The sequence below is a fragment of the Massilia sp. NP310 genome (assembly GCF_019443485.1).
Lineage (GTDB): Bacteria > Pseudomonadota > Gammaproteobacteria > Burkholderiales > Burkholderiaceae_D > Telluria > Telluria timonae.
Window position 1 is genome coordinate 3,151,660 of sequence record NZ_CP080379.1, and the last position, 115,343, is coordinate 3,267,002.

The window sequence follows — 115,343 nt, forward strand, 5'->3', positions numbered from 1 at the left end:
CTCGGTGATCGCCCCGAAGCAGGCCTGCATCGCCTCCAGCCCCGTCATCTGCGCCACGTGCAGGCCCATGTGCGCCACTTCGAGCATGTCGCCCGAGCCCATGCCATACCAGGGATCGAGCACGCAGTCGTGGCCGAAGGCGACGTCGACGCCGGCCGCCATCAGCTCGGGCACGCGGGTCATGCCGCGCCGCTTGGGATAGGTGTCGTGGCGGCCCTGCAGCGTGATGTTGATCAGCGGGTTCGCGATCGCCGCCACGCCGCTTTCCGCGATCAGTGGCAGCAGCTTGCTCACGTAATAATTGTCCATCGAGTGCATCGAGGTCAGGTGCGAGCCGGCCACCCTGCCCTGCAGGCCGAGGCGCTGGGTCTCGTATGCCAGCGTCTCGATATGGCGCGACAGCGGATCGTCGCTCTCGTCGCAGTGCATGTCCACGCGCAGCCCGCGCTCGGCCGCGAACTCGCACAGCAGGCGCACCGATTCGGCGCCTTGCGCCATGGTGCGCTCGAAATGGGGGATGCCGCCGACCACGTCCACGCCCATGGCGATCGCGCGCTTCAGGTTGTCGAAGGCGGTCGGGCTGCGCAGCAGGCCATCCTGCGGAAAAGCCACCAGCTGCAGGTCGAGGTAAGGCGCCACCCGGCGCTTGACTTCGAGCAGGGCTTCCACCGCCAGCAAGCGGTCGTCGCAGACGTCGACGTGGCTGCGGATCGCCAGCAGGCCGCGCGCCACCGCCCAGTCGCAATAGCGCAGCGCGCGCTCGACCAGGGCGTCCTGGGTCAGCGCCGGCTTGAGCTCGCCCCACAGGGCGATACCTTCGAGCAAGGTGCCGCTGCGATTCACGCGCGGCAAGCCATAGCTCAGCACGGCATCCATGTGGAAATGGGCGTCGATGAAGGGTGGACTGACCAGGTCGCCGGCGGCATCGATTTCGCGCGCGCCCCGGGCAGCGAGGCGTGGCGCGAGGACGGCGATGCGGCCGTCGGCGATGCCGATATCGATGTCTTGCCGGCCGTCGGGCAAGGTCGCGTTGCGAATCACGAGATCCATATCAACTCCCTTATTGATCGGTAAATTGTAGCAATTCGGGCACATGGTCCTTGAGAAAAATCAAACAATGCTGCGATGCAATATTACCCTTGGTAAATAAGCCATCTTTGTGCTTTGCAACCCCAGCAAATCGTGGGTACACTGGTCGATATTGCAGCGCGCCATACTGACCGATAGGAAATCCAATGACTTCACTTCCCGAGCAATTGTCCGCAGCATCTACCAGGCAACTGAGCGCCCAGCTGGATGCGCAGTTTCGCTTCTTCAATACCTTCGCCACACAGGCGCTGGACAACGCCAGCCGCCTCATGTCGCTCAACCTGTCGGCCTCGCGCGATTCGGTCGAGCGCTCCTCGCACACCCTGCGCCAGCTGATCGAAGCGACCCAGCCGCGCGACCTGCTGGTGCTGCGCACCCACGCCGAGGAACAGGTGCGCAGCCTGTTCAACTATGGCCGCGAACTGGCCAACATCACCGCCAACGCCCAGCCATACGGTTTGCGCACGATCGCGGCCGAGGCCGCGTCGCCAGCCGCGCCGCCGGCCGTGCTCGCGTCGGTCATGCGCGAAGCGCCGATCGCCGAGGTCGTGCAGGAAGCCCCGAAGGCCGCCGCCAAGGCCGCCGAAGAGGCCGCGGAGCAGATCGAGGGGGCTGTCGAGCAACTACCCGAAGCGGCAGCCGCGCCGCAGCCCTTCGTGGTCGAGCAGCCCGAGCCGATCGCGAGCGCGGCAGAGGTGCAGGGGACCGTCCTCGACGAGCCCGTTCCGGTGTCCGAGCAGAAGCCGATCGCCAAGGCCGTCGGCAAGGGCGCGCCGAAGGCGGCAGCGGCGCCGCAACCGCTCGCGGCTCCGGTCGAGGACAAGGATTCGACCACGGTCACCCGCATCGGCACGTCGTCGAAGCGCCGCAAATAGGATGCGCGACAGGATGCGCGAATAAGGCGGCGAAATGCGTCGCGAAATGCGCCGGATAGGCAAAACGACTACACTAGCGGGCTCTGGCCCGCTTTTTTTTCGGGCGCATTTCCAAGGATTTCGAATGAGTTTGTCCAGGCTGATCGGCGGCTTCGTACGCCGGCATTGGCAATCCTATGCCTCGTCGGCCGTCATGCTGGTCGGCGTCGCGATCTGCACCGTCCTCATCCCGCGCAAGGTCGGCGCCATGGTCGATGCCCTCGCCGCCAACCGCCTCGGCCAGCACGACCTGCTGCTCGGGATTGCCGAACTGGTCGCGCTGGGCGTGGCGATCTACGTGCTGCGCGTCTGCTGGCGCATCCGGCTGTACTCGGCCGCCTACAACCTGGGCGTCGAGCTGCGCACCCGCCTGTACGCGCGCCTGGCGGCGCAGGGCCCGGCCTTCTACCAGCGCCAGCGCACCGGCGACCTGATGGCGCTGGCCACCAACGACATCGACGCCATCGAGATGGCGGCCGGCGAAGCCTTGCTGGCCGCCTTCGACGGCACGCTGACCCTGGTGATGGTGCTGGGGATCATGATGCTGGGCGTCGACTGGCGCCTGGCCCTGGTCGCGCTGCTGCCGTTCCCGCTGATGGGCCTCGCGTTCTGGTATATCTCGACCCATATCCACACGGCCGAAGGCGATGCGCTCAAGCGCTTCTCGGCCCTCAACGATCACGTCCAGGAATCGCTGTCCGGCGTGCGCACCCTGCGCGCCCTGGGCCTCGAAGGGCGCAGCGCCAGCCAGTTCGGCGAACTTGCCGGCAACGCCGCGCAAGCCAGCCTGACGGCGCAGAAATGGGAAGCCGCCTACGAGCCGGCGGTCGGCCTCACGCTCACCGCCGCCACCGGCCTCACGCTCGGCCTGGGCGGCTACCTGGTGTGGCAGAACGAACTCACGGTGGGCGCCCTGACCAGCTTCACGATGTACCTGGGCCAGCTGATCTGGCCGATGTTCGCGGCCGGCTGGGTGCTGACCCTGATCGAACGCGGCCGCGCCGGCCTGGCGCGCCTGCAACCGCTGCTCGACGCCCCGCTCTCGGTCGAAGACACCGGCACGGTCGAGCAGGTCGGCCAGGGCGCGCTGGTGCTGGACAAGGTCACCTTCGCCTATGGCGGCGCGCAAGCGGATCTGCGCCAGCCGGCGCTCGACGCGGTGTCGCTGCGCCTCGAACCGGGCCAGACCCTGGGCCTGGTCGGCCCGACCGGTTCCGGCAAGTCGACCCTGCTGCGGGTGCTGCTGCGCCAGGCCACGCCGCAGGCCGGCCGCGCCGAATGGGCCGGCCAGCCGCTCGAGGCCTATCGCCTGTCGGCCTTGCGCAGCGCGACCAGCTGGGTGCCGCAAGAGTCCTTTTTGTTCTCGGCCTCGATCGCCGAGAACATCGCGCTGGCCCGTCCCGGCGCCTCGCGCGCCGAGGTGATCGCGGCGGCGCAGATGGCCGACATCCACGACGACATCCTGCGCTTCCCGCACGGCTACGACACCCCGGTCGGCGAAAAAGGCATCACCCTGTCGGGCGGCCAGCGCCAGCGGGTCGCGATCGCGCGCTCGCTGCTGGCCGCCAGTTCCCTGCTGCTGCTGGACGACGCCCTGTCGGCGGTCGACACCGGCACCGAGACCCGCATCCTCGAGCACCTGGCCGAGCTGCGCCAGGCGCAGCCGGGGCGCGCCGCCATCATCGCCAGCCACCGTCTGTCGGCGGTGGTCGCGGCCGACCACATCGTCGTGCTCAAGGCCGGCCGCGTCGTCGAAGCCGGCACCCACGATCAACTGCTCGCGCTGGATGGCTGGTATGCCAGCCAGTGGCGCTACCAACAACTGGAGGCCAGCCTCGATGCAATCTGACGCAACGTCCGTGGAGCGCGGCGAATTGCGCAACCAGGCGAAGCTGGCCACGCGCCTGCTGCGCCGCGCCGCCGCCCCCGAAAAACGCCACCTGGTCGTCGCCACGCTGTGGCTGATCCTGGCCGCGGCCTTCGAAGTCCTGGGGCCACTGCTGGGCAAGGCCCTGATCGACGACCACCTGCTGCCGCGCCACCTCGACTGGACGCAGATGACCCTGCTGCTGGGCGGCCTGGTGGTCACCGGCTGGATCTCGAGCTGGGTGCGCTACCTGCAGCTGATCCGCCTGTCGGGCCTGGCGATGCGCTCGGTGCAGCGCCTGCGCGAATGGGTCTATGGCCACGTGCTGCGCCTGCCGATGGCCTTCTTCGATCGCGCCATCACCGGCCAGCTGGTCAGCCGCGTGACCAACGACACCGAGGCGGTCAAGACCCTGTACATCCAGGTCCTGTACGTCATGCTCGACAACTCGATCGTCCTGGTCGGCACCATGATCGCGATGGCCTGGCTCGACTGGCGCCTGATGCTGATCGTGCTGACCCTGGTGCCGGCGGTGGTGGGCATCGTCTGGCTCTACCAGCGCCTGTCGGCGCCGGCGGTCACCCGCGCGCGCGCCCTGCGCAGCGACATCAATGCCCAGATGGCCGAGTCGATCGGCGGCATGAGCGTGCTGCAGGCCAGCAATGCCGAAGTGCGTTTCGGCGAGCGCTTCCTGGGCACCAACCGCAGCCACTACACGGCGCGCGTGGCCGAGCTGCGCGCCAACGCCTTCCTGCTGCGGCCCGCGCTCGACCTGCTCAACGTCGCCCTGCTGGCGCTGGTGATCTTCGCCTTCGGCCAGCGCGAGATCGGCGCGGTCGAGGTGGGCGTGCTGTACGCCTTCGTCAGCTATATCGCGCGCGTGGTGGAGCCCCTCATCCAGATCACGATGCAGTTCAGCGGCCTGCAACAGGCGGTGGTGGCGGCGGCGCGCGTGAACACGCTGCTCGATGAAGCGGGCGCGCCGGAACACGATCCGGCGCGCGCGCAGGACGAGGCGGCGTTCGTCGCCGGCGCGCCGGCGGTGCGGGTGCGCAACGTGGAATTCGCCTACGTGGCGGGCCAGCCGGTGCTGCACGACCTGTCGCTCGACGTGCCGCAGGGCGCCTTCTTCGGCATCGTCGGCCACACCGGCAGCGGCAAGTCGACCCTGCTGTCGCTGCTGCTGCGCTACTACGTGGCCGACAAGGGAAGCATCGAGATCGGCGGCCTGCCGCTGGCCGGCATCGGCAACGAGCGTTTCCGCAACGAGGTCGGCCTGGTGCCGCAAGACCCGTTCATCCTGGCCGCCACGGCGCGCGAGAACATCGACATGGGCCGCGGCCTGCCCCTCGAGCGCCTGCAGGCGGCGGCGCGCGCGGCCCACGCCCACGACTTCATCGCCGCGCTGGAAGACGGCTACGAGACCCAGCTGGGCGAAGGTGGCTCGCGTTTGTCGTCCGGCCAGAAGCAGCTGATCGCGATCGCGCGCGCGCTGGCGGGCGAGCCGCGCATCCTGCTGCTCGACGAGGCGACCTCGCGCATCGACAGCGCCACCGAGCAGATCGTGCAGGAAGCCCTGGAAGAATTGCGCGGCAAGGTGACCATCATCGCCATCGCGCACCGCCTGTCGACCATCCGCGAAGCCGACCGCATCATCGTGCTCAATCACGGCAAGATTACCGAGGCCGGACCGCACGAGGAACTGATGCGGATCGAGGGCGGCTTGTATCAGCGGCTGTATTTGTTGCAGCAGATCGCCGTCTAGATTCGACTCCAGTTGAAACAACCGGCCGGCGCGCCGCTGCCGCTCACCAGCAGCGCGCCGTGCCGGTACAGATCCCAGCGGCGCGCTTGCGGCACCGCCACCACCACCACGCCCATGGCGCGGTCGCTCCACACCAGCCGGCCGTCGACCGCGTCGAGCGCCGCGAACACCCCGCGCGGGCCGGCGCCGGGGTGGAACACGACGGTGGTCAGGTCTTGCCCCGGCGGCGGCATCAGCGCCCAGGCGCCGGCGCCGACCGTGCCGGCGGCCAGCAGGGCCATCGCCGCGGTGGCGTTGCGCATCCCTTTGCCGCTACCGCCCCCTCCCTGGCGGCGCAGCCAGCGCCAGCCCAGCACCAAGGGCACGATGCCGAACACGGCCAGCCAGAGCAGATCCCACAACAGCGGATTCGGGCTGTCGATGCGGATGCGGTGGATACCGAGCAGCCAGTGCGACAGCAGCGCGTCGACCGTGTGCCAGACACCGAAGCCCACCAGCAGCGCACCCGCCAGCGGCCGGCCCCAGTCCACGCCACCACGCCGCTGCGCGCGCCACAGACCGACCAGGCCGGCCAGCGCGACGACGTACATCAGCAGGTGGAAGTAGCCGTCCCACAACACCTGCAGGCGCAGGTCGTCGATGCCGGGAACCAGGCTGAGCAGATGGTGCCACTGCAGGATCTGGTGCAGCAGGATGCCGTCGAAAAAGCCGCCGAGCGCAAAGCCCAGCGTCGCGCCCCACCTGGCCCATGGCGATCTCAACATATCCATCTCCTCAACGCTGTCCCGCAGCCAGTATAGGAGGTGAAGCGGAACGGCATCGCACCATTCCCTCAACAAATAATGTGTGATTTACTGATCGACGGTATATGTCGAAATACAACACTTCGTTCCATGTCGCAAGCGTGGGCGGCGGACGGTTTGGCCTGGATTGGCGGGCTTTCTGGACAACTGGCAGGGGCTCGGCCATTGCTGCGCGAGCCTGTGTCATTTTTGTGACATTTAAAGAGAAAGTGAAATTTCTACTTTGCAACAGCCATATAATGGACCAAACAATTTCCGCCGGAACGACCGGCCCGACGAGAACCGGCATGTTGGCTGTCCTGCACCGCGCATTCGCGCGCTCCCGCTCCCACGCACTGGCGCTGGCCTTGTGCGCGGCATCGGCGTTGGCGTTCGCCGATGACGCCCTGTCGCTGGACCAGCGCATTGCCGAAATCCGCGAACTCAACCGCTTCGTGCCCGAGCGCGCCCTGCCGAAGCTGGAAGCGCTCGAGGCGCAAGCCCGCAAGGCGCCGCTGACGCAGCGCATCGAGTTTCTGAACCAGCTCGCCATGGCGCGCCACGGCCTCGGCCACCATGGACAGTCCTTCGCGCTGGCCAACGAGCTGATTGCGCTGGGCCGTGAATACGATCATGCCGGCGCGCTGGCCAAGGGCCTCCTGATGCAAGGGTATTCCGCCTTCGCCCAGCATCGCCCGGGCGAGGCGCACCGCCTGGTCTGGGAAGCGGAAAAACTGGCCAACACCACCGACGACATCGACCTGCGCGTGCGCGCGGCCATCTCGTCGGGCGAATCGCATGCCGAGGAAGGCAATCTGCCGCGCGCCCTCGAACGGCTGCAGGGCGCCGCCGCGCTGGCGCGCGCGCAGGGCGAGCCGGTGCACGTGGTCATGGCGCTCAACTCGCTGGTGCGCCTGTATGCCCAGATGCGCGAACCCGAGAAAGGCTTCGTCCTGCTCGACGAGGCGCTTGCCGCCGCCGAAAAAGCCCGGTCGCCCGGCCGCATGGCCACCATCCGGAACGCCGAGTACGGGCTGGCGATCGACACCGGCCAGCGCGAACGCGCGCTGCGCGCGCTGCAGGAAGGACTGGCGCTGGAACGCTCGATCGGCGCCAACAAGCGGGTCGTGGTGTCGCTGATCAACCTGTCGGATTTCTATCTCAAGACCGGGGACTTCAAGCACGCGGCAAGCTACGCCGAACAGGCGTTGGCGGCGGTGGGTCCGCTGAACGACCGCGCGCTGGACGCCACCGCACACCTGAACCTGGGCCAGGCCTATCTCGGCACCGGCCGCCTGGCCGAAGGCAAGCGCCAGATCGAGATGGGCATGGCCGGCTACGAGGAAATCGGCGACAAGCCGGAACTGCAGACCGCGCTGGTCGAATACGGCCTCGCGCTGGAACGCGCCGGCGACCTGGCCGGCGCGCTGCAGGCCTACCACCGCGAACGCAAGATCTCCAACGAGCTGTTCGAACGGCGCCGCCAGCAGGCCATGCTCGACCTGCAGGAAAAGTACGAGGGCGACAAGAAGCAGCGCCAGATCGAGCTGCTGCGCAGCGAGAACCTGATCAAGTCGACCGAGATCGACAACCGCCGCCTGCAACAGCGCGTGTGGTGGCTGCTGGTGGCGGTGTTCGCGCTGGCGGCGACCGTGGTGGGCCTGCTGTACCGCAAGGTGCGCCACGCCAACGCCCAGCTGCACGAAAAGAACCGCGAACTCAAGCAGCAGAGCGTGCGCGATCCGCTGACGGGGCTGTACAACCGCCGTCACTTCCTCGAGTACATGCGCATGCCGCCGGAGGCCCAGGCATCGGGCGGTGCGCCGGGTGGAGCCCCGGGTGGAGCCTTATTCCTGCTCGACGTCGACCACTTCAAGAACATCAACGACACCTATGGCCACGCGGCCGGCGACGCGGTGCTGACCACGATCGCGGCGCGCCTGTGCGAAATCCTGCGCGAGACCGACATGATCGTGCGCTGGGGCGGCGAGGAATTCCTGGCCTATTTGCCGACGGCGCCGGCCGGCAAGGCCGGCTTGGACGAGGTGGCCGAGCGTATCCTGGGCGGCATCGGCGCGACCGTCGTCGACCATGGCGGCACGGCCCTGAGCGTGAACGTCTCGATCGGCTATGCGCCCTTCCCGCTGTCGGTGGGCAAGCAGAGCCTGGCATGGGAACGGGTGGTGAACCTGGTGGACATGGCGCTGTACCTGGCCAAGTCGCACGGGCGCAACCGGGCCTATGGCGTACGCGGCTTCGCCGACGACAGGCTGGCCAGCATCGATGCGATCGAACAGAACCTGGAGCATGCCTGGCGCGCCGGCCAGGTCGACCTGTCGGTCGTGATGGGAGAGCGCGAGCTGCCGCGCGCCGCGAACGGCTGAACGTCCGCGGCGCAGGGCTGGCGCAGGTCTAATGCATCAGAAGCCGTACTGCAGGCCCACCGACACGACGTCGGCCTTGGCGCCCATTTCCTTCTTCTTGCCGTAGCGTTCGTATTCGCCGAACAGCGCCACGTTCGGCGCCAGCGCGTACTGCACGCCCAGCGCGGCATAGGCGCCGGTGTCGCGATCGGTATAGCTGTCACCCATGAACGAGGTCTTGGTCTCGTTATACGATGCGCCCAGCTTGCCGTAGGCCGAGAGTTCGGCGTTCACCGGCATCGTGTACTTCGCCGCGGCATAGGTGCGCGAACTCTTCACCCGGGCGTCCGCGAATCCCGGCGCCCACGCGACGTTGAAGTCCTCGTTGCCGAAGCGCGAGTGGCCGACTTCCACCGCCCAGTTCTGGTCGATGTTATATCCGCCGAAGATCTTGCCGCCGGCTTGCCAGTCATCCGTGGTCTGGTTCTTGGCGCCGGAAACGGCGGCGCCGATATAAGGGCGCGACGCGCCGCCGTCGGCGACGACGGTCTGGGCTTGTGCGGAACCGATGGCAGCGACGGTGGCTGCGAGCGTGATCAGGATTTTTTTCATGATGTCCTCTGTCTGGTCTGGTTCGCAATTCCTCATTGAATTGCGTATTAGAAAGGTAGCACCAATGGCAAGCCGAGTTGAACCGTTGATGCGTAAGCGGTTGTAACGAATACCGGCTCGAACATTCGTCGACCGGACAGGTGCCGCGACTTGTCGCGACATTGCGCGCCGTTCGCCGCACGTTCCGTGCCGATCGGGCATATGCATTGCGTTACCTCTGGATACAACTTGGCGATGATCCCTTGCCTGAGCGGCGCCAGAGCGCCCGGCGAAGATCGGATATGCACGACAACGTCGCGACATCGCCTCGCTACGATGCCGGCTCGTTCATCACCTGGAGTCCACCATGTTCCGCCTTCGTACCGTCCTTTCCAGCGCCAGCCTGGCGCTCGCCGCTGCTACTACGCCGGCGGCGCCGCCGGACGCCGCCGCCCCGACGCTGGCGCCCCTCGCGCAGGCCCATACCTTCGCCCAGGTGCGCCAGGGGGGGGCGGGTCCACACCCTGCTGGCATTGAAGCTCGGCGCCGGCAAGCTCACCGCCATCGACCTGAGCGCGGTCAGCGGCTCGTACAGCCCCGACGCCTTCGACGTCATCAACCGCTTCGATGCCGCCGCCCTCGACGGCCTGGCGCGGCAGGCACAGGGCCCCGTCAGCCATCCGCTCGAGCGCCTGCTCGGCGTGGGGCCGCGCGGCCTGGCCCACATCGCCGCCGGCACCAATTACCCGGCGCACGGCAAAGAGGTCGGCATGCACGAAGCCTTCCTGTTTCCCAAGCTGTCCGCGGCCGGCGCTCCCCGCGCGAGCGTCGCCGCCGTCCCCGGCGCCCTGCTGGACTACGAGGTGGAAGTGTGCGCGCGCTTCGACCGCGAACTGCGCTCGGGCGCCGATTTCGACGCCGCCCGCAAGGGCTTCTTCCTGTGCGGCGACTTCTCGGACCGCGCCACGCTGGTGCGCAACATCAACCTGGCCAATCCCGCCTCCGGCGACGGCTTCGCCGACGCCAAGAGCGGGCCTGACCGCTTCCCGGCCGGCGCCCTGCTGGTGGTGCCGCGCGACTGGAAGGCCTTTCTGCAGGGCGTCACCATCGCGACCCACGTCGACGGCCGCCAGCGCCAGCACGCCCGGGCCGGCGACATGATCAAGGACCTGCGCGCGATCGTGACCGAGACGCTAGGCGAGGCGACAAGCCGCACCTGGTCGTATGCGGGCGGCCGCATCCCGATGGTCGCACGAAAGGCGATCGGCACCGAGAGCGCGGTGCTGACCGGCACCGGCGATGGCGTGGTGTTCCAGGAGCCCGCGCCGGACGTGATCAAGGCGGTGATGGGCGCAAAGGACCGCGCAGCGCAACTGGCGCAGATCGAGCGCTACCTGGCCAGCGAGGCCGCCAAACGCATCTATCTGCAACCCGGCAACCGGGTGCGCCATTCGAGCAACTACCTCGGCTGGATCGACGCCGCCGTCGTCGCGGCCGGCGCGCCTTCAAAATAAGCCGCCGCGCCAACGACATTTCATCGACACGCCTGCCGCATAGTGCAGGCACGCATTCACGACCATCGACAGGACTATCCATGAAGCCTCTTTTCCTCTTCGCCACCCTTCTTGCCATTTCCAGCCTCGCCAGCGCGCAGCAACCGTCGCGCTGGGGCCTGGGCGTCGGCGCCGCCGTCTCGGACTCGGTGTATGCCGGCGAAGGCACGCGCGTCACGCCTTTCCCGCTCGTGTCCTACGAGGGCGAGCGCTTCTACTGGCGCGGCATTCAAGGAGGCGCCCACCTCGTCAAGCGCGGCGGCTTCGCCCTCGACGCGACCTTGTCGGCCCGCTTCGACGGCATCGACAGGGACGATTTCGGCGTGCTCGAGCTGGCCGAGCGCGGCATCGACCGCGCCTTGCTGGAAGACCGCGACGACGCCTTCGACCTGGGCCTGGCCGCCAGCTGGCGCGGCGCGCTGGGCCAGCTCGACCTGGGCGTCAAGGGCGATGTCACCAGCGCCAGCAAGGGGATTGAAGTCAACCTGAGCTATGGCTATCCGTTCCAGTGGGGCGCCATGCGGATCACGCCGAACGTCGGCGTGTCGCACCTGTCGAAGAAGCTGGCCAATTACTACTACGGCACGCTGCCCGGGGAAGTCGCGCGCGGCGTGGCCAGCTACCAGCCGGGCAGCGCGGCGGTGGCCCGCATCGGCGTCGACGTGGTGCGCCCGTTCGCCGGCAACTGGGTCTTCATCGGCAATGTCGGCTACCGCAAGCTGCCGACGAAGCTGTCGGACAGCCCGCTGGTGGAGAAGGACAAGGACGGCTCGGTGTCGGCCTTCATCGGCTTCAGCCGCGGCTTCTAAGGTTTGGTGCGATACTGCTCCGGCCATTTCAACCGACCTCGTTGCGCCCCATGATCAAGCAGCCCCTGAGCATACTCATCATCGAAGACAACGCCGGCCTGGCGGCGAACATCTACGACTACCTGGAAGCCTGCGGACACCATTCCGACGCCGCGCCGGACGGCGAATCGGGCCTGGGGCTGCTGGCCATCAACCGCTACGACGCCATCGTCCTCGACTGGATGATGCCGCGCATGGACGGCATGACCATGCTGGGGCGGCTGCGCCAGGAAATGAAGTCGCGGATACCGGTGATCGTCCTCACCGCGAAGGACCAGCTCGAGCACAAGCTGCACGGCTTCCTGACCGGGGCCGACGACTACGTGGTCAAGCCGGTGGCGCTGGCCGAGCTGGAAATCCGCCTGCGCGTGCTGGTGCAGCGCACGCGCGGCGCCGTGGCCGAATCGCAGGTGCTCGAAGTGGCCGACCTGCGCTTCGATCTCGGCACGCTCGAGGTGAGCCGCGCAGGCAAGGTGGTGGCGATGACGCCGGTGCGGCGCCAGCTGCTCGAACTGCTGATGCGCCGCTCGCCCGCGCTGGTGCGGCGCGAGGAACTCGAAACCCTGATCTGGAAGGACGACGTGCCCGACACCGACGTCCTGCGCTCGCACATGCACATGCTGCGCAAGGCGGTCGACGGCGAATCTCCGCGCAAGCTGCTCAAGACGATCGCGGGCAGCGGCTACCGGCTGGGGCTATCGGATGAATAGGCGCATCCGCGGCATGTCGAGCCTGCAGCGCAAGATCAGCGCCATCTTCGTCCTGTTCTTCCTGACCATGGCCCTGGGCCTGACCGTCCAGGGCAACCTGAGCCAGCACCTGATCGTGCATCCCTTGTGGGAGGAACTGCTGGAATCGAGCACCGCCCGGATGCGCGCGGGCGGCAAGCCGGCGCCCGGCGAGGAACAGCCGCCGACGGGCCTGGTCCGCGGCTGGCGCCTGGGCGCCGGGCCGATTCCGGCCGACATGCCGCCCTATTTCGCCGCGCTGCGGCCCGGCTACTACGACGAAGAGCGGATGGACAGCTACGAGTCGGATCTCAGCCATGCGGTGCTGGTGACGCCGGTCGGCGACGGCGAACGCATCGTGATGGCGGTCGACATCACCGACCTGGAAAACTACCAGAACAATATGGCCCTGGTCAGCGTGCTGATCGCGGTGCTGAGCGCCGCGATGATCGCCGGTTCGATCGCCTGGGTCTACCGCAGCCTGCGGCGGCCGATCGGCGTGCTGGCCCAGCGGATGGAAGAACTCGATCCCGAGCAGCCGTCGCAGCGCCTGGCGACCGACTTCGCCCTGAGCGAACTGCACGACATCGCCGTCATCGTGAACGGCCACCTGGAACGGGTCGAGCGCTTCATCGAGCGCGAACGCAGCCTGCTCGACCAGGCCAGCCACGAATTCCGCACGCCGATCGCCGTCATCGCCGGCGCCGTGGACGTGCTCAAGCTGCATGACCTGCCGCCGGCCGCCGGCGCCCCGCTGGCGCGCATCGAATCGACCGCCGAGAACCTCACCGAGATCATGGCGGCGCTGCTGTTCCTGTCGCGCGAGGACGGCAAGGCGCCGCTGGAGACCACGCGGCTCGATGCGCTGCTGCTGGCGCTGATCGACGACCACCGGCATCTACTGGACGGCAAGGACGCGCACTTCGTCGTCGAAGCCCTGGAACCCCTGACGGTGAACAGCCCGGAAGCGATCGCGCGCATCGTGGTGGGCAACCTGCTGCGCAACGCGGCCGAGAACAGCTACCAGGGCGCCATCCGCATCAACCTGGTCGAGGGGCGCCTGAGTATCCAGGACAGCGGCGCAGGTTTCGACACGGTGGCCGCCGCGCGGCGCTACACGCAAGCGCTGCGCACCTCGGCCAAGCAGGGTGGCGGCCAGGGCCTGGGGCTGTTCCTGACGCGCCGGGTGTGCGAGCGCTTCGGCTGGACCTTGGCGATCTCGTCCGACCCCGCGCACGGCACGCTGGCGGAGATGACGTTTATTTAATCGTCTTCCCTGATCTCGTCCGCCTGTTCCTGGATCTTCTCGCCGGCGCGTTCCACCGACTTGCCGACTTCCTCGGTCGCGCGGTCCAAGCCGCGGCTGGCTTCCTCGGTCGCGTCCCTGACCTTGTCGCGCGCCTCGTCGACCGCGTCGTCGACCCTGGCCAATTCGTCCTGCACCGAATCGGTGACCTTGGCGCTGGCATCGTCCAGCGCCTTGCCGATGCGTTCCGCCGGCCCGGCGCCGTCCTCGTCGCGGCTGCAGCCGGCCAGCGCCATGAGCATCACCGGCACCAGCAGCGCCCTTGTCATGCTTGCCTTCATTCCCTGCTCCTTGCGGTTTTCTCGACGCCTTGCATGATACACCGGGCCATCCGGCGTGGATGTGCTTACAGCTTCATCCGCCGCGCTTCGGATCGGCCAGCGGATGGCTGCGCCGGCGCCGCTCTTCGCGCGTGCAGGCGGCGGCTGCGGCATTGAGCGCATCCTGCACCTTGCGCAGCTGCGCTTGGCTCGCGCGCGTCTTGCGCAGCGCGATCAGTTCGTCCTGCGCCTCCTTCGGCTTGCATTCCTTCGCCAATGCGATCGCCGATGTCATGCGGCGCTCGATGCGCGCCGCCGTCGGCTTGGTCAGCATCCAGGCCAGCCATAGCAGGCCGAGCGCGATCAGCCACCAGCGCAGGCGGATCGGCTTGCGCGCTGGAGCGGCCGGACGGGGCGCCGCACTCGGGCGGATGGGCGGCGCTGCCGGTGGTGGGGGCGATCTGGGCGGTGCCGGCGGCACTGGCGGTGCTGGCGGTGCTGGCGGTGCTGGCGGCGCTGGCGGCGCTGGTCGCGGAGCCGCCGCAACCGGGGCTGGCGGGGGAGCGGCGGCCGGCTCCGGCCGTTTCGCCAGGCTGGGCGCCGGCGGCGCGATCGGCGCGGCGGCCGCCTGCTGCGCCGTGCCGCACCAGGGACAGAATGCGACCCGGCGCGGAAAGGCGCGTCCGCAGCCGACGTTCACGCAGCGAAAGGTGGACAGTGCTTGCTCCATGCCTGTTCCTAGTCCGGATCCGGCACGCCGTCGTCGGGATCGGGTATCCCGTCATCGGGCGTGCGGCCTAGCGCAGTTGCCAACTCGGGCAGCTCACCCACCGTGCTCCACTTGCCGATCTTCGGATGCCAGCGCATGTCCCAGGCGCGGGTGGCGTGGTCGATCTCGCCGCGCGCGGCCTGCTGCGCGACCTCGTCGACCGTGAACGGCCCGCGCTGGGCGCCGCCGATGAACAGCTTGAAGCGTGGCGTCGCGGTCGGCAGCGGTGGCGGCGCGACCGGACGCGGCGCCAGCGCCTGCGCCGCCGCTTCCTCGTCCGCCAGCAGCGCGGGCAGGATCACGCGCTTGTCGACCGCGCGCTCGACTTCCCAGCCGTAGGCGTCCTGGCTCGAGCCGGGAACGGCCTCGGTCCAGCGCTCGACCTGGCCCAGCAAGGCCTCGATGCGCGCCGGCCCCAGGGCCGGGTCCAGCGCCTGCGCGCGCCGGATCCAGCTGTCGTACAGGCGGCGCGCGGTGATGTTCGGCAGCGAGGGCGATGGCAGCTGGGCGCCAGTCTCGTCGACTTCGAGGCGCGGTTCGTATACGCGCAGCTGGTAATAGCGCATCAGCGCCGCCAGCAGCATCAGCCGCTGCGGGCCGAGATGCGCCAGGCGCGCCTGGACGGCCGCGATGATCCCCTCGCGATAATAAGGCGGCAGGCCGTTGGAGCGGATCGCGAACTCGTTGCCGACCTGGAGCCATTCGCCGGACCCCGCTTCGACCTCGAACAGGTACTGGCCACGCGGCTGGAAAGCGGCCTCGCGGTCGCCCAGCTCCGCTTTGCGCCGGATGACGCCGAGCGCGATCGCCTGCAAATACCACTCGTAATCGTCGGCCAGCCGTCCCAGCTCGTCCATCGACGGCGAGATCGGATGGCGAAAACGCGTGGCGTCGAAATGCAGGTGGGTCGGGATCTTCGGGTTCTCGATCTGGTACGAGGCGCGCCAGGTCGGCAGGCCGCGCAGCACCGTCATCGGATAGCCGGACAGCTCGATATAGCACACCGCCCTGCCGCTCACTCCGGTGTTGACGATCGACACCAGCTCGCCATGGAAGTAACCGGTCGGCACGGCGGCGCGGATCTCGGCCTCCATGCGCCGCCACGACACGGGATCGCCCACGCCGATGAAGCACTTGAACTGGTCGGCGTTCGGCGTGAACTCGGCCGAGAAGCGCGCATTCACCCACGGCATCGCGCTGCGGATCCACTCGGCGAAAATGCGCTGGCGCTCCTGCGGCGACAGGGTCGATAAACGTTCGAGCAGCGGATCGGCGCTCTCCTGCTGATCCAGCCCCTGGCTGGACAGCTGCAACTGCGCACGGCGGAACAGCTTGAGCAGCAGCTCGGCGCGCAGGCGTTCGTCGCCCAGCTGCGGAAACAGGCGCGCCGAACCGCCGAATTCGAGCAGCACTTCCTCGCTCCAGATGCTGGTGTCGCCGGTAAGTCTCACCGGCGCCGGCGTCGTCTCGACGCCGAGCTTGATCGTGGTCGCATGTTCCTGGCGCGCGTCGGCGCGCAGTTGCATGATGCGCTGGTCCACCGCCCCGAGCATCGCCTGCACGGCGCGCCGGCCTTCCTGGAATTCGCCGGCGATGCCGCTCCACTGCGCATGGCCGTGTTCATCGGTGGATTGCGGATCGCCCAGCCAGCCGGATAGCGAGCGCATCACTTCGATCGCCTGGCCGGCCGCCACCGCGAGCAGGTGGAAGCGCAGGTAATCGGCCAGGTCGCGCTTGAGGTGGCCCATCACTTCGCGCGCCTGCGGCTCCTTGCCGAACAGGCGAACGGCGGCCTGGCCCAGGTTGTTCAGCGATTCCTCGACCTGGCGCGTGCGCAGCGCGTCGCGGATGTCGCGGTAGCGGCGGCCATTGCGCTCGGCATGCGCCAGGTCGCGCTGCGCCAGGCGCGCCTTGACCTGCTCCAGCAACGACAGCACGAATTCCAGCCCGCCCTGGCGGCGGTCGTCGAGCAGGGCGTACAGGCGCTCGCGCACCCTGCCCTTCACGCGGTTCGTCAGTTCGCCGGTATGGCGCTTGATGCGGTCTTCGCTGGTCTCGGCGGTGGCGCCGGCCTCGCGGATCGCGTCGCGTTCGAGCTGCGGCAGCAGTTCTGACACTTTTTCGCGCCACAGCTTGACGTCGTAGGACGCCATGATGCGGTCCATCTCGAGCTGGACCCGGCTTTCCACGCGCTCGAGCAGCGAGCGGCCGTCGCGGTCCTGCAGCAGCGCGGTCGTCAGCGCGTACTCGGTGAACGGCGTGACGTCCACCGAACCCTTGCGCAGGTCGGGGAACTCGTCGAACGGCCGCTCGGCCATTTCCATCTGCTCGCGCATGAAGGCGTCGCGCTCGGCGTCGCCGGCGCGCCGCGCCGCATTGTTCCCCGCATTGTTCCCCGCATTGTTCCCACTTACGCCATCGCTGCCGGCCAGGCCGAAGAAGGCCTTCACCATCAGCGCCGCCAGTTCATAGGCGCGGATGTCTTCGTGCAGGCTTTGCTGGGTGTCGAGCACCGACTGGCCGAAGCTGGAATACGCCTTCGAGTACGACAGCCGCATGTCGCCGAAGCGCGCCTCGGGCACGCGCGGGTTGTACGGACCCAGCTTGTGCTGCTGCTGGTTGACCGCCACCGAGCGCTTGCGGTTGGCGAAGTCCGCCGAGGCGAAGTCTTCGAACAGCGTGTCGGCCACCATCTGGTAGACGTCCTTGACGTCGAGCGTGGCCTTATTGGCCAGGTTGGCGGTGTCGACGAAATACACGTCGTCGTAGGGCGCGCCGCGGCCGGCGATGCTATCCGGGTCCAGCCACGTGATATTGGCGTTCATGTCGCGCATCGCCGTCTCGAGTTCCATCAGGGTGGCGTAGGCATTCGCTTCGGTGCGCTCCTTGTTGGCCTTGGCGAAACCGGACGGCATCAGCAGCACCAGGTCGACCTGGCTGTCGGACACTTCCTGGCGCGCGATCGCCTTCGACAGCCAGCCCAGGTCGAGCACGCTGCCGGCGCCAGTGCCGCCGGCGGCGGAGGCGACGACCACGATCCTGAATTTCGAGGTGTCGACCTGCAGCCCGAGGCGCTGGTAATTCTCCTTGCGCTCGATGCCGGCATTGCTGCTCAGGTAGTTCAGCGCGCCCTTGATGCGGCCGCGCAGCTTCGGATACTTGTCGAACAGGTAGAGCCGCGCCAGCGCGCGGATCTGGCCCGCGCCCTTCGACGGATCGATGCCGAGCGAGCGCAGCTTCTTGGGCCGCAGCGGCATCCAGCTCTCGATCAGCGGAAAGCGCGCCAGGCTGTCGTCGGACTCGTGGTATTGCGGCAGGTCGAGCGGCTCGACCAGGCGTTCCTCGTCGGAGAGGCGCACCAGTTCGTACCAGGGATCGGTGCGCTGCGACTTGCCCTCGTCGATCACGGCATTGCTGTCCAGGTCGAAGTGCAGGAAGCGCGCCACCGGGAAGTCGGCGATCGATTCGACCCGGGTCGGATGGCGCCGGTTCCAGACCGCCGCCAGGATGCGGCGCCGGATACGCATCATGACTTCCATGCCGGTGCCGCCGGCGCCGATGAACAGGGTCGGCCGCAGGTCGACCTTCAGTTCGGCCGGGCGGCTGTTGATGCTCGACGGGTTCGGGAATTCTGCCATGGTGTGGAAACTCCCTTTGTTAACGACGGCCGATGAACAGTGACGCGACCAGCGCCACCAGGCCCACCGCCACCAGCGGGCCGGTGACGGCGAAGGTCAGGAAGCGGCTGGCGTTGATGATGGCCAGCACCGCCGCCGCCGACAGGAAGCCGAGGCCGACGAACAGCAGCCAGCCGGCGTTGCCGGCCGAGGAAGGCGCCACCCGTTTGCGCACCAGATGGTGGACATAGGCGCCGCGCACGAAGAAGTAGACGCTGAGCAGGATCAGGAACACGATGCCGCCGATCGCCAGGTCGCGGTCGGAAGTATCGGCGACCGGCAGAGTGTGCGGGTCGACCGGCATCACCTCGACCGGACGGGTGGCGGTATCTGGCAGGGTCTGAGGCATGGTCTGCTGAACTGCGTCCTGCGGCGAAGCCGATTCCTCCGGCAGCTTGAAGCCGGGATCGGCGGGCGATGGAGCATCTGTCGGTGGCTGGGCTGCCTGCATGGTCTTTTTCCTTCCTTGTTATGGGCGGCCGAGCCGCACGTGCGCGCCTTCGCGCACATCGAGCAGCCGATGGCCGAACAGCGTTGTCTTCAGTTGCGCGACCTGCTCGCCATGGCGGTCATGAACAGGCTGGGTGGTGCCGGGGCGGCCGCGCAAGGTGCGCGCTTCTTCATCCACCAGCACCTGGGCCGTGCGCGGCCTGGTCCAGGCCCAGGCGCCGGCGGCGAGCAGCGCCAGCAGCGCCAACAGGCCACCCACGAGCGCCAGCAGCGGTCCCATGCCATAGTGGACGCGCACCTCCACCGGCAGCACCGCCGTCGACGCCTGCACCCGCGCCGGCGGGATGAAGATATCCGGCAGCGGGTCGCCCGGGAACAGCGCCGCCATGCGCTGGCGGAAGGCCTGCGACAGCGCCAGCTTCTGGTCGGCCAGGTGCAATTCGATCCGGCCCGGCAGCACGTAGGCCGAGCCCGCGGACTTGAGCGCGGCCAGCGACCATTTGTCGGGCATCTGCGCCACCGGCAGCGGCATTCTCGAACCCAGCGGCGCCGGCTGTCCGGGCGCCAGCGCGCGCACGCGCTGGGTATCGAGCACGATCGGATGGCTCTCGCCGGCAAGCAGGGAGCGCGCGCTCAGGGTGGCGGATCCGATCGTGTACGGATACATCGTGTTTTCCAGGTTCCACTCGATGCGCGCCTGCGGCGTGCGCGCATCGGAAGCGACGTCGGCGCGCAGCACGCCGCCCGCATCCGCGGCGAACGTGACGCCGGGCGCATTGACCACGCGGCGCGGCGCGAGCCGCACCGTGTCGCGGTCGAGCGGCTTGAGGCGCGCCGGCGGCTCGGTGATCACCCGGGCGATGCGTCCGGAGGCCAGCAGCGCATCGAGCGCCGCCGCGCCTTGCGGCCCGACCGCGAAGGCGTACACCATCAGTCCGTTTGCGCTGTAGTGCTTGCCCTGGACCGGCATGCGCAGCGGGAAGGCCAATGCCTTCGTGATCGCGTCGCCGCCGTGGATCAGCGCATAGAATTCGCGGTTGCGCGCGGCCGTGGCCTGGTCGTTGTCGGGGCTGTTGCGGTTGTTCGTCACCAGCCAGACGATGCCGGGCCGGCCCTGGAGCACCTGCCCGGTCGCGGCGCGCACCGCTTCGCCCAGGTCGGTGTCGGCCAGCGCAGCGCCGCCGGGCTTGCGCGCCGTGTCCAGGCTGGCGATGGCCTGCGCCACGCGCGCGCGGACCGGTTCCTCGCCTGCCTTGAACGACAGCAGCGCGCGCGGCGACGGCGCCCCCTCGCGGGCCTGATTGAAGCTCGCCAGCACCAGCGCATCTCCCGGCTGGACCACGCTGCCCGCCAGCGCCGCCACCAGCGGCTTGAAGGGCGACCTGGGATCGCTGTAGAACGGCTCCATCCAGCCGGAGTTTTGCACCAGGAAGACGTGCGGCACGGAAGGCGACGCAGCTGCGGCGCACAGCGGCGCGCCGGCCAGCAGGGCCGCCGCCAGTGGACGTGCGATCATCTTCATCATCGTCGTGATCACAACGGCTCGTCCAGGCGCCAGCCGCGCATCTGGTTCCAGTCGGGATGGTGCAGCCACAGGCAGCCGCCCGCCACCACCGGCACGCACTCGAGCGGACGGGCCAGGCGCGCGATCTCGTCCAGGATCACGTTGCGGCGCCCGATCCACTCCACCGTGGTGCGTGGAATGACGCGCGCAGGCGTGCTCACGTCTGCTCCGGTCCCCAACGCTTCTTCGGCGCGGAAGTTCGCCTTGTGAAAGCGCAGCACCAGGCCGCTCGGCTGGCTGCGGTTGTTGTTGAAGCTGCGCAGCAGCGGCAGCACCAGCGTGTCGTCGTGGTGCGGGTCTTCGACGTGCTCGTTCGACCACGGCTCGTCCAGCACCGGATGCCCGCGCCGGAACAGGAAGTTGGCGAAGCCCAGGCGCGCGCCGTCGATCGCCATGCGCGCCGGCAGGTGATCGGGGCCGGCGCCGAGTTCGAGGTAGGAATAACCCTGCCCATCGTGCCCGATCTGCCACAGGCGGCCGTCGCGGCTCTGGGTCGGCCCGCCAAAGTCCAGGCGCGGTTGCCAGTGCAGCGGCCATGGAGAAAATTGCGGCGCCTCGCCCGGGCGCCAGGTGAGCTGGCCCTGGGCGTGGAGCCAGAACAGGCGGCCGTCGTAGCCGAGCGGACGGCTCCAGCCGCCCGCCGGCGCATCGGGACATGCATACTCCTGCGCTTCATCGATGTCGAGGCGCATACTCCACAGGCGCACGCCATCGATGCCGCCCGCGAGGCAGGCCAGGTGGCGTCGCATGAGGCCGGGCGCGGCCACGATGGGCGCGGCCAGCATGCTCTCGGTGCGGTAGGTTTCGCTGACCGGGTCGATCCAGAGCCGCTGCAGGCCGTCCAGGCCGGGGACCACGCCGGCCTCGCCGCGGCGCGGGTCCAGCGCCGGGATCCAGGCGTGGCTGGAGGCGGTGAACACCAGGCTGGCGGCGCCCGCTTCGGGCGTGAGCACATGCCAGCTTCCGCCCAGCGGATCCCAGTACTGCAGCACCCCACGGGTGTGGGCCAGCGCCAGCAGGCGCTCGCCGGGAAAGCCGAAGCCTGCGGCGGCGAACACCGAACAGGCGTTGGGCGGCGCCGGCATGGTCAGGTCAAAGCGACCGGGCGTCGGTGCGGCCGGCCGTTCTTCGAGGCTGTCGCCAAGCGGCAGTGACGTGACCGGCAAGCCGTGCGGCACGTGGCGCGGCAGCACGTCGTCGCCGCCCGGGCCCCACCATCCGCGCACACGCGCCGGCGCGCCACCCAGGCGCAACAGCGGACGCCCGCAGCGCGGACAATAGGCGAATCCTTCGGGATAGATCGGAGAACAGCGACAATCGAGGGGCAGCGAGGCGCCGAGCACGTGGGCGACGTCGGGCAGGCGCCGGCGCGCGCGGCCCTGCCAGTCGACCGGGCCCAGGCCCGCGCTGGCGAGCAGGGCGAACTCGCCGCTTGCCTCGTCTTCCTGCCAGATGCTGGCAGGCGTTTCCCATCTGTACGCCATTGCTACCTTTCGCTCTGCCAAATAATTTGTTGAAACGGATTGGGCTCTCAGTCTTTGCTATTGCTCAAATGATAGCTCCGCGAACTGTCGCGCGGCGCGCCGTTCACGAGGTAGCGTCGCGCGATCCCGGACGCATCAATAATCGAACTCATCGCGTGCCCAGGCGGGGAACTTTCGGCATACCTACGTATAATGGCCGCCTGCCATTCCACCTTTTGTTGCCCTCCCGATTCCGCCATGACCGCCGCAGATCCCCACGCCGACCTCCCTTCGCACGCCATCGATGCCGCCACTAAACATCTGCATGACGTGCTGACGATCGCGCTCGAACACGGTCCGGGGGAGCGCGCGCTGGTGGTGTACGACACCCGCACCGGACTTTCTCGCGCCCTGCTCGAAGGCTACCGGCGCAACCTGCCGCAGGCGACCTTCATCGACTTCGACGGCGTGACGCCGGAAGCGGTGCTGGCGGCGTTTCGCACGATGGCGACGGGTGAGCTGGTGGTGCTGCTGCAATCGTCGAACTTCCGTCTCGACGGCTTTCGCATGCGGGTCGAGCTGTTCAAGCTCGACCTGAAGGTGATCGAGCACGTGCACCTGTCGCGCATGCCGGGCATCCAGGGCGAGCACTACATCGACGCCCTGGCCTATGATCCGGCGTACTTCCGCGGCACCGGCCGCGCGCTCAAGGAACGCATCGACCGCGCGCCGCACGGCCGCGTGGTCGGCGGCGGCGAGACGCTCACCTTCGCCTCGCCGTTCGAGCCGGCCAAATTGAACATCGGCGACTACAGCGACATGAAGAACGTCGGCGGCCAGTTCCCGATCGGCGAGGTGTTCACCGAAGCGCTCGACCTGGAAGCGGTGCACGGCCGGGTGCAGATCCACGTGTTCGGCGACACCAGCTACCGCTCGAACCGCCCGGACGTGCCGGTGACCCTGGTGATCGAGGCCGGCCGCGTGGTCGCCACCGAGAACGCGACGCCGGAATTCCAGCAGGTGCTGGACAATATTCGCGCGGACGAAGGCGAAGTCTGGGTGCGCGAGCTGGGCTTCGGCCTGAACCGCGCCTTCACGCGCGAGCTGCGGGTGGACGACATCGGCACCTACGAGCGCATGTGCGGCATCCACCTGTCGCTCGGTGCCAAGCATGGCGTGTATCCGAAGCCCGGCTTCAAGCGCAAGGATGCGCGCTACCACATCGACGTGTTCGCGGTGACCGATGCGGTCTGGCTGGGCGAGGAAAGGGTGTACCAGGACGGGTGCTGGCTGGCCTGAAGCAACGCTTCCAGGCCGCGACCTGCATGCTATGATGGGATTTTCATTCCGTCTTTTGCACCATGCCGGATTCGCTTTCCAGCCATGTGAGGGAAATCCAGTCCATCGCTGCCGTGCCGCGCATGCTGGAAACCGTCGCTGCCCTCACCGGCCTGCGCTTTGTCTGCATCGCCCACGTCACCGCGACCAGCTGGACCACTTGCGCTGTGTACGACCAGCTGGGATTCGGCCTCGTCCCCGGCGCCCAGCTTGACGTCACCACCACGCTGTGCGAAGAAGTGCGCGAGACCAGGGCGACCATCGTCATCGACTGCGTCCGCGACAGCGACTGCTACCGTGACCACCGCACCCCGCGCATCTACGGCTTCCAGAGCTATTTTTCGATTCCGATCTTTCGTCCTGACGGGTTCTATTTCGGCACCTTGTGCGGCCTCGATCCAGAACCGAGGAAGCTGAGCGAAGGCGCCATCGTGCCGGCCCTGACGCTGTTTGCCGAACTCATTTCGCACCAGCTCGAGACCGAACGCTCATTGAACGCGACCCGCTCGGCCCTGCTGTCCGAGCGCGAAACGGCGGAGCTGCGCGAACAGTTCATCGCGGTGCTGGGCCACGACCTACGCACACCGCTGGGTGCGATTCTGGGCGGCGCCGAACTGTTGGCGCGCCGCCACGACGATCCGGTCACCAGGAAGGTGGTGGAACGGATGCGAAGCAGTGCACTGCGCATGACCGGGCTGGTCGACAACGTTGTCGATTTCACGCGCGGGCGCATGGGGTCCGGGCTGGCCCTCGATCTATCCCGGCACAACGACGTAGACCTGGTGCTCGATCAGGTGGTCGACGAACTGCGCGGCGTATATCCCGATCGCGCGATCACCAGCAGCATCGCGCGCGGCATCGACTTGCGCTGCGATCCGCAGCGGCTGGCGCAGCTGCTGTCCAATCTGCTCAAGAATGCGCTGGTGCATGGCGACCCAGCACATCCAATTGCGGTCGAAGCAGGCATTGACGACGCCGGCTTCATTCTCGTGGTAAATAACAGGGGGCCGCAACTCGGTCCGGACATCATCGCCCAGCTCTTCAAGCCTTACTGGCGCGCTATTTCGCGCCCCGGTGACGAAGGCCTGGGACTGGGCCTGTACATCGTCGACCAGATCGCCCGCGCCCACGGCGGCGCCATTGCGGTGCAGTCCGACCACGAATGCACCACCTTCACCTTCAGCATGCCGGCCGCATAAAATCCGTCCGTCGCTTGTTCGCCCCGTCCGGCATCTTCATACTGTTGACCATTTGTCCACATCATATGGAGAGCCCATGTTTGTCAAGCAGCCTGCCGCACCGCGTCTGCGTTCCCTCCTGATTGCCAGCCTGGCGACGTTCGCCACCCCCTTCGCCCATGCCGATGACGCCGCCATCGCCCGCATCGAAGCCGGCCTGCGTCCGGCCGTCGCACTGGCGAACGCAGCGGTCAAGACCGAAAGCCTGCAGGACGCGATGACGCGCCTGAAGGTGCCGGGCGTGAGCGTGGCCGTGATCAAGGACGCCAAGGTCGCCTGGGCCCGCGGCTATGGCGTGGCCTGGATCGGCGGGCCGGCGGTCACGCCGCAGACCCTGTTCCAGGCCGCCTCGGTGAGCAAGCCGGTGGCCGCCATGGCCGCCCTGCGCATGGTCGAACAGGGCAAGCTCGATCTCGACGCCGGCATCGACACCGCCCTCACCTCATGGCGCCTGCCGGAGGGCAAAGGCAAACCCAGTGTGCGCCAGCTGCTATCGCATACGGGCGGCATGAGCGTGTCGGGATTCCCCGGCTACGCCGCGGGCAAGCCGGCGCCGACGCTGGTGCAGGTGCTGGATGGCGCCTGGGCCGCCAATACCAAGGCGATCAGGGTGGATGCGGCGCCCGGATCGGCATTTCGTTATTCGGGTGGCGGTTATACGGTGCTTCAGCAGGCCATGATCGATCGCAGCGGCAAGCCCTTCGACGTGCTGCTGCGGGAATCGGTCCTGGCGCCGCTGGGCATGAGCGACAGCAGCTTCTCGCAGCCGCTGCCGGCGACCTTGCAGGCACAGGCCGCCCGCGCCCACGACAAAGACGGCAAACCCTACCAGGGCGGCGTCCACACCTACCCTGAGCTGGCGGCAGCGGGACTCTGGACCACGCCGCAAGACCTGGCCAGATTCGCGATCGCGATCCAGAACGGCGCGGCAGGCGGCGACAACGGCGTGATCTCCCCAAGCATGACGCGCACCATGCTCACCCCGGTCATGAACGACTACGCATTGGGCCTGCATATCCAGGACAAGGGCAAGGGCTTCGGCCATAACGGCAGCAATATGGGCTTCAAGGCCTTGATGGTCGCATCGACCGAAGGTGGCGATGGCGCGGTGATCCTGACCAACGGCGACAATGGCGGACCACTGGCGGACAGCCTGGTGCGCGCCATCGCCCACGAGTACAAGTGGTCCTTCAACCAGACCCGCCTGCGCCCGGCGGTCGAACTGGCGCCAGGGCAGAAGAAGGCCCTGGTCGGCAAATACCAGATCGAAGGGCTGGGCGGCTTCGAGATCGCCGAGCGCGAAGGCCGGCTGATGATCGCCAACCGCGACGCGCCATGGGAGCCGCTGTATGCCGAATCCGACAAGGTGCTGTTCATCCTGTCGCGTCCGATCGAGCTGCATCGCCTTGACGCCGACAGCGGCGTGTCGGTGCTGGGAGCCTCCTCCCGCCCGTACAAGCGCGTCGGCGGCCGGTAGGAATACTTATATTTCAGGATTTTTACAAATCCCTTGAGCAGTTGATTAATATCAGGATTAGAATTCTTTTCTAATATCAACTACAGATCCAGGGGAATCATGTTTCGTTTGCCTATCGGCGTGGCAGCGCTATGCCTTGCCACGTCGGCGTTCGCAGCCGCGCCCTTCGACGACAAGTTCCGCCAGCTCGACGAACTCCTGCCAACGCCTGGCGCGATCCGCACCGCTTCCGGCGCCCCGGGCCACGCCTACTGGCAGCAGCGCGCCGACTACACGATCCGCGCCACGCTCGACGAGAACAAGCGCGCGCTCACCGGCGCCGGCACGGTGACCTACCATAACAATTCCCCGGATACCCTCAAGTATCTGTGGCTGCAGCTGGACCAGAACATCTACAAGCCGGGTTCGGACGCGCGCCAGAGCGCCACCCTCCCCTCGCGCAACGCCTGGACCGGCGCCACGCCGCAGACGGGCCTGAAGTTCGACGGCCTGCGTTCGCTGCTCGAGCAGCAAACCTTCCCCGGCGGCTTCGACATCCTGGCGGTGAAGGACGCCAACGGCCGCGCGCTGCCGCACACCATCAACAAGACGATGATGCGGATCGACCTGCCGCAGCCGCTCAAGCCCGGCGCGCGCGTGACCTTCAGCGTCGACTGGCGCTACAACATCAACGAGCAGAAGGTGCTGGGCGGGCGTGCCGGCTACGAGAAGTTCGACGACAACAACGACCTGTTCGAGATCGCCCAGTGGTTCCCGCGCATGGCCGCCTACTACGACGTCTACGGCTGGCAGCACAAGCAGTTCCTGGGTTCGGGCGAGTTCACGCTCGAATTCGGCGACTACGACGTGCGCATCACCGTGCCGGCGGACCACGTGGTCGCGTCGACCGGCGAGCTGCAGAACCCGGGCGACGTGCTGACCGCCGCCCAGCGCGAGCGCCTCAAGCAGGCGCGCACGGCAAAAAAGCCGGTCATCATCGTGACCCAGGCCGAGGCCGAAGCGGCCGAGAAGGCGCGCAGCGCAGTGAGCAACGGCGCCACCAAGACCTGGCACTTCAAGGCGAAGAACGTGCGCGATTTCGCCTTCGCCTCGAGCCGCAAGTTCATCTGGGACGCGCAGGGCGTGAAGAGCGGCGACGTCGACGTGCTGGCGATGTCGTACTACCCGAAAGAGGGTAATCCGCTGTGGGAGAAATACTCGACCCAGGCGATCATCCACACCATCGAGCAGTACAACAAGTACTCCTTCGACTACCCGTATCCGACCGCGATCTCGGTTAACGGCCCGGTGGGTGGCATGGAATACCCGATGATCTCGTTCAACGGCCCGCGCCCGAGCAAGGACAAGAAGACCGGCGAGATTACGTACTCTCAGCGCACCAAGTACGGCCTGATCGGCGTGATCATCCACGAGGTGGGCCATAACTACTTCCCGATGATCGTCAACTCGGACGAGCGCCAGTGGACCTGGATGGACGAGGGCCTGAACACCTTCGTGCAATACCTGGCGCAGCAGGCCTGGGAAGAGAACTGGCCGGACAGCCGCGGCGAGCCGCGCCGCATCACCGACTACATGAAGAGCCGTAACCAGGTGCCGATCATGACCAACTCGGAGTCGCTGCTGCAGTTCGGGAACAACGCCTATGCCAAGCCCGCCGCCGCGCTGAACGTGCTGCGCGAGACGGTGCTCGGCCGCGAACTGTTCGACTTCGCCTTCAAGGAATACGCCCAGCGCTGGAAATTCAAGCGCCCCACCCCGGCCGACTTCTTCCGCACCATGGAAGACGCGTCCGGCACCGACCTCGACTGGTTCTGGCGCGGCTGGTTCTACACCACCGACGCGGTCGACGTGAGCGTGGACGGCATCACCGAATACACGGTCTCGAGCCAGGATCCGGAGGTCGAGAAGGCCCTGCAGCGTGCGCGCCGCGCGGAGGAACCGGTCTCGGTCACGAGGCAGCGCAACGAGGGGATGGCGCGCCGCGTCGATGCGCATCCGGAGCTGAAGGACTTCTACAACGAGAACGACGACTTCACCGTCACCAACAAGGACCGCAACCGCTACCAGGAAAAGATGGCCGGCCTGGAGGACTGGGAAAAGGCGCTGCTCAAGGAAGGCAAGCACCTGTACCTGGTGGACTTCACGAACGTGGGCGGACTGGTGACGCCGCTGGTGGTCGAGATCGAACTCAAGAGCGGCAAGAAGATCATCGAGCGCATTCCGGCCGAGGTGTGGCGTTATTCGCCGGCGAAGATCACCAAGCTGTTCGTGACGGACGAACCGATGGTGGGGCTGACCCAGGATCCGTACTGGGAGACGGCCGACGTCGATGTCAGCAACAACAGCTGGCCACGCAAGGCGACGCCGTCGCGGCTGGAGTTGTTCAAGACCGAGCGCGATCCGAACAATCTGATGCGCGACTTTAATACCAAGCTCAAGGAAAAGGACAAGGCGGAAGCGCCGTCGGCCGAGTGATCGGCGGCTCCCTCTCCTGTTGAACGCGTCGGCGGCGTAGCCGCCGACCCTACGCCGGCCCAGCTGCCGGTGTTTTACTTTCTGCTGTCACCCACATGAATCTCAAGCACCTGCACGCGGCGCTCGCCGCCCTCGTCCTTTCCACCTCCGCGACTGCCGCCGGCCCCGTCTTCGACGACAAGTTCCGCCAGCTGGATGAGTTGCTGCCGACGCCCGGCGAGACCCGCAACGCGTCGGGCGCGCCGGGTCACAAGTACTGGCAGCAGCGCGCCGACTACCGGCTGCGGGTGACGCTCGACGAGAACAAGCGTTCATTGAGCGGCTCGGGCACCGTCACTTACCATAACAATTCGCCGGATACCCTGTCCTACCTGTGGGTGCAGCTGGACCAGAACATGTTCCGCAACGATTCGGACAACCGCAATATTTCCACCTTGCCGTCGCGCGACGCCTGGCAGCCGCGCGGCAACGATGGCGTCAAGTTCGACGCCCTGCGCTTCACGCTCGAGGCGCGCAAGTTCGACGGCGGCATCCATATCGCCAGCGTGACCGGCAGCGACGGCAAACCGCTACGCCACACGATCAACAAGACCATGATGCGGATCGACCTGCCGCAGCCGCTCAAGCCCGGCGCGCGCACTTCGTTCGACGTGGCCTGGAGCTTCAACATCCCCGAGATGAACGTGCTGGGCCGCCGCATGGGCTTCGAGCGCTTTGACGACGGCAACGACATCTTTGAAATCGCCCAGTGGTTCCCGCGCATGGCCGCCTACTACGATGCGGCCGGCTGGCAGAACGCGCAATACCTGGGCGACGGCGAATTCACCCTCGAATTCGGCGACTACGACGTCCAGATCACGGCCCCCGCCGACCACGTGGTGGCGTCCACCGGGGAGCTGCAGAACCCCGGAGACGTATTGAGCGCCGCCCAGCGCGAACGCCTGAAGCAGGCGCGCACGGCGAACAAGCCGGTCATGATCATCACGCAGCTTGAAGCTCAAGCGAATGAAAAAGGCCGCGCCACCGGCACCCGGACCTGGCGCTTCAAGGCGCAGAACGTGCGCGACTTCGCCTTCGCCACCAGCCGCAAATTCATTTGGGACGCGCAGGGCATCAAGAGCGGCAAGCAGGACGTCATGGCGATGTCCTACTATCCGGCCGAGGCCAATCCGCTGTGGGAAAAATATTCCACCCCGGCCGTGATCCACACCATCGAGCAGTACAACAAGTATTCGTTCGACTACCCGTATCCGGTCGCGATCTCGGTCAACGGCCCGGTCGGCGGCATGGAATACCCGATGCTGTCGTTCAATGGGCGCCGCCCGGTGAAGGATGCGAAGACCGGCGAGATGACCTATTCGAAGGCTGCCAAGTATGGCCTGATCAGCGTGATCATCCACGAGGTGGGCCACAACTATTTCCCGATGATCGTCAACTCGGACGAGCGCCAGTGGACCTGGATGGACGAGGGCATGAACAGCTTCCTGCAGTTCCTGGCCGAGCAGGCCTGGGAAGAAAACTACCCGTCGCGCCGCGGCGAGGCGCGCGACATCGTCTCGTACATGCGCAGCACCAACCAGGCGCCGATCATGACCAATGCTGAATCGACGCTCCAGCGCGGCAACAACGCCTACGCCAAGCCGGCCACGGCGTTCAATATCCTGCGCGAGACCATCCTCGGCCGCGAACTGTTCGACTTCGCCTTCAGGGAATACGCCGAGCGCTGGAAGTTCAAGCGCCCCACGCCGGCCGACTTCTTCCGCACCATGGAAGACGCGTCCGGCACGGACCTCGACTGGTTCTGGCGCGGCTGGTTCTACACCACCGACGCGGTCGACATCAGCGTCGAAGGCATCACCGAGTACACCGTCAGCAGCCAGGATCCTGAGGTCGAGAAGGCATTGCGCCGCGAGCGCGCCAACGGCGAACCGGTGTCGGTCATGGACCAGCGCAACAAGGGGATGGCGCGCCGCATCGACGCCCATCCCGAGCTGAAGGACTTCTACAACGAGCACGACGAGTTCACGGTCACCAACAAGGACCGCAACAAATACCAGGAAACCATGGCCGGCCTGGAGGACTGGGAAAAGGCGCTCCTCAAGGAAGGCAAGCACCTGACCCTGGTCGACTTCGCCAACAAGGGCGGACTGGTGATGCCGCTGATCGTCGAGATCGAACTCAAGAGCGGCAAGAAGATCGTCGAGCGCATTCCGGCCGAAGTATGGCGCTATTCGCCGAAGCAAATCACCAAGCTGTTCGTCACCGACGAACCGATCGTGGGCCTGACCCAGGATCCGTTCTGGGAAACCGCCGACATCGACACCAGCAACAACAGCTGGCCGCGCAAGACCGCGCCGTCGCGCCTGGAGCTGTTCAAGACCGAGCGTGACCCGAACAACCTGATGCGCGACATGAAGACGCCATTGAAGGCCGCGCAATGAGGCTGCAGGGCTTCAAGGCGCTGTGCATCGCCCTGCTGCTGTGCGTCAGCACAGCGGCGAGCGCGCACCGCTTCCACTTCGGCATGACCGACATCTCGTACAACGAGCGCACCAGGAGCACCGAGATCGTTCACACCTATACGGCGCACGACATCGACGCCCTGCTGCTGAACCTGTACCAGCGCCAGTTCGACCTCTCCGACCCGGAAGACCAGGACGTGCTGCGCCAGTACGTCGAGCGCCAGTTCTGGCTCGCCGGCCCGGATGGCAAGCGCCTGCCGGCCAAATGGGTCGGCATGACGGTCGACGCCAACAGCGTCGTCATCTACCAGGAAATCGACGACACGCCGCTGACCCGTGCGGCCACGATCCGCCAGGGCGTGCTGATCGACTTCCTGCCCGAGCAGGTCAACACCGTCAACCTGGGCGCGGGCGGCGCAGTCCGTTCCCTCACCTTCACCCGCCAGGCGCTCGAGCAGCCGGCGCAGTAAAAAACACCTTCCCGAACGCCATGATTCTTCGTCCTATCGCCTGCGCGCTGGCCGCGCTGTCCGCCACGTCCGCCGTCCATGCCGACGACTTCCAGCTCCAGCGCGTGCTGGTCGAAGGCGCCCGCGCCTCCCAGCTCGGGATCGCCGATTCGGCCGGCGCCGGCAGTGCCGGCGCGAAGGACCTGGCCGGCCGCATCGCCTATCGCCCGGGCGAGCTGCTCGAGGTCACGCCCGGACTGATCGCCAGCCAGCACAGCGGCGAAGGCAAGGCCAACCAGTTCTACCTGCGCGGCTTCAACCTCGACCACGGCACCGATCTCGCCACCTGGGTCGACGGCATGCCGGTCAACCAGCGCAGCCACGCCCACGGCCAGGGCTGGACCGACCTGAACTTCCTGATCCCCGAGCTGGTCGGCCGCCTCGACTACCGCAAGGGTCCGTATTCGGCGCGCGAAGGAGACTTCTCGTCGGCCGGCGTGGCCTCGCTCACCTATGCCAACCGGCTGGCGAAGGACGTCGCCTCGGCCACCGTCGGCCAGGACGGCTACCGGCGCGCCATGATCGCCGGATCGCCCGAGGTGGCGGGCGGCAGCCTGCTGTACGCGCTGGAGGCGATGCACAATGACGGTCCGTGGACGCGGCCGGACGACTACCGCAAGTTCAATGCCGTACTGCGGTTCAGCCAGGGCTACGCCAACAATGGCTGGAGCGTGACGGCAATGGGCTATCGCGGCGACTGGGATTCCACCGACCAGATCCCACTGCGCGCGGTGCGGGATGGCCGCCTGGCGCGCTACGACCTGGTCGACGACAGCGATGGCGGCGAGGCGCGGCGCTTCAGCCTGTCCGGCGTCTGGCGCCGGACCGACGCCGATTCGGCGTCGAAAGTCAGCGCCTACGCAATCCGCAACCAGCTCACGCTGTTCTCGAACTTCACCTATTTCCTGAACGACCCGGTGAACGGCGACCAGTTCGCCCAGCCGGACCGCCGCGTCACCACCGGCATCGACGCCACCCACACCTGGCACATGCACCGGACCGAGGAACTGTCGTCCGACCTGACGGTGGGCGCGCAGCTCCAGAACGACAATATCTTCAACGGCCTGTACGACACGCGCCGGCGCCAGCGCATCGCGACCACGCGCGAAGACCACATCGTCGAGACCAGCGGCGCCATCTTCATCGAGAGCGCGACCCGCTGGAGCGATGCGCTGCGCACGGTGGCGGGTGTCCGGGCCAGCAACTACCGCTTCCGCGTGGACGGCGACCGGCTTGAAAATGCCGGCAAGGCGCACGACACACTGGTCACGCCGACCCTGAACATCGTCTATGGGCCATGGGCCGCGACCGAGCTGTATGCCAACTACGGCCATGGCTTCCACAGCAACGACGCGCGCGGCACGGTGGCGACCGTCGATCCGAAGACGCTCGATGCGGTGGACCCGACGCCCGGCCTGGTGCGTTCGCGCGGCATCGAATTCGGCGTGCGCACCGAGGCGATTCCGAAGATGCAGACGTCGCTGGCCGTGTACCGCCTCGACTTCGATTCCGAGCTGACCTATATCGGCGACGCCGGCAATACCGAAGCAGGCGATCCGAGCCGCCGCTACGGCATCGAGTTCTCGAACTATTACCGCCCGCTCAAGTGGCTGTCGATCGACCTCGACGCGGCCTGGGCGCGCGCCCGCTCGCGAGGCGAAAACCTCGAAGGAAATCGCATTCCCGGCGCCATCGAAGGCGTCGCCCAGCTGGGCGTGACGGTCGACCCGAGCGGCCCGTGGTCGGGTTCCCTGCGCCTGCGCTGGTTCGGCCCGCGTCCGCTGATCGAGGACGACAGCGTGCGCTCGCGTTCGAGCCTGACGCTCAATGGCCGCATCGGCTACCGGCTGGCGAACGACCTGCGCCTGGAGCTGGAAGGCTTCAATCTCACCAACCGGCGCGCCTCGGCCATCGACTACTTCTACGAGTCGCAGCTGCAGGGCGAGGCCGCGCCGGTGGCCGACGTGCACTTCCACCCGATCGAGCCGCGCTCGCTGCGCCTGACCCTGGTCAAACAGTGGTGACGACGCCTGCCGGCTGTCTGATCCAGCGCATCGATCGTTCGGCGGGGGCGGTCACCCGTAAAGACGAAAAGTGCTACGCTAGCGGGATGACTACATTGCAAACGCAACTCCCTTATCTCGCGCCGTCACAGCTGACGGACGCCCTGCGCAGCACCGGTTACGCCGTCCTGCGTCCTGCCGACGTCGCCGCGCTGGCCGGCTGCGGCATCGGCGAGCTGGACTCGCTCGTGCCGAGCTGGGACCGGCTCGAGCTGGATGAATACCTCAAGGACGGCGGCCGCTACCGGCGCCGGCGCCATTCCTGCTTCATCGACGACGCCGGCCAGTTGACGCAGACGCCGCACCGCGCGCACTGGCAACCGGTCGAGTACAACGCGCTGCACGGCGGCATGCACCGCCTGTTCGCGCCGATGGAAGCGGCCACCGTCGCCAATCCGGCCTGGGACAGGCTGCTGCGCGCGCTGGGCGCGGTCTGTTCAACGGTCGCGGGCCAGCAGCGCTGGTTCGTCGAAGCGCACCAGTTCCGGATCGACACCGCCGACGGCATCGGCCGCCCCACGCCCGAAGGCGCGCATCGCGACGGCGTCAACTTCGTGGCCGTAATCCTCATCAATCGCAAGGACATCAAGGGCGGCGAAACGCGCGTGTTCGACGCCCATGGCCCGGCCGGCCAGCGCTTCACGATGCTCGAGCCCTGGACCCTGCTGCTGCTCGACGACGCCGCCGTGATCCACGAATCGACGCCGATCCAGCCGCTGGGAGAACACGGCTACCGCGACACGCTGGTGCTGACCTGGCGCGCCAACGCCTTCCAAGGCGAAGACGCCTGAATCTCTTCCATAAGCAAAAAAAAACGCCCGCGAACCTGGTGGTTGGCGGGCGGGAATCCAATTTTCGGAGAAAACTGGAGGAGACGGTTCCAATATAGTCTTTTTTATTGTGCAGTGCAATACGGTAGAAGTACTGTAGTTGTTTCAATAGAGGAAGCCCTCTAAACGGGGCCGGCGGCCTGGGCGTTTGCGGCAGTGCGCCATTTCCTTTTCCCCGATACTCCCTCCTTTTCGGCCGCCTTTCGGGCCAACGAACCGCTCCGCCTACGCAGGCGCACCGGCCATGGCACGGCGCGTGCGCACCTGCCTGCCGTATCGCTTTTGCTACACTTCTTTGCTATAGCCAAAAGACATAGAGACCATGATAAACACTCGCGCTCCGCGTACGCTCGTCATTGCCCTGGGCGCCGCCGCCCTGTGCGCCACTATCGCATTCGCCACGGCCAACCGCGCCACAGCGGAGGATGCAAAAGCGCCGCCGCGCCCCGCCCTGAGCGTCACCACGGCCCGTCCCGCCACCACCAGCCTGCCGATCAACCTCACCGCCAACGGCAGCATCGCCGCCTGGCAGGAGGCGGTGATCGGCAGCGAATCGAACGGCCTGCGCCTGGCCGAGGTGCGGGTGAACGTCGGCGACGTGGTCAAGAAGGGGCAGGTGCTGGCGGTGTTCGCCGACGAGACGGTGCGCGCCGAGATCGAAGGCGCGCGCGCCGCGCTGCTCGAAGCCCAGGCCAACCAGAAGGAAGCGAAGGCGAACGCCGACCGCGCCCGCGCGCTGGAAAGCTCCGGCGCGCTGAGCGCACAGCAGGTCACCCAGTACGTCACCGGCGAAATGACCGCCGCGGCGCGCGTGAAATCGGCCCAGGCCACCCTCACCCAGCAGCAGTTGCGCCTGAAGTATACGCAGGTGGTCGCCCCCGACGGCGGCGTGATCTCGGCGCGCAGCGCCACCGTCGGCGCCGTGGTGGGCGTCGGCACCGAACTGTTCCGCATGATCCGCCAGGGCCGCCTCGAATGGCGCGCCGAAGTCGTGGCGCAAGACCTGGGCCGCATCAAGCCCGGCAGCCGCGCCGTCGTGCGCGCCGCCAGCGGGGCCGAGATCGCCGGCAAGGTGCGCACCGTGGCGCCGTCGGTCGATCCCCAGACCCGCATCGCCCTGGTCTACGTCGACCTGCCGCCGTCCCTGTCCAGCGACATGCCGCTCAAGGCCGGCATGTTCGCCAGCGGCCGCTTCGAGCTGGGCGCGTCGAACGCGCTGACGGTGCCGCAGCAGGCGGTCGCCGTGCGCGACGGCTTCAGCTACGTGTTCCGATTGAATGCCGACAGCCGCGTGAGCCAGGTGAAGGTGAACCTGGGACGCCGGCTGGGCGAGCGGGTCGAGGTGGTCAGCGGCTTGACCCCCGACATGGCGATCGTGGTCCAGGGCGCCGGCTTCCTCAACGACGGCGACCTGGTGCGCAATATCGCCGGTACGGCGCTCCGGGCGCCGCCGGCGCCGGGGGCCACCCGCGCCACGGCCGCGCGCTGAGGACGACGCGATGAATTTCTCCGCCCTCTCGATCCGCAATCCGATCCCGGCGATCATGCTGTTCGCCCTGCTCACCGTGGCGGGGCTGCTGGCCTTCAATGCCAGCAAGGTGCAGGACTTCCCGGACATCGAGCTGCCGATCGTGACCGTCACCGCGACCCTCGACGGCGCCGCCCCGGCCCAGCTCGAGACCGAAGTCGCGCGCAAGATGGAAGACTCGATCGCCACCCTGCAAGGCATCAAGAACATCTATACCCGCGTGCTGGACGGCGTGGCCACCATCACGGTCGAGTTCATCCTCGAACGCGATCCGGCCGATGCCGTCAACGACGTGCGCGACGCGGTCTCGCGCGTGCGCGCCGACATGCCGGCCGAGATGCGCGACCCGACGGTGACCAAGACCGCCACCGCCGGCCGCGTGGTCTCGACCTTCACCGTCGCAGCAAGCCAAGGCTCGGGCCTGGACGACCAGGACCTGAGCTGGTTCGTCGACAACGACGTCTCCAAGCGCCTGCTGAGCGTGCCCGGCCTGGGCGCGGTAAAACGCGTGGGCGGCGTGACGCGCGAAGTGCGGGTCGAACTCGACGATCAGCGCATGGCGGCGCTGCGCGTGTCGGCGCTGGATGTGTCGCGCCAGCTGCGCAATGTGCAGCGCGAGGCGCCGGGCGGGCGCGGCGACGTGGCCGGCGTCGAGCAGTCGGTGCGCACCCTGGCCACCGTGCAGACCGCGCAGCAGCTGGCGGCGATGGACATCCCGCTGCCGGACGGCCGCCACGTGCGCCTGGACCAGGTGGCGAACGTGACCGACACGGTCGAGGAGCAGCGCGCGCTGGCCGAACAGGACGGCCGCAAGGTGGTCGCCTTCGAGGTGTTCCGCACCCGCGGCGCCGGCGAGATCGACGTCGCCACCGGGGCGCGCGCCGCCATGGAACAGCTGGGCAAGGAAAATCCCAAGCTGGTCATCAAGGAAGTGATCGACAACTCCTACTCGGTCGAAGAAAACTTCGACGCCTCGATGCACATGCTGTACGAAGGCGCGCTGCTGGCGGTGCTGGTGGTGTGGTGGTTCCTGCGCGACTGGCGCGCGACCCTGATCGCCGCCGCCGCCCTGCCGCTGTCGGTGATCCCGGCCTTCCTGGGCCAGTACCTGTTCGGCTACACCCTGAACATGGTGACGCTGCTGTCGCTGGCGCTGGTGGTCGGCGTGCTGGTCGACGATGCGATCGTCGAGATCGAGAACATCTCGCGCCACCTCCACATGGGCAAGACGCCGATGCAGGCGGCGCTGGAAGCGGCCGACGAGATCGGAATGGCGGTGATCGCCACCACCTTCGCCCTGGTCGCCGTGTTCCTGCCGACCGCCTTCATGGGCGGCATCCCCGGCAAATTCTTCAAGCAGTTCGGCTGGACCGCGGTGCTGGCCATCCTGGCGTCGCTGCTGGTGGCGCGGCTGCTCACGCCGATGATGTGCGCCTACCTGCTCAAGGCGCCGAAGAACGCCGGCAAGCCGGGCCACGAGCCGCAGGACGGCCCGCTGATGCGCCGCTATCTCGCCGTCATGCGGTGGTGCCTGCGCCGGCGCGGCCTGACCATGCTCGGCGCGGCCCTGTTCTTCGTCGGCTCGCTGGCCCTGGTGCCGCTGCTGCCGACCGGCTTCATGCCGCCGGCCGACCGCTCGCAGAGCCAGGTCAACGTCGAGCTGCCGCCGGGCGCCACCCTGGCCCAGACCCATGCGGTGGCCGAGCAGGTGCGCCAGCAAGTCATGAAGGTGGCCGGTGTGCAGAGCGTGTTCAGCTCGATCGGCGGCGGCTCCAGCGGCGACGCCTTCTCGCCCGGCGCGGCGGCCGAGGCGCGGCGCGCGGTGCTGACCATCACCACCGTGCATCGCAGCGAGCGCGACGTGAAGCTGGGCGTGATCGAGAACCACATCCGGCAAACGCTGGTGGACATCCCCGGCGCCCGCTTCACGGTCGGCATACCGGACGCCGGCACCAAGATGCAGCTGGTGCTGCGCAGCGACGACGCGCAGGCGCTCACCGCCGCCGCACGCCAGGCCGAGCGCGAGCTGCGCACCCTGCGCGGCATCGGCAACGTCAGTTCCAGCGCCTCGCTGGTGCGCCCCGAGATCATCGTGCGGCCCGACTTCGCTCGCGCGGCCGACCTGGGCGTGACGGCGGCGTCGATCGGCGAGACGGTGCGCGTGGCCACCGCCGGCGACTACGAGCAGTCGCTGGCCAAGATGAACCTGGACGAGCGCCAGGTGCCGATCCGGGTCAAGCTGCCGGACGCGGTGCGCGCCGACCTCGACGCCATCGGTCGCCTGACGGTGCCCGGCGCGAACGGCCCGGTGCTGCTGTCCACCGTCGCCGACATCACCATGGAAAGCGGCCCGGCCCAGATCGACCGCCTGAACCGCAGCCGCAACGTGACGCTCGACGTCGAGCTGTCGGGCCGCGCGCTGGGCGAAGTCAATGCCGAGGCGCGCGCGCTGCCGGTGTTCCAGTCGCTGCCGTCGTCGGTGACGATCGCCGAGCTGGGCGACGCGCAAGAGATGCAGGCGCTGTTCAACAGCTTCGGGGTGGCGATGCTGATCGGCGTGCTGTGCATCTATGGCGTGCTGGTGCTGCTGTTCTCGGACTTCATGCAGCCGGTGACGATCCTGGCGGCGCTGCCGCTGTCGATCGGCGGCGCATTCGTCGCCCTGCTGTTGACCAGCAATGCGCTGTCGATGCCGACCATGATCGGCCTGATCATGCTGATGGGGATCGTGACCAAGAACTCGATCCTGCTGGTCGACTACGCGATCCTGGCGCGCGAAGCCGGCATGGAGCGCTTCGAGGCCCTGGTCGACGCCTGCCACAAGCGCAGCCGCCCGATCGTGATGACCACCATCGCCATGGGCGCCGGCATGCTGCCCCTGGCCCTGGGCTTCTCGGGCGACCCGAGCTTCCGCTCGCCGATGGCGGTGGCGGTGATCGGCGGCCTGATCACCTCGACCTTATTGAGCCTGCTGGTGGTGCCGGCCGTCTACACCTATATCGACGACCTGGAGCACTGGCTCAAGCGCCACGGGCGCAGGCTGCGGCGCCAGCCGGCGCCGCGGCCCGCGAAGGCCGAGGAGCACACGCCCGGCTAGCCGAACAGCAGCGGCAGCACGAGCACGCCCCAGGTCAGGGCAGCGAGCATGACGGCCAGCGCGACGGCCGCGCTGCCCAGGTCCTTGGCGCTCTTGGACAGAGGATGGCGCTCGAGTGAAATGCGGTCGACCACCGCTTCGATGGCGGAATTGAGCAGCTCGACGACCAGCACCATGACCAGCACCGCGACCAGCGCCAGCCGCTCGAGGGCCGGCAGCGGCAGCAACGCGGCCACCAGCATGGCCGGCAGGGCCACCATCAGTTCCTGGCGAAACGCATGTTCCGAGCGCCATGCGAACTTCAGGCCCTCGGCCGAATAGCGGGACGCGGACAGTATCCGTCCCAGGCCCTGCTTGCTCTTGAATTCACTGATCTGCTGTTGCGACATGGACGGCTTCCGATAAGGGGTTGGATGGCCGCGCCCGCAGGGCGACGGCCAGGAACAGGACGATGGCGCAGGCGATCCAGATCGACCACAGGGTGTGGGTCATGAAATGGGCCCCGCGCAGCTGCTGCAGATAGCCGACCACCGCGCCGAACGCGAGCGCGAGGACGGCCACCGCGCCCGCCATGCGCGGGCGCGCCGGCAGCCAGTACACCGCCAGCGACAGCAGCCACAAGGCGCTCGAGGCATGCCCGGCCGGCAGGCATTGTCCGGCGACGGCGCCGGCGGGCAAGGCCTCGAACAGGCGCACATAGGGCTGGTCGCCGCCATAGCGCAGCAAGTCCCATGGACAATGCGAGGTGCTGAACCGCTTCAGCATGCTGATCGCCAGCGGCACCAGCAGCGCCGACAGCGCGACGAAGCGCAGCCGCAGGCGCGCCTGCCCGCTCATGGCGGCGCGTGGCCAGGCCAGGTCGGCCAGGGCGCGCCCGATGAAGCCCAGCGCGAGCAGCATCAGCAGCCATTTGAGGATCACGTGGCCGAAGGTCTCGGCCAGCCAGGCATGGCGCCAGGGGAAGGCGCCGCTGCCGGCATCGAATACCGCGTCGGCCAGCGCCAGGTCGACGTCGGTGCAGCGGCCGATCCAGAAGATGAGCGGCGCGGCGATGACCAGCGCCGCCGCCATGCGCCGGATGGCCCGCGCCGGCAGCAGCGCGGCAGAAGTGGCGGCGCCCATCTCACGCGCCCCGCACGCAGGCATGGAAGATGTCGAGCCGCGGATTGAGCACCGCCGTGTTCACGTCGAGCATGCCCAGCACCGAGTGGAACACGTTGTCGTGCGACAGCCGCTGGTCGCGGCGCTGGCCCAGGCAGCGCCGGTCGATGCGGAAGCGCTCGCTGAAGCCGTCCGACATCCACAGCATCATCGGCACCTCGGTCTGCTCGCGCGGCGCGAACAGATAGGGCGTGCCGTGCAGGTAGACGTTGTTCTCGCCCAGCGATTCGCCATGGTCCGAGAAGTACAGCATCGCGGTGTCGACGTCCTCGTCCTGGGCCAGCGCGCGCAGGCGGTCGATGGTCGTGCTCAGGAAGTAGTCGGTGTACAGGATGGTGTTGTCGTAGGCGGCGCGGATCGATTCGCGCGAACAGGTCTCGAACTGGTTGCTGGTGCATACCGGACCGAAGCGGCCGAAGGCGCGCGGATAGCGGCTGGCATAGGCCGGACCATGACTGCCCTTTTGGTGCAGCACCACCACCATGTCCCTGCCGCCGCGGCGCAGCAGTTCGGGCCAGCCGTCGAGCAGGACTTCATCGTGGCATTCGCCGTCCGCGCAAGGGCTGCCCGGCTTCGGCCGCGACAGGTCCTCGTAGCGCACGCGGTCGCACACGCCCTTGCAGCCGGAGTTATTGTCGCGCCAGACGACGTCGAAGCCGGCATGCGCGAGCACGTCGAGCAAGCCTTCCTGGCGCTCGGCCTTCGACTGGCTGTAGTCCTCGCGGCCGAAGGCCGAGAACACGCAGGGCACCGAGACGGCGGTGGCGGTGCCGCAGGAACGCACGCGCGAGAAGTTGAGCAGGCCGCCCTGGCGCGCCAGCAGCGGATTGGTGTCGCGCGCATAGCCGTTGAGCGAGAAATTCGCCGCGCGCGCCGTTTCGCCGACCACGATCACGGTCAGCGTGCGGCGCTGCGCGCCTTTCCACGCGGCGCCCTTGACGGCGTCGCGTCCGAGCGGCGCGACCACGATGGGGGCCGCCCAGCGCGCGCGCAGGTAGCCGTGCGTCGCCTGGATGAAGTTGGTCGGCGTGAGCAGGAAGCGCAGTTCGCGATGTTCATGCAGCGCCGGCGCCAGGCTCTTGTACAGCAGCGCCAGCAGCACCAGCGCCAGCATCAGCGAGCCGCCGGCGATGCCGGCGCGTTCGAGCAACCCGCGCGCGCCGCGCGGGAACGCGATCCTGGCGCGCCAGATCGCCCACGCGGGCAGCCCGCCCAGGAGGCCGATCCTGGCCGCCATCTGCCAGCTGACCAGCTCCGTGGCCTCGCGCGTGTCGGTCTCGAACACGTTCTGGATCATGGCCTTGTCGATGACGATGCCGTAAGTCGCGATGAAATAGCTGGCGGCCGATGCGGCCAGCACCAGCGCGATCAGCAAGGGCTTGGCGACGGGGCGGAAGCTGGCCAGCGTCAGGCAGGCGTTGAAGAACAGCACCACGATCAGGAACGAGCCGGCCAGCAGCGGCAGGCTGTCCAGCGAGAAGCCGCCCGCGGCGCTGCTCAGGACCGCCCAGAACTTGATATTGCCGACGCTGGCCAGCAACAGCGCCACGGCCAGCACGAGCACCGGCGCATCGATTCTTCTTGCGAACAGCTTTTCCATCCTCTCCATCCTTCGGGGGCAAGGCAGCGCACGGGCTGCATTGCCTGAAGGATAGAAAAGCCGGGGTCAGGCGGCCGTCAAGCCGACGTCAGGATTGCGTGAACTCGGCCGCAAAGACGATGCTGAAGCGGCTGCCGCCACCCTGGCGATTCGCGTAGACGAGCGAGGCGCCCAGGTATTCGCAGATGCGCCGGACCAGCGACAGGCCGAGTCCGGTCCCGGCCGAACCGCTGGAGGGGATCGCCATCGCGCCTTCGCCCAGCGTCAGCCGCACCGCATCCGGCAGGCCGCGTCCGGTATCTTCCACCGTGACGCGTCCGGGCTCGATCACGACCGTCACCTCGCCCTGTTCGGTGTACTGGCAGGCATTGCGCACCAGGTTGGCGATCGCCGACGCGCACAGTTCGGCCGGCGCGCGCACGCTCACGTCGGCGCTGCCGACACAGCGCAAGGTCACCGGCTTGTCGGCCACCATGGACTGGTAGCGCTCGGTCTCGCGGCGCGCGATCTCGCTCACCGACACCGGCGCGAACGCGCCCAGCTCGGGCGCACGCGCCAGCAGCAGCAGGACCGTCACGCACTCGGTCGCTTCCTGGGCGGCGCGGTAGATGCGTTGGGCGGGCGCGCGCACCGCCGGGCCTTGCGCGCCTTCGATCAGGATCTCCGCCGCGCCCATGATGACCGTGAGCGGCGTGCGCAGTTCGTGGCTCACGTCGCCCGTGAAGAAGCGTTCGCGGTCGAGGAATTCGCGCAGCTCGGTGGTGTGCGCATCCAGCGCCCGCGCCAGCACGCCCAGCTCGTCGACACGCTCGGTATGCGGCGACGAGAAGTCGCCATGCCCGACGGCGTCCGCGAGTTCGCGGATGGGCGTGACGATGCGCCTGCCGACGAAGCGGCCCAGGAACAGCGCAAGGATGACGAAGCCGGCGAAGAAGGTGGCGAACATCGAATACACGAGCAGCTCGATCTGCTCGTAGTCGCTTTCGTGGTCGACCACGACGTAGGGACCGAGCTCGTCCGCGCCGGACAGCACGTGCAGGCCGATGCCGTCGATCTCGGCCTCGGACACGCCGGCCGGCAAGCCGCGCAGCGAGCCCGGTATGTCCTCGCCGCGATGAAAGCGCAGGCCGGCGGGAAGATCGGCCGGCAGTCCCGCCGCGGCGCGCGGACGGGCCCATTTCTCGACCTCGGCCAGGCGCTCGTCGACCAGGTGCACCTCGATGCCCTCGACCACCAGCGCCGCCAGCACGGCAAAGAATACCGACAGCACGACGCCGAACAGGATGAAGGCGCCGACGATGGGTCGGCTCAGCGAATCAACCTTGCGCATCGGGCAAGGCGAGCCGGTAGCCCACACCCGGCACGGTATGGATCAGGGAGACGTCGAACGGCTTGTCGATGGCCTGGCGCAAGGCGTGGATATGGGTGCGCAAGGCGTCGCTCTCGGGGCGGTCGTCCCCCCACACGGCCTGCTCGAGCGCTTCGCGCGGCACGATGCGCGGCGCCGCCGCCATCAGGCAGCGCAGCAGGATGTAGCCGGTCTTGGTGAGCACCACCCTGGTGCCATTGCGCGAGGCATCCTGCTGGTCGGGATCGAACACCAGGCCGCCGAAGCGCAAGGCGGGACTGAACGCATGCTGCCCGCCCGCGCGCCGGGTCAGCGCCTTCAGGCGAACGTCGAGTTCGACCAGCGAGAACGGCTTGACCAGGTAATCGTCGGCGCCGCTGTCGAAACCGGCCACCTTGTCGGGCAGGCTGTCGCGCGCGGTCAGCATCAGGACCGGCGTCTGCGTGCGCAACTCGGTGCGCAGTTTCTGGCACAGTTCGAGACCGTTCAGGCCAGGCAGCATGACGTCGAGGACGATGACGTCATAGCTGTTTTCGGATGCCAGCGCGAGCCCGCCATAGCCGTTGCGGGCGGAATCGACCGTGTAGCCCTTCGGCTCGAGGAAGCCGTACAGGTTGGCCAGGATGTCGGGATTGTCTTCGACGATGAGGATGCGCATGCGGATATTGTAAGTGGAAATGGCGGATGCGCCGGCGCTGCCGGCCACCCGCCTTGCGCGGGGCAGGAATTGCTAGCGCGTCCGGTAGCGCTGCTCGCGGTACAGCAGCGACGGCAGCATCACGTGCGCCATCGCGCGGTCGAGCTCCCCCGTGGAGGGCGTGCCGCTGCCGGGATCGAAGCCGCCGCTGGCCGCGTCGTAGCGCGCGGCCAGCGGCGCCTGGCCGGGCCGCAGCACGGTCGCGTGCGATCCTTCCAGGTAAGCGAAATAGTCGTTGAACTGGATCAGCGCGCGGCCCGGCGTCGTCGCGTCCTTCGCGAAATCGCGCCCGATCATCGGGTGCGTGCTCGATACGCCCAGCAAGGACAGCAAGGTGGGAGCAAGGTCGACCTGGCTCGCGATGGGGGCGATGCGCTTCGGTTCGACGTCGGCGCCCAGGATCAGGCCCGGGATGTGGAATTTCTTGATCGGCACCAGACTATCGCCATAGACGCGGTTGTCGTGGTCGGCCACGATCAGGAACACGGTGTCCTTCCAGTAGGCCTGCTGCTTCGCTTCGCGGATGAACTTGCCCAGCGCGTAATCGGCATACTTGACCGCGTTGTTCACGGTCTGCTTGTCCGGGTCGTGCAAGTCGATCTTCCCATCCGGGAATTCGAACGGCTCGTGGTTCGAGGACGTGAAGATCAGGCTGAAGAACGGTTTATCCTGCGCATGCAGTTTCTTCAAGCGCTCGAGCGACTTGTCGAACAGGTCTTCGTCCGAAGCGCCCCAGCTGGCGACGAATCGCGGCTGCATGTCGCCGATATCGACGATGTTCTGGAAGCCATTGCCGGTAAAGAAGCTGCGCATATTGTCGAAATGGGCTTCGCCGCCATACACGAACTCGGTGTGATAGCCCTGGCGGCCCAGCCCGTCGGCCAGCGTATAAAAATTGTTCTGCGACAGAGACAGTTTCACCGTGCTGCGCGCCGGCGTCGGCGCATAGCCGGCCACCACCGCCTCGATGCCGCGCACCGAGCGGGTGCCGGTGGCGTACAGGTGCTCGAACCACCAGCCCTCGTCCTTGAGCTTTTCCAGCTCCGGCGTCACCGGCAGGCCGCCCAGCGATTGCACGAAGGTGGCGCCCAGGCTTTCCTGCAACACGATGACCAGGTTGAGCGGTTTGGCGCGCTGGACCGCGGCCTGCTGGTAATGCAGGGTCGGCAGTTCCGGATTCGGGAAACGATAGTCGCGCAGCCAGGGCGCCGCCTTGACCTCGGCAAACACCTGTTCGCGCGGGAAGTCGCCATAGATCTCGGACGACTTGGCCTCGTTGCCCATCGAGCGGACCGCATCGAGCACCGACCAGGCCGAATTGATGACGAGCGAATTGACCATCGCATCGCCGGTCAGCGCGAACATGGCCGGATTGGCCGGACGATGGCCGGTGGTGGAGCGGATCTGCATGAAGACCAGCAGGCACAGGATGGGCCAGACCAGCAGCAGCTTGCGGCTCGGCCACAGCGTCATGCCGGCCGCAGTCCGCTTGAGCAGGCGCACCAGGGCAATGCCGAGCACGACGGTCAGCGCGCAACCCAGCAGCAGCGCGGTGCGAAAGCCATGCCACAAGGTCGAGAACACTTCTTGCGGATAACCCAGGTATTCGATGAACAGGCGGTTCGGCCGCGCATCGTATTGCATGATGAATTGGGGCGTGGCCACTTCCATGAACACGATGAAGATCAGCGCGAAGCCGGTCCAGGCCACGCTGGCGCGGCGCCACAGGCGGGCGCTGCGGGCGTGCGCCAGCAAGGGCGCCAGCAGCAAGGGGACGGCGAGGAAATAGCCAAGCAGGATCAAGTCGGCGCGCACGCCCTGCAGCAGGATCTCGGGCACGATGCCGGTCGCGGCCACACGCGGCCATTGCCATGCGAGTAATGCGATCCGAAAAGCCGACAGGACGAGCAGCCCGATGCACAACAACTGGACCAATGGCGCGAATGGACCGGCCCATTCGGTGAGGCGCGCCAGTCCGGCGGCGCGCTGGCGCGTAGTTGCCGGAGCGCCATTGATGCCCTTGGGCAGATGAAGTTTCTCGATGTTCATGATAGGCATGCTAGGTTGCATGCTGTCATCGAGATGTTAGTGAGGCGTTAAGGAAGCGTTAAATAATGCGACGAGGAAAAGCGAGAATGAAAAAAGCCCGGCCGGCAAAAGCCGGCCGGGTCATGCGAGAAGCGCGCCGACGGCCCGCTTCTTGTCATCACGATCAGTCGCGGTAATCGCGGTAGTTGCGATATTCGTGACGGTCGCTCGAGCCACCCAGCAGCTTGGCCAGGATGAAGCCCACGCCGACCGCGGCCAGCAGCGCGCTGCCCGGGTTGTTCTTGACGTATTCCTTGCCCTGGGCCGACAGGTCCGAGCACTTCTCGCTCAGCTGGGCCGAGCCGCCACCGAATTTCTCTTGAGCCGAGCTCAGCAGACCGGTGACCTTGTCGACGCCGGCGTGGGCGCGCGAAGCCAGGTTGTCGACGACAGGCTGGGCGGCTTGCGCTGCCTTGTCGATGCCTGCGTGCACCTTGTCTGGCGAGATCGACGAGATCGCTGCCTTGATGCCGCCCGACGATTTATCGCCGTTCGCATCCGACGACGAAGCCGACGACGAGGACGACGAGTCCGACGATGGGGTCGACGATTGGCTCGACGACGATGCGCCCAGGCCGCTGTTGCCCAGCGAACCGGTGCTGCCTGCCGCCGAGCTCATGTTCGACGACGACGACTGCGAGCCGATCGACGAGGACGACTGCGACGACGGCGAACCCGGCGCCGAGCCCGAGGTCGACGAGCCGGTGCTGCCCACGCTGCTGCCCATATTGCCGCTCGACGAAGCGCTTTGCTGGCTCGACGACGATGGCGACGAACCCGTGCTGCTCAGGTTCGACGACGCGCTCTGCTGGCTGCCCGACGAGGCGGTGGTGCCCTTGTTCAGGCTGGAATCCTGGCTTTTGCCAATGCTCGAACCGGCCTTGTTGGCGTCAATGCCTTTACCCTCGGTAGACTTTTGATTATCCATGATGTATCCCTCATAAAATGTGTGACCAACGCGGAGTAGACCGATATTCGACTATCACCACATTCTTCCTTGATTCAGTCCGATACATGACGCGGGAACGAAAGCTGCCTGCGGTACATCAATGGCTGCGCGGCTTCATGCCTAAGATCAGTTTATTGATTCACTGACCTCAAACCACCGCAAAGGTTCCATCAATGTCCCAGGCTCATCGTCCCTATCTCGGGGCGAGCGCCCTTCCAGGGCTTCGTCACGAGCGCAGTATCGAACCAACTGCGTCGCGATACAAAAAATACAATGGACCAGTACTAAGAGACCGTGCGCTGACTAACAGAGCCGTTCCATCCGCCTCAAAAGCTGCTTTTTATCAATGAGCAGCGGGATGAAACGCGTGTTGGCAGTACCATACGGGGTTTCGTCTTATCCGGGCGTCCAGTACGACATGACATGGCAGTAGAAAAAGTTACAGGCAGCCGCCTGCCGCCGCGCCAGGCCCTGCCGGCGGCGGCCGATGCGGCGGCGAAAAAGCAGGCCGAGGCCGAGAAAGCGGCGCAGGTGCGCGGCGTAGCCTCGATCGCTTCGATGCGCGACGCCATCCGCCAGGCCGCGCGCCAGCTTCCCCCGTTCACCGCCGTGCCGCGCCTGGCCCGGCTGGATGCGGCCGGCTTTCGTGCGCGGGCGGCGGCCGGCATGCCCTTCCTGGTCACCGGCATCGTCAAGCGCTGGCCGCTGGCCAGCCTGACACCGCAGGACTTGCGCGCGCAGTTCGGCCATCTGCCGGTGCGTGCGCGCGTCGGCGACTACGTCAATACGGCCTTCGCGCCGGATCGCGCGATGCGGGACATGTTGCTGCGCGACTACCTCGACCTGACGCCGCCCGACGCCACATCGGACCTGCCGCCCTATGTGGGCAACCTGTCGCTGCGCGAGCTGAACCGGCTGTGCCACTGGCCGACCTGGTTCGACAAGATGGGCCCTCCCCGCTTCTGGATCGGCCCGGCGCGCACGGTGACCCCGCTGCACTGCGACTACGACGACAATATCTTCGCCCAGCTGTGGGGGACCAAACGGATCTTCCTGGCGCCGCCGCACCATGACGCCTTTCTGTATACGCGCGAGGCCAATCCGCTGCTGTTCGGCTCTCCGTTCGACCCGGAAGCGCCCGACTTCGACGCCTTCCCGCTGGCGCGCCAGGCGGCGCTGGTCGAGATCATCGTGGAGCCCGGCGACATGCTGTACGTGCCGGCCGGCTGGTACCACCAGGTGCGGGCGCTGAGCTTTTCGCTGTCGTCGAACCGCTGGGCGCGCGGGCAGCCGCTCGCGCTGGGCTAGGCCACGCGGCCTACGCGGCCCGCTGCGATTCCTCGGCCGCCGGCGTGGCGGCGTCGGCGTCGTCCGGCACCAGGAACTCGGTCGACGGCCGGCCGTCGGCATTGTGCTGCACGATGCGGCGCGGGCGGCCATGGGCGTCGAGCCATACCTGGCCGATGCCGGCGCCGTTCCACAGGCGCTCGCCGCGCGTGCGCTGGTCGGGCAGACGCGGGCTGAGGGCCAGGTCGCGCCGCTTGGTGAACCAGTTGAGCGGAGAGCGCGGCGAATACAGCCAGCGGTTCAGGCGGTCGAGCCAGTCGAGCAGGCGGCGCGGGAATTCGTTCTTGATGCCGCTGCTGGTGATCTGCCACACGTGCTGCGGGCCGTCCGATTCGCGCACCTCGACGTCGTACACGAAGGAATAGTGCACGTCGCCCGACAGGATCACGTAGTTGCCCGGAGTGCGCGAGTGGCGGAAGATATTGAGCATGCTGCTGGCCGCGCCGCGGTGCGCCATCCAGTTTTCGGCGTCGACCGTGAGGGCCAGCCCGGCGAAGGTGGCGATGCGCTGCACCACCTCGATCAGCTTGACGCCGAACATCGGCGCCGCCGAGACGATCACGGCCGCGGTCTCGTCGAGCAGTTCGTGCTGCAGCTCGGTCAGCGATTCCCAGTCCATCAGGCCCGAGGGATGGCCGGGCGTGCGCCGGTTGCGCCAGCGCCGCGTGCGCGTGTCGAGCACGATGATGGCGGGCTGGGTGCGCAGCATGTAGTCCCACTGGCGAAACGCGAGCAGGTGCTGGATCAGTGCGTCCTGCGCGCCCGGGTCGAGCCGGCCGCGCGCATCGGGCGCGGCGGTCAACGCCGCCATGGCGTCGAGCGCCTCGCCGAACACGTCGGGCCGGTTGCCCCAGCCCTGGCACAGCATATAGGCCGCCAGCGCATTGCCGATGATGCGGCGCGAGAACGGGTGCCCGTAGGCGGTGGTCTCCCACTTCGCCGACAGGTTCCAGTCGTCGGTGATGTCGTGGTCGTCGAAGATCATCAGGGTCTGCACGTGCGCCAGCAGGCGCGCGGCGGCCGGCAGGTCGGCGCAGAAACCCTGCAGCGCCGCGCCTTCGCGCCGCCAGCGTTCGACGTGCTTCGGCGTCAAGGGCGGCATCGGCGGTTCGCCCACGATTTGCCACGGCGCCGGCGACCACACCAATAAATACATCGCCATCACCTCGGCCAGCGTCACCAGGTGGTTGTGGGCGTTGGCGGTGGTGAAGATCGGCTTTTCCGAGCCGCCGAAGAAGCGGTCGCGCAAGTCGTCGTTCGACTTGAACGCGGGCAGCAGGTCTTCGCGCCGGTAATAGCCGGCCGGGTGGGCATACAGCGCCTCGCTGTCTTCCACCACGGCGCCTTCCAGGCATTCGCCGTACAGGCCCAGGCGTTCGATGAGCGCATGGATGGCCGCCAGCATCGGGCCGGCCACGTCGTCGGCATACACCTGGTCGCCGCACAGCATGAGCATGGCGGGCCGCGCGTCGGCATCCCTGGCCTGGCCGGCCAGCAGCGCGTCGGCGCAGGCCAGGCCGTCGCGCGAGCGGTGGTGCGGCTTGCGGCAGGAACCGTAGAGGATGTCGTCCATGCGGCTGCGCAGCACGAAGCTGGGCCGGTCCGCCCCCGCGTGCAGCAGGTGCGGCGCCCAGTGCGCGATGCCGGCGCCGCCGTCCAGGACCAGGTCGTACTCGACCAGCACGTCCTGGGACAGCGGCTCGTCCAGCGCGACGTCGATCAGGTGCACGTATGCATGGCGGCCGACGCGGACGACGCGGCACGCCGCGCCGTCGAGCCGCAGGCGGCGCGCCGGGCCGCCCTGCGGCGCCAGCGCCAGGGTCAGGTCGAGCGCGTCGCTGCCGACGAGCCACAGCACCAGGCGGCCCGGCTCGAGGCGGCGCAGGATGGGGCCGGCCAGCACGGGCGGGAGGACGGTGGAAGGAACAGTCTGGATCAACGCGGCACGGTCATCAAGGGATACGATCGGCCGAGTGTAGCAGATGGCGTTCGCTCATCCGCGCGCGATCACGAGCAGGCCGGCGACGATCAGCCCGCAGCCGGCCAGCTTGGCCGGGGTGAGCGCCTCTTGCAGGAACAGCCAGCCCAGCACCATCGCGATCACGACGCTGCCCTTGTCGATCAGGGCGACGGTGGACACCTGCCCTTCCTTGATCGCCTTATAGTAGAAAATCCACGACAGCGCGGTGGCCACCGCCGAACCTGCCAGCCAGGCGATATTGGCCGGGGTGAGCGCCTGCAGCTCGCGCGCCGGCACCACGGCGGCCGCGAACAGCAGCACGAACACGAACACGAAGCAGGTGCGCACCGCCATGCCAAGGTCGCCCGAGATGCCGGTGAGGCCAGGCTTGGCGATGACGGCCGTCACGCCGGCGAACAGCATCGACAGGAAGGCGTACACCACCCAGCGTTCCATAGCCGTCCTCGTCAGTAACTCATTAGTAATAAACGCAGATGCGCTGGCCGTCGACCTCGTGCACCCGGATGTCGAGCTGGTACAGGTCGCGCAGCACCTCGGGCCGGATCAGCTCTTGCGGCGTGCCGTGGTAGGCCACCTTCCCGCCGCGCATGGCGACGATGCGGTCGGCGTAGCAGGACGCGAAGTTGATGTCGTGCAGGACCAGGATCACGGTCTTGCCCAGTTCGCGCGAGGTGCGGCGCAGCAGCCCCATCATGTCGACCGCGTGGCGCATGTCGAGGTTGTTGAGCGGCTCGTCGAGCAGCACGTAGTCGGTGTCCTGGCACAGCACCATGGCCACGAAGGCGCGCTGGCGCTGGCCGCCCGAGAGCTGGTCGAGATAGCGGTCGGCCAGCGCTTCCAGGCCAAGATAGCCGAGCGCGCGCTCGACGTGGGCCGCATCCTCGACCGTCGGCCGGCCCTGCGTGTGCGGATAACGGCCGAAGGCGACCAGGTCGCGCACCGTCAGGCGCATCGGCAGGTGGTTGTCCTGGCGCAGGATGGCCAGGCGTTTCGCCAGTTCCTTGCTATCGCCCTTGACCACGTCGATGCCGTCGACCAGCACCCGGCCCGCGCTCATCGGCAGCAGGCGGCTGATCATCGACAGCACGGTCGACTTGCCGGCGCCGTTGGGGCCGATGATGGCGGTGACGCCGCCGGCCGGCAGGGTGAGCGTCACGTCGTCGACGACCACGGTGTCGGCATAACGTTTGCTGATATGGGAAATCTCGATCATCTAGGACTTTCTACGGGTGATCAGGAACAGGAACAGCAGGCCGCCCACGAACTCGATGACGACGCTGACGGTGGCATTCAGTTCGAGCACGCGCTCGAGCAGCACCTGGCCGCCGACCAGGAACACCACGCCCCACAGCACCGCCATCGGCAGCAGGTAGCGGTGCTTGCCGGAGCCGGCCGTCACATAGGCCAGGTTGCTCACCAACAGGCCGAAGAAGGTGACCGGTCCGACCAGCGCGGTCGACACCGACACCATCACCGCGATCAGGGCCAGCGTCAGCATCACCGTGCGCCGGTAGTCGACGCCGAGGTTGACCGCGATCTCGCGTCCCAGCGTCAACACGTCGTACTGGTGGCGCAGGCGCCAGGCCAGCAGCGAGGCCAGGCCGATGGCGATCGCCGCGACCCACAAGAGGCCGGTCTGGATCGCATTGAAGGACGCGAACATGCGGTCTTGCAGCACCATGAACTCGTTGGGATCGATCAGGCGCATCACGAAGCTCGACAGGCTGCGGAACAGGAGCCCGAACACGATGCCGGCCAGCAGCATCAGGTGCAGGCTGTGCGCGGCGCCGTTGAACAGCGCCCGGAACAGCAGGCAGGCGAAGCCCGTCATGAGCACCACCTCGATCGCGAAGCGCAGGTTCGGGTTGCCCGTCTCCGTCAACGGATCGATGCCGAGGCTGAAGATGATCGTGGCCTGGATCAACAGGTACAGGGCGTCGAAACCCATGATCGACGGCGTCAGGATGCGGTTGTGGGTGATCGTCTGGAACAGCACGGACGAGACCGCGATCGCATACGCCACCAGCAGCATGGCGGCCAGTTTGGCGCCGCGGAACGGCAGCACGAAGTCCCAGTTGCCGCCGGCGCCGATCAGCATGAAGGCCGCGACGACCGACGTCGCCAGCGTGGCCAGCAAGGCGAGCCTGATTTTAGGAGTGAAATCAAGCCTCACGTGAACGACCTCGCAACAACAGGAACAGGAACAGCGCGCCGCCGATGATGCCGACCACGGTGCCGATCGGGATCTCGTACGGATACACGACCAGACGGCCGACGATGTCGCAGGCCAGCACGAACAGGCCGCCGAGCAGCGCGACCCAGGGCACCGAGCGACGCATATTGTCGCCGAACAGGATGCTGACCACGTTCGGCACGATCAGGCCCAGGAAGGGAATGCTGCCGGCCGTGACCACCACCACCGCCGAAATCGCCGACACGATGAGCAGGCCATAGAAGGTCAGGCGCTTGTAGTTCAGCCCCAGGTTGGTGGTGAACTGCTGGCCCATGCCGGCCACGGTGAAGCGGTCGGCCGCGACCCAGGCGGCGAACGCCAGCACCGCGCCGAGCCACAGCAGCTCGTAGCGGCCGCGCAGCACGCCGGAAAAGTCGCCCACGGTCCAGGCATGCAGGGTCTGCAGCATGTCGTAGCGGAAGGCGAAGAAGGTCGTCACCGCCTGGATCACGCCGCCCAGGATCAGGCCCACCAGCGGCACCAGGTAGGGAGAGCGCAGCGGGATGCGGCGCAGCAGGCCGAGGAACAGGAAGGTGCCGGCCATCGCGAACGCGGCCGCCACCAGCATCTTGCCGAACACCGGGGTATCGGGCGCCAGCAGCGCCAGCACCAGGACGCCGAGCGTGGCGGCCTCGATGGTGCCGGCGGTGGACGGTTCGACGAAGCGGTTACGGACCAGCATCTGCATGATGAGGCCCGCCACGGCGAGGGACATCCCGGCCAGCAGCAGGGCCAGGGTACGCGGCAGGCGGCTGACGACCAGCAACTGCCAGTCGGTCGACTGCGTGCCCGCGAGCAGGCCGGCGAAGCTGAAGTCGCCCGCGCCGATAGCCACGCTCAACGCAACAAGCGCCGCCGTCAGCAATAACGGCAGCGCCAGCCAGGCGTGCGAGATGTGACGAGGGGCACGCGCGCTGGTGTGGCCCCCGGCTTGGCGCATCATGGCGCCCCGCCGCAGAGCGGCGGCTTGTTTACAACCATTGCAATCAGCGTCCCGCGGTGTTCAGTGCGCGCGACAGCTGGTCGACGTTTTCCTGCAGCGCGGTGATGCCGGCGCCGCCCAGGGTGTACCAGTTCAGGCCATCGAGGTAGACCACGCGCTTGTTCTTCCAGGCGTTCGACTGGCGCACCAGTTCATTGTCCAGGAATTTCGCGGCAGCGGTGCCTTCGCGGCCGATGGCGGCGTCGCGGTCGATCACGAACAGCCAGTCGGGATTGGTCTTCTGGATGAATTCGAAGGAGATCGCCTGGCCGTGGTTCGAGGTGTCGAGCTTGGCCACCGCCGGCTTGATGCCGAAGGTATCGTGCAGGACGCCGAAGCGCGAGCCCGGACCGTAGGCGCTCATCTTGCCGCCGGTGGTCAGGACGATCAGGCCGGCGCCGGCCGTTTCGGCCTGCTTCTTCAGGGCGGCGATCGAGCTGTCCAGCTTGGTGGTGAGTTCCTTGGCGCGCGCCTGCTTGCCGAACAGGCCGGCCAGGGTATTCACGTTGTTCTTGGCGCTGGCCACCAGGTTGGTGCGGTCCGGGGTCAGGTCGATGGTCGGGGCGATCTTGGCCAGCTGCGCGTACTTGGCCTGCGAACGGCCGCCGACGATGATCAGGTCGGGCTTGGCGCCGTGGATTTTTTCATAGTCCGGCTCGAACAGGGTGCCCATCTTGGGGGCGCTGTTGTAGCGCGCCAGGTGGCGCGGCAGCGGACGCGCGGTGGTGCTCATGGTCGGCACGCCGGCCACGTTCACGTCCAGCGCCGACAGGTTGTCCAGCGTGGTGGCGTCGAGCACGATGACCTTCTTCGGATTGGCCGGGACCGCGGTGGTGCCGCTGGCATGCTTGATTTGCACGGTGTTCTGGGCTTGCGCAGGCAGCGCGCCGAAGGCCAGGGCGGCGCCGACCGCCAGCACTGCGCGGCGGCCTTGGAAGATGTTCTTGATGGTCATGTCGGTATTCCTGTCTCGTTCAACAAATGGGGTATGTAAAAACATGTGGTCAGAAGCGTGTGGTCACCCCGAGCCACAGGCGGCGACCGTCGCCGACCGTGTTGTAGGTCAGCTCGTCCAGGCGCTTGTCGCTGACGTTGAACAGCGCGGCCTTGATGGCGACGCTGCGGCTCCAGTCATAGGTCATGCCGATGTCGCCGATCGTGTAGTCGCCGTATTCCTTGGCGCCGTTGGGCAGGGTCACGCCATTGCTGCCGGAACGCGCGGCGGCATTGATTTCCTTGCCGTTGTAGGTGACCGAGGCCCACAGGTCGAGCGCGTCGGTGACGTTCCAGTCGGCGCGCAGCGTGCCGCGGTGCTTCGGGGTGCGGGTCAGCGCATAGCCGGCGTAGGCGCCACCCTTCTGTTCCGAATCGGTATAGGTGTAGTTCGACTTGAACGACAGCGCGCGTAGCGGCTGCCAGGTCAGGCCCAGTTCCAGGCCCTGGATCGTGGCGTCGTCGATGTTGTAGCTGTACCAGAGGCGGTAGTTCGGGTCTTCCGACCAGCGCGCGATCGAACCGTCGTCGTTGTAGATCAGCGCGTTCGCCACCTTGTCCTTGAAGTCGGTGTAGAACAGCGTCGCATTCGCCTGGATGCCGGCCTTGTCGTTGTAGTGGGCGGACAGTTCGTAGCTGGTGCTGGTCTCGGCCTTCAGGTCCGGGTCGCCGATGATGACGCCGCAGGTGCCGTTCGGGCCGTAGGTGCAGCCGCCGCCGCCGGTGGTATAGGCATAGCCCGGCGCGATGTTGCGGATTTCCGGCGCGCGGAAACCGCGCGAGACGCCGCCCTTGATCGTGACCGCGTCGCTGGCATGCCAGACGGCGTACAGGCGCGGCGACCAGTGGTTGCCGTAGATTTCGTGGTCGTCGGCGCGCAGGCCGGCGGTCAGCGCCAGGGTGTCGGTCAGGCTCCATTCGTCTTCGACGAACAGCGCCTTCTGAATGATGCTGAAGTGCTCGTCCACGCCGGTGCGGCGGCCCGGGTTCTGGTCTAGGAGTTCGCCGCGGTTGTACTGGCCGCCGATCACCAGGAAGTGGTCGCCCAGGCGGGTGTTGAGCTTCGCGTCCAGCACCGTGTTCTTGATTTCCGGCGCGCGCGTGTTGCGGATGTAGTCGCCCGCGCGGTCTTGCGCGTAGGTCTCGCGCTGGCCTTTTTCCTGGGTCAGGGCGACCTGCGAGGTGGCCCAGCCCCAGCGGCCGTTGTGCGACAGCGACCAGTGGTCGCGGCTGTGTTCCTGGCGGGTGTTGGCAGCGTTCGGCGCCAGCACGCCACCCGCCGAGCTGTGTCGCTTGAGCTCACTCTTGCCGGCTTCGAGCAGCACGTCGTGGGCGGCGTTCGGGGTCCAGGCTAGGCGCGCGGTCAGGTCGCGGTCCTTGGCGCCGTTGAAGCCGTTCAGGATCTCGTCCTCGGTGCGCTTGTTCTGCTTGCCCCACAGCTGCAGGCCGAGGACGTTGCTGGCGATCGGACCGTTCAGGAAGAACTGGCCCTGGGTCGAGTTGCCCGAATCGCCGTGTTCCTGCAGGGTGCCGTCGACGCCGAGCGAACCGCCCCAGGCCTTGGCGACCTTGCGCGTGATGATGTTGATCACGCCGCCCATGGCGTCGGAGCCGTACAGCGAGGACATCGGGCCGCGCACGACTTCGATGCGCTCGATCGCCTCCAGCGGCGGAATGAAGCTCTGCTCGTAGCCGGCGTTGCCGTTGGTGCGCGCGTCGCGCGTCGACTGGCGCTTGCCGTCCACCAGGATCAGCGTGTATTGCCCCGGCAGGCCGCGAATCAGGATATCCTGTTCGTTGGCGACGCCGGTGACGGTGACGCCCTGGACGTCGCGCAGCGCGTCGGTCAGGTCGCGAAACGGACGCTTTTCCAGGTCTTCACGGGTGATCACGGTGATGCTGGCGGGAGCGTCGGTGGCCGACTGCTCGAAGCCGGCGGCGGTCACGACGACGGTCGGCACGGTGCCGGACGCGCCGGCGGCTTGCGGGTTGAAATCCGGTGCTTCCGGTGCGGCGTGGGCGCTCAGGGCCAGGGCGCCGTGGAGCGCCGCCGCGATGGTCGTCCGTTTGAACCATGCCGTTGTCGTGTGCTGCATACGCTTCGTTCTTTCTCTGTCGCTCAAAATTCTTTTATACGGCGAACACCTATTGCCAGGCCCGTTCGCGGTGAATGATAATGATTATCATATGCAATTAACCGCCAGAAAGTTTGTCAAGTTGTGGCAAGTCTTGATATTCCAGCAATGAATCCTGTTTCCACTTCATCCCGTATCCTCGTGGTCGACGACCACGCCGACATCCGCGACCCGCTCGCCGCCTTCCTGCGCCGGCACGACCTGGAGGTGCTGACCGCCGCCGACGCCGCGACCGCGCGCACGCTGCTGCGCCAGCATCGGATCGACCTGGTGGTGCTCGACGTCATGCTGCCGGGCGAGGACGGCCTGTCGCTGTGCCGCCACCTGGCCGAGACCAGCAGCACGCCGGTGATCCTGCTCACTGCGATGGCGAGCCAGGAAGACCGCGTCGCCGGGCTCGAGATCGGCGCCGACGATTACGTCACCAAGCCCTTCGATCCGCGCGAACTGGTAGCCCGCATCAAGGGCATGCTGCGGCGCCTGAGCCGCGCCGCGACCGGCTGGCACGGCCGCCGCTACGCCTTCGGCGACTGGACCCTGGACATGGCCAGGCGCGAGCTGGTTGACGCCGGCGGCGAACCGGTGGCATTGAGCACGTCGGAATTTCGCCTGCTGGGCGTGCTGGTCGAGCGCGCCGGAAAGGTGCTCAGCCGCGACGAGCTGCTCGACCTGACGCGCGACGGCGAGGTGCAGAACTTCGACCGCAGCATCGACAGCCAGGTCAGCCGGCTGCGCAAGAAGCTGGAAAGCGATCCGCGCCGGCCCCGCCTGCTCAAGACCTCGTGGGGCGACGGCTATGTGTTCACGGCCGACGTCAAGCCGCTGCCGGCGGCAGGCTGATGCGCCTGATCCCGAAGACCATGGGCGGCCAGCTGGTCGCGACGCTGCTGGTGGCCGTGCTGCTGGCGCACGCCGCCGCCATCGTGGCGCGCCAGCTGGCCCCGGACGCCATGCATCCGCTGGCCGCGCGCTACATGCTCGACCGCATGGCCGGGATCTACCAGTCGCTGCGCCTGTCGCCGGACAAGGGAGAAGAGATGCTGGCCGCGATCGGCTCGCCGAGCGCGCGCTTCTGGCTGGCCAGCGGCGCCAGCTCCACCAGCCTGGCGATGAACGAGGCCGAACGCAAGCAGGCGCAGGCCCTGGCCGAGCGCCTGTCCGGCATGTCGGCGTCGGCGCCGGCGCCGCGCAGCTGGGTGCAGCTGACCGACCATGCGCCGGGCGACGATGGCGTCAAGCAGGCCGGCATGCTGGCCTCGGTCGAGCTGCCGGACGGACGCTGGCTGGTGGGCTACCAGCAGTCGCCCGGCGGCAGTCCCTGGTGGCGTCCGCTGCACTTCTCGATCCCGGTGAGCACCCTGCCGGTGCTGCTGGTGGCGCTGCCCTTCATCGGCCGCATCCTGCGTCCGATCCGCGCGCTGGAGCGCGCCGCCGAGCGCTTCAGCCGCGGCGAGCACGACGGCCCGCTGCCGGTGACCGGGCCGCGCGAGGCGCGCGAGCTGACGGTCGCCTTCAACACGATGGCCGAGCGCCAGCAGCGCTTCATCGAAGACCGCACGCGCATGCTGGCCGCGATCAGCCACGACCTGCGCACGCCGATCACCTCCCTGCGCGTGCGGGTGGAACTGATCGACGACCCCGAGCTGCGCGCGGCGATGATCCGCACGCTCGAGACGATGGGCCTGATGGTCGAGCAGACCTTGCGCTTCGCGGCCGAGGACTGCGTCGGCGAACCGTCGCAAGACATCGACCTCGCGGCCCTGATGCGCGAGCTGGCGGCGGAGCTGGCGCGCCCCGGAAAGCGCATCCGTTACGCCGGCCCGGACCGGCTGCCCTACCGCTGCCGCCCGATCGCCCTGCGCCGCGCCCTGGGCAACCTCGCCGAGAACGCGATCCGCCACGGCGCCGAGGTCACGCTGTGCGCCAGCGCGCCGGGGGATGACAGCGACGTGATCCTGGCCGTGATCGACAACGGCCCCGGCATTCCCGAGGCCGAGTTGGACCGCGTCTTCGAACCTTTCGCCCGCCTCGACAGCGCCCGCTGCCGCGACACCGGCGGCGACAACGGCCACGGCGGCGCCGGCGGCAGCGGCGTCGGCCTCGGCCTCTCCATCGCCCGCTCCTGCGTCGAAGCCCACGGCGGCACCCTCACCCTGACCAACAACACCCCCGGCCTCACCGCCACCATCACCCTCCCCGCCTGACCCTCCCTCAATGAGGGTCAGAGTAGAATTATTGAGCAATTTCTCCGCAATCTTAATAATGAGGGTCAGAGTAGAATTAATTGCCAATAACTCGCAGTCAACTATTATCCGGGCCATGTTCACAGCGCCCGTTTTAAAAGAAATTGCAAAATAATTCTACTCTGACCCTCATTGTATTTAGCATCAAACTGCTACCTTCGGAACATTATCCTCTCATAGAGGAAATCATTTCTCGACTTGCAAGATTCTCTCGTTAGTTTGATATCTCAGTGCAATTCAAAAGCCTTTAAATAATTAGGGTCAGAGTCGAATTATTGAGCAATTTCTCACCAAATTGAATTAAGTAGGGACAGAGTCAGCTTGGCCGGCAATTTCCTTTCCAATCGAATAATCAGGGTCAGAGTCGAATTACAAGCAATTCTGAAGAATTGCTCAATAAATCTACTCTCGTATATTGAAGGTGCCGCGGCGGAGCTGGTCTATGATGGCGACGAAGCGGTCGGGCGGAGTGATGCCGAACGACTCGAGTGCCGTTGAGCACGTGGGTCAGATAGGTGCCTCTGCCCGTTTCATTTTGTTAGTCCGAACGGTATCTTGGGCCATCGCACACGGCGTGGAGCCCGCATACGAGAGAGGCCAAAAATGAACACGACACGTAATGACGTGCTGGGAATCGATGTCAGCAAGAAGAAGCTAGACTTGGCCTTGCTGATCAATGGGAAGTTGAAGGCGAAGGTATTCGATAACACATCCGCAGGGCATCGTGCGCTGGTGGAGTGGTTACGTGACTCCAAAGCATCGCTGGCGACGCTGCACATCTGTATGGAGGCGACAGGTGTGTACTACGAGGCGATCGCCACGACGCTCCACGCTGAGGGATTCAAGGTCAGCGTGGTTAATCCAGCCTGTATCAAGGGCTTTGGATCGGGCGAGAACATCCGCAACAAGAATGACGAAATCGACGCTGCCTTGATCGCGCGTTATTGCGCGGCGATGAATCCGGAGCCTTGGGTTGCGCCGCCGCTTGAGCAGCGCCAGCTGCGTGCATGGACCTTGCGCGTGCAGTCCCTGAAGGACATTCGGCAGCAGGAACAGAACCGCATAGAAGCGCACATCGTGGCAGGCTTACAAGACGTTGCCGACAACGTCGCTGAGCACATCAAATGGCTTGATGCCGAGATTCGAAAGCTGCAGGATGATATCGACGATCACATTGATCGCCATCCAGGATTGAAGAACGATGCCGCACTCATCGCCAGTATCCCTGGGCTGGGGATGACGACGGTTGCCCGCATACTTGGCCATCTTGGCGACATTCGTCGCTTCAAAAACGCGAAAGCCTTCGCTGCCTTCCTGGGCGTCACACCCAAACAGCGAACCTCGGGCACGTCGCTCAAAGGCCGCACAATGCTCTGCAAAACCGGCAGCACATCGCTACGGGCAGCGCTTTTCATGCCCAGTATGGTCGCACGCCGACACAATCCAATCCTGCATCAATTCGCCGAACGCCTATTAGCGAACGGCATGGCCAAGCGAGCAGTGATCAGCGCTGTTACCCATAAGCTAGCGCATCTGATCTACGGCGTCGTTCGAACCGGCAAGCCATTTGACGCCAATTACCTTCACAAAAACCTTGCAATCCAAGACGGTATCTGACCCTCATGTTGGGGGTGGGGGTGGTGGCGCACGGGTGAAGATTTCGCTTGCGCGGCGTGATGGGTGAGATAGAATACTGAATGAGAATCATTATCATCTGATGCCACCAACCTGCGTCGAGAGGAACGATATGTGCGACAAACACCCTTCGAACGTGCCCTGCCCTGCTGACGGCGCGCAGGGATCGCGCCGGCGGCGCGTGTGGGAGCTGTCCCATGCCTGCCATTGCCCGCTGGTCGGGGTCGGGTTGCCGCTGGGCGGCTTGCGCAAACTGGTGGAGAAGGTGACGGGCGGGAAGGTGCTGCACGACGATTACGACATCCACGTCGGCACCGTCAGCGAGTGCGCATTGCGCACGCCGGTCGCCGATGCGGTGCAGAAGGAACTCGAGCGCCGCTATGCGCAGCATGTCCAGCGCTTCCGCGCCGCCAAGACCACCGAGCAGGTCGAGGCCATGTGGGATGCCGCGGTGGCCGCCGGCGACGTCGCCGGGGCGTTCTGGGCCGGGCTGTCGCATCCGCGCTGCAGCACCGCGCTCGAAGAAAAGATGTGCCGCGACATCCATATGGTGCAGCACCAGGCCGGCGCCTGCGCCCGCGCCGACATCAACAAGTTCAATGCAGTCGTCGCCGACAACGCGCGCCTCGAACGCGACGTGGCGCGCCTGCAGGAACGCTGCAATGCGCTGGGACAGGAAAAGGCGGTCGAGTGCGAGCGCCTCGAGCACCAGCTGCGCGCGGCGCGGGCGGCGACCATCGCGCGCGATGGCGACGTCCAGGCCCTGCGCGCCGAACTGGCGCGGCTGCAGGCCAGCGTTCCCGACCTCGACACGCGCGAGCGCCTGGCCGAGCGGGTGGCGCAGATGGAGGCGCGCGAACAGGCGCTGCGCGCCCAGCTGGCCGAGCTGAAGGCGGCGCGCGCTCCTGCTCCCACCCCGGCGCCGGAAGCCGAGGCTGCGCCCGAACCGATCCAGGTAGCGCCGGTCGCCACACCGGTGCGCCTGGAAAACCGCAGCGTGCTGTGCGTCGGAGGCCGCAGCAGCAGCGTGCCGATCTACCGCAATATGATCGAGCGGGTCGGCGCCCAGTTCGCCCACCACGACGGCGGCCTGGAGGACAGCAGCAGCCAGCTCGACGCCAGCCTCGCCGCGGCCGACCTGGTGATCTGCCAGACCGGCTGCATCAGCCACAGCGCCTACTGGCGCGTGAAGGACCATTGCAAGCGCCACGGCAAGCGCTGCGTCTTCGTCGACAACCCGAGCGTCTCGAGCCTGGTGCGCGGCCTGCAGGAAGCCGCCACCGAGGACACCCAACCCGGCTAACGCTGTTCACGCAGCCAGCGCGCGGATCGCCGCCACCAGGCGCTCCAGCTGCGCCGTGGTCGTGTAGTACGAAGGCGTGACGCGGATGCAGCTGCCGCCGACCGGGCCGTCGCGCGCCACCGTGAAGATGCCATGCCGATCGAGCAGCGTGCGCGCCAGCGCCACGTTATCCTCGAACGACGTCTTTCCCTGCAGGCGGAACGAGGTCACCGCGCCCGTCATCCCGGCGTCGTCCGGCGTCAGCACCTGCACGCCCGGCAGCTCGCGCACCCGCGTCACCCAGTAGTCGCGCAGCGCGCGCAGGTGCGCCACGCGCGCCGCCGGCGGGATACGCGCATGGAAGGCCAGCGCGCTCGGAATCGTCATCACCGCCGCCACGTTCAGGGTGCCGGCGTTCACGCGCGCGCGGATATCGGTCGGCGGATGCTCGGTGTTGCCGCAATCGATGTCGATGTCCTGCAGCCGGCCCTCGCGCACATAGAGGAACCCGAGCCCGAGCGGCGCCCCGATCCATTTGTGCAGGTTGGCGCCGACGAAGTCGGCGCCCAGGTCGGGAATGCGGAAATCGAGCTGGCCGAACGATTGCGCGATGTCGACCACCACGTCGACGCCGCGTTCACGGGCCAGGCGCGCGATCTCGGCCACCGGCAGCACCAGGCCGGTGCGATGGTTGATGTGGGTGAGCAGCAGCAGCCGCGTGCGCGGGTGGCGCCGCAGCGCCTCGGCATAGGCGTCGATTACGCCCTGGCGCGTGGCCGGCTCGGGAATCGTCACCGAGACCAGCCCGGCGCCGCGGCGTTTGGCCAGCTCGCGCATGGCGTCCATCACCGTGCCGTAGTCCAGGTTGCAGATCATGACTGCTTCGCCGGCCTTCAACAGCCGGTAGTTCAGGATCAGGTTCTGCAGCGCCTCCACCGCGCTGCGCGTGAGCGCGATCTCGCCCGGCGCGGCGCCGGCATACGCCGCCAGCTGCGCGCGGATCGCCGTCATGTCCGCACGATCGAAGCGGGTGCGCAGGTAGTGCGAGTTGTGGCGGTTCAGGTAGTCGAGATTGCGCTTGTAGTCGTCCAGCACCGGCCGCGCCATGACGCCGTAATAAGCGTTTTCCAAATTGACGATGTCCCCTGCCACGTCGTAGCTGGCGCCCAGGCCGGCTTCGTCGGCCGCGGCAACCGCCGCCGGCCAGGGCAGCGCCGCGCCCCCGAGGCTCAGGCCTGCGGCGGTGCGCAGCAGCTTGCGGCGGCGATAGGCGATCGGTTTCATGAAGGCTCCCGCGAGAATGGATGTGCAGGAAAGTATAGGCAGGCCAGCGCCGCGCGCCTGCCCCTGGAATGATCGCCCCATAAGCGCCATTGATACCCCGGGCCGGCCGGCGCGCCGCCGGGTTAGAATCGCGCCAACACCCACCACCACCGGACCAGCGCCATGCTCAGCCGCGACATCGAGATCTTCCGCACCGTGATGACCTCGGGCTCCGCCACCCGCGCGGCGAAAGTGCTGGGATTGTCGCAGCCGGCCGTCAGCATGGCGCTGCGCCGGCTCGAGGAACGCGCCGGCCTGGAACTGTTCCAGCGCCCCGGCGGCAAGCTGCAGCCCACCCAGCAGGCGCAGGCCCTGCTGGCCGAGGTCCAGCGCCACTTCGTCGGCATGGACGTGATCGAGCAGCGCATCCGCAGCCTGAAGCAGTTCGGCGCCGGTCGGGTGCGCATCGCCGCCTTTCCCGGCCTCGGCACCGGTTTCGTGCCGCGCGTGCTGGCCGACCTGGCAGCGGCCGGCACGCGCAGCATGGTGTCGCTGCAGGTGATGGGTTCACAGGACGTGCGCAGCCAGGTGCTGCGCGACGAGGTGGAGCTGGGCATCGCGGCCCAGGACATCTCGACCGCCGGCGTCGAGCATGCGCTGTTCGCGCACTACTTCGGCGTGGTCGCCCTGCCTCCCGGGCATCCGCTGGCGCGCAGCAGCATGGTCACGCCGAAGCAGCTGGCGCGTCATCCCTTCGTGGCCCTGCATCCAGACGACGCGGTGAGCCAGCGCCTGGACGCGATTCTGCACGCCCACGGCCTGCAACTCCAGACAGTGGTTGAAACCTCGTACACCTTCAGCCTGTGCGAACTGGTGCGCAACCGCATCGGCGTCGCCCTCGTCAATCCGGTCACGGCGGTCGACTACCTCAATGCCGGCCTGGTATTTCGTCCGTTCTCGGAGCGGCTCGAATTCACGGCGCTGACGATGTGGCCCGCCGGCCGGCCGCTGTCGCCCTTCGCGCGCCAGATGCTGGGCGCGATGCGCGCGCGGCTGCAGGCCGATATGGATGGCTTGCGCGCGACCATGCCGCCGGCCGCGGGCAAGGTCGCGCTGCACCAGTTCCAGCCGCTGGCGGCGTCCCCGGCCTGAGACGGCGGATTCAGAGCAGGTCGATCGAGGTGCTCATCACGCCGACCAGTGCGGCCATCTCGGCCGAATTGGCGATGCCGAGCAGGACGTCGCCGCGATTGAGCGTGCCGTCGTCGATCAGGGCGGCCCAGCCCGCGACCTCGGCCTGGCTGGCCGTGCGCTCCAGGCCCGCCTGATACAGGTGGGCGACATACTGCGCATTGCTCATGCCGCCGAACTGGCCTTCCGCCGCGCCCACGAAGGTGTCGGCGATGGCCGCCATGCCGATGCCGTTTTCGCTGGCCGCGATCCAGTAGTTCAGGCCATCCTGGTCGGGCGCGCGGTCGAACAAGACGTCATACATGCGCACCAGCATGCCGACATCGGTGTCCGCGATCCAGGCGCTGGACCCATACCAGTCCATATACTGCAGCATGGCGAAGTGGTCGGCGAACTCCAGCAAGACGTCTGCCCGCGTGCGCGCACCCGCGTCCAGTCCGACCAGCCAGCCGTACAACTCCCTCAGGTTGCCGCCGCGCTCCATGCCGTTCTCGTACAGCGACCTGACGAAATCGTCGTCGCTCATGGCATCGTCGGCGCCGCTCGCCGCGAGCAGGCTGGCCGAGATCTCGAGCAGCGACATGCCGGCGGCATGCTGCGCTTCCCAGGCGTCGAGTTCGACGCGGGTCGCCACACGGTCCTCGAGCGATTCGATCATGCGCGTGATGGTGCCGCGCGCCGAGCGTTCGGCGCCGTCGCCGCCGAAATTCAGGATCTCGACGTTCGCGAGAGAGTCGCTGCCTTCGGTGCCGTCGCGGGCCATGACCACGACATGCCCCTGTTCGACCCGGATCGTGTAATCGGCCCGGCTCCCCGCCAGGCGTACGGTGTCGATGCCCATGCCGCCGTCGATCCAGTCGTCACCCGCGCCGCCGGTGATGTCGTCGTCGCCGTCCTCGCCATGCAGGCGGTCATTGCCCGCCCCGCCGTCGATGACGTCGTCGCCGCCGCCGGCATAGGCCACGTCGTCGCCCTCGCCCAGGTTGAGGGTCTGGGCGTCGGCATCGGCCACCACGTGCTGGTTGCCGGCGCCGCTCCTGACCGTGACTTCACCGGCGAGCGCGGCGAAGCCGATGTGGTCCAGGGTGACGCTGCTGCTCCACAGGCCGCGTGTATCGATGACCACGGCGACCAGCGGATTGCCGGCCGCGGCCTCGACGCCGACCAGTTCCAGCGGGCCGAATAGCGGCGCCGTGCCGAAAGCGGCAGTCGGCGCGATCGTCTGCAGCAGCAGCGGCGTGTTCGCGGCCTCGGCGATGAAGCGGGTGGCGCCGGCGACCAGGCTGGCCTGCGAGGCGGAACCAGCCTCGCTGTGCTGGCGCACCTCGCGCAACAGGTCGGCCAGCGCGGCGCCGGCCGCCTCCGGCGCCACGCTGCCGCTGGCGGTCATGCCTACTTCCGACGGCAGGTCGGCGCGCAGCAGGACCCGGCCGCTGCCGTCGACGACGACCGGCACCGCGCTCGTGAGGCCGGTGCCGTTGGTGTCCGGGCCGTCCACGCGGGCGGTGCCGGCCGTGAGCACCTGGCGCTCTTTGCCGTCGGCCTCGGTGACCGTGCGCACCCGCACTTCGCGGTTATCGATCACGCTGACCTGCGGCGCCGTGCCGGGACGCTCGTCGACGTCGGTAACCCAGATCGTCAACAGCTGCGCGGCGGTGCCGGCGCCATCGGTGCGCGTGACCTCGACCTGGTAGGTGTTGTTGCCCGTCCCGGCGCCGCGGTCGCGCGGCGACTCGTAGTTTGGCGCCGCGATAAAGCGCAGCAAGCCGGTAGCCTGGTCGATCGTGAACAGCGCGGCGTCGGCGCCGCCGGTGATCGCATAGTCGTTGTAGATCGGGCCGGACGGGCCCTGGGAGATGATGTCGACGGTCACGTCGCGCGTATTTTCGGCCACCTGCACCACGTCGCCGTTGGGATAGGAAAACCGCGGCTGGAGCGGCCAGGTGGATTCGGCGGCGCTGGCCTGCGAAGTGAATGCGGTTGCCATGATCGTTCCTCGGTATCGGATACCGAGAGTATATCCACCCGGGCGGGCGCACGATGTGAACTCGTCCGCATGGCGCGATTCCATGCGGGCTGCATGGCGCGCGCTTGTTTCACATTCGGAAAACAAAAAAGGTTACGGGCTTGCGCCTGTAACCTTTTGGACCTGCTGAGTATTGGTGCCGCTGACCGGAATCGAACTGGTGACCTTCGCATTACGAATGCGCTGCTCTACCGACTGAGCTACAGCGGCGAAACCTGTGCTTCGCCTTGCCTTTCGGCGCACGACAACGAGTCGCCGTGACGAAAGAACCATATTCTAGCAAATAATGCGGCAAACTTGCTAGTGTGTATCGCTAGCGTGCCGCATTATCGGCCGAAAACAGGGAATTCAGCCCTGGTGATAGCCCGTCACCACCGCGACTTCTTCCTTCGAGCCCAGGAACACCGGCACGCGCTGGTGCAGCTTGGTCGGCGGGATGTCCATGATGCGGCCCTGGCCGTCGGTGGCGGCGCCGCCGGCCTGTTCGACGATCATCGCCATCGGGTTGGCCTCGTACATCAGGCGCAGCTTGCCGGGCGATTGCGGGTCGCGCAGGTCGGCCGGATACATGAAGACGCCGCCGCGGTTCAGGATGCGGTGCACGTCGGCCACCATCGAGGCGATCCAGCGCATATTGAAATCCTTGCCGCGCGGGCCGGTGCTGCCGGCCAGCAGCTCGTCCACGTAGCGCTGCACCGGCGGATGCCAGTGGCGTTTATTCGACATATTGATGGCGAATTCCTTGGTCGAGACCGGGATCTGCATGTCGCTCTGGGTCAGCACCCACGAACCCATCTCGCGGTCCAGGGTGAAGCAGTGCACGCCGTTGCCGGTGGTGAGCACCAGCATGGTCTGCGGGCCGTAGACCGCATAGCCGGCCGCCACCTGGGCGGTGCCGGGCTGCAGGAAGTCCTGCTCGGTCGGCTGGGTCATGCCTTCCGGCGCCTTCAGCACCGAGAAGATGGTGCCGATCGAGACGTTGACGTCGATGTTCGACGAGCCGTCCAGCGGGTCGAACAGCAGCAGGAATTCGCCCTTTGGATAGCGGCTCGGGATCTGGCGGATGGTTTCCATCTCTTCGGACGCCATCGCCGCCAGGTGGCCGCCCCACTCGTTCGCTTCCAGCAGGATCTCGTTCGAGATCACGTCCAGCTTCTTCTGGACTTCGCCCTGGATGTTCTCGGTCTCGGCGCTGCCCAGCACTTCGCCCAGCGCGCCCTTGCTCACCGAATAGCTGATGCGCTTGCAGGCGCGGGCGACGACCTCGATCAGCAGGCGCAGCTCGGCGTTGATGTTCTGGTGCAGGCGCTGCTCTTCGACCAGGTATTGCGTCAGACTTACGCGTTTCATGACTTCCTCAGGTTGGGTGTGAATTCTTTTAATTGGCGAGCGCCTTGGTGACCACTTCGCGCACGTCGTTCGACAGCTTGCCCTGCCCCGCCACCCGCTGCAGCGCGGCCTGCATCTGCTCCTGCAGCGCCGGCGCGTAACGGCGCCAGCGGTCCATGGCGCGCGCCAGGCGGCTCGCGACCTGCGGGTTGAGCGCGTCGAGCGCGATCACCTGCTCGGCCCAGAAGGCGTAGCCGCTGCCGTCCGGCGCGTGGAACTGCACCGGATTGTTCATGCAGAAGGCGGCCACCAGGCTGCGCGCGCGGTTCGGGTTGCGCAGGGTGAAGGCCGGATGGCGCATCAGCGCACGCACGGCCGCCACGTCGGTGGTCGGCGCCGCAGCCTGCATCATGAACCACTTGTCCACCACCAGGGCCTCGTTCTGGAACTCCTGGTAGAACGCGTCCAGCGCGTCGGCGGCTTCCGGCACGCGCGATGCGATCAGCGCGCCCAGCGCGGCGGCGCGGTCGGTCATGTTGTCGGCTTCGTCGAACTGGCGCTGGGCCAGCGCCACGCTCTCATCGTCGGGCGCCGCGTTCAGGTAGGACAACGCGATGTTCTTGAGCGCGCGCTTGCCGGCGGACGCCGCGTCCGGGCTGTACGGCCCCGGCGTCAGGTTGGCTTCGTACTGCGCCAGCAGCTCGGCGCGCAGGCGCGCGCCGATGTCGGCGCGGATGAACTGGCGCGCGATGTGCACGGCCAGCGGGTCGACGCCGTCGATCTGCTCGGCCACCATGCTCTCGGACGGCAGCAGCAGCGCCTGTTCGCGGAAGGCCGGGTCGAGGGTCTCGTCGACCAGGACCTTGCGCATCGCCTCGATGAAGGTCTCGTCCAGGTTCAGGCTGGCGCCGCTATTGCCCTTGGCCGCGGCCTCGCCGGTCAGCTTGAGCAGGCGGCTCATGGCCAGGCGCTGGCCCGCTTCCCAGCGGTTGACCGGGTCGCTGTCATGGCTGAACAGGTGCAGCAGGTCGGCATCGGTATAGCTGCCCTGCAGGATCACCGGCGCCGAGAAGTTGCGCAGCACCGACGCCACCGGCTGCTCCTTCACGTCGGTGAAGACGAAGGTCTGCTCGGCCTGGGTCAGCTCGAGCACCGCCGTCGTGCCGCGGTCGACGCCGCCCTCGACCAGGCGCATGTCGTTGCCGGCGGCGTCGAGCAGGCCGACCGCGACCGGGATGTGGAACGGCAGTTTCTCTGGCTGTCCCGGCGTCGGCGGGCAGGACTGGATCAGCTTGAGCGTGTAGGTGTGGACGGCCTCGTCCCAGCGGCCCTCGAAGCGCAGCACCGGCGTGCCGGCCTGGCTGTACCAGCGTTCGAACTGGGTCAGGTCGCGGCCGTTGGCGTCGGCCATCGCGCGCCGGAAATCGTCGCACTCGACCGCCTGCTCGTCATGGCGCGCGAAGTACAGGTCCATGCCCTTGCGGAAGCCTTCCTCGCCGAACAGGGTGTGGTACATGCGCACCACTTCGGCGCCCTTCTCGTACACCGTCACCGTATAAAAATTGTTGATCTCGACGAAGGAGTCGGGACGCACCGGGTGCGCCATCGGGCCGGCATCCTCGGGGAACTGGTGCTGGCGCAGCGTGCGCACCTGGTCGATGCGGGTCACGGCGCGGCCGGTGTCGGTGCCGATCATGTCGGCCGTGAATTCCTGGTCGCGGAACACCGTCAGGCCTTCTTTCAGCGACAGCTGGAACCAGTCGCGGCAGGTCACGCGGTTGCCGGTCCAGTTGTGGAAGTATTCGTGCGCTACCACCGCCTCGATGCCCTGGAAGTCGACGTCGGTGGCCACCCGCGGGTTGGCCAGCACGAACTTGGTGTTGAAGATGTTCAGGCCCTTGTTCTCCATCGCGCCCATGTTGAAGTCGCTGGTGGCGACGATCATGAAGCGGTCCAGGTCGAGCTCGAGGCCGTATTTTTCCTCGTCCCAGCGGATGCTGTGCTTGAGCGACTGCATCGCATAGTCGGTCTTGTCCAGGTTGCCGTCTTCGACCCACACCTGCAGCAGCGCGTCGCGGCCGTCGGCCAGGCGGAAGGTCTCTTCCTGGCACACCAGCCTGGCGGCCACCAGCGCGAACAGGTAAGAGGGCTTCTTGAACGGGTCTTCCCACAGCGCATAATGACGCCCGTCGTCGAGGTCGCCTTCCTGGATCAGGTTGCCGTTCGACAGCAGCACCGGATAGCGCGCCTTGTCGGCGCGCAGCATCACGGTGTACTTGGCCATTACGTCAGGGCGGTCCGGGAAATAGGTGATGCGGCGGAAGCCTTCGGCCTCGCACTGGGTGAAGAAGTTGCCATTCGATACATACAAGCCGCTGAGCGTCGTGTTCTGCTCGGGCACGCAGACCGATTCGATCTCGAGCACCACCTCGTCGGGCGCCTCGTGGATGACCAGGAGATTGTTGGCCAGCATGTAATCGTTCCCGGCCAGGGCCTTGCCGTTCAGGCGCAGCGCCACCAGTTCGATGTCCTCGCCATGCAGCTCGATGGCCCGCCCGCTGGCCGCCGGGTTGCGACGCAAGGTCAGGCGGTTGGCCACGACCGTGCGCGCAGGATCCAGGTCGAAGCCGAGCTCGACAGTATCCACAAGGTAAGTCGGCGGAGTATAGTCTTTCCGGTAAATGGTCTGGGGCGTATCGGTGCGCATAGGAAGAGTCCAAGAACACAGTGGAGAAGTGCTTATTTTACCAACAAGCTTTTCCGGCGCTTCGTACGATTCCATGTATCGCAGTGTATGCACGGTAACGGGGTGTAAAAACCGGTTCATTGATCTTGAACAAGCGGTAAGCTTGATCATCGGGGAAATTCCGCACAAATAATCTGGAGATTGTATGAAACGCCTCATCATGGTCGCCGCCGGCACGGCGCTTGCGCTGCTCCTGGGCGGTTGCGCGACCACCATCCGCAGCGACGTGACGACCTTCCACCAATGGCCGGCCCAGATGGAAGACAAGAGTTATGTCTTCGAGGTGCCGGCGCCGCAGGACGACACGCTGGAATGGCGCAGCTACCAGGAACTGGTGCGCGCCCAGCTGGCGCGCCAGGGCTTCCGCGACGCCGAGGGCGCCACGCCGGCGTTGACGGTGGCGATGCGCTTCACCACCACCGACCTGCCGGTGCGCGTGCTGGAGCCGATCATGACGCCGTATTTCTATCCGAGCGCACGCTTCGGCTACGGCTACCGCGGCTTCCACCGCCGTTACTGGGGCGGCTGGTACAGCCCGTTCTACGATCCGTTCTGGGGTCCGTATCCGGCCTACCAGACCTCGGTCGAGCACCACTACCGGCGCGAGCTGCAGGTCTCGATCAAGTCGGCGCGCGACGGCAAGCGCCTGTTCGACGTCACGGTGCACAACACCAGCCGCAATATGTCGACGCCGGAAATCATGCCGGCGCTGGTGCACAGCGCCTTCGAGGGCTTCCCGGGGCCGTCGGGCGTGGCGCGGCGGGTCGAGGTGACGCAGGAACCGAAGGGCTGACCGGCGCCGTTCGCCGCTCATGGAGCCGGGCATTGCCCGGCTTTTTTCATGGGAACGCAGGATGAAAAAAGACCCGTCACGCGCGCCGCATGACGGGTCAATGAGAGACAACGGGTTAGCGCACCATGCACGGCTTCTTGCTGTCGAACTTCCAGTTCGGAACGAGGTACTGCATGCCCACCGCATCGTCGCGCCCGCCCAGCCCCATCGCCAGATAGCGCTGGTGCGCGGCCTCCACCGCCTCCATGTCGAGCTCCACGCCCAGTCCCGGCGCGGTCGGCACCGCCACCATGCCGTCCACGATGCGCAGCGGATTGCGGGTCAGGTGCTGGCCGTCCTGCCAGATCCAGTGGGTGTCGATCGCCGTGATGTCGCCCGGCGCCGCCGCCGCGCAATGGGTGAACATCGCCAGCGAAACGTCGAAGTGGTTGTTCGAATGCGAGCCCCAGGTCAGGCCCCAGGCTTCGCACATCTTCGCCACGCGCACGGTGTCCTGCATGGTCCAGAAATGCGGGTCGGCCAGCGGGATGTCCACCGCCCCCAGCTGCACCGCGTGCGCCAGCTGGCGCCAGTCGGTGGCGATCATATTGGTGGCGGTGCGCAGGCCGGTGGCGCGGCGGAACTCGGCCATCGTCTCGCGGCCCGAATAGCCGCCTTCGGGTCCGCACGGGTCCTCGGCATAGGCCAGCACGCCCTTCATGTCGCGGCACAGCCGGATCGCGTCCTGCAGCAGCCAGCAGCCGTTGGGGTCGAGCGTGACGCCAGCCTGCGGGAAGGCTTCCTTGAGCGCGCGCGCCGCCTCGATTTCCTGTTCGCCGCGCAGCACGCCGCCCTTGAGCTTGAAGCTCCTGAAGCCGTAGCGCGCCTGCGCGGCGCGCGCCTGGGCCACGATGGCGTCGGTGTCCATGGCCGGCTCGTGGCGCAGGCGCAGCCACTCGTCGTCGGCATCGGGCTCGCTCGCATACGGCAGGTCGGTGGCCCTGCGGTCGCCCACGTAGAACAGGTAGCCCAGCATCTCGACCTGGTCGCGCTGGCGGCCCTCGCCCAGCAGGTCGGCCACCGGCACGCCCATGAACTTGCCCAGCAGGTCGAGCACGGCGCATTCGACGCCGGCCACCGCGTGGATCGTCACGCGCAGGTCGAAGGTCTGCTGGCCGCGCCCGCCCGCATCGCGTCCGGCGAACGCCGTGCGCATCGAACGCAGCACGCCGTTCCAGGCGCCGATCGGCTGGCCGACGACCAGCGCGCGCGCATCCTCGAGTGTCTGGCGGATGCTCTCCCCGCCCGGCACTTCGCCGACGCCCTGCTGACCGCTGCTGTCGGTGAGGATCACCAGGTTACGGGTGAACCACGGCGCGTGGGCGCCGCTGAGGTTGAGCAGCATGCCGTCGCGGCCCGCGACCGGCACCACGCGCATCGCGGTGATCGTTGGCGTGCTGCCCAGTGTCGAAGATTCCATGGTCATCATTTTTCCCTAAAGCGATGTTACCGGTATCAAGATGAGCCGATGATACCGGTATCTTGATGACCAGGTCAATCCGCTGGAGGAGTGTTCAGCTGCTGCCGCGTTCGACGATGACGAAGCCGACGTCGCGCACCGGCGCCTCCACTGGCCGACCTTCGGCGCGGTCGATGATCAGCGAGGCGGCGATGGAACCGATGGCGGTGCCGTCGATGCGCACCGTGGTCAAGGGCGGATGCAGGTCGCGCGAGAACGCCAGGTCGCCCAGGCCGACCACGGCCAGCTGCCCGGGCACCTCGATGCCCAGCGCCAGCGCTTCGAGCAGCACGCCCTGGGCCATCATGTCGGAGCTGCAGAACACGGCGTCGATGCCGGGGTCGCGCGCCAGCAGCTCGCGCAGGCCGGTGCGACCGCTGCCGAGCGAGGTCGGCGCCGGCACGACGCAGGTCGGCACCGCCTTTCGATCCGTGCCCAGCCCCGGCTGCAGCGCCAGCACGGTGTCGGCGAAATGGCGGTTGCGGCGCACCGCGCGCTCGTCGTCGGCGCTGATGGCGGCAATCTTGCGGCGCCCGCGCCCGTGCAGGTATTCGGCCACCGCCTTGCCGATCTGTTCGTGCGAGAAGCCCACCAGCATGTCGATCGGGCTGTCGGTCAGGTCCCAGGTCTCGACCACCGGGATGCCGCTGGCCAGCAGGCGGCGCCGGCCCTGCTCCGAGCGCATGATCCCGGTCAGCACCACGCCGTCCGGACGGCGTCCGATGATGGCCTCGAGCAGCGCGTCCTCGCGCGAGTTCTCGTAGCCGGCCTGGCCCAGCATCAGCTGGTAGCCGCGCGCAGCGAGGCCGTCGGTGAGCGCCTGCACCATCTCGAGGAACACCGAGCCGCTGATGGTCGGCACCACGGCCGCCACCATGCGGCTCTTCTTGGAGGCCAGGCCGCCGGCCAGCAGGTTCGGGACGTAACCCACCCGGTCCACCACCTCGCGCACGCGTTGCAGGATCTCGGGCGAAACCGAGTCGGGATTGTTCAGCGCGCGCGAGACGCTCATCGGGGCCACCCCGGCCAGGCGCGCGACGTCGCGCACCGTGGGCGTGGCGCCCTTGCGGCTCTTGCGGGGATGGGCTGGGGCGTCCTTCTTGGCGGGGGTTTCCATGAGGCGATTCTAGCATCCGGGTCCGGCGGCGGATGATGCCGGCCGCGCCGCGCAGGGCGCGCCCTATATCCGCGGCAGGATCTCCGTCCCTATTTCATGCAGGACCTCGCCGGCCGGCCGCGCGCCCCGATGCAGGTTGAACAGGACGTGCGCGACGCCGAGTCCGCGCATGCGTTCGAGATAGGCGGCCAGCGCATGGCGGCCGGTGCGCAGGCCGAGTTCGATCGCATCAAGCGGCGCCGCCGGATCGTCCAGCAAGTCCAGCTGCACCGACTGGATAAAGGGCTTGCGCAGTCCTGGGGCGCGCTGGTCCTGCGCCATGTGCCACAGGGCGATGCGGCCTTTTTGCCGGTCTTCCTCGCGGTGGTAGCTGGTCCAGCCATCGGCATGCCCGGCGATCCACTGCAGCGACTGGCGCGCGCTGCCCACCGCGAGCATCGGGATGCGCGTGTGTGGCGGCGGCAGCACGCGGTATTGCCCATCCTCTGCCCCGGCAGCCGGCGCCGGCTCGAGCGCGGCGCGCACGGTTTCCCAATGGTCGCGGAAGGCCACGTCGCGCGTGTCCAGGTCGGCCCCGAAGCGGGCGAATTCCTCGGGCCGGTCGCCCGAACCCAGGCCCAGCAGCAGGCGGCCATGGCTGATCCGGTCCAGGCTCAGGGCCGCCTTGGCCACGTGCAGCGGATGGCGCAGCGGCAGCACGACGGCCCCGGTGGCGAGCGCGATCCGCTCCGTCACCGCCGCCAGCGCGGCCAGCCACAGGAAGGGGTCGTCCAGCGCCGCGGTCTCGTTGGCGCTGCCCTGCGGGATCATCAGAGGCACGTCCCGGGTCCAGAGGGCGGCGAAGCCCAGCGCATCGGCCAGGCGCGCATGCTCTTGCGCCAGCGCGAGGTCGGCCAGGGCGCCGGGGCCGCCCGCCATGGGCGTCATCAGCCCGACCGTCAGGCGGCCGGGGACGAACACCCGCCCGTAGGCGCGGTTGAAATCGTCCATGGCCTCAGGTGAAATAAGCCTCGGAGCCGAAAGTGAGCGCCACCACCAGCAGCATGGCCAGCGCCAGCACGATCAAGAGGCGCCCGAACTTCGGCGCACCGTCGCCCGACGGCTGCGCCGACGGCGGCAACGGCGGCAGCGGCTCGTCGTCGCGCGTATCCCTCATGGCAACAACACCGTCGAACCGGTCGTGCGGCGCGCCTCCAGCGCGCGGTGCGCCTCGCCTGCCTCGGCCAGGGCAAAGGTCTGGCGCACCCCGACCTCGACCTTGCCGCTCGCGACCATGTCGAACAGCTCGGCCGTCATCGCCTCTTGCTCTTCCTGGGTGTGCATGTAGTCGAACAGGGTCGGACGGGTCAGGAACAGCGAGCCGCGCCTGGACAGCTCGGCTGGCGCGAACGGCTCCACCGCGCCCGAGGCGTTGCCGAAGCTGACCATCAGGCCGCGCCGGCGCAGGCAGTCGAGCGAAGCGGTGAAGGTGTCCTTGCCCACCGAGTCGTACACCACCGGCACGCCCTCGCCACCGGTGAGCTCGCGCACGCGCGCCACGATGTCTTCGTCGTTGTAGTTGATGACGTGGGCCGCGCCGTGGCGCAGCGCCAGCTCGCCTTTTTCCTTCGAGCCCACGGTGCCGATCAGGCGCACGCCGAGCGCGCGCGCCCACTGGCAGGCGATCAGGCCGACGCCGCCGGCCGCGGCGTGGAACAGGACCGTGTCGCCGGCCTCGACCCGGTAGGTTTGACGGAGCAGGTATTGCACCGTCAGGCCCTGCAGCATCATGGCGGCCGCGGTCTCGAAGCCGATCGCGTCGGGCAGCTTGACCAGGAAGCGGGCCGGCATGGTGCGCACGCTGGCATAGGCGCCCAGCGGACCGCCGGCATAGGCCACGCGGTCGCCCGGCCGCACGTGGGTCACGCCCTCGCCCACCGCCTCGACCACGCCCGCGCCTTCCTTGCCGAGAAAGCCGGGCAGCGGCTGCGGATACAGGCCGGTGCGGAAATACACGTCGATGAAGTTCAGGCCGATCGCGTGCTGGACGATGCGCGCCTCGCCCGGCCCGGGCGCGGGCGCCTCGACGTCGACGTATTCCATCACTTCTGGGCCGCCGGTGGCGGCGATCCGGATCGCTTTGGCGAGCATGGCTCCTCCTGTCAGGTGGGTCAAACGGCGCTGCGCACGCCCATCAGTTGCGACAGCACCAGGCGCGCGGTCGAGACGTTGGTCGCGCACGGGATATTGTGCACGTCGCAGGCGCGCACCAGGGCGTTGATGTCGGGTTCGTGCGGCTGCGGCGTCATCGGGTCGCGCAGGAAGATCACGCAATCGATCAGGCCGTCGACCAGCAGGGAACCGATCTGCAGGTCGCCGCCGACCGGCCCCGAATGCTTGCGCTCGACGGAGAGGCCCAGCTCGTTGATCAGGCGCCCGCCGGTGGTGCCGGTGGCCGACAGGGTGCAGCCCTGCAGGAAGGCGCGGTACTCGGCGGCGAGCGAGATCATGTCGTCCTTCTTCTTGTCGTGCGCGATCAGGGCGATGCGAGGCATGTTCGGAGCTGCAGCGGTCGGGGTCGTGATGGTCATGTCGAGGGCGGCGGTCGGTGTGGTCGGGACCTCATAAGAATACCGCATTCGACCACGCGGTCACATAAACCACCGACGGAGCGATGACGTTCTGAAAGAGATCAAGATCGGCGCAAGGCTGTGGCGGCAACGCCGAAGTTCGCCGTCACGACGGGGCGATCGCGGCGGTGCAGCATCGCGCCTGTGGCAAGGGAGTTGCACCGCTGGCGTCATCGCCAGGGCTCATCCGGCGACGGCGGCCTCGGCGTCAAGACGCATCCGGCCGCGCCCGCCGAACGGGTTTGACGCGCGCGCGGTCGAACCCATGCATTTCAACCAAAAGGAGAATCCATCATGACCTGCAAGACCGAGCGCACGGGTCCACCGGGAGCGCCGCAATGAACCTGAGTGACATCGAAGCACGGCTTGGCCGCGACCGATTCGTGCTGCTGGTCCTGATCGTCGTATCGCTGCTGGCCAGCCTGTGCTGGGCCGGCCTCGTGCTGGGCGGCCTGGTGCTCAGCAGCCAGCCTCTTGCTGCGGACGCGGCAGCCGGCGCCGCGCGCACCGCGGGTGCGGCCAGCGCGGGTGGGGCCAGCGCAGCCATGGCCGCGCCCACCCTGGCCTACCAGGCCGGCCAGCTGGCGCTGGTCTTCCTGACCTGGGCCGGCCTGTGCACGGCCATGATGCTGCCGCTGGCCAGTCGCGCCACGGTGCTGTTCGCGCGCCTCGCCGGCGAGCATGCGGCCCAGCGGGCGCGCCTGCGCACCGGCCTGTTCGTGCTCGGCTACCTGGGCGCCTGGACCGGTTTCGCGCTGCTGGCCGCGATCGCCCAATGGACGCTGCACGAGTCCGACCACGGCGGCGCCGTGCGCCACCCGCTTCTGCTCGGCCTGGCCATGGTGGCGGCCGGCGTCTACCAGTGGACACCCACCAAGCATGCCTGCCTGGAGCACTGTCGGGCGCCCCTGCCCGGCATCCTGGCCGGCTGGCGCGACGGTCTGCCCGGGGCGTTCTGGCGCGGCGCCGCCCACGCCCGCCAGTGCCTGGGCTGCTGCTGGCTCCTGATGCTCCTGCTGCTGGCCACCGGCCCGGACAACCCGGCCGCGATTGCCGTCGTCGGCCTGTTCGTGCTGGCCGAGATCCGCCTCGTCGGCGGCCACTGGATCGCCTGTGCGGGCGGCTTGGCGCTGCTCGCCCTGGGGACCCGACTGTTGTTTCCTTGAGCGATTTTGCGAGGGGGGCCTATGCTAGAATATCGGCCACTCTTGCATACCGTCTAAGGAATTCTCGACATGGCTGGACACAGCAAATGGGCCAATATCAAGCATAAGAAAGCCGCTACCGACGCCAAGCGCGGCAAGATCTGGACGCGCCTGATCAAGGAGATCACCGTGGCCGCGCGCATGGGCGGGAGCGACATCGCTTCCAACCCGCGCCTGCGCCTGGCGGTCGAGAAGGCCGCGGACGCGAATATGCCGAAGGATAACGTCACCCGCGCGATCCAGCGAGGCTCGGGCGAGCTCGAAGGCGTCAACTACGAGGAAGTGCGCTACGAAGGCTATGGCATCGGCGGCGCGGCGATCATCGTCGACTGCCTGACCGACAACCGTGTCCGCACCGTGGCCGAAGTGCGCCACGCCTTCAGCAAATTCGGCGGCAATATGGGCACCGAAGGCTCGGTCGCCTTCATGTTCAAGCACACCGGCCAGTTCCTGTTCGCGCCGGGCGTCGACGAAGACAAACTGATGGAAGCCGCGCTCGAAGCCGGCGCCGACGACGTCATGGCCGACGAAGAAGGCGGCTTCGAGGTGCTGTGCGATCCGCACGCCTTCTCCGCCGTGAAAGAGGCCCTGGAAGCCGCCGGCTTCAAGGCCGAAGTGGCCGAAGTCATCATGAAGCCCGCCACCGAGACCGTGTTCACGGGCGAGGACGCGGTCAAGATGCAGAAACTCCTCGATGCGCTGGAAAACCTGGACGACGTCCAGGAAGTCTTCACCAACGCCGTGATCGAAGAATAATTGGTAGCGAATATGAAAATCCTCGTAGTCGGCTCGGGCGGCCGCGAACACGCGCTGGCGTGGAAACTGGCCCAATCGGAACGCATCCAGACGGTCTTCGTCGCGCCCGGCAACGGCGGCACCGCGCTCGACGATCGCCTGGTGACGGTCGACGTGCTTGAGCCGGAGGCGCTGGCCGACTTCGTGGTGCGTGAAGGCGTGGCCCTGACCCTGGTCGGCCCGGAAGCGCCGCTGGCGGCCGGCATCGTCAACCTGTTCCGCTCGCGCGGCCTCAAGATCTTCGGCCCCACCCGCGAGGCGGCCCAGCTCGAGAGCTCGAAGGACTTCGCCAAGGCCTTCATGCACCGCCACGGCATCCCGACCGCGAAGTACGAAACGTTTTCGGATGCCGCCGCGGCCCACGCCTACATCGACGCCAACGGCGCGCCGATCGTCATCAAGGCCGACGGCCTGGCGGCCGGCAAGGGCGTGGTGGTCGCGATGTCGCTGGAAGAAGCCCACGCTGCGGTCGACCACATGCTGTCCGATAACGCCTTCGGCGACGCCGGCGCCCGCATCGTGATCGAAGAATTCCTGGCCGGCGAGGAAGCCAGCTTCATCGTCATGTGCGACGGCAAGAACGTGCTGGCGCTGGCCACCAGCCAGGACCACAAGCGCCTGAAGGACAACGACCAGGGCCCGAACACGGGCGGCATGGGCGCCTACTCGCCGGCGCCGATCGTGACGCCGTCGATGCATGCGCGCGTGATGCGCGAGATTATCAACCCGACCATCCAGGGCATGGCGCGCGACGGCATCCCGTTCACCGGCTTCCTGTACGCCGGCCTGATGATCGACAGCGACGGCAACCCGCGCACGCTCGAATTCAACTGCCGCATGGGCGACCCGGAAACCCAGCCGATCATGGCGCGCCTGAAGAGCGACTTCGCGACCGTGCTGGAACACGCCTGCAACGGCACCCTCGACACGGTCGAGCTGGAATGGGACCGCCGCACCGCCGTGGGCGTCGTGATGGCGGCCGCCGGCTATCCGGACAGCCCGCGCAAGGGCGACGTCATCGACGGCATCCCGCAAGAAGCGCCGGAATGCATCACCTTCCACGCCGGCACCCGCCTGGTGGACGGCAAGCTGCAGACCAGCGGCGGCCGCGTGCTGTGCGTGGTGGGCCTGGGCGACAGCGTCAAGATGGCGCAGAAGCAGGCGTATGAAACCGTCGAGAGGATCCACTTCAATGGCGCGCAGTACCGGCGCGACATTGGCTGGCGCGGCGTCAAGTAAAGCCGCCCTCAGAAGGCTTTACGAGCCGCCCTCAGGAGGCTTTTACGTGCCTGCCCCGGCAGGCTCCACGCCTTTCGCAACCAACGCCAGATGTAGCTATTTCGTGGGCCGGTGTACAATCGGCCCACTTTTCATTCCCAGTCGGTCACTCTTCATGTCTTCCCCCAATCCCGCCGCCATCAAGGCCTGGCTGCTCGAGCTCCAGGCGCGCATCGTCCACGGTCTCGAACAGGTCGATGGCAAACCATTCCTGCGCGAAGAATGGCAGCGCCCCGAAGGCGGCGGCGGCATCTCGCGCCTGGTCGAGGAAGGCAATGTCCTCGAACGGGGCGGCGTCAACTTCTCGCATGTGCGCGGCGCCACGCTGCCGGCGTCGGCCACCGCCGTGCGTCCGGAACTGGCCGGCCGCGCCTGGGAAGCGATGGGCGTGTCGCTGGTGCTACATCCGCGTAACCCCTACGCTCCGACGGTGCACATGAACGTGCGCTTTTTTGAAGCGACCGCGCCCGGCAAGGAACCGGTCTGGTGGTTCGGCGGCGGCATGGACCTGACCCCGTATTACGGCGAAGTCGAGGACGCGCGCCACTTCCACCAGGCCTGCCGCGACGCGCTGGCGCCGTTCGGAGACGAACTGCATCCGCGCTTCAAGACCTGGTGCGACGACTACTTCTACCTGAAGCACCGCAAGGAACCACGCGGCGTGGGCGGCATCTTCTTCGACGATTTCAACGAGCTCGGCTTCGAGCAATCGTACGCCATGGTGAGGACCGTCGGCGAGCGCTTCCTGGACGCCTATTTGCCGATCCTGCAACGCCGCAAAGATCAGGCTTATGGCGAACGCGAGCGCGACTTCCAGGCCTACCGGCGCGGCCGCTACGTCGAGTTCAACCTGGTGTGGGACCGCGGCACCCTGTTCGGCCTGCAGTCGGGCGGGCGGACCGAGGCGATCCTGATGTCGATGCCGCCGATCGTCAAATGGCGCTACGACTGGCATCCCGAACCCGGCAGCCCCGAGGCACGGCTGTACTCCGACTTCCTGGTGCACCGGGACTGGCTGGCGCCGTGACCCTGGCCGCCGGCGCGTCCGGGCGCAACCGCTGCGTCGCCGTCCTCGGCGGCAGTTTCGATCCGGTGCACCAGGGCCACGTCGCACTGGCGCAGCTGTTCGCCAGCCTGTTGCGGCCGGACGCCTTGCGCATCCTGCCGGCCGGCCAGCCGTGGCAGAAGAACGGCCTCGAGGCCAGCGATGCCGACCGGGTCGCGATGCTGGAACTGGCTTTCGAGGCCTTGAAGAGCCCGAGCCTGCCGGTCACGATCGACCTGCAGGAAATCGAACGGAAAACGCCAACGTATACGGTCGAAACCCTGCGCGCATTGCGCGCGGAACTGGGCCCGCGCACCTCGATCGTGTTCCTGATGGGCGCCGACCAGTTGCGCAAGCTCGACAGCTGGAACGAGTGGCGCGAACTGTTCGCCCTTGCCAACCTGGGCGTGGCGACGCGCCCCGGCTACGACCTGGCGCAGGAAGCATTGCCGCCGGTGGTGGCCCAAGAACTGTCGACGCGGCTTGCAACGCCCGACACCGTGCGCCTGCTGGCGCACGGAAAAGTCTGCCTTGCGCCGACGCTGGACGTGGATCTCTCGTCCAGCCAGCTGCGCGCGGCCTTGCAATCCGGCGCGGATGCAAGCGCGCTCGGTATGGCGCAAGTGCTAGACTATATTCAACAACATAACCTGTACAAAAACTAATGGATATCAAGAAACTGCAAACCCTCGTCGTCGACGCCCTGGAAGATGTGAAGGGCCAGGACATCGTCCTGTTCGACACGACTCACCTGACCAGCCTGTTCGACCGCATCGCCGTGGTCTCGGGTACGTCGAATCGCCAGACCAAGGCGCTGGCCGCCTCGGTGCGCGACAAGGTCAAGGCGGCGGGCGGCGACGTGGTCGGCCTGGAAGGCGAAGACACCGGCGAATGGGTGCTGGTCGACCTGGGCGACATGATTGTCCACATCATGCAGCCGGCCATCCGCCAATACTACCGCCTCGAAGAAATCTGGGGCGAGAAGCCGGTCAAGCTGGGCGCCGCCAAGCGCAAGTCGACCGCTGAAGGCATCGAAGCCGACGCCGTCAAGCCGAAGTCGAAGCACCTGGCCGCCAACCAGGCGCAGGAAGAAGCCAAGCCGGTCAACGAACGCAAGCCGGCCGCCAAGCGCGCGACCAAGGCCGCGGCCACGACCGAGACCGCCGCCAAGAAACCGGCCGCCAAGAAAGCCGCCGCCAAGGCGGTCCCGACCGGCAAGACCGTGAAGGTCGCCCCGAGCAAAACCGAAGTCGCCGCCGTCGAAGCGACCAAGGCCAAGCCGCCGAAGCGCGTGAGCAAGGCTGCCGCACCGAAGGCCGCCCCGGCCGCCGATGCGCCGGTCAAGAAGGTGATCCGCCGCATCAAGAAGGACGCTGAATAAGGGTTCTCATGCAGTTGATCATTGCCGCGGTCGGCCACAAGATGCCGGCCTGGATCGAGTCCGGCTTCACCGAGTACACGAAGCGCATGCCGCCCGAGCTGCGCATCGTGCTCAAGGAGATCAAGCCGGTCGAGCGCTCCGGCAGCAAGACCGCGGCCACCGCGATGGCGCTCGAGCGCGAGCGCATCGAGGCGGCCTTGCCGAAGGGCGTGCGCATCATCGCCCTGGACGAGCGCGGCAAGGACCTGACCAGCGTCGGTCTGTCGCAGCAACTGGAAACCTGGCAGCGCGACGGCCGCGACACCGCCTTCCTGATCGGCGGGGCCGACGGCCTCGATCCCGAGCTGAAGGCGCGCGCCGAAGGGCTGATCCGCATCTCCAGCATGACCCTGCCGCACGGAATCGTCCGGGTCATGCTGGCGGAACAGCTCTACCGCGCCTGGTCGATCACCCAGAACCATCCTTACCATAGGGTCTGAAGCGGCCCAGTAGCGATCAATAACAGCGGTCAAGAACAGCGATCAAGAACAGCGGTCAAGAACAGCGATGAAAAACCAGCACAATAAAATCTACCTCGCTTCCAAGAGCCCGCGCCGGCGCGAACTGCTGCGCCAGATCGGGGTCGACTTCGAACTGATGCTGCTGCGCAGCGACCCGGGCCGCGCGGTCGACGTCAGCGAGGATGTGCTGCCGGGCGAAGACGTCCACGCTTACGTGGCGCGCGTGGCGCGGGCCAAAGGCGCCTTCGCCTTCAACCTCCTGCTGCAGCGGCGCCAGCCGCTGCGGCCGGTGCTGACGGCCGACACCACGGTCACCATCGACGGCGAGATCCTCGGCAAGCCGGCGGATAACCGCGAGGCGGTCGCCATGCTGGAGCGCCTGTCCGGCCGCACCCACCAGGTGCTGACCTCGGTGGCCGTGCATTCCCAGCACGTGGCCGAGCAGGTCACGCAAGTGTCGAACGTGCGCTTCGCCACCCTCACCCCGGCCCGGATCAGGGCCTATTGCGCCACGCTGGAACCCTACGACAAGGCCGGCGGCTACGGCATCCAGGGTCCGGCGGCGCTGTTCATCGAACACATCGAGGGCAGCCATTCGGGCATCATGGGCTTGCCCTTGTTCGAGACCGCCAACCTGCTGCGCAAGGCGGGCCTGGCAATCTGATTCCACCGCTTCGGCCCCACGGCCGGCGCGTGTATCATGTCACCCTGAACAATACGCACGGCAGGGTCCATGAACGAAGACATCCTCATCAACATCACACCGCAGGAAACGCGCGTGGCGCTGGTCTTGCAGGGCGCGGTACAGGAGCTGCACATCGAGCGCACGCTCACGCGCGGGTTGGCGGGGAACGTCTATCTGGGCAAGGTGGTGCGCGTGCTGCCGGGGATGCAGTCGGCCTTCATCGACATCGGCCTGGAGCGCGCCGCTTTTCTCCACGTGGCCGACATCTGGGAAGCGCGCAGCCACGACGGCGGCAACGCCCCGCCTACCCCGATCGAAAAACTGCTGTTCGACGGCCAGGTGCTGACCGTGCAGGTCATCAAGGACCCGATCGGCACCAAGGGCGCGCGCCTCTCCACCCAGATCTCGATCGCCGGCCGCATGCTGGTGTACCTGCCGCAGGACCACCACATCGGCATCTCGCAGAAGATCGAAAAGGAAGCCGAACGCGAACGCCTGCGCGCGCACCTGCAAAGCCTGCTGCCGGCCGAGGAAAAAGGCGGCTACATCGTGCGCACGATGGCCGAGGAAGCGTCGAGCGACGACATCGCCGCCGACGTCGACTACCTGCGCAAGACCTGGGGCGCCATCGTGCAGGGCGCGCGCACCCTGCCGCCCACCACCCTGCTGTACCAGGACCTGAGCCTGGCCCAGCGCGTGCTGCGCGACTTCGTGCACGACGAGACGGCCAGCATCCAGGTCGACTCGCGCGAGAACTTCCTCAAGCTGGCCGAATTCGCCCAGGTCTACACCCCGAGCGTGCTGTCGCGCATGGCGCACTACACCGGCGAGCGGCCGCTGTTCGACCTGTACGGCGTGGAAGAGGAAATCCTGCGCGCCCTCGGCCGGCGCGTGGACCTGAAATCGGGCGGCTACCTGATCGTCGACCAGACCGAGGCGATGACGACCATCGACGTCAACACCGGCGGCTATGTCGGCGGCCGCAACTTTGCCGACACGATTTTCAAAACCAACCTGGAAGCGGCGCACGCCATCGCGCGCCAGCTGCGCCTGCGCAACCTGGGCGGCATCATCATCCTCGACTTCATCGACATGGAGAACAACGAGCACCGCAACGCGGTGCTGGCCGAGCTCAAGAAAACCCTGGCGCGCGACCGCACCAAGGTCTCGGTGAGCGGCTTCTCGGCCCTGGGCCTGGTCGAGATGACGAGGAAGCGCACCCGCGAATCGCTGGCCCACATCCTGTGCGAACCCTGCCCGGCCTGCTCGGGCAAGGGCCAGGTGAAGACCAGCCGCACGATCTGCTACGAGATCCTGCGCGAACTGCTGCGCGAAGCCAAGCAGTTCAACCCGCGCGAATTCCGCATCGTCGCCTCGCAGGAGGTGGTCGACCTGTTCCTGGAAGAAGAATCGCAGCATCTGGCCATGCTGGGCGACTTCATCGGCAAGCGCATTTCGCTGCAGGTCGAGAAGGGGTATCACCAGGAACAGTACGACGTGATTTTGATGTAGCCACTTGACAGCCCGTCCAGTTCCCGCCATTTCCCCATCTGGAAATTTAATTTCTAATTAGCATTTTTTTTGTTTTGGAAATAAAATATCCGTTCGATCAGGCTGTTTGAACGGGATATGCACCATGGATTTGCAGCTACCTAAAGATATTTACATTAGTGTCTTATCAGAGGTTAATACTGTTTTACAAAGCTTGAAAGACTTATCTGCGGATAAGGACACTTCGCAAGCAAAAGATAAGGCGGTTCAGATTTTCAGCGAACTCAGCAAGGAATTACGCAGCAATATCGAGTCGCTGAGCAAAAATGCCGAATGGGATACGTTCACCATCGCCTTCTATGGCGAAACGAATGCCGGCAAATCCACTATTATTGAAACCATGCGGATGCTGCTGAACGAACCCGGAAAGCTGGCGCAGCAGAAAGAATTTACGGACTTACAGAAGAAATACGGCATCAGCGCAGAACATTTGGCGCAGATGCGCCATGCTGTCGAAGACGCCTCGCAAGCGTGTGCGGCCTGCCAAGCCAGCCTGGATGCACTGGACGATAGATTCTTCCGCCAGACTTACATTCAGCGCGAGCGTGTCAAGGTGTTACGGCAGCAAATCGCTGAGCATAAAGAAACGGCATCGGTATGGCAGAAGATGCTCGATCTTCTCATCAAACGGCCGGAACAAAAAGAAGCCGCGATCCTGGACAAGGAATTGCAGAGTGCGGAAACCAGCAAGCAACAAGAAATCACAATCTTAGAACTGCAGCAACGCGCAGCACAGCAGACTTATGAGGGCCGCGAACGATCGCTGAAAGAAGCCGAAGCGTCGCTGACGCTTCTCGCAAGCCGCGCCGACGGCGCCATCATCGGCAATGGCATCTCGGATTTCACGCTCGATACCACCTCCTACTATTTTTCGAACGGCGAACAGCAATTTGCTCTGCTCGACGTGCCCGGCATCGAAGGCAAGGAAACTCGGGTGATGGACGCCATCTTGGCCGGCGTACAAAAAGCGCACGCCGTTTTCTACGTCACCAACAAGGCCGCTGCGCCGCAAAAAGGAGATGACCGCCAGCCGGGTACGCTGGAAAAGATCAAGCAGCACCTGGGTGCGCAAACCGAGGTGTGGACCGTTTATAACAAGCGCATTACGAATCCAATCCAGCTCACATCAGGTCGCCTTGCCAGCGACGATGAGAAGGCCAGTTTGCAAGATCTCGATCGACGAATGAGTGAAGTGCTGGGCGAGCGATATCGCGGCGCGGTCGAGTTGAGCGCCTATCCGGCTTTCCTGGCTGCAGCGTCATGCCTCGTACCCGACTCGCAAAGCGCCACCAATAAGGCCAAATTCCAGGCAAAGCTGAGTCAACAGGAGCTGTTCGACAGGTCGGGCATGACCACGTTTCGCGAGCTGCTGCTGACGGATCTGGTCAAGGACTTCAAGCGCAAGATTACCCATTCCAACTACAACAAGGCAAACCAGGTTGTCTGCGGCACGATCGGCGAGGTGTCGAAGACCTTGCGCGAATCGTTCAAGCCACTCGGAAACGAACTGAAAAAGGATGCCGAGCAGGCACAGTTGCAGCTCGATACCGCGCTCGACGCGCTCAAGACGCGGCTCGAATCGCAAGGCGAGAGTGCGATTTCGAGATTCAGCAACAACGTGCGCAAGAAAATCTACGCCGAGATCGACGATGACATCAGCAATGACGACTTCAAGGAGGCGCTCGAGCGTTTCATCGCCAGCGAACAAGCCAAGCTGATCGCCGAGCTGCCGGGCCTCATGCAAAAGGAAGTCGAGAAGTTCCAGGAACAAATCGACGATATCGTCAAGCGCTTCCAGGCCTTCGCCGCCGAGCTGATGGACGCCTATGGGAACATTCGCATCACTGGCCTTGGCAGCAGGCTCGATCTGAAGATCGATATCGACAATGGCATCAATATTCCTGGCCTGCTGGGTGCCGTGGTCGGCGGCGTCCTCATGATCTGGAACCCGGCTGGGTGGGTAGTGTTGGCGCTTGGCGCCATCACTGTGCTGGCCGGCTTGGTCAAATCGGTCATGGGCTTCTTCAGTTCGGATTACAAGAAATCGCAGCAGCGCAAAGCAGCCAATTCGAATCTCGACGATATCACCGACAGGCTGCGCGAATCGTTGCGCGACAGCCTCGGCACCGCCCTGCCGCAGCTCGAACCGAAAATCGAGGTCCTGAAAGCAGCACTGGACAAACCGGCCGCCCAGATTGCCGGCATCGTCACGATGCTCGGCAAGTCCGAACGTCAACTCAAGAACCTTTCTAAAAAAATCGAAACCGCAGGGGCTCTGTAATGGAAAACACGTTGGGTGCATTCAAGGCACAACAATCGAAATCGCTGGAGATATTGAAGAAGCTGGGAGACTTCCTGCAGATGGGTGCGCAAGTCGGCGTGCCGGTCGACCCCAGCGTGCAGCAGAAGCTCGACACTGCGGCCAAGGCGGTCGCGGGCGAAAAACTCAAGGTGGCGCTGGTTGGAGGTTTCTCCGACGGCAAGACGTCGATCGCTGCCGCGTGGATGGAAAAACTCGACAAATCCACCATGAAGATCAGTCACCAGGAATCGTCGAACGAGGTACGCGTCTACGAGGTCCAGCAGGACTTCGTGCTGATCGATACGCCCGGCCTGTTCGGATTCAAGGAACAGGTGAATGCGGAAACGCACGCCCTTGAGAAATACAAGGACATCACCAAGAAATACGTCAGTGAGGCGCACCTGATCCTGTACGTAATGGATCCGACCAATCCAATCAAGCAAAGCCATCAGGATGACCTGATGTGGTTGTTCCGCACGCTGAACCTGCTGCCACGCACTGTGTTCGTACTGAGCCGTTTCGATGAAGTGGCGGACGTCGAGGACGAACGCGAGTACACGCAGAACCTGGCGGTCAAGCAGGACAATGTGCGCAGCCGCCTGGCCGAACTGATCAATCTGCGGGACGATGAAGCGGCACAGTTGTCGATCGTCGGCGTGGCCGCCAATCCCTTCGACCTGGGAACCGAGCACTGGCTCTCGAACCTCGAGCAATTCAAGGCGCTGTCGCATATCAGCTTGCTGCAAGCCGCGACTTCGGCAAAGATCGCGGCGAATGGCGGTGCGCCGGCCATCGTCGACGAAACCAAGAAGAGCGTGATTCGTGACGTGATCTCCAAGCAGTTGCCGATTGCGATCGACAACGACAAGCGGATCGCGAGCGAAGTCGACAAGCTGGAAAGCATGAGCGTGCGGCTGCAAAAGCAGCTGCTCGGCGCCAATTCGCAGATCGCGGATGTGCGCATGAGCCTGCGCAGCTTCGTGATCGATTATTTCGCTGACCTGATTCTCCAGGCCAAGGGCGTCGATATGGACACCTTTTCCGATTTCTTCGAACGGGAAGTCGGCAGCAACGGCATCATGGTGTCGACGCGCCTGCAGAACGAGTTCGAGCGCCAGCTCAAATCCGTCACACAGGAGATCAGCAATATGAAAATCGGCTTCGACGCAGAAGTCAATCACTTCAATTCCACCGTCACGCAGTTCGGCAAGCAAGGCCTGGACTATCTGGTCAAGAGCAAGGTGATCAACAACACGACCGTACTGGCGACCCGTGACGGCATCGTTACCGCAGCCAAGTACATCGGCATTGACCTTGGAAAGATGCTGAAGTTTAAGCCATGGGGCGCGACAAATCTCGCCAAGGGCGTGAACGGTGCATTGGCCGTCGTCGGGCTGGCACTGGAAGCGTGGGATAGCTGGGAACAAGCCAAGCGTCGCGAGGAGTTCCAGAAAGCCATGAGCAGGATGGTCGAGAATTTCGAAAAGCAACGTGAGGAGCTGGTCCAATTGCTCGATGGCCCCCGTTTCATCGAACAATTCTTCGCCGGTTTCCTGGAATTGCAAGCCGACGTGGTAAATGTCCGGGAAAATGTGGAACAGCAACGCACACTACGTGAGCGCTTCCGAGAGTGGCGCGCGATGGGTGAAGCGATCGACGTGCAGTTTAGAGAGGTCGCCGCCTGAAGAAACCAGCGATATGGGAGCGAACAGCTATCATCGTGAACAATATGACTGACAACCATCGCCCATGATCGCGCACCCTTACACTGAAACGCACTAGCAGGCGCTGTGGACGAAGTTGCACCTGGCGCTGCCCACCGGCCAGTTCGAGCGCCTGCTGGCTGCCTGGCGCGAACCTCAGCGCCACTACCATACGCTGCAGCATCTCGGGGAGTGCCTCGCGCTGTTCGAAGAACTGCACGCCGAGGCGCGGCAGCTCCATGAAGTCGAACTGGCGCTGTGGTTCCACGACGCTGTGTATGACGTGCATGACCACGATAACGAAGCGCGCTCGGCGCAGTGGGCCGTGCAGGCGCTCGATACGGCCGGCCTCGACGCGCCATGTTGCCGGCGCATCCACGACCTCATCATGGCGACCTGCAACACCGCATCGCCAACGTCGGCCGACGCCGCGCTTCTCGTCGATGTCGGCCTGGCGATCCTGGGTGCGGCACACCGCCGCGTTTTGCCGAGTACCAGCGCCAGATTCGCGCCGAGTACGCCTGGGTTGCGCCGGATATCTACGCGAGCAGGCGCACGGCGATCCTGCAGAGATTTCTCGATCGTGAACGGGTCTACGCGACGCCTGCCCTGCACGCGCGGCTGGAACAGCGCGCACGGACGAATCTGGTGCGGGCCATTGCAGCGCAACCATCGGCGCGATTGCAATAACCCACGGGCGCCCCCGATGCGCCGGCATCCAGAGCAGCCTTCCCTCGTATTTCAGTACTCAAATGACTGCGCTCGCTCGAGGTGCGCCAGGTCATGGACCAAGCTTGCAATAGCCATCCACTATCAACCCGATAGAAATAATTTGATGCATTTATTGCATTGTGTGTGTCATCTCACAGAGATAGGTTTTCTTGCTGAGCTATGTTGTTGAGGTTATTTCATAACCCTACAACCAGCGAGGACAAGAATGACCACTTCCAACCATTCCAGCCCTGTCGATGGCGCCGGCTCGATCCTGAGCACCGTTTCCGGTCCCTCGGACGCCGATCCACCGAAGAGCCTGGGTGTCAGCAACCCGGTCGCCGACCGCCTGCTCGACAAGATCCCGTCCGAGCAGGAACTGGCGGCCGACCGCCCCTATAACGCCACCAAGGCCAGCGAATACGGCGAGGCGGCGCGCACGCCGACTGAAGGCGAGCAGTTCAAGCCGTCGACGCATGCCGCCACCGGCAGCACCGCCAGCGAGATCATCGCCAACGACAAGGTGGGCGACGGCAATCCGCCGGAGGGCGAGAACCCGACCACGGACCCGCTCGACCGCGTGCGCGTCGACCCTGCCAAGCGCCACCTGACGACCAACCAGGGCGTGCCGGTCGCCGACAACCAGCACTCGCTCAAGGCCGGCCTACGCGGCCCGACGCTGCTGGAAGACTTCATCCTGCGCGAAAAGATCATGCACTTCGACCATGAGCGCATTCCCGAGCGCGTGGTGCATGCGCGCGGCTCGGCCGCCCATGGCTATTTCGAGGCCTATGAAGACTTGAGCGACCTGACGCGGGCGGTGCCGTTCTCGAAGAAGGGCAAGCGTACCCCGGTGTTCGTGCGCTTCTCGACCGTGGCCGGCGAGCGCGGCTCGACCGATACCGCGCGCGACGTGCGCGGCTTCGCCGTCAAGTTCTATACCGAGGAAGGCAATTGGGACCTGGTCGGCAACAATATCCCCGTGTTCTTCATCCAGGACGCGATGAAGTTCCCCGACCTGGTGCATGCCGCCAAGCCGGAACCGCACCACGCCATGCCGCAGGCGGCCACCGCCCACGACACCTTCTGGGACTTCGCCTCGCTGTCGCCCGAGATCGCGCACATGCTGCTGTGGACGATGTCCGACCGCGCCATCCCGCGCAGCTACCGCACCATGCAGGGCTTCGGGGTGCACACCTTCCGCTTGGTGAACGCGCAGGGCGAATCGCGCTTCGTGAAATTCCACTGGACGCCGCTGGCCGGCACCCACTCGCTGGTGTGGGACGAGGCGGTGCGCATCTCGGGCGCCGATCCCGACTTCCACCGGCGCGACCTGTGGGAAGCGATCGAAGCCGGCAACTTCCCCGAGTACGAACTGGGCCTGCAGATCTTCACCGAAGAGCAGGCCGCCAGCTTCCCGTTCGACGTGCTCGACCCGACCAAGATCGTGCCGGAAGAAATGGTGCCGCTGCGCCCTGTCGGCAAGCTGGTCCTGGACCGCAACCCCGACAACTTCTTCGCCGAGACCGAGCAGGTGGCGTTCTGCACCTCGCACGTGGTGCCGGGCATCGACTTCACCAACGATCCGCTGCTGCAAGGCCGTAACTTCTCCTATCAGGATACCCAGCTCACGCGCCTGGGCGGCCCGAACTTCCACGAGATCCCGATCAACTCGCCGATCGTGCAGATCCAGAACAACCAGCGCGACGGCTTCCACCGCCAGGCGATCAACCGCGGCCGCGTGAACTACGAGCCGAATTCGCTGGGCGGCGGCTGTCCGTTCCAGGCCGGCCGCATGGGCTTCATGAGCTTCCCCGAGCGCATCAGCGAGGACAAGGTGCGCGGCAAGCCCGAGCTGTTCGCCGACCACTATTCGCAGGCGCGCCTGTTCTGGCAAAGCCAGACGCCGGCCGAGCAGAACCACATCGTCAACGCCTTCCGCTTCGAGCTGACCCGGGTGCAGACGCCGGCGGTGCGCATCCGCACGCTGGCCCTGCTGGCGAACGTCGACGCGGTTCTGGTGGCGCGCGTGGCCGAGGGCCTGGGCCTGGAAGTGCCGCAGCCGCTGCCGCTGGCGACCGATGCGCCGATCCCAACGTACCCGCCGTCGCCCGCGCTGTCGCTGCTGAGCCGCCCGGGCCAGGTCGGCATCAAGGGCCGCCGCGTCGCGGTGCTGGTCGCGAGCGGCGTGGACGACAAGGCGGTCAAGAAGCAATACGCCAGCCTGCTCAAGGACGGCGCCGTGCCGCGCATGGTCGGCAATATGCTGGGCAAGGTGACGGCGGTCGATGGCGATCCGATCGACGTCGAGATCTCGGTCGAGGCCGGGCCGTCGGTGATGTATGACGGCGTGATCGTGCCGGACGGCGCCGCGGCCGCCGAGGCGCTGGCGAAGAATGCCCAGGTGCTGGAATTCCTGCGCGAGCAGTACCGTCACGGCAAGCCGATCCTGGCCTACGGCAGCGGTTCCGACCTGCTGACGAAAGCCATGATCCCGCAGAAGCTGCCCGACGGTTCGGCCGATCCGGGACTGATCCTGGGCGACCCGGCCAATGCCGACGCGGCGCTCGACGCCTTCAAGACGGCCCTGAGCGCGCACCGCGTGTTCGCGCGCGAGACCGATCCGCCATCGGTCTGATCCCGGCCACGGTGGGAAAGAGTTAGTTTCCCACCCGCGCCGATCGTTATAATCGTCCAGCGGCGCCGCGCAGTTCGCGGCGCCGTTTTTTTAACCTGCAGGAAAGACTTCCGATGTTCTGTTCACATTGCGGCGCGCAGATGGCGCCCGACGCCGCCTATTGCTCCGTGTGCGGCAAGGCCGCCGGCACGAGCCCGGTCAACCTGGACAAGCCTTCCGCGCCGGCGCCGCGCATGGATGGCGACATCCCGGACGGCATTCCGGAAGGAGTAAAGGGCTGGAGCTGGGGCGCCTTCCTGCTCAACTGGATCTGGGCGATCGGCAACCGCAGCTGGATCGGGCTGCTGGCGATGGTTCCCTATGTCGGCTGGATCATGGCGTTCTGGCTCGGCTTCAAGGGGCGCGAGATGGCCTGGAAGAACAAGCAGTGGGACAGCCTGGAACACTTCAACCGGGTCCAGCGAAAGTGGTCGCAGTGGGGGATCGGCATCACCATCGCCGCCATCGTCCTGGGCGTGCTGGCCGCCATGCTCGCGCCCGACGTCGACGAGGCCGGCCGCGCGGTCACGGTGCAGCGCGATCAGGACGAAGCGCCGGCGCGGGCGAACGACGCCGCCGTCACCGCGCGCGGCCTCGTCGACAGCAATGCCGACAACCTGCCGGCCTCGCTGTCGACCGTCGCCGGCCTGCTCGACCGCCGCACGAATGCCGACGGCAGCCGCGCCGTCACCCTGGGCGGCAGGGTCTTGTTCAGCGGCGAGGACGCCGGCTGGCAGTTCCCGCTGCGCAGCTTTACGCTCTCGGGCGGCAAGGAGGCGATCCTGATGGCCAGCAGCGGCGGGCGCGGCGCCAGCTGCGAGACCCTGTTCTTCTTCCTGCTGGCCGACGCGTCCGGGCTCAAGCCGACGCCGATGTTCGGCACCTGCGCGGCGCGCGGCAGCTTCGTGCAGCGCGGCGACACGATCGAGCTCGAACTCCCGGACGTCAACGGCGCCTCGACGTTCGTGCTCGAGGATGGCGTCGTGGTCAAGGACGGCCAGGTGGTCAGCCTGACCGGCATGAACGACCCGGCGCGCTGACAGGCTTTTAGCGCAGCGGCGCGAAGAACAGCTGCTCGCCGGCCGGCTTGAACGAGGCGATGCGCGCCTGCCCTTCGGGCGAGGTGATCCACTCGATCAGCTGTTTCGCTCCCTTGTAGTTCACGCCCGCGTGCTTCGCGGGATTGACCGCGATGATGCCGTAGGGGTTGTACATGCGCTTGTCGCCTTCCACCACGATGGCCAGCCCCGTCTTCGCCTTGTAGGCGCCATAGGTCGCGCGGTCGGTCAGCGTGTAGGCGCGCATCTCGGCGGCCATGTTCAGCACTTCTCCCATGCCCAGGCCGGCCGACACGTAGTTGGCGCCCTGCGGCTTGACGGCGGCGCGCTGCCAGTAGCCCTTTTCCATCACGTCGGTGCCCGAGTTGTCGCCGCGCGAGATGAACTTGACGTTCGCGCCGGCGATGCGCTTGAAGGCGTCGACCACGTCCTTCGAGCCCTTGATGCGCGCCGGGTCGGATTCCGGGCCGACCACGATGAAGTCGTTGTACATCACGTCGCGCCGGTCCACGCCCCAGCCTTCTTCGACAAACTTTTCTTCCATCTCGCGCGCGTGGACCAGAGTCACGTCGACGTCGCCGTTTTTGGCCAGTTCGAGCGCCTTGCCGGTGCCGACCGAGATCACGTGGACCTTGGTATTGGTCTTGGCTTCGAACACCGGCAGCAGGTGCTTGAGCAGGCCCGAGTTCTCGGTGCTGGTGGTGGTGGACAGCTTGATCACCTCCTGCGCCAGCAGCGAAGGCGAGGCGAAGGTGGCGCACAGCAGGACGGCGAGCAGTGAACGGCGTTGCATGGTCTTTCTCCTTGTTGTAATGGGACGTGGTTCAGCGTACTTCCAATCGCCCCTCGCGCAGCTTGAGCCGTCGCACGCCGGGCAGGTTGATCAGGTCGCGGTCATGGCAGGCCATCACCACGCTGGCCCCCTGCTCGACCAGGGTCGGGATCAGCCCGATCACCTGCTCGCGCGCCGCGCCGTCGAGGTTGGCCGTGGGTTCGTCCAGCAGCAACAGGCGCGGCTGCAGCACGCGCGCGCGCGCCAGCGCGACGCGCTGCTTCTCGCCACCCGACAGGCGCGCAGGATCGTTGTCGCGCAGGTGCAGCACGCCGGCCCAGGCCATCGCCTCGTCGACCAGGCCGCGCACCAGTTGCCGGTCCACGCCGCGCGCCAGCAGGCCGTAGGCGATGTTGTGGCCGACGCTGGTCGAGAACATGATCGGGTGCTGGTGCACGTAGACGATGCCGCGCCGCAGCTGGCGCGGATACGGGTACAGCGGCAGGCGGCTGCCTTCGAATTCGACCGTGCAGGCGTCGCAACGTTCCAGGCCGCCGAGCATGCGCAGCAGCGTGCTTTTTCCGGTGCCGTTGGCGCCGGTCAGCACGTAGGCGCCGCCCTTCTCGATCTTGAGCCGGGCGACGTCGAACAGCAGGCGCTCGCCGTAGGCCTTGCGCAGGCCGTGCACCGTGAGTAGTGCCGTCATAGCCGGGCCCCGGGGTTGTGCGCCTCGCCCTGCAGCAGCACCAGCACGCCGTTCATCAGCAGCGCCAGGGTCACCAGCACGATGCCCAGCGCGATGCCCTGGGCGAATTCGCCCTTGCTGGTCTCGAGCGCGATCGCGGTGGTGATGGTGCGCGTCTCGCCCTCGATATTCCCGCCCACCATCAGCGCGCAACCGACTTCCGAGATCACGCGCCCGAAGCCGCTGATCACGGCCGCCATCACGCCGTAGCGCGCCTCGTGCAGCACGGTGAACATCACGCGCACACGCGAAGCGCCGTGGGCGAGCGCGGTCTCGGCGTAGCGCGGGTCGAGCGCCTGCACCGCCGCCAGCGTGAAGGCCAGCAGCACCGGCAAGCCGATGATGCATTGTCCCAGCACGATGCCCGGCTGCGAGAACAGCCATTCGAGCCCGCCCAGCGGCCCGCGCCGCGACAGCATCAGGTAGAGCAGCAGGCCGATCAGGACGGTGGGCAGCGACAGCGCGGCCTGGGCCAGCCAGACCGCGATGCGGCGCCCCGGAAAGCGGTGCATGGCGATCAGGTAGCCGAGCAGCACCGCCGGCGGCATGGCCAGCATCAGCCCCAGCAGGCTGGTCTTGAGCGAGACCCAGACGATGTGCCACAGGGCCGCGTCGCCGCTGAACAGCAGCGCGAAGGCGTGCGCGGTGGCGTCCAGCAGGGCCATCTAATCGCGCAGGTCGGGACGAACGTAGGGCGTATCCAGCAGCTGCGGCTCGAACACCAGGCGTTCATGCCCGGCCAGCAGCAGGAAATGGCGCCCGCTGCAGCGCGCCAGCAGCGACATGCCGACCCGCTCGGCCATCATCTGGCCCATCTGCGTCGTGCCCGAGCGCGACAGCAGGAAGGGAATGCCCATCTGGGCGCCCTTGATCACCATCTCGGACGTGAGCCGGCCGGTGGTATAGAACACCTTGTCGGCGCCCTCCACGCCGTCCAGCCACATCAGGCCGGCGATGGCGTCGACCGCGTTGTGGCGGCCCACGTCCTCCACAAAATACAGCAGCTCGCCGCCCTCCGTGAACAGGGCGCAGCCGTGCACCGAGCCGGCCTGCTTGTACACCGACTGCTGGGTGCGGATGGTGTCGACGATGCGGTAGACGCTCGATTGCGCCAGGCGCGCGTCGGCAGGCAGCGCGATCTGGTCCACTTCGTCCATCAGCCCGCCGAACACCGAGCCCTGGCCGCAGCCGGTGGTGACCACCTTCTTCGCGGTGCGCGCCTCGACGTCCTGGATGCCGTGGCGCGTGACCACGGCCACCGCGTCCACCGACCAGTCGACCTGGATCGACACGATGTCTTCCAGCGCGCGCACCAGGCGCTGGTTGCGCAGGTAGCCCAGCACCAGCGCCTCGGGCGCGCCGCCCAGCGTCATCAGGGTGACCAGCTCGCGCCGGTCGACGTAGATCGTCAGCGGCCGTTCGGCGGGGATGGCGATGCCGGAGCGGCGCCCGCGTTCGTCGATGGCCAGCACCTCGTGGGTCAGGACGGCGCGCGCCTCGGACAGCACCGGCCGGCCGGCCGCAGACCCATGGCGCGCATCCCTGCGCATCACGCTGTGCAACCCGTTGCCGCTTGCGTCCTTCCTGGCCAAGACACTGTCTCCTGTTGGTTGTTGGCGGTTTTACAAAAATAGTATAAACCTCCAGGGCCGGCGCACGGCTGAAATCATTTACTTTTATGCAAGTTCGCTTGCGATGCGCCGCGCCAGGCGGTATAAAGTCTGCCCGTCGATCCACTCACCGTCATGCAGTCCACCGAATTTCGCCGCATCAGCGACATCCTGCGCCATGGCGCCGCCCGTCGCCCGGACGCCCCGGCCCTCGTCGAGGACGGCCGCACCTGGTCGTATGCGCAGCTGGCCGGCGCCGCCGATGCGTATGCGGCGCTGCTGCGCGATCTCGGCGTGCGCCCCGGCGACCGCGTGCTGCTGGTGGCCGAGAACTGCGTGGCCCAGGTGGCGCTGCTGTTCGCCGCCGCCGCCATCGACGCCTGGAGCGTCATCGTCAACGCCCGCCTGAGCGAGGGCGAACTGGACACCATCCGCGCGCACAGCGGCGCGCGGCGCGCGCTCTACCTCACGGCCAACTCGCCGGACGCCGCCCGTCACGCGGCGCGCAGCGGCGCCCTGCCCTGCGCGGGCGCGGGCCGCGTGACTGACGGCTTGCTGGCCGGCCCGCTCGACACCACCTGCGTGCCCGAGCCGGTGGAAGCGGGCGCCGACCAGGTCGCGGCCCTGATGTACACCACCGGCACCACCGGCCAGCCCAAGGGCGTGATGCTGAGCCACGCCGGCCTGCTGTTCGTGGCCGCGACCTCGAGCCGGCTGCGCGGCTTGAACCCGCAAGACCGCGCCTGGGGCGGCCTGCCGATCTCCCACGTCTATGGCTTGACCTCGGTGCTGCTCGGCACCCTGTACGCGGGCGCTTGCCTGCAGCTGGCGCCGCGTTTCGATGCCCGGGCCCTGCTGGCCGCGATCCGCGCCGGCGAGCTGACCATCGTGCAGGGCGTGCCGGCGATGTATGCCCGCCTGCTGGCGATCGTGGAGGACGCGGCCAGGCCGCTGTCGTCGCGCCTGCGCTTTTGCTACGCCGGCGGCTCGCCGCTCGACCCAAGCCTCAAGCGCGCGGTCGAAGCCGCGTTCGGCCTGCCGCTGCACAACGGCTACGGCCTGACCGAGGGCGGTCCGACCGTCAGCCAGACCCGCCTGGACGCCCCGCGCACCGACACGTCGGTCGGCCTGCCGATCCCCGGCGTCGAGGTGCGCATCGTGGCGCGCGATGGTCTCGACGTGGCGCAGGGCGAGGCCGGCGAGCTGTGGATACGCAGTCCGGGACGCATGCGCGGCTACTACCGCGACCCGGCCGCGAGCAGCGCCGCACTGCGTGCGGAAGGCTGGCTGGCGACCGGCGACCTGGCGCGCCAGGATCCCGACGGCGCCCTGTTCCTGCTGGGCCGCACGCGCGAGCTGATCATCCGCTCCGGCTTCAACGTCTATCCGCTGGAAGTCGAGACGGCGCTGAACGCGCATCCGGCGGTCGTGCAATCGGCCGTGGTGGGCCGGCCGCTGCCGGCGGCCGAGGAAGAAGTGGTGGCCTTCGTCGAGGCGCGCGGGGTCGACGAGGCGGCGCTGCAGGCCTGGCTGCGCCCGCGCCTGGCACCCTACAAGCGCCCGGCGCGCATCGTATTCATGGACGCGCTGCCGGCGGCGCCGAGCGGCAAGATCCTGAAGAGCCGCCTGCCCTAGCGACGCCGCTTCTTCCAGTTGTAATCGGGGCCGGTGACGTCCACGCCGGGATGCCCGACCACGTCCGGATGCTCCGAGCACATGGTGATGAAGCGCACGCCTTCGCCAGCGCGCTGGCGCGCGCGCAGCGCTTCCATGAACTGCATCGCCGCCACCATCTCGCTGGTATCGAACGATTCGGAATGCGGCTGCGCCCCCTCGTCATCCACGACCGTCCAGTACACCATGTACATGCCTCGTTCCCTTCCATATCATCCTGGCGCACATTGTCGCCCGAACCGCGGGCCGGCGGCGCGCCAACGGTGCAGTAGCGGTTCATGCCGGACCCGACGGCGGTGCCCGGATGTCACAAGCTTCGGGTAAATAGCTGTAAGTCTTTGAGTTATAAAGGGTAAATAAAGAAATGCCTACAGAAAGTAGGATTTGTCCGAAAAGTCCGAATTGTGTTGGCTACTTCACATAGCCCGTTGCACCGGGCCGTTAGGCTGGGATCTGTGTTCATTACGCAGGTACGGACTTCATGAATATTCACACCGACTCTTCCACGCCGGACCTCGCCCTCTGGGGCGGTCTCGAATGCACGGTCAACCGCGTACGCGACAATTACTTCAGCCAGATGGACCGCAACGGCCACGCCGGGCGCCTGCAGGACATCGAACGCTTCGCTTCCCTCGGCATCGGGGCGATCCGCTATCCGGTGCTGTGGGAACGCACCGCTCCCGACGGCGTCGACAAGGCCGACTGGTCGTGGCCGGACGAACGCCTGCCGGCGCTGCGCCAGCTGGGCGTCACGCCGATCGTGGGCCTGGTCCACCACGGCAGCGGCCCGCGCCACACCAGCCTGATCGATCCCGCCTTCCCCGACCTGCTGGCCGAATACGCCGGCGCGGTGGCGGCGCGCTATCCCTGGGTCGAGTACTACACGCCGGTCAACGAGATCTGCACCACGGCGCGCTTCTCGGGCCTGGCCGGGGTCTGGTATCCGCACGGCGGCGACGAAGCCACCTTCATCCGCGCCCTGCTGGTGCAATGCCGCGCCACCGTGCTGTCGATGCGCGCGATCCGCGCCGTCAATCCGCAGGCCAAACTGGTCCAGACCGACGACCTGTCGAAGACCTACGGCACCCCCGAGATGGAAGAGATCACCGGCTTCTTCAACGAGCGCCGCTGGCTGGCCTGGGACCTGCTGTGCGGGATGATCGACGAGAACCACAAGCTGTGGCGTTACCTGCTCGACTCCGGCGCCGGCGAGGAAGAGCTGCGCTGGTTCCGCGACAACCCCTGCCCGCCCGACGTCGTTGGCGTGAACTACTACATCACCAGCGAGCGCTGGCTCGACCATCGTCCCGAGCGCTATCCTGAAACCCATCGCCACGTGTTTCGCGGCGTGCCGCACGCCGACGTCGAGGCGCCGCGCGCGCTGGCCACGCCCACGCCGGGGATCGCCCCGCTGCTGATGGAGACCTGGGAACGCTATGGGCTGCCGATCGCCATCACCGAAGCCCATATCGACGCCAACCGCGAAGACCAGATGCGCTGGCTGCTCGAGATCTGGAATGCCGCGCTCAAGGCGCGCCAGCAAGGCGCCGACGTGCGCGCGGTCACGGTGTGGGCCCTGCTCGGCTCCTTCGACTGGAACTGCCTGGTGACCGAATGCCGCGGCTACTACGAACCGGGCCCGTTCGACGTGCGCGGCCCGGCGCCGCGGCCGACCGCGGTCGCCACCCTGATGCGCGAGCTGGCCAGCAAGCGGCCGCTATCGAATCCGGTGCTGCAGGGCGAAGGCTGGTGGCGCCGGCCGGGCCGCTTCCTGTGCAAACCCGTCGCGACCCGCACCGCGGTGGCCGACATCGCCGTGCGCAGCCAGTTCAAGTCGAGCCTGGTGCAGCCGATCCTGATCTCGGGCGCCAGCGGCACCTTGGGGTCAGCCTTCAAGCGCATCTGCGAAAAGCGCAACCTGGCCTGCCACGTGCTGACGCGCCAGGAGATGGACATCACCGACCCGGCCTCGGTGGAAGCGGCGATCGTGCGCTTCAAGCCGTGGGCGATCGTCAATGCCGGCGGCTACGTGCGGGTCGACGAGGCCGAAGCCGACTTCGACCGCTGCATGCGCGAGAACACGCTGGGCCCGACCGTGCTGGCGCTGGCCTGCATCCGCCATGCGCTGCGCTTCATGACCTTCTCGAGCGACCTGGTGTTCGACGGCGCCAGGGAACAGCCGTATGTCGAGTCCGACCTGGCCAACCCGCTCGGCGTGTACGGCCGCAGCAAGCTGGAGGCCGAGCAGCGCGTGCTGGACGCCGATCCGCAGGCGCTGGTGATCCGCACCAGTTCCTTCTTCGGCCCCTGGGACCAGCACAACTTCGTGACCCAGGCCTTGAACGCGCTCGACGTCGGCCTGCCGTTCCAGGCGGCGCGCGACGTGACGGTGTCGCCGACCTACGTGCCCGACCTGGTCAACGTGTCGCTCGACCTGCTGATCGACCGCGAGCGCGGGATCTGGCACCTGACCAACGGCGAGGCGGTCAGTTGGTTCGAGCTGGCCCGGCGCGCCTGCGCGGCGGCCGGCGTCTCGAGCGAGCGGCTTCAGGAAGTCTCGGTCGAGGAGTGCGGCTACACCGCGCGCCGGCCGGGCTACAGCGCCCTGAGCAGCGAGCGCGGCCTGCTATTGCCGTCGCTGGACGATGCGCTCAAGCGGTATGTGGAAGCGGTGCAGGAAAGGGCCAATGGCGTCAGCCTTGGCCACGAGCAGGCGGGGGAAGCGGCGCATTACGCGCGCTGAGCGCGCCGGCACGTGGGGCGGCGGTGGTTATTTGGCCTCGGCCGTGAACTGCAGGTGATACAGATTGGCATACATGCCCTTCAGCGCCAGCAGTTCGTCATGCGTCCCCTGCTCCACGATGCGCCCGGCCTCCATCACCACGATGCGGTCGGCGCGTTCGATCGTCGACAGGCGGTGCGCGATCACGATCGTGGTGCGGCCGGCCATCAGGGTGTCGAGCGCCGCCTGCACCGCGCGTTCGCTCTCGTTGTCCAGCGCCGACGTGGCCTCGTCGAGGATCAACAGCGGCGCATCCTTGTAGATCGCGCGCGCGATCGCCACCCGCTGGCGCTGGCCGCCCGACAGGCGCGAGCCGTTCTCGCCGATGCGGGTGTCGATGCCGTCCGGCAGGCGCGCCACCACGTCGGTCAGGTGCGCGGCGCGCACCGCCGCCGCCAGGCGCTCGTAGTCGACCTGCTCGGCGCCGTAGGCGATATTCGCCGCCAGCGTATCGTCGAACAGCACCACGTTCTGGCTCACCATCGCCAGCTGGCCGCGCAGCGAGGCCAGCCTGATGTCGGTGTACGGCACGCCGTCGAGCAGCAAGCGGCCTCCTTCCGGATCGTAGAAGCGCGTGACCAGGTTCACGAAAGTGGACTTGCCGCCGCCCGACACGCCCACCAGCGCCACCGTCTGCCCCGGCTTGACTTCCAGCGAGATGCCGTTCATGGCCGGGTTCAGCGCGTTCGGATAGCGGAACACCACGTTTTCCAGCACCAGGTGGCCTTTGGCGCGACCCAGTTCGCGGCTGCCGGTGTCGGCCTCGGGTTCCGAATCGATGATCCCGAACACGGTCTCGGCCGCCGCCATCCCGCGCTGCATCGGGCCGTTCACCTCGGCCAGCGATTTCAGGGGCGTGAGCAGCATCAGCATCATGGTCACGAACTGGGTGAATTCGCCCACCGTCATGTCGGCCTGGATCGCCAGCACGATCACCAGCGACAGCGCCAGCGAGGTCGCGATCTGGGTCACCGGGGTGGTGGCGGCGAAGGCCACCGTCATGCGCTGCGAAAAGCCGCGCAGGGCTTCGCTGCGCTTGTGGAAGCGCTGGCGCTCGTACTTCTCGCCCGAGAACACGCGGATCACCTGGTGGCCGCGCGCGGCTTCCTCGACCACGCCGGTCATCTCGGCGGTGACGCGCTGGCTCTCGCGGTTCAGGTTGCGCAGGCGCTTGGTGGTGGTGCGCACGATGACGGCGGTCAGCGGGATCACGATGATGGCGACCAGGGTCAGCTTCCAGTTCAGGTACAGCAGGGTTCCGAGCAGGCCGATCACCACCAGCACGTCGCGCACGCAGGCCACGAACACCGACTGGATCATGTCCACCACCTGGCGCACGTCGTTGACCACGGTGTTGATGATCTTGCCCGTCGATTCGTCCTGGTAGCGCGCCACCGGCAGGCGCAAAACACGTTCAAAAGCAAGTGCGCGCATGTCGTTAAGAACTCGAGACAGCACCCAGTTGTTGAAGTAGGCGGTGCCGAAGGTGCCGATGCCGCGCAGGATGAAGATCGACACCAGGATCGCCGGGATCCACCACAGGCTGAAGTCGATGTTCTCCTTGAAGCCGTCGTCGAGCAGGACCTTGAGCGCCTCGCCCAGCAGCGGCTGGGTGGCGGCCGTGATGGCCATCGACAGCAGCGCCATCCAGGCGCGCGATTGATACGGTTTGACCAGCGCGAGCAGGCGCCGGACGATGAGGTTAGTTTCCACGTTGTTCAACCTTTGCTTCCCTTGCCGGCCGGGCGGCCAGGCAGAATCCCATGAGCAGGAACACCATCAGCGCATAGAACATGCTGCCCTTGAGGGACCAGAAAATGACTTCGGTCAGGCCGAAGCTGAAGTAACACAGCACCACCAGCATGCCGGCCAGCGCCGGCGCGAATTGCGGCAGGCTGGCGCCCAGCGCGCGGTCCGCGCTGCTGCGCCCCAGCTGGCGCGCGAAGAAGACGAAAGGCGCCGCCAGGATACCGATCCAGGCCGCCAGCCCGAACACGCCGCCGGTGGCGAGCGCCTGCAGTGCGTCATTATGCAGGTGTTCGAGCGACAGGATCGCCGGATCGAGCGTGCCCTCTTCCACCAGGCGGCGGATCTCGGCGCGCACCGTGTTGCGGTCCAGGCCGAACAGCGGCCGCTCCTCGATCAGGATCGCCGCGCCCTTCCACAATTCGAGCCGGGTGCCGACGTTGGTGAAGACGTTGCCGCCGTCGACCCAGGTCTGGACGTCGTCCACGCCCTGCAGCGCGCGTTCCTGCATGCCGGTGGCCGGCACGAAGAAGGCGGCGCCGACCAGGGCGAAGCTGCCGGCCAGCAGCAGGCGCACCTTGCGGCTCTTCAGCAGCTGGGCATAGCTCAGGAACAGCAGCGCGGCCAGCGCCAGCGCGACCCAGGCGCCGCGGGTGCCGGTCAGCATGCAGGCGGCCAGCCCGGCCAGCGCCCCGATCCCGGCCAGCATCGCCTTGCGGGTATGGTGGCGATAGTCGATCGCCGCCGTCAGCGCCACCAGGCCCAGCACCAGCGCCAGGTCGCCGAAGGTGATCGCGTTCAGGAAGCCGCCGGGGCGCTCGACCTGCAGCACGATGCGCTGCCAGGCGACGAAGGGCAACGCGGCCACGCTGCCGGCCACCACGCCCCACCACAGGGTGGCGGGCGACGGCCGCGCCAGCAGGACCAGGGCCATGCAGCTCAGGCCGAGCAGCATGCGCGAGGGCTTGTCGAGGAAATCGAGCCCGGCTTCGGGCCGGACCAGCACGGCCACGATGGCCAGCGCGAACTGGAACCAGAAGGCGGCGACCACCCAGCGGATCTCTTTCCAGTGCGGCGTCAACGCCGCCCAGGCCTTGCGCGGCACGCACAGGGCCGTCAGCAGGAACAGGAGGCTGGAAAATCCGATGCCGGAAGGCGTGGTCAGGCTAAGGAAGGGAAACAGGAACACCTGGAAGCCGATCCAAACCTGCATTGGCTCCCGGGACATCATCGGCTTATTGTTCATTCAGGTTCTTGTGGGATATTCTTGCGGCCTAGGCCTAAAATCGGACAGCAATGCAGCAAACACAGACAATTTCGGTCGTGATCACCACGTACAACCGGCCCGACGCCCTGGAGGCGGTGGTGGAAGCCTGTTTTTTACAGGACGACAAGAATTTCGAAATCATTATCGCCGATGACGGCTCGACTGCCAACACGCGGGACTGCATCGAGCGCCTGGCGGCCGGGGCGCCGGTGCCCGTCAGGCACGTGTGGCAGCCGGACGAAGGCTTTCGCGCCGCCATGGCGCGCAACCGCGGCACCCTGGCGGCAACAGGCGACTATATCATCTTCCTGGACGGCGATTGCGTCCCGCAACGCGACTTCATCCGCCGCCACCGCGCGCTGGCCCAGCCCGGCTTCCTGGTGTCGGGCAGCCGCATTCTCCTGAGCCAGGGACTGACCGAACGTGCGCTGCGCGAGCACATCGACGTCGCCGGCATGAGCGTGGGCGAACGCCTGCGTCACCGCCTCGCCGGCGACATGAACAAGGTGATCCAGACCATGCTGCGCTGGCCCGACCTCGGCCGCGTGCGGCGCAAGTTCAGCTGGCGCCGCATCAAGAGCTGCAACCTCGCGGTGTGGAAATCGGATCTGGTGAAGGTGAACGGCTTCGACGAGAGCTTCACCGGCTGGGGCCACGAGGATTCGGACCTGGTGGTGCGCCTGTTCCACGCCGGCGTGCTGCGCAAGGACGGCGCGCTGGCCACCGAGGTGCTGCACCTGTGGCACCGCGAGGCGCAGCGCGACCAGGAATCGAGCAACCGCAAGGTGGTGCTGGAGCGGGCCGCGAACGGGACCACTCAGGCCACCATCGGGTTGCGCGAACACCCGCAGTCTTGACGACGGCAGGGTTCAAGGACGCGCCAACACCCGATCAGTATTCGACCGCCACGTCCTTCGCCCCCAGCGTCAGCTCGAGCGCCTGCTTGAGCGTGTCGGATGGCGCCACGCGCCAGTCGTCGCCCAGCTGCATGACGTAGGGAATACCATTCGTCTCCAGCCGCAGGCTGACCGGCATCCCGTCCTGCACCCGGTAGGGCTGCAGCACGTCGGCGATCTTCGCCGGGTCGATCGACGTGCTCAGGTCCATCTCGAGCTTGTGCCCGTACTGGATGCGCGACGCCGCGATGTCGAACACCTTCTCGGCCGTGATGCGCAGGCCGCCGTTGAAGCGGTCTTCGGACACCTTGCCGACCACCAGCAGGAACTCGTCTTCCTTGAGGGCGTGCTTGTTGGCCTCGGCCACCTCGCTGTAGATCGTCACCTCGTGCACCGCGGTCTTGTCGTCCAGCGCCACGATCAGGATCTTGCCGCGCTGGGTCATCTGGGTGCGCACGCCGGTGATCACGCCGCACATCATGCGCGGGTCGCGCGACGGCTCCAGGTCCTTCAGCTTGGTCTTGGCGAAGCGCCGCACCTCTTGCGCGTACGAGTCGAACATATGGCCCGACAGGTAGTAGCCGAGCGCGATCTTTTCTTCGGACAGCTTCTGGCGGTCGGTCCAGGGCGTGGCCTTGACGTACTCGGGCGGCGCCACGAGGTCGGAATCGTCGCCGCCGAACAGGCTGACCTGGTTGGCCGCCGCAGCCGCCTGGCCGGCCGCTTCCATCGCGAACGCCACCGACGCCAGCAACACGGCGCGGTCGACGCCGAAGGCGTCCATCGCCCCGGCGCGGATCAGGGACTCGATGGTGCGGCGGTTGATCTGCTTGCGGTCGACCCGCTTGCAGAAATCGAACAGGTCCTTGAACTTGCCGCCCTCCTTGCGCGCGGCGATGATGGCTTCGATCGCGCCCTGCCCCGCGCCTTTCACGCCGCCCAGACCGTAGCGGATATTGGTCACCTGCTTGCCGGTCTTCGACCTCGGCTCGCCTTCCGGCGTGAAGCGGAACTGCGATTCGTTGACGTCCGGCGGCAGGATCACCAGCTTGCAGACTTCTTTCGCGTCCTCGACCAGGATCTTGATCTTCTCGGTGTCTTCCATCGCCAGCGACATGTTGGCTGCCATGAACGCGGCGGTATGGTGCACCTTCAGGTAGGCGGTGTGGTACGACAGCAGCGCATAGGCGGCCGCGTGCGACTTGTTGAAGCCGTAGCCCGCGAACTTTTCCATCAGGTCGAAGATCTCGTCGGCCTTCTCGGTCGACAGGCCGTCCTTGGCGGCGCCGGCGCGGAAGATCTCGCGGTGCTCGGCCATCTCTTCGGCCTTCTTCTTGCCCATCGCGCGGCGCAGCATGTCGGCGCCGCCCAGCGAGTAGCCGCCCACGATCTGCGCCATCTGCATCACCTGCTCCTGGTAGACCATGATGCCGTAGGTCTCGGACAGGATCGACTCGGTGCGCGGGTCGGGATAGTCGAACTTCTCGCCGTGCTTGCGCTTGCAGAAGTCGGGAATCAGGTCCATCGGACCCGGACGGTACAGCGCCACCAGCGCGATGATGTCCTCGAAGCGGTCGGGACGCGCGTCCTTCAGCATGCCCTGCATGCCGCGCGATTCCAGCTGGAAGATCGCGACCGTCTTGGCCTCGGACAGCAGCTTGTACGACGCACGGTCGTCCAGCGGCAGCGCGGCCAGGTCGAAATCCGCCTCGGCCGGGTCGAGATCCTTGATGTAGTTGACGGCGCGGTCGAGGATGGTGAGCGTGGTCAGGCCCAGGAAGTCGAACTTGACCAGGCCCACGGCCTCCACGTCGTCCTTGTCGTACTGCGAGACCACGCCGGCGTCGCCGCCCTGGGTGTACAGCGGGCAGAAGTCGGTGAGCTTGCCCGGCGCGATCAGGACGCCCCCGGCGTGCATGCCGATGCCGCGCGTGATGCCCTCGACCTGCTGCGCGAGGTCGAGAAGCTGCTTCACTTCTTCCTCGTTCTCGAGACGCTCCTTGAGCAGCGGCTCTTCTTCGATCGCCTCGGCGATCGAAACTGGCTTACCCGGCTTGAACGGGATCAGCTTGGAGATGCCGTCGCAGAAGTTGTAGCCGAAGTCGAGCACGCGGCCGACGTCGCGGATCGCGCCCTTGGCCGCCATGGTGCCGAAGGTGGCGATCTGCGACACCGCGTCGCGGCCGTACAGGTCCTTCACGTGCTGGATCACCAGTTCGCGCTTTTCCTGGCAGAAGTCGATGTCGAAGTCGGGCATCGAGACGCGCTCGGGGTTCAGGAAACGCTCGAACAGCAGGTTGTACTTCAGCGGATCGAGGTCGGTGATCTTGAGCGCGTAGGCGACCAGCGAACCCGCGCCCGAGCCGCGGCCCGGGCCGATCGGCACGCCGTTGTTCTTGCCCCACTGGATGAACTCCGCCACGATCAGGAAGTAGCCCGGGAACTTCATCTTGATGATGGTGTTGTTCTCGAACTCCAGGCGCGCCTCGTAGCGCGGCCGTTCCTGCTCGCGCTTGGCCGGGTCGGGATACAGCTGGACCAGGCGCTCCTCGAGGCCTTTTTTCGTTTCCGCGACCAGGAATTCGTCGATCGTCATGCCCGGGGTCGGGAAGTTCGGCAGCTGCGGCTTGCCCAGGGTGAGCGTGACGTTGCAGCGCTTGGCGATTTCGACCGAGTTGGCCAGCGCGCCCGGCAAGTCCTTGAACAATTCAAGCATCTCGGCCTGCGACTTGAAGCACATGTTCTCGTTGAAGCGGCGCACGCGCTTGGCGTTGGCCAGCATCTCGCCTTCGGCGATGCAGACGCGCGCCTCGTGGGCGATGAACTCGCTCTTGTCCAGGAACTGCACCGGGTGCGTGGCCACCACCGGCAGCCCCAGGCGGCCGGCCAGCGCCACCGAGTGGCGCACCTGCTGTTCCTGGTTCGGCTGGCCGGCGCGCTGGATCTCGATATAGAAGTGGCCCGGGAAGATGCGCGCCCAGCGCTGGGCGTTCGCCTCGGCCTTCGGCAAATCGCCGTTCTCGATCGCCTGGCCGACGTCGCCGAAATGGGCGCCCGACAGCACGATCAGGGCGTTGGCCTGGGGCTCGTCGGGATGCAGGGTCGAGACGGACGTCGCCAGCGCCTCCAGCCACTCGGTGCGGATCTCGGCGCGGCCCTTGTGCTGGTTGGTGAGCCAGGCGCGCGCCAGCAGGTCGCACAGCTGCAGGTAGCCGGTATGGTTCTTGGCCAGGATCAGCAGGCGGTGCGGTTTGTCGCGGTTGTCGTCGTTGGTGATCCAGGCGTCGACCCCGACGATCGGCTTGATGCCCTTGCCGCGCGCGGCCTTGTAGAAACGCACCAGGCAAAAGGTATTGGCCAGGTCGGTCACGGCCAGCGCCGGCTGGTTGTCCTTGACGGCCGCCTTGACCAGGTCGTCGATGCGGACCAGGCCGTCGACGATGGAGTATTCGGAGTGGACGCGCAGGTGGGTGAAAGTCGGGGAAGTCATCCGGGTATTTTACCGCGAGCCGGACAACCTGATGAAGGCGGAATATGGGGGTGGTGCGACCAAGGCCGACAATCCAGCACACCCGGAAACGGCGAGAGGTAGTCGTTCTTCGGCCTGCCGACTGCACGCGCAAGAGCGTCGCCAGAGGCGCCAGCCAGGTGACACGCTACGATCAGGCTGCGGTCGAACCAATCACCACGATATCGTCCATACAGCTGACCGTGCCATCGGGTCGAACAGCATCATGCCACCCGCATCGGTGTCGGTTCGCCGGTACGCTCGCTTATACGACCTCGACGACGGCCAGCAGGCCACCGCTGTCCAGCGACCATATCTTGCAACGCCGCCAGGAAAGTCCGCTGGCATTGGCGCTTGCACTGTGAGCACCCGAAAAGCCGCTGCCGAAGCAGCGGTTTTATCGACACCGGCTCCTTCGGATCAGGCGCGCTTGCGGCGGATGAAACTCAGGCCGGCCAGGGCGAGGCCCATCAGCGCAACGCTGCCCGGCTCCGGGACTTCGGCCGGGTTGACGTTCAGCGTCAGGCCGTTGTCGACATTGGCGGTGCGAATGCCAATGGTGTCGAACGACTTGAGGCTGGACTTTTCGGTGGCCGAAGCGTCGGCGCCGGTCAGCGTTTGCATCTCGGTTGCAGTCGGGTTCAGCCACAGGTCGAAGCGGTCATAAAAGCCGTTCGCAGTGCTTTTGTAGAGATGTGCGAAGAGGTGATAGGTCTCGCCTTCCTTCAGGTCGCTGCCTGCGATGAAATGACCACCGGTTCCTTGCGTACGCACGAAAAGATCGTCGGTGCAGGTGCCTTGTTCGTTGCAGTTGGCCTTGAATCCGAAATTCGGGCCTTCATAGTTCTTGGCGACGCCTGCATTGCCGAACCATACACCGAGGAAATCGTTGTTCTGCACCTTGCCGTCGAAGCTGAACGTGAAGTCCAGGATGTAGCTGCCGGTTTGCGCCTGGTCGAAGCTGTAAGTGTAGATATCATTGGCGTTGGTGCTGAACGATTTCGAAGGCAGAATTTGCGCAGCCGATGCGAAGCCGGTCGCGAGTGCCAGAGTGATGAAGGCAAATTTACGAATCATTGTTTATCCCTAGTTATGGTAATTAAAAACAGAACATGATCCATAAAGCAATTAAGATGCCAGCAATGCATTAGTGTTAATAATCAACAACTTAATTGATTTTTCGCAATATCGGATTGTATTTACTGTAAGATTTTTCGACATAAGAGTGCTCCCTCGCGCTTCCTGACGCTTCTTCATGAATGACCAGCGGGAACGGGTGGCGCAGCTCCGTCGCAAATCGGGAGCGCCATGTGGTCGGGCACGCTTGCTGACTTATAATATCGCCCTGTCTTTTCAACCGCCTTTGCAAGGCCCATCGACCATGTCTTCCGAAACTCAGTACGTCAATATTGCCGCCTATAAATTCATCACGCTCGACAACCTGGAGGAATTGCGCCCGCAATACCAGGCCCTGTGCAACGAGCTTGGCTTGAAGGGGACCGTGCTGCTGACGCCGGAAGGCATCAATATGTTCCTGTCGGGCACGCGCGAGCACATCGACCAGTACCTGGCCTGGGTGCGCAGCGACGAGCGCCTGGCCGACCTGGAATGGAAAGAAAGCCTGTCGGGCGAACAATCCCACAAGCGCATGCTGGTGAAGATCAAGAAAGAAATCATCACCATGCGCATGCCGCTGATCAAGCCGGAACTGGGCCGCGCACCGGCGGTCGACGCCAGGACGCTCAAGCGCTGGCTCGACCAGGGCCATGACGACGACGGCGTCGAAGTCGTCATGATGGAAACCCGCAACGCCTTCGAGGTCGACGTGGGCACCTTCGACAACACGCTCGACTACCGCATCGATAAATTCACCGAATTCCCGGCCGTCGCGGCCGAGCACAAGGATGAGCTGAACGGCAAGACCGTGGTCACCTTCTGCACCGGCGGCATCCGCTGCGAGAAGGCCGCGATCCACATGAAGGACATCGGCTACGACCGCGTGTATCAGCTCGAGGGTGGCATCCTGAAGTATTTCGAGGAAGTCGGCGGCGACCATTACACGGGCGACTGCTTCGTGTTCGATTACCGCACCGCCCTCAATCCAAAGCTGGAACCGACCGAGACCGCGCAGTGCTTCGCGTGCCGCGCCGTGGTCACGCCGCGCCAGCAGCTGTCGCCGAGCTATGTCGTGGGCGTGTCGTGCCCGCATTGCGCGGGCGAGACCAAGACGGGCGCGCCAGTCGCCGGCCACGCGGCGGCCTGACCCGCCCGATGCGTCAGGCGCCCGGCAGCGGCTCCGCCGCCGGCGCCACGCCGACCAGCGCGATGCCTTCGGCGCTGGCGCCATGGGCATCGACGATGCGCTCGATCCAGGCGTCCACCACGTCCGGTTTCAGCGCGTCGGCGGCGCTGCCCAGGTCGGTAATCGTGGCCAGGAATTCCATCGAAATATCATTCGCGGCATCGCCCGTGTAGGCGGCGATCTCGTCGGGTTCGTCCACGCGCGCGGTGAACAGGCTCGCGGCGGCCACCTTGCCGTTGAAGGCGACGCTGTCGCTGCCATTGGCGGCTTCGGAAATATCCTTCACCACGTCATCGATCGAGATGACGCCGCGGTCCATCAGGTCGGTCCAGTAATTCACGCCGGCTTCCTCGCCCGCGCGGCCGAACAGGTTCTGGTAGACCTCGGCGACGATGGCGCGGTTATCCAGCCCGGCGTAGGTGTCGCGGTATTCCTGCGATGCGGCGAACGAGGCCGAGACGTCGGCCATGCCAATGGAATTCGCGTCGAGCGCGTCGGTCCAGTAATCCATGCCGTTCGGATCGGCTGGACGGCCGAAGTAGGCCACATAGAGTTTTTGAACTTCGATTGCATCAACTGCCATTGCTACCTCCGTTATTGAATGGATAATTGATATTAATCCAATCCGCATAACGGCGGCGTCTGCTTGACGCGGGATGAAATCTTTTAAATGAAATTACCAGCCAGATAGGGCTGGTTGAGGGAAGAAAGGGGAGCGAATGCCCCCCTTCCGGATCAGCGGAAGAAAGCGCCGATCTCGCGGATGGCGTCCGGCGCCAGCGTGCCGGACGCCGCGCGCAGGCGCATCAGGCCCACCAGGTAGGAATAGCGGGCCTGGGCCAGGTCGCGCTGGCTGGTGAACAAGGTCTGCTGGGCGGTGAGCAGGTCGAGGTTGATGCGCACCCCGCCCTTGATGCTCTGCTCGGTGGCCTTCATGAGCTCCTTGCTGGAGTCCACGGCCTTGACCAGGGCGTCGATCTTGCGCCCACTGCTCATCACCAGGTCGTGGGCGCGGCGCAGCTCGAGCAGGGTTTCGTTGGTGCGCGCGTCCAGTTCGGCCTGCGCGCGGCCATAGGTGGCTGCGGCCTGGCGCGTCTGGGCGTTGATGGCGCCGCCCGAATAGATCGGGATGTTGACCTGGATGCCGAGCGAGCGGTTGGTCGACTCCGTGCCGCGCAGGTTCAGGGTTTCGCTGTCGTTCTTGCTGTAGGCGGCGACGAAGTCCACCCGCGGCAAGTGGCCGGCGCGGTTGCGGTTGATGTCCAGGCGCGCATTTTCCACGCCCAGGCGGGTCGCCGCCAGCGTGTTGTTGCGCTCCAGTGCCAGCTTGCGCCACTCCTCGAAACCGGCCACGTCGAGCGTCACCGGACGGAAATTCGGGCCGAGCTGGTCGAGCGTGCCCGGGTCCATGCCGATCACGCCGGCCAGGGTGTTGCGCACCGCGACCACGTGATCCTGGGCCTCGACCAGCTGAGCCTCGGCGAGGTCGAGCCGGGCCTGGGTTTCCAGCGAATCGGTCTTGGTGCCCTCGCCTTTTTGGAACAGGAAGTCATTGACCTTCTGCTGCTCGGCATACATATCGCGCTGCACGCGCGCCAGCGCCAGCTGGTCTTCGGCGAACAAGGCGTCCATATAGGCGCTCACCACGCGCACCGACACCTCGTCGACCCCGGCCTCATAGGCTTGTTCGGCCTGGTCGCTCTGCACCTTACCCTGGCGATAGCGCTGAACAGCGTCCATATTGAACAGCGGCTGGCGAAGCTGAACCACCGACGACCGGCTGAAATACCTCGGATGCTGCAGCACAGGACGACCTAACTGATCGTACTGCAACTGGTCGGTAATGTTGCGGTTCACCGAATGGCTGGCCGACACCTGGGGCAACAACTGCGCGCGCCCCAGGATGCGGTTTTCCTTGCCGCTCTCGTTCTCGTAGTAGCGCATGCGGAAGGTCGGGTCGTTCTTGAGCGCGGCCTGGTAGGCCTCTTCCAGCGTGACCGCGCCGGCGCTGCCCGCGCCGCAGAAACCGGCGACGAGCAGCGCGCCCGCCGCCAGGCCGCGCAAACGGAATGCGTGTGTGCGCGCCATCGCTTACTCCTCGCTCAGCGCCGAGTGGGCGCGGTCCATGATCGGCTTGAGCAGGTAGCTCATCATCGTGCGCTCGCCGGTCTTGACGAACAGCTCGACCGGCATGCCGGAGCGGATGTCCATATTGTGCGCGGCGACCTTCTTCTGGCCTTCCGGCGTCACTTTCACGTGCACCTTGTAGTACGGCGCGCCGGTCTTTTCGTCGACGCTGCGGTCGGCCGAGATGTACAGCACTTCGCCGTCGATGTGCGGGGTCTTGTTGGTGTTGAAGGCCGAGAAGATCAGCTCCACCGGCAGGCCCGGATGAACCTTGTCCACCAGGTTCGTCGCCAGCTGGCCGTCGACGATCAGCGGGGCGTTGCTCGGGACGATGTCCATCATCTTGAAGCCGGACGGCACCACGCCGCCGTTGGTGAACACCGCCAGGCCAACCACCACGCCGTCGGCAGGCGACCTCACTTCGACGTTCGACAGCTCGAAGCGCTGCCCCTGCAGGCGCGCGCCCTGGGCATCGGCCTCGCGCTGGAAATCCGCCAGCTGGGTGCGCACTTCCTTCTGGTAGTCCTGCGCGCGCTGGGCGCGGCGCATCGTCAGCTCGATCACCTGGCGCTGCGAGCGGCCGATGTTGCCGATGTCTTCCGAGATGGCGCCGCCCAACTGGGCATAAGTGCGCTCGAGGTCGAGCAGGCGATTGCGGGCGACGTAGCCTTCCTTGGCCAGGTCGCGCATGCCGCCCAGCTGCTCCTTCAGGAACTCGACCTGCTCCTTCTTGCTGTCGCGCGATTCCTGCAGGCCGCTGATCTGCACCTTCAGGCCTTCGATGCTGGCGTCGATGCCGGCCAGTTCATTTTGCAGCGAGCTCTGGCGCGCCATCAGCAGTTGGTTTTGCGTGCTCATCAGTTCAGCGACACGCGGTTCGGCGCGGCGCTTTTCCATCTCTTCCGGGAACTTGATCGCGCGGGCGCCGTCGCGTTCCGCCGTCAGGCGGGCGACATTGGCCAGCGCCGACAGGTACTGGGCATCGGTGACCTCCACCGCCGAACGGGCCGTGATCGGATTCATGCGCACCAGCACCTGGCCCTTCTTGACCACGTCGCCATCGCGCACCAGCAGCTCCTGGACGGTGCCGCCGGCCTGGTGCTGCACGGCCTGGCGGTTCGATTCGGTGGCCACGGTGCCGGACAGCGGCACGCCCTTGTCGAGCGGCGCCAGCAGCGCCCACAGCAGGAAGCCGCCGAAGCCGAACAGCACGACAAACCAGCCGATGCGGCTGAAGGCGCGCGCATCGGTCTGCACTTCGAGCGGCGTCACGTCGTGCGTGATCACTTCCGCCGCGTCTTTCTCTTTCTTTACCAACTTCATCAGTTCGTTTCTCCAGTAGCTGGCGTGGTAGTGGCGGCAGGTGCTGCCGGCGCTCCGGGCCCGGCGACGCGAGGCTGCGCCGTTTTCGCGGCTTCTGCCGCCCGCGCTGCTTCCAGCGCCTTCTTGTTGGCGTCCTGAATCGCTGCCATCACCTGCTGGGTCGGGCCGAAGGCCTGGACCGAGCCATCCTTCATGACCAGCAGCTTGTTGGTGGCGCCCAGGATGGTCGAACGGTGCGTGATCAGGATGATGGTCTTGCCGCGCTTGCGCAGGTCCATCACGGCATTGACCAGGCCCTGCTCGCCGACGTCGTCCAGGTTCGAGTTCGGTTCGTCGAGCACGATCAGCGCCGGGTCGTCGTACATGGCGCGCGCCAGGCCCAGTCGCTGTTTTTGGCCACCGGACAAGCCGCCGCCGCCGTCGGCCAGCGGGGTGTCATAGCCCTTTGGAAGGCGCAGGATCATGTCATGCACACCGGCACGCTTGGCGGCCGTCACCACTTTTTCGGCGTCGACGTCGCCGAAGCGGGCGATGTTCTCGCTGACCGTGCCGCTGAACAGTTCGATATCTTGCGGCAAGTAGCCGATATTTGGGCCGAGTTCAGCCTTGTTCCACTGGTAGATGTCCGCGCCATCCAGGCGCACTTTACCCACCATGGACGGCCAGACACCGACCAGCAGGCGCGCCAGGGTAGACTTGCCCGATCCGCTCGGGCCGATCACCCCAAGCACGTCGCCGGGATTGATGCCGAAATTGAGATTACGGACGATCGGCACATTCACGCCCGGCGGCGCTGCGGTGACGCCTTCGACGGTCAGCGCGCCTTGTGGCTTGGGCAGTTCCATGCCAGCCGGACGCGCCGGGTTGGACTCCAGCAGCTTGGTCAGGCGCTCGTGCGCACTGCGGGTGCTGGCCCAGCTCTTCCATACGCCGATCACCTGCTGGACCGGTGCAAGGGTACGGCCCACCAGGATCGACGCGGCGATCATCATGCCCGGCGTGATCTTGTTTTCCAACACCAGCAGTGCGCCGAAGCCCAGCACTAGCGACTGCAATGCAGTCTGGACGAATTTGGTGGCGGCGCCAATGCTGCCGGCCTTTTGGCTCGCATCCGCCTGAAGTGAAAGGAACTTGCCATGGGTCTTGAACCACCGGCCCATGAGGTTCGGCAGCATGCCCATCGACTCGATGACTTCCGCGTTGCGCAGGTTGTTCGTGGCCATGGTGCTGGCCGACACGGCCATCGAATTCGCTTCGGACAGCGGCGCGCGCGTCACGCGTTCGTTGACGATCGCGAGGATTACCAGAATGACGGTGCCACCCAGCGCGAACCAGCCCAATGACGGCTCGAACAGGAAGATGACGAACAGATAAATGGGGAACCAGGGCGCGTCGAAGAATGCGAACAGCGCATTGCCAGTCAGGAACTGGCGCAGGCTGGTCAGGTC

89 protein-coding genes and 1 tRNA gene (2 of these 90 only partly in view) are annotated in these 115,343 nt (G+C 66.5%); 42 read left to right on the forward strand and 48 right to left on the reverse strand.

The features are described 5' to 3' along the window. Positions 1 to 1,050, reverse strand: partial view of an amidohydrolase family protein gene (locus KY496_RS13880; protein WP_005665622.1) — the 5' portion only. 255 nt of this gene lie to the left of the window's left edge; 1,050 of the gene's 1,305 nt are visible here — the first part of the coding sequence; the start codon lies at positions 1,048 to 1,050; its stop codon lies off the left edge, out of view. A 185-nt stretch (positions 1,051 to 1,235) separates the two neighbouring features. On the opposite strand from KY496_RS13880, the gene KY496_RS13885 reads away from it, so the two are divergent. From KY496_RS13885 to KY496_RS13895, 3 genes are all read left to right on the forward strand, one after another. Further along, positions 1,236 to 1,964, forward strand: coding sequence for a phasin family protein (locus KY496_RS13885; RefSeq protein WP_219861130.1), 729 nt, complete (start codon positions 1,236 to 1,238; stop codon positions 1,962 to 1,964). A gap of 124 nt (positions 1,965 to 2,088) precedes the next feature. After that, a complete protein-coding gene (locus KY496_RS13890; protein WP_005665617.1) occupies positions 2,089 to 3,852 on the forward strand; it encodes an ABC transporter ATP-binding protein in 1,764 nt (587 codons plus the stop codon). Next, complete coding sequence (locus KY496_RS13895; protein WP_071361532.1) at positions 3,842 to 5,635, forward strand: ABC transporter ATP-binding protein; 1,794 nt, start codon at positions 3,842 to 3,844, stop codon at positions 5,633 to 5,635. Before KY496_RS13890 ends, KY496_RS13895 begins: the two co-directional genes overlap by 11 nt. Here the strand turns inward: KY496_RS13895 and KY496_RS13900 are convergent. Then, on the reverse strand, positions 5,632 to 6,399 hold the full coding sequence (locus KY496_RS13900; RefSeq protein WP_071361531.1) for a DUF2243 domain-containing protein: 768 nt from the start codon (positions 6,397 to 6,399) through the stop codon (positions 5,632 to 5,634). The genes KY496_RS13895 and KY496_RS13900 overlap by 4 nt on opposite strands. A gap of 326 nt (positions 6,400 to 6,725) precedes the next feature. Between KY496_RS13900 and KY496_RS13905 the strand changes: the two genes are divergently transcribed. Further along, entirely contained in the window at positions 6,726 to 8,801 is a 2,076-nt protein-coding gene (locus tag KY496_RS13905) for a diguanylate cyclase (protein ID WP_219861132.1), read from the forward strand. Between the two features lie 36 nt (positions 8,802 to 8,837). Here the strand turns inward: KY496_RS13905 and KY496_RS13910 are convergent, their stop codons facing one another. Further along, on the reverse strand, positions 8,838 to 9,392 hold the full coding sequence (locus KY496_RS13910) for a porin family protein (protein ID WP_005665609.1): 555 nt from the start codon (positions 9,390 to 9,392) through the stop codon (positions 8,838 to 8,840). 512 nt (positions 9,393 to 9,904) lie between these two features. Between KY496_RS13910 and KY496_RS13915 the strand changes: the two genes are divergently transcribed. From KY496_RS13915 to KY496_RS13930, 4 genes are all read left to right on the forward strand, one after another. Then, positions 9,905 to 10,885 (forward strand): fumarylacetoacetate hydrolase family protein, encoded by a 981-nt coding sequence (locus tag KY496_RS13915; RefSeq protein ID WP_005665608.1) that lies wholly within the window; start codon positions 9,905 to 9,907, stop codon positions 10,883 to 10,885. 80 nt (positions 10,886 to 10,965) lie between these two features. After that, a complete protein-coding gene (locus KY496_RS13920) occupies positions 10,966 to 11,733 on the forward strand; it encodes a MipA/OmpV family protein (RefSeq protein WP_005665607.1) in 768 nt (255 codons plus the stop codon). Between the two features lie 50 nt (positions 11,734 to 11,783). Beyond that, positions 11,784 to 12,482 carry a response regulator transcription factor gene (locus KY496_RS13925; protein WP_005665606.1) on the forward strand — a complete coding sequence of 233 codons (699 nt, stop codon included), beginning with the start codon at positions 11,784 to 11,786 and terminating at the stop codon, positions 12,480 to 12,482. After that, positions 12,475 to 13,767 carry a HAMP domain-containing sensor histidine kinase gene (locus KY496_RS13930; RefSeq protein WP_005665605.1) on the forward strand — a complete coding sequence of 431 codons (1,293 nt, stop codon included), beginning with the start codon at positions 12,475 to 12,477 and terminating at the stop codon, positions 13,765 to 13,767. Before KY496_RS13925 ends, KY496_RS13930 begins: the two co-directional genes overlap by 8 nt. Here KY496_RS13930 and KY496_RS13935 read toward each other — a convergent pair. The 6 genes from KY496_RS13935 to KY496_RS13960 form a co-directional block, all read right to left on the reverse strand. Beyond that, complete coding sequence (locus KY496_RS13935) at positions 13,764 to 14,087, reverse strand: hypothetical protein (RefSeq protein ID WP_005665604.1); 324 nt, start codon at positions 14,085 to 14,087, stop codon at positions 13,764 to 13,766. The genes KY496_RS13930 and KY496_RS13935 overlap by 4 nt on opposite strands. A 73-nt stretch (positions 14,088 to 14,160) precedes the next feature. Next, positions 14,161 to 14,796, reverse strand: a complete 636-nt coding sequence (locus KY496_RS13940; protein ID WP_174348341.1) for a hypothetical protein — start codon at positions 14,794 to 14,796, stop codon at positions 14,161 to 14,163. A gap of 8 nt (positions 14,797 to 14,804) precedes the next feature. Further along, positions 14,805 to 18,473 carry a tubulin-like doman-containing protein gene (locus KY496_RS13945; protein WP_005665600.1) on the reverse strand — a complete coding sequence of 1,223 codons (3,669 nt, stop codon included), beginning with the start codon at positions 18,471 to 18,473 and terminating at the stop codon, positions 14,805 to 14,807. Positions 18,474 to 18,492: 19 nt separating this feature from the next. Further along, entirely contained in the window at positions 18,493 to 18,963 is a 471-nt protein-coding gene (locus KY496_RS13950; protein WP_005665598.1) for a hypothetical protein, read from the reverse strand. Positions 18,964 to 18,981: 18 nt separating this feature from the next. Then, positions 18,982 to 20,478: a hypothetical protein gene (locus KY496_RS13955; RefSeq protein ID WP_229409751.1), complete on the reverse strand. Its 1,497-nt coding sequence runs from the start codon at positions 20,476 to 20,478 to the stop codon at positions 18,982 to 18,984. A gap of 17 nt (positions 20,479 to 20,495) precedes the next feature. Next, complete coding sequence (locus KY496_RS13960) at positions 20,496 to 22,010, reverse strand: hypothetical protein (RefSeq protein WP_005665595.1); 1,515 nt, start codon at positions 22,008 to 22,010, stop codon at positions 20,496 to 20,498. Between the two features lie 237 nt (positions 22,011 to 22,247). On the opposite strand from KY496_RS13960, the gene KY496_RS13965 reads away from it, so the two are divergent. From KY496_RS13965 to KY496_RS14010, 10 genes are all read left to right on the forward strand, one after another. Then, a complete protein-coding gene (locus KY496_RS13965; RefSeq protein ID WP_005665593.1) occupies positions 22,248 to 23,288 on the forward strand; it encodes a hypothetical protein in 1,041 nt (346 codons plus the stop codon). A gap of 122 nt (positions 23,289 to 23,410) precedes the next feature. After that, a complete protein-coding gene (locus KY496_RS13970) occupies positions 23,411 to 24,526 on the forward strand; it encodes a sensor histidine kinase KdpD (RefSeq protein ID WP_229409750.1) in 1,116 nt (371 codons plus the stop codon). Positions 24,527 to 24,602: 76 nt separating this feature from the next. Continuing rightward, the gene (locus KY496_RS13975; RefSeq protein ID WP_005665591.1) at positions 24,603 to 26,042 is read left to right on the forward strand and encodes a serine hydrolase; all 1,440 of its coding nucleotides are present in this window, start codon (positions 24,603 to 24,605) and stop codon (positions 26,040 to 26,042) included. A 99-nt stretch (positions 26,043 to 26,141) separates the two neighbouring features. Beyond that, entirely contained in the window at positions 26,142 to 28,517 is a 2,376-nt protein-coding gene (locus KY496_RS13980) for a M1 family metallopeptidase (RefSeq protein ID WP_219861134.1), read from the forward strand. Between the two features lie 95 nt (positions 28,518 to 28,612). After that, positions 28,613 to 30,958, forward strand: coding sequence for a M1 family metallopeptidase (locus KY496_RS13985; protein ID WP_219861136.1), 2,346 nt, complete (start codon positions 28,613 to 28,615; stop codon positions 30,956 to 30,958). Further along, complete coding sequence (locus tag KY496_RS13990) at positions 30,955 to 31,449, forward strand: DUF6702 family protein (RefSeq protein WP_219861138.1); 495 nt, start codon at positions 30,955 to 30,957, stop codon at positions 31,447 to 31,449. The genes KY496_RS13985 and KY496_RS13990 overlap by 4 nt, the downstream gene beginning before the upstream one ends. 20 nt (positions 31,450 to 31,469) lie before the next feature. Continuing rightward, entirely contained in the window at positions 31,470 to 33,512 is a 2,043-nt protein-coding gene (locus KY496_RS13995; RefSeq protein WP_219861140.1) for a TonB-dependent receptor, read from the forward strand. Between the two features lie 86 nt (positions 33,513 to 33,598). Continuing rightward, entirely contained in the window at positions 33,599 to 34,342 is a 744-nt protein-coding gene (locus tag KY496_RS14000; protein WP_071363767.1) for a 2OG-Fe dioxygenase family protein, read from the forward strand. Between the two features lie 361 nt (positions 34,343 to 34,703). Beyond that, complete coding sequence (locus KY496_RS14005) at positions 34,704 to 35,870, forward strand: efflux RND transporter periplasmic adaptor subunit (RefSeq protein WP_005665582.1); 1,167 nt, start codon at positions 34,704 to 34,706, stop codon at positions 35,868 to 35,870. Positions 35,871 to 35,880: 10 nt separating this feature from the next. Further along, the gene (locus tag KY496_RS14010; protein ID WP_005665579.1) at positions 35,881 to 39,006 is read left to right on the forward strand and encodes an efflux RND transporter permease subunit; all 3,126 of its coding nucleotides are present in this window, start codon (positions 35,881 to 35,883) and stop codon (positions 39,004 to 39,006) included. Here KY496_RS14010 and KY496_RS14015 read toward each other — a convergent pair. From KY496_RS14015 to KY496_RS14045, 7 genes are all read right to left on the reverse strand, one after another. Beyond that, positions 39,003 to 39,395 carry a diacylglycerol kinase gene (locus KY496_RS14015; protein ID WP_219861142.1) on the reverse strand — a complete coding sequence of 131 codons (393 nt, stop codon included), beginning with the start codon at positions 39,393 to 39,395 and terminating at the stop codon, positions 39,003 to 39,005. The genes KY496_RS14010 and KY496_RS14015 overlap by 4 nt on opposite strands. Continuing rightward, entirely contained in the window at positions 39,373 to 40,128 is a 756-nt protein-coding gene (locus KY496_RS14020; protein ID WP_219861144.1) for a phosphatase PAP2 family protein, read from the reverse strand. Before KY496_RS14020 ends, KY496_RS14015 begins: the two co-directional genes overlap by 23 nt. Before the next feature lies 1 nt (position 40,129). Beyond that, positions 40,130 to 41,767, reverse strand: coding sequence for a phosphoethanolamine transferase (locus KY496_RS14025; RefSeq protein ID WP_219861146.1), 1,638 nt, complete (start codon positions 41,765 to 41,767; stop codon positions 40,130 to 40,132). A gap of 88 nt (positions 41,768 to 41,855) precedes the next feature. Further along, entirely contained in the window at positions 41,856 to 43,097 is a 1,242-nt protein-coding gene (locus KY496_RS14030) for a HAMP domain-containing sensor histidine kinase (protein WP_071361511.1), read from the reverse strand. After that, positions 43,084 to 43,773, reverse strand: a complete 690-nt coding sequence (locus KY496_RS14035; protein ID WP_005665572.1) for a response regulator transcription factor — start codon at positions 43,771 to 43,773, stop codon at positions 43,084 to 43,086. The genes KY496_RS14030 and KY496_RS14035 overlap by 14 nt, the downstream gene beginning before the upstream one ends. Before the next feature lie 72 nt (positions 43,774 to 43,845). Further along, a complete protein-coding gene (locus tag KY496_RS14040) occupies positions 43,846 to 45,870 on the reverse strand; it encodes an LTA synthase family protein (protein WP_229520275.1) in 2,025 nt (674 codons plus the stop codon). Positions 45,871 to 46,024: 154 nt separating this feature from the next. Continuing rightward, positions 46,025 to 46,828 (reverse strand): YqjD family protein, encoded by an 804-nt coding sequence (locus KY496_RS14045; protein ID WP_005665570.1) that lies wholly within the window; start codon positions 46,826 to 46,828, stop codon positions 46,025 to 46,027. Between the two features lie 444 nt (positions 46,829 to 47,272). On the opposite strand from KY496_RS14045, the gene KY496_RS14050 reads away from it, so the two are divergent. Further along, positions 47,273 to 48,157, forward strand: a complete 885-nt coding sequence (locus KY496_RS14050; RefSeq protein WP_005665569.1) for a cupin-like domain-containing protein — start codon at positions 47,273 to 47,275, stop codon at positions 48,155 to 48,157. Positions 48,158 to 48,167: 10 nt separating this feature from the next. Here KY496_RS14050 and KY496_RS14055 read toward each other — a convergent pair whose 3' ends face one another. The 7 genes from KY496_RS14055 to KY496_RS14085 all read right to left on the reverse strand — a co-directional run bounded on the left by KY496_RS14055 (position 48,168) and on the right by KY496_RS14085 (position 56,481). Next, entirely contained in the window at positions 48,168 to 50,099 is a 1,932-nt protein-coding gene (locus KY496_RS14055) for an alkaline phosphatase family protein (RefSeq protein ID WP_219865111.1), read from the reverse strand. Positions 50,100 to 50,189: 90 nt separating this feature from the next. Beyond that, on the reverse strand, positions 50,190 to 50,612 hold the full coding sequence (locus KY496_RS14060; protein WP_005665567.1) for an EamA family transporter: 423 nt from the start codon (positions 50,610 to 50,612) through the stop codon (positions 50,190 to 50,192). Between the two features lie 22 nt (positions 50,613 to 50,634). Next, entirely contained in the window at positions 50,635 to 51,390 is a 756-nt protein-coding gene (locus KY496_RS14065; RefSeq protein ID WP_005665566.1) for an ABC transporter ATP-binding protein, read from the reverse strand. Beyond that, entirely contained in the window at positions 51,391 to 52,350 is a 960-nt protein-coding gene (locus KY496_RS14070) for an iron chelate uptake ABC transporter family permease subunit (protein ID WP_219861148.1), read from the reverse strand. Next, a complete protein-coding gene (locus KY496_RS14075; RefSeq protein ID WP_370660092.1) occupies positions 52,340 to 53,350 on the reverse strand; it encodes an ABC transporter permease in 1,011 nt (336 codons plus the stop codon). Before KY496_RS14075 ends, KY496_RS14070 begins: the two co-directional genes overlap by 11 nt. Positions 53,351 to 53,396: 46 nt before the next feature. Further along, positions 53,397 to 54,347: a siderophore ABC transporter substrate-binding protein gene (locus tag KY496_RS14080; protein WP_005665560.1), complete on the reverse strand. Its 951-nt coding sequence runs from the start codon at positions 54,345 to 54,347 to the stop codon at positions 53,397 to 53,399. 49 nt (positions 54,348 to 54,396) lie between these two features. Beyond that, positions 54,397 to 56,481, reverse strand: coding sequence for a TonB-dependent receptor domain-containing protein (locus tag KY496_RS14085; protein ID WP_219861151.1), 2,085 nt, complete (start codon positions 56,479 to 56,481; stop codon positions 54,397 to 54,399). A 147-nt stretch (positions 56,482 to 56,628) separates the two neighbouring features. On the opposite strand from KY496_RS14085, the gene KY496_RS14090 reads away from it, so the two are divergent. The 4 genes from KY496_RS14090 (at position 56,629) to KY496_RS14105 (ending at position 61,701) form a co-directional block, all read left to right on the forward strand. Beyond that, positions 56,629 to 57,360: a response regulator gene (locus KY496_RS14090; protein WP_005665557.1), complete on the forward strand. Its 732-nt coding sequence runs from the start codon at positions 56,629 to 56,631 to the stop codon at positions 57,358 to 57,360. Further along, complete coding sequence (locus tag KY496_RS14095; RefSeq protein ID WP_219861153.1) at positions 57,360 to 58,724, forward strand: ATP-binding protein; 1,365 nt, start codon at positions 57,360 to 57,362, stop codon at positions 58,722 to 58,724. Before KY496_RS14090 ends, KY496_RS14095 begins: the two co-directional genes overlap by 1 nt. Before the next feature lie 642 nt (positions 58,725 to 59,366). Beyond that, positions 59,367 to 60,380, forward strand: coding sequence for an IS110 family transposase (locus KY496_RS14100; RefSeq protein ID WP_005664362.1), 1,014 nt, complete (start codon positions 59,367 to 59,369; stop codon positions 60,378 to 60,380). Between the two features lie 130 nt (positions 60,381 to 60,510). Continuing rightward, positions 60,511 to 61,701: a DUF2325 domain-containing protein gene (locus KY496_RS14105; protein ID WP_219861155.1), complete on the forward strand. Its 1,191-nt coding sequence runs from the start codon at positions 60,511 to 60,513 to the stop codon at positions 61,699 to 61,701. Between the two features lie 6 nt (positions 61,702 to 61,707). Here the strand turns inward: KY496_RS14105 and KY496_RS14110 are convergent, their stop codons facing one another. Further along, positions 61,708 to 62,964, reverse strand: a complete 1,257-nt coding sequence (locus tag KY496_RS14110) for an aminotransferase class V-fold PLP-dependent enzyme (RefSeq protein ID WP_219861157.1) — start codon at positions 62,962 to 62,964, stop codon at positions 61,708 to 61,710. A 162-nt stretch (positions 62,965 to 63,126) separates the two neighbouring features. Here KY496_RS14110 and KY496_RS14115 point away from each other — a divergent pair, with 162 nt between their 5' ends. Further along, positions 63,127 to 64,095, forward strand: a complete 969-nt coding sequence (locus KY496_RS14115; RefSeq protein ID WP_219861159.1) for a LysR substrate-binding domain-containing protein — start codon at positions 63,127 to 63,129, stop codon at positions 64,093 to 64,095. Between the two features lie 10 nt (positions 64,096 to 64,105). Here KY496_RS14115 and KY496_RS14120 read toward each other — a convergent pair whose 3' ends face one another. From KY496_RS14120 to pepN, 4 genes are all read right to left on the reverse strand, one after another. After that, positions 64,106 to 66,121 (reverse strand): DUF4214 domain-containing protein, encoded by a 2,016-nt coding sequence (locus KY496_RS14120; RefSeq protein ID WP_229520276.1) that lies wholly within the window; start codon positions 66,119 to 66,121, stop codon positions 64,106 to 64,108. 173 nt (positions 66,122 to 66,294) lie between these two features. Further along, positions 66,295 to 66,370, reverse strand: a tRNA-Thr gene (locus KY496_RS14125). 138 nt (positions 66,371 to 66,508) lie between these two features. Continuing rightward, positions 66,509 to 67,510, reverse strand: a complete 1,002-nt coding sequence (locus KY496_RS14130; RefSeq protein ID WP_005665542.1) for a class 1 fructose-bisphosphatase — start codon at positions 67,508 to 67,510, stop codon at positions 66,509 to 66,511. Positions 67,511 to 67,538: 28 nt separating this feature from the next. Next, complete coding sequence (pepN, locus tag KY496_RS14135; RefSeq protein ID WP_219861163.1) at positions 67,539 to 70,196, reverse strand: aminopeptidase N; 2,658 nt, start codon at positions 70,194 to 70,196, stop codon at positions 67,539 to 67,541. 184 nt (positions 70,197 to 70,380) lie between these two features. Between pepN and KY496_RS14140 the strand changes: the two genes are divergently transcribed. Beyond that, the gene (locus tag KY496_RS14140; protein WP_005665538.1) at positions 70,381 to 71,028 is read left to right on the forward strand and encodes a DUF4136 domain-containing protein; all 648 of its coding nucleotides are present in this window, start codon (positions 70,381 to 70,383) and stop codon (positions 71,026 to 71,028) included. A 115-nt stretch (positions 71,029 to 71,143) separates the two neighbouring features. On the opposite strand, the gene KY496_RS14145 is transcribed toward KY496_RS14140, so the two are convergent. The 6 genes from KY496_RS14145 to KY496_RS14170 all read right to left on the reverse strand — a co-directional run bounded on the left by KY496_RS14145 (position 71,144) and on the right by KY496_RS14170 (position 76,213). Further along, the gene (locus tag KY496_RS14145; protein ID WP_219861165.1) at positions 71,144 to 72,496 is read right to left on the reverse strand and encodes an enolase C-terminal domain-like protein; all 1,353 of its coding nucleotides are present in this window, start codon (positions 72,494 to 72,496) and stop codon (positions 71,144 to 71,146) included. Positions 72,497 to 72,581: 85 nt separating this feature from the next. Next, positions 72,582 to 73,643 carry a LacI family DNA-binding transcriptional regulator gene (locus KY496_RS14150; protein WP_219861167.1) on the reverse strand — a complete coding sequence of 354 codons (1,062 nt, stop codon included), beginning with the start codon at positions 73,641 to 73,643 and terminating at the stop codon, positions 72,582 to 72,584. A gap of 63 nt (positions 73,644 to 73,706) precedes the next feature. Then, the gene (locus KY496_RS14155) at positions 73,707 to 74,633 is read right to left on the reverse strand and encodes a TIGR03571 family LLM class oxidoreductase (RefSeq protein WP_219861170.1); all 927 of its coding nucleotides are present in this window, start codon (positions 74,631 to 74,633) and stop codon (positions 73,707 to 73,709) included. A gap of 4 nt (positions 74,634 to 74,637) precedes the next feature. After that, positions 74,638 to 74,799: a hypothetical protein gene (locus KY496_RS14160; RefSeq protein WP_005665531.1), complete on the reverse strand. Its 162-nt coding sequence runs from the start codon at positions 74,797 to 74,799 to the stop codon at positions 74,638 to 74,640. After that, entirely contained in the window at positions 74,796 to 75,773 is a 978-nt protein-coding gene (locus tag KY496_RS14165) for a quinone oxidoreductase (protein WP_219861171.1), read from the reverse strand. The genes KY496_RS14160 and KY496_RS14165 overlap by 4 nt, the downstream gene beginning before the upstream one ends. Positions 75,774 to 75,793: 20 nt before the next feature. Continuing rightward, a complete protein-coding gene (locus tag KY496_RS14170; protein WP_219865112.1) occupies positions 75,794 to 76,213 on the reverse strand; it encodes a methylglyoxal synthase in 420 nt (139 codons plus the stop codon). A 377-nt stretch (positions 76,214 to 76,590) separates the two neighbouring features. Between KY496_RS14170 and KY496_RS14175 the strand changes: the two genes are divergently transcribed. The 11 genes from KY496_RS14175 to KY496_RS14225 all read left to right on the forward strand — a co-directional run bounded on the left by KY496_RS14175 (position 76,591) and on the right by KY496_RS14225 (position 88,679). Continuing rightward, a complete protein-coding gene (locus KY496_RS14175; RefSeq protein ID WP_005665526.1) occupies positions 76,591 to 77,418 on the forward strand; it encodes a DUF2182 domain-containing protein in 828 nt (275 codons plus the stop codon). A gap of 69 nt (positions 77,419 to 77,487) precedes the next feature. Then, a complete protein-coding gene (locus KY496_RS14180; protein WP_005665525.1) occupies positions 77,488 to 78,213 on the forward strand; it encodes a YebC/PmpR family DNA-binding transcriptional regulator in 726 nt (241 codons plus the stop codon). Positions 78,214 to 78,225: 12 nt separating this feature from the next. Continuing rightward, positions 78,226 to 79,491, forward strand: a complete 1,266-nt coding sequence (gene purD, locus KY496_RS14185) for a phosphoribosylamine--glycine ligase (protein ID WP_071361495.1) — start codon at positions 78,226 to 78,228, stop codon at positions 79,489 to 79,491. Positions 79,492 to 79,645: 154 nt separating this feature from the next. After that, entirely contained in the window at positions 79,646 to 80,557 is a 912-nt protein-coding gene (gene hemF, locus KY496_RS14190) for an oxygen-dependent coproporphyrinogen oxidase (RefSeq protein ID WP_005665523.1), read from the forward strand. Continuing rightward, on the forward strand, positions 80,554 to 81,240 hold the full coding sequence (locus KY496_RS14195) for a nicotinate-nucleotide adenylyltransferase (RefSeq protein WP_219861173.1): 687 nt from the start codon (positions 80,554 to 80,556) through the stop codon (positions 81,238 to 81,240). The genes hemF and KY496_RS14195 overlap by 4 nt, the downstream gene beginning before the upstream one ends. Continuing rightward, on the forward strand, positions 81,240 to 81,956 hold the full coding sequence (gene rsfS / locus KY496_RS14200) for a ribosome silencing factor (protein WP_219861175.1): 717 nt from the start codon (positions 81,240 to 81,242) through the stop codon (positions 81,954 to 81,956). Before KY496_RS14195 ends, rsfS begins: the two co-directional genes overlap by 1 nt. Before the next feature lie 8 nt (positions 81,957 to 81,964). Continuing rightward, positions 81,965 to 82,435 (forward strand): 23S rRNA (pseudouridine(1915)-N(3))-methyltransferase RlmH, encoded by a 471-nt coding sequence (gene rlmH, locus KY496_RS14205; protein WP_071361491.1) that lies wholly within the window; start codon positions 81,965 to 81,967, stop codon positions 82,433 to 82,435. Positions 82,436 to 82,502: 67 nt separating this feature from the next. Beyond that, entirely contained in the window at positions 82,503 to 83,120 is a 618-nt protein-coding gene (locus KY496_RS14210) for a nucleoside triphosphate pyrophosphatase (protein WP_071361490.1), read from the forward strand. A gap of 69 nt (positions 83,121 to 83,189) precedes the next feature. Continuing rightward, positions 83,190 to 84,653 (forward strand): ribonuclease G, encoded by a 1,464-nt coding sequence (gene rng / locus KY496_RS14215; RefSeq protein ID WP_071361489.1) that lies wholly within the window; start codon positions 83,190 to 83,192, stop codon positions 84,651 to 84,653. A 124-nt stretch (positions 84,654 to 84,777) separates the two neighbouring features. After that, on the forward strand, positions 84,778 to 86,973 hold the full coding sequence (locus tag KY496_RS14220) for a hypothetical protein (RefSeq protein ID WP_219861177.1): 2,196 nt from the start codon (positions 84,778 to 84,780) through the stop codon (positions 86,971 to 86,973). Further along, on the forward strand, positions 86,973 to 88,679 hold the full coding sequence (locus KY496_RS14225) for a LeoA/HP0731 family dynamin-like GTPase (protein ID WP_219861179.1): 1,707 nt from the start codon (positions 86,973 to 86,975) through the stop codon (positions 88,677 to 88,679). Before KY496_RS14220 ends, KY496_RS14225 begins: the two co-directional genes overlap by 1 nt. Here the strand turns inward: KY496_RS14225 and KY496_RS14230 are convergent. Beyond that, complete coding sequence (locus tag KY496_RS14230; protein ID WP_219861181.1) at positions 88,660 to 89,172, reverse strand: hypothetical protein; 513 nt, start codon at positions 89,170 to 89,172, stop codon at positions 88,660 to 88,662. The genes KY496_RS14225 and KY496_RS14230 overlap by 20 nt on opposite strands. A gap of 462 nt (positions 89,173 to 89,634) precedes the next feature. Between KY496_RS14230 and KY496_RS14235 the strand changes: the two genes are divergently transcribed. Together KY496_RS14235 and KY496_RS14240 are read left to right on the forward strand one after the other, a co-directional pair. Continuing rightward, positions 89,635 to 92,046, forward strand: coding sequence for a catalase (locus tag KY496_RS14235; RefSeq protein WP_219861183.1), 2,412 nt, complete (start codon positions 89,635 to 89,637; stop codon positions 92,044 to 92,046). Positions 92,047 to 92,159: 113 nt separating this feature from the next. After that, a complete protein-coding gene (locus KY496_RS14240; RefSeq protein WP_005665514.1) occupies positions 92,160 to 93,125 on the forward strand; it encodes a zinc ribbon domain-containing protein in 966 nt (321 codons plus the stop codon). 7 nt (positions 93,126 to 93,132) lie between these two features. Here the strand turns inward: KY496_RS14240 and KY496_RS14245 are convergent, their stop codons facing one another. From KY496_RS14245 to KY496_RS14260, 4 genes are read right to left on the reverse strand one after another with little or no spacing between them, the layout of a single operon-like run. Then, positions 93,133 to 93,936: an extracellular solute-binding protein gene (locus KY496_RS14245; protein WP_219861185.1), complete on the reverse strand. Its 804-nt coding sequence runs from the start codon at positions 93,934 to 93,936 to the stop codon at positions 93,133 to 93,135. A 31-nt stretch (positions 93,937 to 93,967) separates the two neighbouring features. Continuing rightward, entirely contained in the window at positions 93,968 to 94,621 is a 654-nt protein-coding gene (locus KY496_RS14250) for an energy-coupling factor ABC transporter ATP-binding protein (protein WP_219861187.1), read from the reverse strand. Continuing rightward, complete coding sequence (locus KY496_RS14255; RefSeq protein WP_219861189.1) at positions 94,618 to 95,325, reverse strand: ABC transporter permease; 708 nt, start codon at positions 95,323 to 95,325, stop codon at positions 94,618 to 94,620. The genes KY496_RS14250 and KY496_RS14255 overlap by 4 nt, the downstream gene beginning before the upstream one ends. Further along, on the reverse strand, positions 95,326 to 96,210 hold the full coding sequence (locus KY496_RS14260) for a formate dehydrogenase accessory sulfurtransferase FdhD (RefSeq protein WP_219865113.1): 885 nt from the start codon (positions 96,208 to 96,210) through the stop codon (positions 95,326 to 95,328). A 195-nt stretch (positions 96,211 to 96,405) separates the two neighbouring features. Between KY496_RS14260 and KY496_RS14265 the strand changes: the two genes are divergently transcribed. Then, positions 96,406 to 97,905, forward strand: a complete 1,500-nt coding sequence (locus KY496_RS14265; protein WP_219861191.1) for a class I adenylate-forming enzyme family protein — start codon at positions 96,406 to 96,408, stop codon at positions 97,903 to 97,905. On the opposite strand, the gene KY496_RS14270 is transcribed toward KY496_RS14265, so the two are convergent. After that, positions 97,902 to 98,138, reverse strand: a complete 237-nt coding sequence (locus KY496_RS14270) for a hypothetical protein (protein ID WP_040775231.1) — start codon at positions 98,136 to 98,138, stop codon at positions 97,902 to 97,904. The genes KY496_RS14265 and KY496_RS14270 overlap by 4 nt on opposite strands. A gap of 287 nt (positions 98,139 to 98,425) precedes the next feature. Here KY496_RS14270 and KY496_RS14275 point away from each other — a divergent pair, with 287 nt between their 5' ends. Beyond that, the gene (locus KY496_RS14275) at positions 98,426 to 100,687 is read left to right on the forward strand and encodes a family 1 glycosylhydrolase (RefSeq protein WP_219861193.1); all 2,262 of its coding nucleotides are present in this window, start codon (positions 98,426 to 98,428) and stop codon (positions 100,685 to 100,687) included. 27 nt (positions 100,688 to 100,714) lie between these two features. Here KY496_RS14275 and msbA read toward each other — a convergent pair whose 3' ends face one another. Both msbA and KY496_RS14285 read right to left on the reverse strand, forming a co-directional pair. Continuing rightward, complete coding sequence (msbA, locus tag KY496_RS14280) at positions 100,715 to 102,439, reverse strand: lipid A export permease/ATP-binding protein MsbA (protein WP_219861195.1); 1,725 nt, start codon at positions 102,437 to 102,439, stop codon at positions 100,715 to 100,717. After that, positions 102,429 to 103,685: an O-antigen ligase gene (locus KY496_RS14285; RefSeq protein ID WP_229409746.1), complete on the reverse strand. Its 1,257-nt coding sequence runs from the start codon at positions 103,683 to 103,685 to the stop codon at positions 102,429 to 102,431. The genes msbA and KY496_RS14285 overlap by 11 nt, the downstream gene beginning before the upstream one ends. An 83-nt stretch (positions 103,686 to 103,768) precedes the next feature. Here KY496_RS14285 and KY496_RS14290 point away from each other — a divergent pair, with 83 nt between their 5' ends. Continuing rightward, positions 103,769 to 104,596 carry a glycosyltransferase family 2 protein gene (locus KY496_RS14290; protein WP_005665500.1) on the forward strand — a complete coding sequence of 276 codons (828 nt, stop codon included), beginning with the start codon at positions 103,769 to 103,771 and terminating at the stop codon, positions 104,594 to 104,596. A gap of 34 nt (positions 104,597 to 104,630) precedes the next feature. On the opposite strand, the gene dnaE is transcribed toward KY496_RS14290, so the two are convergent. Together dnaE and KY496_RS14300 are read right to left on the reverse strand one after the other, a co-directional pair. Beyond that, positions 104,631 to 108,125 carry a DNA polymerase III subunit alpha gene (dnaE, locus tag KY496_RS14295; protein ID WP_219861197.1) on the reverse strand — a complete coding sequence of 1,165 codons (3,495 nt, stop codon included), beginning with the start codon at positions 108,123 to 108,125 and terminating at the stop codon, positions 104,631 to 104,633. Positions 108,126 to 108,563: 438 nt separating this feature from the next. Further along, on the reverse strand, positions 108,564 to 109,220 hold the full coding sequence (locus KY496_RS14300) for a PEP-CTERM sorting domain-containing protein (RefSeq protein WP_184237150.1): 657 nt from the start codon (positions 109,218 to 109,220) through the stop codon (positions 108,564 to 108,566). A gap of 304 nt (positions 109,221 to 109,524) precedes the next feature. Between KY496_RS14300 and KY496_RS14305 the strand changes: the two genes are divergently transcribed. Continuing rightward, on the forward strand, positions 109,525 to 110,406 hold the full coding sequence (locus KY496_RS14305; RefSeq protein ID WP_184237147.1) for a sulfurtransferase: 882 nt from the start codon (positions 109,525 to 109,527) through the stop codon (positions 110,404 to 110,406). 13 nt (positions 110,407 to 110,419) lie between these two features. Here the strand turns inward: KY496_RS14305 and KY496_RS14310 are convergent, their stop codons facing one another. From KY496_RS14310 to KY496_RS14325, 4 genes are all read right to left on the reverse strand, one after another. Then, positions 110,420 to 111,028, reverse strand: coding sequence for a DUF4214 domain-containing protein (locus KY496_RS14310; RefSeq protein WP_071361475.1), 609 nt, complete (start codon positions 111,026 to 111,028; stop codon positions 110,420 to 110,422). Positions 111,029 to 111,180: 152 nt separating this feature from the next. Continuing rightward, on the reverse strand, positions 111,181 to 112,533 hold the full coding sequence (locus KY496_RS14315) for a TolC family outer membrane protein (protein ID WP_071361474.1): 1,353 nt from the start codon (positions 112,531 to 112,533) through the stop codon (positions 111,181 to 111,183). 3 nt (positions 112,534 to 112,536) lie between these two features. Next, positions 112,537 to 113,895, reverse strand: a complete 1,359-nt coding sequence (locus tag KY496_RS14320) for an HlyD family type I secretion periplasmic adaptor subunit (RefSeq protein WP_071361473.1) — start codon at positions 113,893 to 113,895, stop codon at positions 112,537 to 112,539. Continuing rightward, on the reverse strand, positions 113,895 to 115,343 hold the 3' portion of the coding sequence (locus tag KY496_RS14325) for a type I secretion system permease/ATPase (protein ID WP_219861199.1). 360 nt of this gene lie beyond the right edge of the window; only the last 1,449 of its 1,809 coding nucleotides appear in the window; its start codon lies off the right edge, out of view; its stop codon occupies positions 113,895 to 113,897. The genes KY496_RS14320 and KY496_RS14325 overlap by 1 nt, the downstream gene beginning before the upstream one ends.

Coding starts and splice junctions, on each gene's coding strand:
- KY496_RS13885 (WP_219861130.1), top strand. CDS start 1,236: ATGACTTCACTTCCCGAGCAATTGTCCGCAGCATCTACCAGGCAACTG.
- KY496_RS13890 (WP_005665617.1), top strand. CDS start 2,089: ATGAGTTTGTCCAGGCTGATCGGCGGCTTCGTACGCCGGCATTGGCAA.
- KY496_RS13895 (WP_071361532.1), top strand. CDS start 3,842: ATGCAATCTGACGCAACGTCCGTGGAGCGCGGCGAATTGCGCAACCAG.
- KY496_RS13900 (WP_071361531.1), bottom strand. CDS start 6,399: ATGTTGAGATCGCCATGGGCCAGGTGGGGCGCGACGCTGGGCTTTGCG.
- KY496_RS13905 (WP_219861132.1), top strand. CDS start 6,726: ATGTTGGCTGTCCTGCACCGCGCATTCGCGCGCTCCCGCTCCCACGCA.
- KY496_RS13910 (WP_005665609.1), bottom strand. CDS start 9,392: ATGAAAAAAATCCTGATCACGCTCGCAGCCACCGTCGCTGCCATCGGT.
- KY496_RS13920 (WP_005665607.1), top strand. CDS start 10,966: ATGAAGCCTCTTTTCCTCTTCGCCACCCTTCTTGCCATTTCCAGCCTC.
- KY496_RS13925 (WP_005665606.1), top strand. CDS start 11,784: ATGATCAAGCAGCCCCTGAGCATACTCATCATCGAAGACAACGCCGGC.
- KY496_RS13930 (WP_005665605.1), top strand. CDS start 12,475: ATGAATAGGCGCATCCGCGGCATGTCGAGCCTGCAGCGCAAGATCAGC.
- KY496_RS13935 (WP_005665604.1), bottom strand. CDS start 14,087: ATGAAGGCAAGCATGACAAGGGCGCTGCTGGTGCCGGTGATGCTCATG.
- KY496_RS13940 (WP_174348341.1), bottom strand. CDS start 14,796: ATGGAGCAAGCACTGTCCACCTTTCGCTGCGTGAACGTCGGCTGCGGA.
- KY496_RS13945 (WP_005665600.1), bottom strand. CDS start 18,473: ATGGCAGAATTCCCGAACCCGTCGAGCATCAACAGCCGCCCGGCCGAA.
- KY496_RS13950 (WP_005665598.1), bottom strand. CDS start 18,963: ATGCAGGCAGCCCAGCCACCGACAGATGCTCCATCGCCCGCCGATCCC.
- KY496_RS13955 (WP_229409751.1), bottom strand. CDS start 20,478: ATGATCGCACGTCCACTGGCGGCGGCCCTGCTGGCCGGCGCGCCGCTG.
- KY496_RS13960 (WP_005665595.1), bottom strand. CDS start 22,010: ATGGCGTACAGATGGGAAACGCCTGCCAGCATCTGGCAGGAAGACGAG.
- KY496_RS13965 (WP_005665593.1), top strand. CDS start 22,248: ATGACCGCCGCAGATCCCCACGCCGACCTCCCTTCGCACGCCATCGAT.
- KY496_RS13970 (WP_229409750.1), top strand. CDS start 23,411: ATGCTGGAAACCGTCGCTGCCCTCACCGGCCTGCGCTTTGTCTGCATC.
- KY496_RS13975 (WP_005665591.1), top strand. CDS start 24,603: ATGTTTGTCAAGCAGCCTGCCGCACCGCGTCTGCGTTCCCTCCTGATT.
- KY496_RS13980 (WP_219861134.1), top strand. CDS start 26,142: ATGTTTCGTTTGCCTATCGGCGTGGCAGCGCTATGCCTTGCCACGTCG.
- KY496_RS13985 (WP_219861136.1), top strand. CDS start 28,613: ATGAATCTCAAGCACCTGCACGCGGCGCTCGCCGCCCTCGTCCTTTCC.
- KY496_RS13990 (WP_219861138.1), top strand. CDS start 30,955: ATGAGGCTGCAGGGCTTCAAGGCGCTGTGCATCGCCCTGCTGCTGTGC.
- KY496_RS13995 (WP_219861140.1), top strand. CDS start 31,470: ATGATTCTTCGTCCTATCGCCTGCGCGCTGGCCGCGCTGTCCGCCACG.
- KY496_RS14000 (WP_071363767.1), top strand. CDS start 33,599: ATGACTACATTGCAAACGCAACTCCCTTATCTCGCGCCGTCACAGCTG.
- KY496_RS14005 (WP_005665582.1), top strand. CDS start 34,704: ATGATAAACACTCGCGCTCCGCGTACGCTCGTCATTGCCCTGGGCGCC.
- KY496_RS14010 (WP_005665579.1), top strand. CDS start 35,881: ATGAATTTCTCCGCCCTCTCGATCCGCAATCCGATCCCGGCGATCATG.
- KY496_RS14015 (WP_219861142.1), bottom strand. CDS start 39,395: ATGTCGCAACAGCAGATCAGTGAATTCAAGAGCAAGCAGGGCCTGGGA.
- KY496_RS14020 (WP_219861144.1), bottom strand. CDS start 40,128: ATGGGCGCCGCCACTTCTGCCGCGCTGCTGCCGGCGCGGGCCATCCGG.
- KY496_RS14025 (WP_219861146.1), bottom strand. CDS start 41,767: ATGGAAAAGCTGTTCGCAAGAAGAATCGATGCGCCGGTGCTCGTGCTG.
- KY496_RS14030 (WP_071361511.1), bottom strand. CDS start 43,097: ATGCGCAAGGTTGATTCGCTGAGCCGACCCATCGTCGGCGCCTTCATC.
- KY496_RS14035 (WP_005665572.1), bottom strand. CDS start 43,773: ATGCGCATCCTCATCGTCGAAGACAATCCCGACATCCTGGCCAACCTG.
- KY496_RS14040 (WP_229520275.1), bottom strand. CDS start 45,870: ATGCCTATCATGAACATCGAGAAACTTCATCTGCCCAAGGGCATCAAT.
- KY496_RS14045 (WP_005665570.1), bottom strand. CDS start 46,828: ATGGATAATCAAAAGTCTACCGAGGGTAAAGGCATTGACGCCAACAAG.
- KY496_RS14050 (WP_005665569.1), top strand. CDS start 47,273: ATGGCAGTAGAAAAAGTTACAGGCAGCCGCCTGCCGCCGCGCCAGGCC.
- KY496_RS14060 (WP_005665567.1), bottom strand. CDS start 50,612: ATGGAACGCTGGGTGGTGTACGCCTTCCTGTCGATGCTGTTCGCCGGC.
- KY496_RS14065 (WP_005665566.1), bottom strand. CDS start 51,390: ATGATCGAGATTTCCCATATCAGCAAACGTTATGCCGACACCGTGGTC.
- KY496_RS14075 (WP_370660092.1), bottom strand. CDS start 53,350: ATGCGCCAAGCCGGGGGCCACACCAGCGCGCGTGCCCCTCGTCACATC.
- KY496_RS14080 (WP_005665560.1), bottom strand. CDS start 54,347: ATGACCATCAAGAACATCTTCCAAGGCCGCCGCGCAGTGCTGGCGGTC.
- KY496_RS14085 (WP_219861151.1), bottom strand. CDS start 56,481: ATGCAGCACACGACAACGGCATGGTTCAAACGGACGACCATCGCGGCG.
- KY496_RS14090 (WP_005665557.1), top strand. CDS start 56,629: ATGAATCCTGTTTCCACTTCATCCCGTATCCTCGTGGTCGACGACCAC.
- KY496_RS14095 (WP_219861153.1), top strand. CDS start 57,360: ATGCGCCTGATCCCGAAGACCATGGGCGGCCAGCTGGTCGCGACGCTG.
- KY496_RS14100 (WP_005664362.1), top strand. CDS start 59,367: ATGAACACGACACGTAATGACGTGCTGGGAATCGATGTCAGCAAGAAG.
- KY496_RS14105 (WP_219861155.1), top strand. CDS start 60,511: ATGTGCGACAAACACCCTTCGAACGTGCCCTGCCCTGCTGACGGCGCG.
- KY496_RS14110 (WP_219861157.1), bottom strand. CDS start 62,964: ATGAAACCGATCGCCTATCGCCGCCGCAAGCTGCTGCGCACCGCCGCA.
- KY496_RS14115 (WP_219861159.1), top strand. CDS start 63,127: ATGCTCAGCCGCGACATCGAGATCTTCCGCACCGTGATGACCTCGGGC.
- KY496_RS14120 (WP_229520276.1), bottom strand. CDS start 66,121: ATGGCAACCGCATTCACTTCGCAGGCCAGCGCCGCCGAATCCACCTGG.
- KY496_RS14130 (WP_005665542.1), bottom strand. CDS start 67,510: ATGAAACGCGTAAGTCTGACGCAATACCTGGTCGAAGAGCAGCGCCTG.
- pepN (WP_219861163.1), bottom strand. CDS start 70,196: ATGCGCACCGATACGCCCCAGACCATTTACCGGAAAGACTATACTCCG.
- KY496_RS14140 (WP_005665538.1), top strand. CDS start 70,381: ATGAAACGCCTCATCATGGTCGCCGCCGGCACGGCGCTTGCGCTGCTC.
- KY496_RS14145 (WP_219861165.1), bottom strand. CDS start 72,496: ATGATGACCATGGAATCTTCGACACTGGGCAGCACGCCAACGATCACC.
- KY496_RS14150 (WP_219861167.1), bottom strand. CDS start 73,643: ATGGAAACCCCCGCCAAGAAGGACGCCCCAGCCCATCCCCGCAAGAGC.
- KY496_RS14155 (WP_219861170.1), bottom strand. CDS start 74,633: ATGGACGATTTCAACCGCGCCTACGGGCGGGTGTTCGTCCCCGGCCGC.
- KY496_RS14160 (WP_005665531.1), bottom strand. CDS start 74,799: ATGAGGGATACGCGCGACGACGAGCCGCTGCCGCCGTTGCCGCCGTCG.
- KY496_RS14165 (WP_219861171.1), bottom strand. CDS start 75,773: ATGCTCGCCAAAGCGATCCGGATCGCCGCCACCGGCGGCCCAGAAGTG.
- KY496_RS14170 (WP_219865112.1), bottom strand. CDS start 76,213: ATGACCATCACGACCCCGACCGCTGCAGCTCCGAACATGCCTCGCATC.
- KY496_RS14175 (WP_005665526.1), top strand. CDS start 76,591: ATGAACCTGAGTGACATCGAAGCACGGCTTGGCCGCGACCGATTCGTG.
- KY496_RS14180 (WP_005665525.1), top strand. CDS start 77,488: ATGGCTGGACACAGCAAATGGGCCAATATCAAGCATAAGAAAGCCGCT.
- purD (WP_071361495.1), top strand. CDS start 78,226: ATGAAAATCCTCGTAGTCGGCTCGGGCGGCCGCGAACACGCGCTGGCG.
- hemF (WP_005665523.1), top strand. CDS start 79,646: ATGTCTTCCCCCAATCCCGCCGCCATCAAGGCCTGGCTGCTCGAGCTC.
- rsfS (WP_219861175.1), top strand. CDS start 81,240: ATGGATATCAAGAAACTGCAAACCCTCGTCGTCGACGCCCTGGAAGAT.
- rlmH (WP_071361491.1), top strand. CDS start 81,965: ATGCAGTTGATCATTGCCGCGGTCGGCCACAAGATGCCGGCCTGGATC.
- KY496_RS14210 (WP_071361490.1), top strand. CDS start 82,503: ATGAAAAACCAGCACAATAAAATCTACCTCGCTTCCAAGAGCCCGCGC.
- rng (WP_071361489.1), top strand. CDS start 83,190: ATGAACGAAGACATCCTCATCAACATCACACCGCAGGAAACGCGCGTG.
- KY496_RS14220 (WP_219861177.1), top strand. CDS start 84,778: ATGGATTTGCAGCTACCTAAAGATATTTACATTAGTGTCTTATCAGAG.
- KY496_RS14225 (WP_219861179.1), top strand. CDS start 86,973: ATGGAAAACACGTTGGGTGCATTCAAGGCACAACAATCGAAATCGCTG.
- KY496_RS14235 (WP_219861183.1), top strand. CDS start 89,635: ATGACCACTTCCAACCATTCCAGCCCTGTCGATGGCGCCGGCTCGATC.
- KY496_RS14240 (WP_005665514.1), top strand. CDS start 92,160: ATGTTCTGTTCACATTGCGGCGCGCAGATGGCGCCCGACGCCGCCTAT.
- KY496_RS14245 (WP_219861185.1), bottom strand. CDS start 93,936: ATGCAACGCCGTTCACTGCTCGCCGTCCTGCTGTGCGCCACCTTCGCC.
- KY496_RS14250 (WP_219861187.1), bottom strand. CDS start 94,621: ATGACGGCACTACTCACGGTGCACGGCCTGCGCAAGGCCTACGGCGAG.
- KY496_RS14255 (WP_219861189.1), bottom strand. CDS start 95,325: ATGGCCCTGCTGGACGCCACCGCGCACGCCTTCGCGCTGCTGTTCAGC.
- KY496_RS14260 (WP_219865113.1), bottom strand. CDS start 96,210: ATGCGCAGGGATGCGCGCCATGGGTCTGCGGCCGGCCGGCCGGTGCTG.
- KY496_RS14265 (WP_219861191.1), top strand. CDS start 96,406: ATGCAGTCCACCGAATTTCGCCGCATCAGCGACATCCTGCGCCATGGC.
- KY496_RS14270 (WP_040775231.1), bottom strand. CDS start 98,138: ATGTACATGGTGTACTGGACGGTCGTGGATGACGAGGGGGCGCAGCCG.
- KY496_RS14275 (WP_219861193.1), top strand. CDS start 98,426: ATGAATATTCACACCGACTCTTCCACGCCGGACCTCGCCCTCTGGGGC.
- KY496_RS14285 (WP_229409746.1), bottom strand. CDS start 103,685: ATGCAGGTTTGGATCGGCTTCCAGGTGTTCCTGTTTCCCTTCCTTAGC.
- KY496_RS14290 (WP_005665500.1), top strand. CDS start 103,769: ATGCAGCAAACACAGACAATTTCGGTCGTGATCACCACGTACAACCGG.
- dnaE (WP_219861197.1), bottom strand. CDS start 108,125: ATGACTTCCCCGACTTTCACCCACCTGCGCGTCCACTCCGAATACTCC.
- KY496_RS14300 (WP_184237150.1), bottom strand. CDS start 109,220: ATGATTCGTAAATTTGCCTTCATCACTCTGGCACTCGCGACCGGCTTC.
- KY496_RS14305 (WP_184237147.1), top strand. CDS start 109,525: ATGTCTTCCGAAACTCAGTACGTCAATATTGCCGCCTATAAATTCATC.
- KY496_RS14310 (WP_071361475.1), bottom strand. CDS start 111,028: ATGGCAGTTGATGCAATCGAAGTTCAAAAACTCTATGTGGCCTACTTC.
- KY496_RS14315 (WP_071361474.1), bottom strand. CDS start 112,533: ATGGCGCGCACACACGCATTCCGTTTGCGCGGCCTGGCGGCGGGCGCG.
- KY496_RS14320 (WP_071361473.1), bottom strand. CDS start 113,895: ATGAAGTTGGTAAAGAAAGAGAAAGACGCGGCGGAAGTGATCACGCAC.